The following is a 111,829-nucleotide window of genomic DNA, read 5'->3' as shown; positions in this document are numbered from 1 at the left end:
CCTGCTTGCACCATTCGTCGAGGTGGGCGTCGGCCTTGGACAACCCGCGCGGCCACAGCCGGTCGACCAGCACCCTGGCGCCGTCGTCCGCCGCCGGCTCCTCGTAGACCCGGCGCACCCGGACCCTGTTCCCAGCCGTCACCGTCAGCCCCTTCCCCCACCGTGACACCACGCTACGCCGGGCGTCGCCAAGCGGGGTTCAGGGACCCGGACGGGAAAGTCCACGATCCGGGCCGCCTCGCCACGCCGGTCCGGCGCCCCGGAACCGGGGCACCGGGCCGAGGCGGCGGACCGTGGGGAGGAGCCCCCTGGGTGGTCAGGGCCAGGTGACCGACGGGCGCAGCGGGACTCCCGCGCGGCCGTCGTCGTCGAGCTTGACACCCAGCACCTGGTGGAGCTGGACCTTGTTGCGCTCGAAGCCCACGATGCAGCCGGCCATGTAGAGGGCCCACACCCGGGCGGTGCCCATCCCGACCTCCTGGACGGCGTCGTCCCAGTTGGCGTCGAGGTTGTCGCACCAGTGGCGCAGGGTCTTGGCGTAGTGCTCGCGCAGGTTCTCCTCGTGGCGGATCTCGAAGCCGATGTCCTCCATCTGCCTGACCAGCCAGCCCACCGACTCCAGCTCGCCGTCGGGGAAGACGTAGCGGTTGATGAAACCGCCCTTGTTGAACGTCTTCTCCTTGCCGGTCGGGCGGGTGATGCAGTGGTTGAGCAGCCGGCCGCCGGGCTTGAGCTTGCCGTAGAGGAACTCGAAGTACGACGGGACGTTGTCCTTGCCGATGTGCTCGGTCAGGCCGATCGAGCTGACGGCGTCGAAGCCGGTCTCACGTACGTCGCGGTAGTCCATGAAGCGCACTTCGGCGAGGTCCTGGAGGCCCGCCTCGGCGATCGCCTTCTGGGCCCACTCGGCCTGCTGGCGGCTCAGGGTCACGCCCAGGGCCTTGACGCCGTAGTGCTTGGCGGCGTGGATGACCATGCCGCCCCAGCCGCAGCCGACGTCGAGCAGGCGCATGCCGGGCTTGAGGCCGAGCTTCTTGGCCACCAGGTCGAACTTGGTGTACTGGGCCTCCTCCAGCGTCGCGTCCTGCTCGGGGTAGGTCGCGCACGTGTACGCCATGGACGGCCCGAGCACCCACCGGTAGAACCGGTTGGACACGTCGTAGTGGTGGTGGATCGCCTCGGCGTCACGCTGCTTGGCGTGGCGCGAGCCGAGCCGGGCCAAAGCACTCTGGCGCACCTCCTGCGGGGGCGGCGGCACCCGCATGAGCAGCGGCTTGACACCCAGCGACCGCACGGCGGAAAGCTTCTCACTGGTCGTCAGGTCGTTGGTGGTGATGTTCCACATACGGTCGAGCAGGGTGTACAAGTCGCCGTGCACGTCGATGTGGCCGGAAATGTAGGCCCTGGCCAGGCCCAGTTCCCCGGGGGCCTGTGCCAGGTAGGCCACCGCGATCGGCGACTTGACCTCGATGCCGAGGTCGGCGCCGTCGGGCCCGGCCTTACTGCCGTCGTAGGCCATGAACGAGATGTTCGCGTCAGAGCCGACGATCTTTTCAAAGATGGTTGCGAGAGCCATGCTCACCTTCCCCGTACACACTTTTCGTACAGGTCCAGCAGGCGACCGTTCGGGTCGTATTCCCGCTTGACCGGCCAATAAGCATCACCGTTGTACAGCTCCCAGAACTGCTCACGGGCGTAGAAGGAGGTCGAGTAGAGCGACTTGTGGCCGTCCAGCTCGTGCACCGAGTCCTCGATGAGCTTGTTGTAGTAGCCGTCGAACTGGCCGCGCGGCAGCGGGACCATGCCCCAGAAGCCGAAGTTGACGTAGAGCTTGCCGGGCTCCAGCGGGTAGATCGGCCAGCGGGAGCTCGCCCGCAGCGGGCACATCCACACCGGGGTCATGCCGACCTTGTCGTGGAAGAACTCCAGGAACTGCGCGCCCCGCTCGATCGGCACCTCGACGTCCTGGATCACCGACTCCTGGACGGGCTGGTCGCGCCACCGGTCGACGCGGGCGGTCAGCCCGGTCCTGCGGTCGAGGGCGACCAGCTTGCGGTAGACGTCGGAACGCATCCAGCGGCGCGGCATGAGCGAGCGCACCACCGGCTGCTGCACGCCGAACGCCCGCGAGCACCAGAACCAGTCGGTGTCCCAGCGCCACAGGTAGTCGTGGATGGTCAGCCAGTCGCGGCTGCGCTGCCTGATCGACTGGTAGTAGATGCGCATGCCGGTGTAGTCGGAGACGTAGGGCGCGCGGTCGGCGAAGCGGCCCAGCGTGATGTACATCTCCTCCGGGTCGAAGAAGACGCCGTCCACGAAGTCGACCTGCTCGCCGTCGTGCACCATGCTGTCGGAGATCTCCTGCATGGCGAGCATGCACTTGGCCGCGTCGGTGAACCTGATGTGCGTCAGGTGCACGTATGGCTGGACCTGGCGGAGCTTGATCCTGATGCGCAGCGCGTAGCCGAGCGTCCCGTAGGAGTTGGGGAAGGCGCGGAACAGGTCCTGGTGCTCGTTGTCGTCGCGGGCCACGATGACGCGGCCGTCGCCGGTGAGGATCTCCAGTTCCTCCACCGACTCGTGCGGGAGGCCGTCCCTGAAGCTGGTCGACTCGATGCCGAGGCCGGTCACGGCGCCGCCGAGCGTGATCGTCTTGAGCTGCGGCACCACGTACGGCATGAGCCCGTACGGCAGCGTGGCCTCGACCAGGTGCTCGTACGTGGTCATGCCCTGGACCTCGGCCGTCATCGTCACCGGGTCGACGCTGATGACCTCGTCCAGGTCTCTGGCGGACAGCTTGGCCGTCTTGCCCCCGTCACGGAATCTGAACAAGTTTGACGTGGACTTGGCCAACCGGGGCGCGGCGTCACCGGGGATCTCGGCGTAGGACTGCCGGATCTGCTCTACTGCCCGCTGGTGTGTCGACATCGTCGTCGTCACGGAAGCACCCCCTTGAGCTGGTAGAGATCGTCCGTAAGACCGTATCTCCCGCAGGCTGACTCGAACAGACCGGGGTCGTTAAAGACACGAAAACTGTTCATCGTGCCAGGTGAAACCCTTATATGGCAGGCAAATCCGGAAATCTCCTACGAACTGTCGGTGAGACCCCGTTTAGTACCGCCTGTACCTCTCGTCCCTCCAGGGCCGCCGTCAGGTTGTCCAACGTCGCCGTGAGCAGGCGCGTCGTGGCCTCGGGGGTCACTCCGGCGGCGTGCGGCGACAGCAGGACGTCCGGCAGGTCGCGCAGCGGATCATCGGCGGGCAGCGGCTCGGTGTCGAACACGTCGAGCGCGGCCCCGCCGAGCCGCCCGTCGCGCAGCGCGGCGACCAGTGCCGCCTGGTCGACGACCCCGCCCCTGGCCGCGTTGACCAGCAGCGCGCCCGGCTTCATGCGGCGCGGGTCGATCAGGCCGCGGGTCTCCTCCGACAACGCGATCACCACGACCAGGACGTCGCTGGTGGACACCAGAGTCTCCAGGTCGGCGCGGCCGGGGGCCTGCCTGGGCGTCCTGGTCCAGTACGAGACCTCGCAGCCGAGAGCGCGGAACAGGCGGACGCAGTTCTCGCCGATCGGGCCGTAGCCGACGACGCCGACGCGGCGGCCGCTCAGCTCGCGGGGCCGCAGGCCCTGCTGCGGCCACTCCCCCGCGCGTACGGCGGCGTCGGCCGCGCCCAGCCTGCGCGACAACGACAACGTGGCGGCCAGGCACCACTCCGACACCGCGACGGCGCTGACGCCGGGCGTGTTGGCCAGCGGCACCCCCGCCTCGGCCAGGGCGGCCAGGTCGTGGCCGTCCACCCCCACCGAGGGCTGCTGCACGAAGGCCAGCGCGGGCGCGTGCTTGACCGCCTCGGCGTCGAGCACGAGCGTCGAGGTCCAGTCGCCGAGCACGATCTCGGCCTCGGGCAGCGCGGCCAGCAGCCCGGCCCGGTCGCGGGTGGCGGGCACGCGCACCTCCACCCGGTCACCGAGCGGGGCCAGCAGGTGGCGCGTCGCCTCCTCGGGAAGCGGCGGCAGGGCGAGCAGGTTCCAGGGGCTCATGCCTTCACAGTAAAGCTGTCGATCACCTGCCGCATCAGGCCCCTGTTGCGCAGCCACTGGTCCTGGGCGACCGTCCAGGACAGGATGTAGGCCGTCTCGCCGGACACCACCGCCCTGCGCACCTCGTGGTACGTCATGCCGGGCCTGATCCAGCGTGTGCCGGCGGTGCTGGCGGCGGTCCAGGAGAACTCCCACTCGACCGCCTTGGCGCCCCGGTGGGTGACCACGCGGCGGCCGCGGCTGATGACCTCCTGGCCCTCCTGCCGCAGCGTCTCCTCCGAGTCGCGCAGGATCTGGTTGGGGTCGACGCTGGAGAACAGCGCCTGGACGCCGAGATGGGCGTTGCCGTCGGGACGCGTCCACTCGGTGGAGGACTCGCGCAGCGCGCCCCTCCAGCCGAACGGCCGCAGGATCGACCACCCGTCCCGCGAGTTCCACGCGCGTACGGCCGGGCGGGGACGGCGCACGGTCGGCGTCGGGGTGGCCGACGGCGTCCCGGCCGTCGCGGACGGCTGCGAGGGGGACGGCGTCAGCGGGCTGGCCGCGGCGGCCGGCTGGGCGGTGCGCGGCGCGCCCTCGGCGGGCGAGGCGAACTTGAAGTAGGCGACGGCGCCGCCCGCGACCACCACCACGGCGGCGGCCGCCACGGCCAGCACGGCCCGCCCGCGCCCGCTGCCCGGCTTCTTCTCCGGCAGGTCGGTGTAGGCCGGTTTGACCGCCACCTCGATGGCCGCGAGCAGCCGGTCGGCCTCCTCGATGTTCACCCGTTCGGCGGGCTCCTTGCGCAGCAGGCCCTTCAGGACCGGGTGCATGACCGGCGGGATGCGCCGGTAGTCGGGCTCCTCGTTGAGCAGCGCGTTGATCGTCGCCATCGCCTCGCCGCGGTCGAACGGCGACCGGCCCACCATCGCGGCGAACAACGTCGCGCCGAGCGACCACAGGTCGGAGGGCGGTCCGGCCTCGTCGGCGCGTACGCGCTCGGGGGCGAGGAAGCTGGGCGAACCGGTCACCATGCCGGTCCTGGTCAGCGAGGCGTCGCCCTCGACCGTGGCGATGCCGAAGTCCATCAGCACGACGCGGCCGTCGTCGGCGATCAGGATGTTGGCGGGTTTGACGTCCCGGTGCAGGATCCCGGCCTCGTGGGCGGCCTTGAGCGCCGACAACACCTGGCGGCCCACGTCGGCGGCCTGGCGTACCGGCAGGGCGCCGGAGGTGGCCACGACCTGCTCAAGTGAGGGGTGCGCGACCAGTTCCATGACGATCCAGGGCCGGCCGCCCTCCTCGACCACGTCGTAGACCGCGACCACGGAAGGGTGGTTGAGCTTGGCCGCGGTGCGGGCCTCGCGGGCGGTGCGCATCAGATGGCGCTCCTGCTCGCCCGGCGACAACCCGTCGGGCAGCAGCACCTCCTTGATGGCGACCTGCCGGTTGAGCAGTGTGTCGTAACCCTCCCAGACGACGCCCATTCCCCCGCGGCCCAGTTCGCGCATTAACTGGTAGCGCCTGGCGACAAGCTGGTTGCTCTCCGAAACCATGTCCTACCCCTGTAGCGGCGCAAGCGCCTGCTGCAGACAGCCGCTGGACGCCGGCGATCTGTAGACCACCCGAACAGTGGGCAAGTTTCCCATACCTCCCACGAGTTCGCGGGAAGGACGGCGAAGGCCGCTTGCCACGACTTGCCGAATGTTGTTCTACTGAGGCAGGCTCGGAGCTCTTGTTCGCGCATCCGTCGAGGAGTTGTTCATGTCCAAGGATAGTGGCGGTCCCCTGGCCGGAGTGCGCGTGCTGGAGCTGGCGGGGCTCGCCCCGGGGCCGTTCGCCGGGATGATGCTGGCCGACCACGGCGCCGAGGTGCTGCGGGTCGACCGGGTCAAGGCCGTGTCCGACAGACCCCGTACGGACGTCATGGACCGCGGCAAGCAGACGATCGGCCTCGACCTGAAGTCGCCCGAGGGGGTGGCCGCCTTCAAGGAGCTGGCCCGCAACGCCGACGTGGTGATCGAGGTGTTCCGGCCCGGCGTCGCCGAACGGCTCGGCATCGGCCCCGCCGACCTGCACGCCGTCAACGAGCGGCTGATCTACGGCCGGATGACCGGCTGGGGCCAGGACGGCCCGCTCGCCCCCACCGCCGGCCACGACATCGACTACATCGCGATCTCCGGCGTGCTGTCCATGCTCGGCCGCGAGGGCGACCAGCCCACCCCGCCGATCAACATCCTCGGCGACTTCGCCGGCGGCGGCCTGATGCTCGCCTACGGCGTGCTGCTGGCCCTGTTCGAACGCGAGCGCACCGGCCGGGGCCGGGTGATCGACGCGGCCATGGTCGACGGCGCCGCGGTGTTGTTCTCGATGTTCTACCAGGCCGCCCAGAGCGGCTTCTGGGGCCCGCGCGGCACGAACCTGCTCGACACCGGCGCCCCCCAGTACGACACCTACGAGACCGCCGACGGCGGCCACGTGGCGGTCGGCTCGCTCGAACCGCAGTTCTGGGACGCCATGGTCGGCCTGATGGGCCTGACCGACCTGCCCGACAGGAACGACCGGGCGCAGTGGCCGGCGCTCAAGGCCCGCCTGGCCGGGGAGTTCGCCAAGCGGACCCGCGCCGAGTGGGAGGCCCTGTTCGACGGCTCGGACGCCTGCGTCTCCCCCGTCCTTTCCATGGCCGAGGCCGCGCGGCACCCGCACAACGTGGCCCGCGGCACGTTCAGCGAGGTCGGCGGCATCGTCCATCCGGCGCCCGCACCGCGCCTGCTCGGCGTGCCGGCGCCTGACCTGTCCCCCGCCACCCGTCTCGCGGACCTGTCCGCGTGGGGCCTGCCGAAGGAGGAGGCGGACAAACTGCGCGAGCAGGGCGTGCTGGCCTGAGACGCCGTGCGCGCCGGTCAGGGGCGTGACGGCGTCACCGGACGCGCCAGGGCGGCGTAGTCCTTCGGCCTGATCGAGTCGTGCAGGCGCACGCCCTTGCTGCTGATCTTGGCCGCGGCCCTGGTGAGGGCGACCGGCAGGCTGTTGACCAGCCGGACGCCCTGGGTGAGCGCCCACACGTCGAAGCGGCTCCCGGGGACGATGCCCCTGGCCGCGCGGCGGGCGAAGGAGCGGCTGCGGCGCACGTAGTCGCCGAGCTCGGCCTCGTAGGCGGGGAAGGCCGCGCGGTGGTCACCGCCGTGCGCGGCCAGCTCGCCCGCCAGCACGTACGCCCCCACGACCGCCAGGCTGGTGCTGCCGCCCACGGCAGGCCCGGGGCAGTAACCGGCGTCGCCGGCCAGCGTCACCCGGCCGCGCGACCAGGAGTCGAGCCTGAGCTGGGTGATGGAGTCGAAGTAGAAGGCGGGCGTGCGGTCCACCTCGTCCAGGATTCTCGGGACCTGCCAGCCCAGGCCGCCGAAGCGCTCGCGCAGCAGTTCCTTCTGGCGGGCCACGTCCCGGTAGTGGTAGTCGAGCGGCTCCGGCGTCCTGAACAGGAATCCGGCCCGCGCGTCGTCCATGTGCGCGGCGCTGTACACGGCGGCCATCCAGCCCTCGCCCGCCATCGCCTCCATGCGGCCGTCGAGGCCCAGGAAGTTCGGGACGGAGGCGACCGCGAGGTAGGCGCCGATCCAGGTCGCGAAGCGCTCCTCGGGGCCGAAGGTCAGGCGGCGTACGTTGGAGTGCAGCCCGTCGGCGCCGATCACCAGGTCGAAGCGTTCCTCCCGGCCGCTGTCGAAGCGCACCTCGCCGTCCTCGGAGATCGAGGCGATGGAGTCGCCGAAGACGTAGTCGGCGTCGCGGCGGGTGGCGTCGTAGAGGACCTCGCTCAGGTCGTCGCGCATGATCTCGACGTGCCGGTCGGAGACGGCCGTGAGGATGCGGCGCAGCTCCAGCTCGACGGGCCGCGCCCCGCCCTCCCGGTGGAGCCTGAGCCAGTCCGTGCCGGTCTTCTTCGCCAGGATCGGCTCCAGGACGCCCATCTTCTCCACGATGTCCATGGCGGGCCTGAACAGGTCGACCGCGTGGCCGCCCGATTTCCTGAGCGCGGGGGCCCGTTCGACGACCGTGACCTCGAAGCCGTACTTGGCCAGCCAGTACGCCAGCGCCGGCCCGGTGACGCTCGCACCCGAGACGAGGACTCTCATGGCCGCCCTCCTTACTTAACGGTTGGTAAGTTCACCGTAGCACGCGTCCTTACTTAACGATAGGTAAGCGATAAGGTTGGGCCATGCCCAGTGACACCAAGGCCCGAATCCAGGCGGTGGCCCGCGAGCTGTTCGCCGAGCAGGGCGTGCAGAACACCAGCCTGCGCCAGATCTCCGACCGGCTGGGCATCACCAAGCCCGCGCTCTACTACCACTTCGCCTCACGCGACGACCTGGTGCGCAGCATCGTGCAGCCGCTGGTGGAGGACTTCGAGCGGTTCACCGCCACGCGCGAGCCCGGCGACCCGCGCGCGCTGCTCGACGACTACTTCGAGCTGATGTGGCGCCACCGCGACGTGATCGGGATGATGGTGCGCGACATCTCGATCCTGTCCTACCTCGACCTGGGCATGCGCATGTTCGAGTGGCGGCGCGAGCTGATCGCCCTGCTGCTCAGCCCCGACCTCACCCCGGCCCAGCAGATCCGCGCCACGGTCGCGCTGGGCGGCATGGCCGACTGCACCGTCGAGTACGCCGGCCTGCCGCTCGACGAGGTCAAGCCCACGGCGGTCGCGGCGGCGGCCGACGCGCTCGGTTTGTGACCTAGACGGCCACGTAGAGGTCGGCGCCCTCGGGGTGGTGGACCTCCAGGTCCGTCGTGAAGGCGCGGGAGGGCTGGCCGCCCGACTCGGTGTGCTGCCACACCTGCTGCCACGCCTCGATCAGCGCCTGCGGCATCGGCCCGCGCGCCTCCAGCCTGAGCGACTTGGCGGCCGGCACGCGCACCGCCACCATGCCCTCGGGCAGGCGCGGCACCGTGCGCACGCAGATGCCGACGATCTGCGTGTAGGCGCCGTTGTGGTCGCTCTCGTAGTCGGTCAGCACCGCGTAGAGGTTCTCGTCGATCCGGCCCGGCACGTGCGCGAAGGCCCCCGGCGCGCCCGCCCGCTGCCACAGCGCGGGCAACGTGGCCCGTGCCGGATCCATCTCACCGGCGTTCGTGGTGCGTACGGCGTAGCCGACCACGGTCAACTCGGTCCGTTCGACGATGTCCACGGATTCCCTCCCCCAAATGTGTCCCGGCCGATCATAAGCCCCGCAGAAAGGGGGAAACCCCTTGTTGACCCTGTCACCCCATAAGATGGATGAACGTGAAGTTTCTTAACGACCAAGAGCCTCGTTACGATTTGACTTATAGCGACGTGTTCATGGTGCCGTCGCGTTCCTCGGTCGGGTCGCGGCTCGCGGTCGACCTCTCGACGAACGACGGCACGGGCACCACCATCCCGATCGTCGTCGCCAACATGACCGCCGTGGCCGGCCGGCGCATGGCCGAGACCGTGGCCCGTCGCGGCGGCATCACCGTGCTTCCGCAGGACATCCCGCTCGACGTCGTCGCCGACGTCGTCGACTGGGTCAAGAAGCGCGACCTGGTCCACGACACGCCGCTCACGCTCACGCCGCACGACACCGTGGGCGAGGCGCTGCACCTGCTGCCCAAGCGCGCCCACAACGCGGTCATCGTCGTCGACTGGGACAACCGGCCCGTCGGCGTGGTGACCGAGGCCGACTGCCAGGGCGTGGACATGTACACCCAGCTCTCCGAGGTCATGTCGAGCGAGCTGCTGACGCTGCCCGCCGGGCTCGACCCGCGCGCCGCCTTCGACCGCCTGCATGGCGGCCGCCACCGCCTCGCGCCCATCGTGGACGAGAACGGCCGGCTGGTCGGCATCCTCACCCGTACGGGCGCGCTGCGCGCCACGCTCTACCAGCCCGCGCTCGACGCCCAGGGCCGCCTGCGCATCGCCGCCGCCGTCGGCGTGAACGGCGACGTCGCCGCCAAGGCCAAGGAGCTGCTGGAGGCCGGGGCCGACTGCCTGGTCGTGGACACCGCCCACGGCCACCAGGAGAAGATGGTCGCCGCCCTGCGCGCGGTCCGGGCGCTGGACCCCGGAGTGCCGGTCGCGGCGGGCAACGTGGTGACCGCCGAGGGCGTGCGCGACCTGGTCGAGGCGGGGGCCGACATCCTCAAGGTCGGCGTCGGGCCGGGCGCCATGTGCACCACCCGGATGATGACCGGGGTCGGGCGGCCGCAGTTCTCGGCGGTGCTCGAATGCTCGGCCGAGGCCCGCCGGCTCGGCCGGCACGTCTGGGCGGACGGCGGCGTACGGCACCCCCGCGACGTCGCGCTCGCGCTGGCCGCCGGGGCGTCCAACGTGATGATCGGCTCCTGGTTCGCCGGCACGTACGAGTCGCCCGGCGACGCCCGTACCGATGCCGACGGGCGCAGGTACAAGGAGAACTTCGGCATGGCCTCCTCGCGGGCCGTACGCCTCAGGACGGCCGAGGACTCCGCCTACGACCGGGCCAGGAAGGCGCTGTTCGAGGAGGGCATCTCGACCTCGCGCATGTACCTCGACCCCAAGCGGCCCAGCGTGGAGGACCAGATCGACGGGATCGTCGCCGGCCTGCGCTCGTCGTGCACGTACGCGGGGGCGGGGACCCTGGAGGAGTTCCACCGGCAGGCCGTCGTCGGCATCCAGAGCTCGTCCGGCTACGCGGAGGGCATGCCCCTGCACCAGAGCTGGTGACCCAACCCCCCGGGCAGTCGTGGGTCGGCGCGGACTTGGGTGGTGCGGCGGCTCTGACCGGTGGCGTGGCGGCGCGGCCGTGGGTCGGCGCGGCCGTGTGGGTCGGCGGGGACTTGGGTCGGCGCGGTCTTCGGGGGCGCGGGTCAGGTGCGGTGCCAGCCGCCGGCCGCGTGGATGCCGCCGTCGACGTGGACCGTCGTGCCCGTGACGAACCCCGCCAGCCTTCCGGCGAGGAACACCGCCGCCCCCGCGGCCTCCGCCGGATCGGCGAGATGGCCGAGGGGCGGCAGGCGGGCGGGGTCGTAGGGCAGCGGACGGGCCGACATGCTCTCACGCACCCGCGACTCCCCCTCGGTACGCAGCGCGTCGGGCGCGATGGCGTTGACCCGGATGCCGCGCGGGGCCAGCTCAAGGGCCAGCGAACTGGTCAGGCTCGCCACGCCCGCCTTCATCGCGGCGTACACGGCGAAGCCCGGCGCGGCCTGGTGGGCCTCGCTGGAGGTCACGTTGATGATCGAGGAACCGTCGGGCATCATCGGGAGCATCGTCCTGATCATGCCGGTGACCTGGCTGAAGTTCTCCTCGACCAGCGTGCGCTCACCGCGCGGCGACAGGTCGGCGAACGCCGCGTGAAACGTCCCGCCCGCGTTGTTGACCAGTACGTCCACCCGTCCCCAGCGCTCGCGCACCGCCTCGGCGAACAGCCCCACCGCCACCGGATCGCGTACGTCCAGCGTCATGGCCAGCCCGGCCCCCGCACGATCCGCCTGGGCCGCATGGTCCGTCCGATCTGCGCGGCCCGCCTGACCTGCGCGGTCGGCGCGGTCGGCGCGGTCGGCCTGCGGCCAGTCGCGGTCGCAGACGGCGACGTGCGCGCCGAACGCGGCGAACGTCTCGGCGATCGCCAGCCCGATGCCCCGGCCCGCGCCGGTGACCACGGCGACGCGCCCGGTGAGCAGGACGGCGTCGGGCGAAAGGGCGGCCATGAACGACGACCATATCCCGACGGCATAGAGTCGTCGGGTTATTGTCATCGTCAACAGGAGCACTTCGTGGCACTCGAGAAGCCTGAGATCGACTTTCCTGAGGGCAACCCGCCCGCCGACCTGGAGATCGTCGACCTCGTCGAAGGCACTGGCCCCGAGGCCAAGCCGGGCCACAACGTCAGCGTCCACTACGTGGGGGTCTCGTTCTCGACCGGGGAGGAGTTCGACGCGTCGTGGAACCGCGGCCAGGCGTTCGAGTTCCCGCTCGGGGGCGGGCGCGTCATCGCGGGCTGGGACCGCGGGGTCGCCGGAATGAAGGTCGGCGGCCGTCGCAAGCTCGTCATCCCGGCGCACCTCGGCTACGGCGACCGCGGCGCCCCGCCGCGCATCAAGGGCGGCGAGACGTTGATCTTCGTGGTCGACCTGCTCGGCGTCCGCTAGACCGGAACGGGCGGGCCGCCGCCGGTGGCCCGCCCGGCTTCCCCGCTTTGGTGAAACCCAGGACAAATCGGGTGGGGAAATGTCGGCGTGGTGAGGCACGATAGCGGTGTGCTTCTGATCGACGTGGTCCGCACCTCCGACGCGGTGACGCGCACCTCCGCACGGTTGGGCAAGGTCGGCCATCTGGCCGAGTTGCTCGCCCGGGTCGGCCCCGACGAGGCGGAGATCGCCATCGCCTACCTGTCGGGCGACCTGCCGCAGCGCCAGGTGGGCGTGGGCTGGCGCTCCCTGGAGGACGTCCCGCAGCCCAAGCTGGCCGCCACCGCCACGCTGACCACCGTCGACGCGCTGCTGACCAGGATCAAGGCGATCTCCGGTCCGGGCTCGCAGGCGGCGCGCAGAGCGCTGGTCGCCGAGCTGTTCGCGGGGCTGACCAGCCAGGAGCAGCAGTTCATGCGCAGGCTGCTCAACGGCGAACTGCGCCAGGGCGCCCTCGACGGCGTGATGATCGAAGCGGTGGCCAAGGCGTCCGGCGCGCCGTCGGCCGACGTGCGGCGGGCGCTCACCCTGCGCGGCTGGCTGCCCGCGGTCGGCGCGGCGGCTCTGACCGGCGGCGTGGCGGCGCTGCACGCGTTCAAGCTGGAGGTGGGGCGGCCGGTCGCCCCCATGCTCGCGGGCAGCGCGCCCAACGTGGCCGCCGCGCTGGAGAAGGCGGGCGCCCCCGCGGCCCTGGAGTGGAAGCTCGACGGCGTGCGCGTGCAGGCCCACAGGTCAGGCGAGGACGTACGCGTCTTCACCCGCACGCTCGACGACATCACCGCGCAGGTGCCCGAGCTGGTCGAGGCCGTGCTCGGGCTCGACTCCGCCGACCTGGTGCTCGACGGCGAGGTCCTCGCGCTGCGGCCGGACGGGCGTCCCCATCCGTTCCAGGTCACCGCGAGCCGCGTGTCCAGCAAGACCGGCGTGGAGCGGCTGCGCGAGCAGACCCCGCTCAGCGTGTTCTTCTTCGACGCGCTGCGCGCCGACGGCGCCGACCTGCTCGACCTGCCCTACTCGCAGCGCCAGGAGGCGCTGGCCCGTGCCGTCCCGCCCGGCCTGCTGACGCCGCGGCTGATCACCGCCGACGTGGCCGAGGCGGAGAAGTTCTTCACGGACGTCGTCAAGGCGGGCCACGAGGGCCTGGTCGTGAAGTCCCAGTCGTCCCCGTACGCCGCCGGTCGGCGCGGCGCGGGCTGGATCAAGGTGAAACCCCGGCACACGCTCGACCTGGTGGTCCTGGCTGCCGAGTGGGGCCACGGCCGGCGCGAGGGCAAGCTGTCCAACCTCCACCTGGGCGCGCGCGACCCCGAGGGCGGGTTCGTCATGCTGGGCAAGACGTTCAAGGGGCTCACGGACGAGCTGCTGGCCTGGCAGACCGAACGCTTCCTCCAGCTGGCCGAGGGCCCCACCGACGACTGGATGGTCAGGCTCCGGCCCGAGCTGGTCGTGGAGATCGCCTTCGACGGCGTGCAGCGCTCGCCGCGCTACCCCGGCGGGATGGCGCTGCGCTTCGCCCGGGTGCTGCGGTACCGGCCGGACAAGCGGGTCGAGGACGCCGACACCGTGGACACCGTCCGCTCACTCATGTTCTGAGACGTTGAACCCGTGCGCCGGCTCACGTTCTGAGACGGTGGACGCCGTTCGCCGGCTCATGTTCGGAGATCGAATTCTGCCGATCATTCTGAGGCGGGCGAATTTCCCGATCATGCTTTTCGCGGCAATTCTCGATCATGTTGGCGATGAATTCCGCCGCGCGTAGGTTGCGGCGAATTCCGGTGTTCTCCGGAAACCCGAAGATCCTCGGCGTACTCTCGGCGACCTGGGCCTCTTGCGCCTTTAAGTGATATATGTCACTGTATGTCGCATTAAGTTGTCTTTACCTGCTGTTTGTCGCATATGTTCTTCCTCGCCCGCCGGATCCCCCATCCCTGCGGGCGGATCGGCCGTCACGCGCCTCCACATCCCCCATGACCTGGCCTTTCCTCTTCCTATCCCCTAGCTAGGACCGTGGTTTACCTTGGGCCAGCACTCCCACAAATCGTCCCCCAACGACCGCAAGCTCTCCCCGGGCAAGCGCCGCTGGACCGCCATCGCAGCAGGCGCCGCCGTCGTGGCCGCCGCCTCGACCACCGCCTGGGCCGCCGCGGGCAACGACTACCCCGACGCGGCCGGCAAGGACTCCGTCCCAGCGGCCTCCGCCACCGGCACCCCCAACCCGCCGGTCGCGGCCAAGGCCGCCCAGCCCAAGCCGACCACCCCGGCCACCGGCACGAAGTCCACCCCGAACTCCACGAACCCCACGGACCCCACGGACGCCGCGGACACCGCCGCCTCCGCCCCCAAGCCGCCCGCCGCCGCACAGCCCGCCCCCGCCTCGGACGCGAGCCCGAAGACGGCCAAGACCGTGAAGCCGGTCAAGCTCAAGACCACGAAGCCGAAGGTCCGCGTGCTGTCCTCCGGGACCTGCGGCGCCTCGTACTACGGCGAGCCCCAGATGACGGCCAGCGGCGAACGTTTCAACCCCTCCGCGATGACCGCCGCCCACAAATCCCTCCCCCTGGGCAGCCGGGTCCGCGTGACGAACCCCCGCAGCGGCTCGTCGGTCACCGTACGCATCAACGACCGTGGCCCGTACGTGGGGGGCCGGTGCCTCGACCTCTCAAGGGCCGCCTTCGACGCGATCGGCAGCCTGGGCGCAGGCGTCATGACCGTCCGCTACGAAGTCCTGGGCCGCTGACCCCGTCTCCTCAGTCCGGGCCTCGGCTCGGGGCTGCTGACGGACCACCTGGACGGTCTCCTGTGGTGGGCCGTCGAGCAGGCGCTCCGGGCTGTTTGTTGCGCCGCGCCGCACCTCGTCCGGCACCGCCCGCCCCCGGGACCTTCTGTTGGTCAGCCAGGGGGCGGGGTGGGCGGCCTCTGCACAGAGCCCGCCCCGCACGCGGTGGGCCGGGCGCTCGCCAAGAGGCTGCCCCCTCCAGCGGAGAGGCCGACCGCCCCCTCAGCGCCACCCGACCTCACAGGGCCACCTCGAGCTCGCAGCACAGCACCGCACCACGCTGCGCCGCAGCCGGACGTGTCCCCAAACGTCCCCCAGCATCCCCAAGCGCCCCCGAACGTCCCCAAGCGTCCCCGGATGTGCGGCAGGACGTCCCCCAACATCCCCCGATGTCACTCTCCCGGCCCCACACGTCCCCCTCGTACGGTGGGAGCGGGCTACTTCACCAGCCGAACGGTCAGTGGGTAGCGGAAGTTGCCTTCCGACAGGGCGGAGACGCCGCCCACGATGGACAGGACGACGGCGGCGACCCAGATCACCGGCAGCAGCACCACGCCGATGACGGTGATGGGCAGAAGGACCGTCGCCCCCAGCACGGTGAGCTGGAAGTTCAGTGCCTCCAACGCCTGCCGCCGCATGTACGCCGATGTCTTGGCCCCCGTCAGCAGCAGGACCAGCGGCCCGACCACCGGGATCCCGACGGCCATCAGCAGGTGGCCGGCGGCGGCCCCGAGGCGTTCGTTGCTCTCCGGAGCTCGCCCATGCCGGACCGGCGGATACGGCATGGGCGGCGCGATCCTGGGCGCCGCCATCGATCCGTACAGCTCGGTCATGATGGGCATCAGGTCGCCGTGGGTGCGCGCGGTCATCGCGCGTTCGAGCCGGTCGTCGAACTCGAACTTGTCGAACCGGCCGTCGGCGTAGGCGGCCTTGACGTGCTCGACGACGTGCTCTCGGTCCTGGTTGGTGACGCGCAGATGAGCTGGCGGCACCTGTCCCGGCCCGGGGGTCTTGGGTACCCCAGCCATGATTGTCATGCCTCTCCTTGGAATCGGCAGTCAACTTTCATACTGCGTCCTCAGAGCCGGACGTGCCATCGGGAGAAACCCGGAGCTGTCCCCGAGATCATCCCCGACGCGGGAGCTCCAGACGGTATAAAAAGGATTCATGAGATGGCGAGACCGCTACGGCATCCGTCGACTTCGCGGACAGAAGGTCGCGAAGTTCGACCGCGAGGCGACCGATGCCGACATCGAAGCGCTCATCGCCTTCGCACGTTCGCGGCGTGGCGTCGAGTTCTACGTCGAGCCCGAGACGTTCGCCACCGACACGACCGCCATGGCGGTCGCTGACGACGGCGAGTGGACCAGACGCAGGGTCGGGTCGCCGGCGGTGATCCACAAGGTCGCTCGCGATCTTGCATTACCGGTGTACGACGTGCAGCTGACGGGATATCCCCCTCGGATGCGCGCGTACAACGAACGCCGCCGCCGTGAAGAAGGCAGCCTGTAGTTCCTCCGGAAAGGGTGCTGGTCCACGGGACCGGCACCCTTTCTTCATGCCGTCGGCGGCGGTTCGTCGTCGAGCAGGCCGAGCAACGGGATCAGCCAGCCGCCGTTGGCGGGGCCCATCGCGGTGTCGAGCTCGCCGGGGGTGGGCAGCCGGTCCCGGACGATGTCGGGCGACAGAAGACTCTGGAGGGCGTGCGTCAGGAGGTTGGCCATCGAGTAGTGGGGGTCGGTGGTGAGGGCGCGTTCGAGGGCGATGGTGGCCAGGATGTTGTCGCCCGTGCGCCAGGCCGCCATGGCCAGCAGGGAGGCGGCCGGCGGGACGAAGCGGGGCTCAAGGCGGCGGGTCAGGTCCTTCCAGAGGGGGAGGTGGGCCTCGTGCATCATCGTCCAGGCTTCGTCGCGGACTCTGATCACGCTCAGGGCCAGGCCCAGTCTGGCTGCTTCGGTGTCGTCGAGGCGGAGTCGGCCGCCGTGGCTGGTCAGGGCGGCGCGGACTCCGGACAGGGCTTCGGTGACGTAGTCGTGGGCGAAGGTGTCGAGGTCCGTGGCGGCTGTCAGGCGGGCTCGCACCTCCGCGACGGCGGTGGCGGTGGCACGGCGCATCGCCATGCGGACGGGGCCCGTGGCGGGGGCGATCGTACGTTCGAGGGCACGGCGGTCGGGGAGGGCGACCATGCCGCGCACCGTGGCCTCGGCGGCTATCTGACTGGTGGTCGGGTCGTACGGGGTGCCTTCGGGCGGGCAGCATCGGGGGAGGTCGCAGATGTAGGACCAGTAGCGGCCCTCGTGGGCGCGGATCGCCTCGCCCACGTGGATGTCCGAGGCGGTGGCGAGGAGTCTGGCCTCGTCGACGGCCGGGGTTACGGCCTCGCCTCTGCCGTAGCCGACGATGACCATCTCGGTGATGCCTTCGCGGTCGAAGAGGGCGGTGAGGGGGTCGAGGGTGCCCCGGGGGAAGGGGAGGTTCCATCTCGCGGCCACCTTGGCGTGGCCGTGGTGGAGGCCGATCACGATGAGGCTGTCTTCGGGGTGGAAACCGACCAGGTAGGGGACGGCGGCCAGGAGGTCGGCCGGGCTGGTCAGGGTGAGGCAGGGGGCCGGGGCGTTGGTGGTCATGACCGTCAGGGTGCCGAGGAGGCACGCGACGCGAACGCCCGAACGGAGTTCTGGGGATGACGGCCCCCGCGACGACCGCCCTGTGGACAACCGCGAGCGGCGACGGCCCAGCGAGGGCGGGCGGGGGTGACGGCCCAGTGAGGGCCGAAGGGATGACGGTCCGGGGAGGGCCGGAGGGGTGGCGGCCCAAGCAAGGCGGAGGGGCGGGTGGGGTCAGGGGGTGGTGGGGGGCAGCGGGGTCGGAGGATTGGGGGCTATGCGGGTGCGTACGAGGAGGGCGGCGCCGGCCACGGCCGCCGGCATGGCCACGATCGCGACCAGCGGCACCAGGAACAGCAGGAACCCCACCACCCCGAACCCCAGCGTCACCCCCATGTTCCGGCGCAGCAGCGCGAAGCGTTCCTTCCTCGGCACCCCGCGGCGTTCGAGCGCCAGTGTGGTGAGCTCGACCGTCAGGAAGAACCCGGAGACGAACGCCCCCAGTACGGGCACCACGGTCTGGCCGATCACCGGCACGAACCCCAGGAAGAACAGCGGCACGGTGAAGAGCAGCACGTAGAACAGGGTGATCAGGCTGTCCCTGATCGAACGGGGCAGCGTACGCCACCACGGCTGCTCCACGGCCCCCGGCAGCGGGTCGACCTCGGCCGACAGCCGTTCGTAGAACGGCTCGCCGATCACCAGCGTCAGCGCCGCGAACGTGAGCACCGCCAGCGCCAGCCCACCGAGGAAGATCGCGATGCCCACCAGCGTGCGGAACAGGTCGGCCCAGCTCCACGAGTCGGCGAACGGGGTGAAGAACTCGGCGACCTCACGGGCGTTGGCGCCGAGCAGGATCAGCGCCGCCACGTAGACGGCGAAGGCGATCACCGCCGGGATCAGCCCGAACAGCCACCACCGGCCATGTCGCGACATCCATCCGAGACCCTGGAAGAAGAAGCCCACGCCGGAGGCGAAGTCGCGCAAAGATCGCATGTCCGGCAGGCTAGCGCCAGAACGACGTGACCGCGTAACCCAGTTCGTCGAACAGTTCGCGCAGCAGCGGCAGGGACACCCCGAGCACGTTGCCGTGGTCGCCCTCGATGCCCTCGACGAACCAGCCGCCGCGCCCCTCGATGCTGAACCCGCCGGCCAGCCCGAGCGGCTCGCCGGTGGCGACGTAGGAGGCGATCTCCTCGTCGGACGGCTGGCCGAAGCGCACCACGGTGGTGGCCACCTGCGCCGCCTGCCGCCCCGCCGGGACGTCGATCACGCAGTGGCCGGTCACCAGGCGGCCGGTACGGCCACGCATGATCCGCCAGCGCTCGACGGCCTCCTCGGCCGTGCCCGGCTTGCCGTAGGGACGGCCGTCGAGTTCGAGGATCGAGTCGCAGCCGATGACCAGCCCCTCCGCCAGGCCGCTCGCGACCGCCTCCGCCTTGGCCTTGGCCAGGACGAGGCTGAGCGCCGCCGGCGAGTGCGCGGCGAAGGCGTCCTCGTCGACCCCGGAGACGATCACCTTGGGGTCGAGGCCGGCGTTGCGCAGCACGGTCAGGCGGGTGGGCGAGGCGGAAGCCAGAACGATCACCGCACCAGCTTACCGAAGCCCGGCCCGCTCACCAGTCGTGGTTGGGCGCCCCCCGTGCGGGCTGGCGGTCGGCGGGGTCGTACGGGCCGCCCTGGGGCGGGACGGCGCCGCCGAAGATGCCGCCCAGCAGGCCGTCGAGCAGCCCGCCGAGGGCGCCGGGCAGCGCGTCGTGCTCCCTGCGCAGGTGGACGGCCAGGGCCGAGGCGTCCATGTGGGCCTTGGTGACGCGGTTGGCCAGCAGGGACATGACCATGGGGGCGATGAGGGGGAGCAGCTTCATGATGGTGCCGGGGCTGACACAGGCCAGTTGCGAGAGCCCGGCGGCGGCCCGTTCGGTGCCCTGGCCGCCGAGCACGTGGCCGAGGATGCTGTGGCCGTCGCGGGTCAGCGAGGCCACGTCGCCGTTGAACGGGTCGGTGTCGACGTGGTCGTCGAGGGCGGCGCGCAGTGCCTCGGCGCCGTCGGGGTGCTCGGCGTTGCGCGCCATGCCGCCCAGGACGGTTCCGGCCACGGCCTCGACGACCTTGCGTGCCGTGGCCGGGTCGGTGCCGAGCATTCCGGCGATCTGATCTACCCCTGAGTCGCCGAGCTGGGTGAGTAGCTCGTCATTCAGTGTCAAGACAGTCCCCCGATCCGAGTCGCGGGAGACGTTCCCCGGCCGTGATCGAGGCAAGGCCGGGGTTTCCCTATGTCTCGGGAAAGACGGGCTTTCCCGGGGGACCGTCTTGAGACGTCAGTCGAGGGCGGGCTGCAGGCTGGCGCTGGCCAGGCCGGCGGCGGAGTACGCGCTCACCTCGTCGAGCGTCTCGTGTTCGAGCAGGGCCGCCACGATGCCGTCGAGCCGTTCGCGGTTCTCGGTGAGCACCTGGACCGCGCGCTCGTAGCACTCGTCCACGATGCGGCGGGCCTCCTCGTCGACCGTGGCGAGCGTGGCCGGCGAGGCCTGGGGGGCCGAGCCGTCGTTGGGCAGGATGGTCAGCGGGCCGACCTTCTCCGACATGCCCCAGCGGCCCACCATGCCGCGCGCGATCATGGTGACCTGTTCGAGGTCGTTCTCGGCGCCGGTGGTGATGACGCCGTAGACGACCTGCTCGGCCGCCATGCCGCCGAGCGCGCCGGTGATGCGGCCGCGCAGGTACTGCTCGTCGTAGGCGTAGCGGTCGGTGTCGGGGGTGGACAGGGTGACGCCGAGCGCCCGGCCGCGCGGGATGATCGAGATCTTCCTGACCGGGTCGGCGCCCGGCTGGAGCATGCCGAGCAGCGCGTGTCCGGCCTCGTGGAAGGCGGTGCGGGTGCGCTCCTCCTCCGGCATCACGATGCTGCGGGCCGCGCCGAGCTGAAGCTTCTCCAGCGCGTCCGCGAAGTCGGACATGTCGACCTTCTCCTTGCCGCGCTTGGCGGCGAGAAGTGCACCCTCGTTGACCAGGTTGGCCAGGTCGGCGCCGGTCATGCCCGGCGTCGTCTTGGCGATGCGGTCGAGGCTGACCTCGCCGTCGAGCGGCACGCCGCGCGAGTGCACCTCCAGGATCGCCGTGCGTCCGGCCGCGTCGGGCAGGCCCACCTGCACCGTACGGTCGAAGCGCCCGGGACGCAGCAGCGCCGGGTCGAGGATCTCGGGCCGGTTGGTGGCCCCGATGACGATGACGCCCTCGGCGCCGGAGAAGCCGTCCATCTCCGTGAGGATCTGGTTCAGCGTCTGCTCGCGCTCGTCGTGGCCGCCGATGCCGCCCGCGCCGCCGCGGGCCCGTCCGATGGCGTCGATCTCGTCGATGAACACGATCGAGGGGGCGACCTTGCGCGCCTCCTCGAACAGGTCGCGTACGCGCGAGGCGCCCACGCCGACGATCATCTCGATGAACTCGGAGGCGCTGGCCGAGAAGTACGGCACCTTGGCCTCACCGGCGACGGCCCTGGCCAGCAGGGTCTTGCCGGTGCCGGGAGGGCCGGCGAGCAGCACGCCCTTGGGCAGCTTGGCGCCCAGCCTGCGGTACTTGCCGGGGTCCTTGAGGTAGTCGACGACCTCGACGAGCTCGTTCTCCACCTCGTCGATGCCGGCGACGTCGTCGAAGGTGACGCGTACCTTGGCGGCCTCGACCGGCTTTGCGGCCTTGGACTTGCCGAGCCCGCTCAGGCCGCCGCCCATCATGCTGGCGCCGCGGCGCATGACCCAGATCCACAGGCCGGCCAGCAGCAGCACGGGCAGCAGCGACAGCAGCAGGTTGGAGAAGAATCCCCGGGTCAGCGGCTTGGAGGTGGTCTCCACCTGGGCCGACTTGAGCTGCTGGTCGAGCTGGTCGGTGTTGGCGAAGGCCGGGATCTCGGTCTGGAACTTCGTGTACGACTCGCTGCTCTCGGGGTTCTTCGCCGCACTCCTCAGGTCGCCCTCGACCGAGAGCCCCTGGGCGTAGATGTCCTTGACGTTCTTGGCATCGACCTGCTTGGTGAACTCGGTGTACGAGATCGTCTCGACCGAGCTGTTGTCCACGAACGACGACACGACGAAGAAGCCCGCGTAGACCACGAGCAGGGTGACGACGAAGCGCCACCAGTTGATTTTGGGCCGCCCTCCGGGCGAACCGGGCAGGCCCTCCGAGCGCCAGGGCGGCTTGACCTTGCCCTTGTTCGGTGCCTGCGGCGGTCCAGAGCGTTCCACGGCGTCACTCCCCCACATCGCCGCATACATGATCTTTCTAGCCTAGAACACGCACTCCTGAGACGACGCGGCCAATATCACGCCATCGCTTTCTTTGCGAGTCCGGCACTGTGACGAACGCAAGTCCTGGCTTGCCCATTCCCCCGTCCATGACCACGACGGCCGCTCTTGACGAATGTTTGCCGTATTTGACGCGGTAGACGAGCATCCAGCCAGTTTTCACTCTTTGCGAAGCCAGCCAGCTGATCTTGGAGCCCTTGGGGTGGTGGTTGAGCGTCCAGCGGGCGGCCAGCAGCGCCGTGTCGCGGGGCGACTTCTGCTCCATGATCGGCAGCGGGCAGGTCACGAGCATGCCGCGCAGCTTGCTGCCGCGCGTCGGCGGCAACACCTGCTTGCTGGTGAACGGCGCCGCGCCGTGCTGCTTCCACGGCCTGCCCAGCCGGGGCACGGCCAGGCCGGTGCGCTTGTCCTTCACCAACCGCTTGGCCGGACGGGGAAGGGCCATCCGCTTGACGCGGCCGGTCAGGCGGGGCACGCGGGAGTCGGCGTACAGGGCCTCCATGGCGGTGTAGCCGGGCGCGAGGGAGGAGCCAGGCGACGGGACCGCCGTGGGGATCGGGGACAGGCTCGGCGACGGGGTCGGGGTGGGGGTTCCCGAAGGCGTCGGAGTAGGGGCCGGGGCGGACGAGGCGGGTGCGGCCGGCGGCGCGGTTACCGGCCCCGCCACGACCTCGTCCGGCCCGGAGGGGAGCGCCAGGACGATCACCGTGGCGGCGACCGCCACGGCCGCCACGACGGCGAGCCCCCGGTATATGGACCGCATCCGGACATCGCCGATGCGGGAGCGCCTGGGCGGTGAAACAGGGGTTCCAGGGCGGTCTGCGGTTGTCACTCGTGAACCCTCGGTCTCATCTTCCCCATGGAGCACGACGGGAGCGTACGACATATCCCGCCATTGCGTGTGTGAAGCGACCGAAGTGCAATCATGACGGGGTGGAACAGGTGGAGCTGCGGTTCGGCGAGGAGTCTCGGTTCGCCCAGACGCACACGAACCTCTCGGCGGTCAGGTGGGAGCCCTCGGGCCTGTGGGTCGCGGGTGACGAGACCGCCACGATCGAGCGGCTGACCTGGACCGGCGACCATTTCGGCGACGAGCGCAGCTTCGCCCTGGCCGACTACGTCGACCTGCCCGCCGGCCGGTTCGACGAGGCCGACATCGAGGGCCTGGCCAGGGCCGACGGGCACCTGTGGGCGGTCGGCTCGCACAGCCTCAAGCGCCGCAAGGCCAAGCCCGGCGACCCGGAGAAGTCGATCAGGAGGCTCGGTACGGTCGTCCGCGAGGAGAACCGGTTCGTCCTGGTCCGCCTGCCGCTCGACGAGACCGGCGAGCGGCCGCTGCCCGGCGCGATCCTGTCCGGCGACCAGAACGTGGCCGCCATGCTGGCCGATGACCGCCACCTGGCGCCGTTCCTGGCGTTGCCCGGCAAGGACAACGGTCTCGACATCGAGGGCATCGCGGTCGTGGACGAGCGCGTCTACCTGGGGCTGCGCGGGCCGGTGTTGCGGGGCTGGGCGGTGGTGCTGGAGATCCGGCCCGTGGACGACGGCCGCGGCCGGTTACGGCTCGACCGGCCGTACCGCAAACACTTCCTGGACCTCGGCGGGCTGGGCGTACGGGACATGTGCCCCCACGGCGGCGACCTGCTGCTGCTCACCGGACCCACGATGAACCTGGACGGCCCGGTACGGGTCGTGCGCTGGCGGGAGCGGCGCAGCGACGGGCTCGTGCCCGCGCACGACCTGGAGACGGTACTGGAGCTTCCGTACGGCGTCGGCGACGACCATCCGGAGGGGCTGGCCGTGCTGCCCGACGGCCGGCTCATGGTCGTCTACGACAGCCCGTCGCCCGCCCGGATCACCCCGGCGGGCGGCGTGCTGGCCGACGTCTTCACGATCTAGCCACCCGCCCGAGGAGCCAGGGCGCCTCGGCCACGAACGTGCACGAACCCGGCTCGATCTCGGTGAACCCGGCGTCGCGCACCACGGGCAGCCCGGCGGCCACCTTGGCGTCGAAGTCGTCCTGGTCCGGCGCGGGACGTACGGACACGGCCAGGCCGTTCGCCCGCCATGCGGCCCGCTCGGCCTCGTCGCTGGCCCACCAGGCGAGTTGCGCGGCGTGCCCGGCCTGGGCCATGGCCTTGCCCGCCGACATGGTCAGCCTGGGGTTCTCCCACAGGACCGGCGGGCCGGACGGGTCGCCGGGCCCGGCCGTGTCGCTCAGTTCGGTGCCGCCCACCTGGAGCCGGGCCAGATCCCTGGGCCAGGCGTCGAGCGGGACGGGCGGGTGCACCCGCACCTCGGCCGTACGGTGCTCGACCGTACGGCCGGGCAGCGCGGCGGCCCTGCGCCACTCGGCGCCCCTGGCGCGGCGCACGACCTTGCGGATCTTGCCTGTCGACTGCCAGGCGTGCAGTTCCCCGGCCCACTCCCCCGGGTCGTCGAGCAGGCTCAGCACGGCCATGGCGGCGGCCTCCAGCGCGTCGGTGCGCTCGGGAGGAGCGGCCCTCTCGATCCTGACCACGAGGGGGAGGACCATCAGTTCGGTCTCGTTCATCACCGTTTAGCATGCCCGATGGCCAGGGACATTCCGGCGGCGAGGAGGCAGAGGGCGCCGGCGACGTACCAGGCCAGGTCGTAGGCGCCGAGGTGGTCGCGGGTCAGGCCCGCCCCGACGGCCGCGACGGCGGCGCCCACCTGGTGCGAGGCGAACACCCAGCCGAACACGACCGCGCCGTCCTGGCCGTAGATCCGCCGGCACAGGGCGACGGTCGGGGGCACGGTGGCCACCCAGTCCAGGCCGTAGAACACGATGAAGATCAGCATGCTGGGCTCGGTGGTGGCCGCGAACAGGCCGGGCAACAACATCAGCGACAGGCCGCGCAGGGCGTAGTAGACGCCGAGCAGCAGCTTGGGATCGACCTTGTCGCTGAGCCAGCCGGAGGCGACCGTGCCGACGATGTCGAAGACGCCGATGATCGCCAGCAGGCCGGCAGCGACGGGCTCGGCCATGCCGTGGTCGTGCGCGGCGGGGATGAAGTGCGTACCGACCAGGCCGTTCGTACTCATGCCGCAGATGGCGAAGCCGCCGGCGAGGAACCAGAAGGCGCGCGTGCGCGCCGCCGACCTCAGCACCGTGAGCGCCCGCGCGGCCGCGTTCCCCGCGGCCGGCGCGGTCCGTACGGCGCCCGCCTCCGCCCCCAGGGCGGTCGTGCCCACCTCCTCGGGACGGTCGCGCAGCAACCACCACACGAACGGCACCACCGCCAGCGCGGCGCCGGCCACGGTCAGGGAGGCCGCCCGCCAGCCGGGCCCTTCGGCGAGCGAGGCGAGCACCGGCAGGAAGACGAGCTGCCCGGTCGCGCCCGCCGCGGTCAGGATCCCGGTGACCAGCCCGCGGTGCCGGACGAACCAGCGGTCGGTCACCGTGGCGGCGAACACCAGCGCCATCGACCCGGTGCCGAGCCCGATGAACACACCCCAGAACAGCAGCAGGTGCCAGCTCGCCGTCATGAGCACGGTGAGCCCGCTCCCCAGCGCGACCAGCAGCAGTGCCAGCGACACCACGCGGCGCATGCCGAAACGGTCCATCAGCGCGGCGGCGAAGGGGGCGGTCACGCCGTAGAGCACCAGGTTGATCGACACGGCGAGGGAGATCGTGCCCGTGCTCCAGCCGAACTCCTCGTGGAGCGGGGTGATCAGCACGCCGGGGGTGGCGCGGAAGCCGGCCGCGCCGAGGATGGCCACGAAGGCCACGGCCGCGACCCACCAGGCACGGTGGATCCTTCCGGACCTCGTGGGGGCGGGGGTGGTGCTCAACGTCATGCGCTAATCCTGATTCATCACCTTTTGGCAGTGCGAGTGGCCCGAAAGCCAATATGTGCAAGAATCAGGCCATGGTCCATCGTGTCGCGGTCGTCGTGCTGAACAACTTCGCCCCGCTCGACCTCGGTGTGCCCGGCCAGGTCTTCCACTCCGCCGAGACTCCGGACGGCGAGAAGCTCTACGAGGTCGTGACCTGCTCGCCCGACCGCGAGCCGGTCCGGTGCACGGCTGGCTACACCGTGCTGCCCGACCACGACCTCGACGTGCTCGACACGGCCGACACGGTGCTGGTCCCGGGCATCCACGCGGGCCGGGCGATGAAGGACGGCACGATCACCGCCTCCCTGCGCGCCGCGCTGCAGGACCGGCCGCGCGTCATGTCGATCTGCACGGGCGCGTTCGTGCTGGCCGCGGCGGGCCTGCTGGACGGCCGTCCGGCCACCACGCACTGGCGAGAGGCGGCCCGGTTCGCCGCCCTGTTCCCGCAGGTCGAGCTGGACCCCGACGTGTTGTTCGTGGACGACGGCGACGTGCTGACCTCGGCCGGCGTCGCGGCGGGCCTGGACCTGTGCCTGCACGTGATCAAGCGCGACCACGGCGCCGAGGTGGCCAACCGGGCCGCCCGCCGCTGCGTGATGCCGCCCTGGCGGGACGGCGGCCAGGCGCAGTACATCGAGCGCCCGCTGCCGGACGACGACGCCGGCGGCACCGCCGCTACCCGGGACTGGATGCTGGCCCACCTGGAGGCCCCGCTCGACCTGGCCGTGCTGGCCGCCCACGCCAGGATGAGCGTCCGCACGTTCACCAGGCGCTTTCGCGAGGAGACCGGGATGAGCCCGGCCAAATGGCTGTCCGGCCACCGCGTACGCCACGCCAGGCGCCTGCTGGAGACGACCGACCTGGGCGTCGAGGAGGTGGCCAGGCGTTCCGGCTTCGGCACGGCCGTCTCGCTGCGCCAGCACCTGCACGCGGCCGTCGGCGTCGCGCCGCTGGCCTACCGGCACACCTTCCGCCGCGCCTGACCCCCGGGCCGCCCGGCCGGCTCACTCGAACAGGTCGGGCTGCTCGCGCACGATCTGGTCGTGCAGCGGCTGGTAGTTGATCCAGCCGACCAGGTCGTTGCCGATCTGCTGGTGGGTGAGCGCGGCGTTGTCAGGCTCGATGGGCACGACCTGACCGGCGGCCTTGGCGAGGAGCTGGACCTGCGCCGAACGTTCCATGGTGATGAACCACCAGGCGGCCGCGTCGACGGTGTCGCCGACGGTCAGCAGGCCGTGGTTGCGCAGCACGACGGCCTTGTTGCCGCCCAGGGCGGCGGCGATGCGCTTGCCCTCCTCCAGGTCGGTGACGACGCCCGTGTAGTCGTCGAACAGCGCGTTGTCCTGGTAGAAGGCGCAGGAGTCCTGGGTGATCGGCTCGATGATCTGACCGAGCGCCGACAGGGCACGGCCGTGGACCGAGTGGCTGTGGGCGGCCGCGACCACACCGGGGCGGGCCTGGTGCACCTGGGAGTGGATGGCGAAGGCCGCCTCGTTCACGTGGTAGCGGCCCTCGACGACCTTGCCCTCGTGGTTGACGAGGATGAGGTCGCTGACCCTGACGTGCTTGAACGACATGCCGCACGGGTTGACCCAGAAGTGGTCGCTCAGCTCGGGGTCGCGGGCGGTGATGTGACCGGCCACGCCCTCCTCGAACCCGAACCTGCCGAAGATGCGCAGCGCCGCGGCGAGCCGTTCCTTGCGGTGCCGCCGTTCCTCCTCGACGGTCTCGAACGTCGGCGGCAGGCGGAAGATGAGGTTGTCCGGCATGGCTCTCCCCTGGTCCAGAATGATGTTCTGACCGCAGACTAACGCTTGAACGGCACCCCCGCCGTCCTCGACCTGGCCAGGATCACCAGCGCCTCGCCGAGCAGGCCGACGCCGATCGACAGCGGGATCGAGCGGACCTCCTCGTGCATGCCGGTCGCGAGCGCCAGCGCGCCCACGCCGAAGCTGATCGCGAACGTCACCACCCACACCACCAGCGTCTTCCAGGTGTAGCGCTGCCAGAGCACGCCGTCCTTGGGGAACACCTGCGTGGTGGCCGCGCGCAGCGCACCGAAGGCGACGCCGACGAGGGCGGTGACCACCAGCCAGAGGATGTCCAGCGGGGTGGGGCGCAGGTTCAGCAGGCCGTGGAGGCCGATGCCGATCAGGATGACGGGCGGCACGTACACATCTTTGGCGATGAGCGGCTGGCCCATCATGCGTCTGGCCACGGCGTAGACGACCAGCGCGGCGATTAGTAGCACGTCCATGCTAAATAACGTAGCAGGGGCGTGCTATAAAGGACAACATGCCGAAAGTCGTCGATCCCGAGGCCCGCCGCGACGAGGTGGCCGACGCCGTGTTCCGGGTCGTCCGCCGTGCCGGGTTCGAGCAGGCGTCGCTGCGCAACGTGGCGGAGGAGGCCGGGCTGGCGATCGGCTCGGTGCGCCACTACTTCGCCGGGCACACCGAGCTGATGACCTTCGCGATGCGCGCCTCGATCGAGCGGATCAGCGCGCGCCTGGAGGCACGCGTCGGACCGCTCCTCGCCGCCCAGGACGGCGGGGAGCGGGCCGAGCGGGTCGAGCTGATGTTGTCGGAGCTGCTGCCGCTGGACGAGCCGCGGCTGGAGGAGGCCGCGGTCTGGCTGGCGTTCACGACGGCCGCGCGCACCCGTCCCGAGCTGCGGCCTCAGGCTCAGGAGGCGTACGACGGCATGCGCCGGCTGGTCGGCCGGATCATCGCGGGCATCGCCGCGCACGGCCGCCTGGGCGCCGACGTCGAGGTGGAGACCGAACGCTTGTGCGCGCTGATCGACGGGCTCACCGTCGAGGGCGTGCTGCATCCCGAGCGGATGACGCCCGGCCTGATGCGCCGCTGCCTCCGCCGCCACCTCGCCACCCTGATCGAACCCGGCCGCTGAGCCCTCCCGTCTAACGGCAGCGGCGGCGAGCAGGCGTTAGATTGGGGGCATGTCCACCTTCCTGACCATGGAGTTCGCCGGCACGGTCGGAGCCGACCGCTCCGGGCCCTACGACCTGCTGCGCGACGCCGCCACGACGACCGAGTGGGTGCGCGGGCACGCGGCCGACCTGGGCGTGGCGCCCGACTTCACCGCCTCGGAGGAGCTGCGCGAGCAGACCGTACGGCTGCGCCAGGCCGTACGGGCCCTGCTGGCCAGGGCGATCGCCCCGGCCCCGCCGAGCGGCGCGGACGCGGCGGACCTGCCCGGTTTCGCCGAGTCGCTGACCCTGGTGAACGCGACCGCCCTGGCCGCCCCCACGGCCCCGCAACTGACGTGGACCGGCGAGCCCGCGCTGACCACCGTCCCCGCCGTGAAGGCGAGCACGTCCGCGCGCCTGCGGGGCAGGCTCGCCACCGCCGCCGTGGTTTTCCTGGCCGGCCCCGGCCGCACCCTGCTGCGCACCTGCGGCGCCCCGCGCTGCGTGCTCTATTTCGTCAAGGAGCACCCGCGCCAGGAGTGGTGCTCGCCGGCCTGCGGCAACCGCGCGCGGGCGGCCCGGCACTACCGGGAGCACAAGAAATAGCCCCATCTAACGCCAAAGACCGATTTTTGCCGTTATATTGTTTTCTAACGGCTGATCGGTCGTGCAACCATTAGATGAGGAGAGTCGTATGTCCTTCCGCCCCGGGCACGTCGGGCTCAACGTCACCGACCTCGACAGGTCGAAGGAGTTCTACAGCCGGGTCTTCGGCTTCACCGTCTCGCACGAGTCGCAGGAGGACGGCCGCCGCTTCGCCCTCCTCACCCAGGACGGCGACCTGGTGGTCACGCTCTGGCAGCAGAGTGAGAACCGTTTCTCCACCGCGCTGCCCGGCCTGCACCACCTGTCCTACGGGGTCGCGGACGCCGACGCGCTGAGCAGGGCCGAACAGGTCGTCAAGGAGATCGGCGCCACCGTGCACCACGGCGGGGTGGTCCCGCACGGCGAGGGCGCCTCCTACGGCGGCCTGTACTTCGAGGACCCCGACGGCATCCGGCTGGAGATCTACGCGCCGGGCGCCGCCGGCGACCGTCCCGCCCCCACTCCTGGCGCTCCGACCTGCGGGTTCTTCTAAATGAGGCATCCAGGGGAGATCGCCGTCCAGGCCCGGGCGGGGGTTCGGGAGCCGGGCGCGTTCGGCAGCTCGCGCACCCGTCCGGAGATTCCCGAGGTGGCCGCCGCGTTCCTGGGCGAGCAGCGTCTGCTGGTGGCGGGCGCGGCCGACGACCTCGGTCAGGTGTGGGCGGACGTGCTGACCGGCCCGCCCGGCTTCGCGACCGCCGCCGACGACCGCACGATCACGGTCCGGGCCCTGCCCGCCGCGCCCCTGCGCGACCTGTTCACCGCGGAACGCGACCTCGGGCTGCTGGCCATCGAGCCGCACACCCGCCGCCGGATGCGCGTGAACGGCACCGCCGTACGGGCGGGTGACAGCCTGGTGATCTGGACCGAGCAGGTGTACGCCAACTGCCCCAAGCACATCCAGACCCGCGAGCCCACCGCCCCGCCCGGCATCCCGGCGGTCGCGGGCGACGGGACGGCGTTCACGCCGCGCCACGTGGAGTGGATCGAGAGCGCCGACACGTTCTTCATCGCCACCCGCGCCGAGGGCCTGGGCGCCGACGTCTCGCACCGGGGCGGCAACCCCGGGTTCGTCCGGGTGACCGGGCCGGCGTCGCTGGAGTTCCCGGACTATCCCGGCAACTCGATGTTCATGACGCTCGGCAACCTGGAGCTGGACCCGGCCGCCGGGCTGCTGTTCGTCGACTGGACCCGGGGCCAGACCCTCCACCTGACCGGGCGGGCCGAGGTGGACTGGAGCGGGGAGGGGCGCGTCGTCCGGTTCGAGCTGACGGCGTACACGCACATGGAGGGCACGGTCGGCGCGGGCTGGACGCCGCCCGGCCTCCACCGCTTCAACCCGCCCGTCACCCGCTGACGGCGGGAGCACGCGGGCGATGATCCGGGCCACCACACGGTGCTCGGCTCCCAGCCTGGCCAGGACGTCGGCCAGCTCGGGATGCCCGGCGGCCAGGTGCGGGAACAACACGGCGTCCTCGCCCTCGTGGTGGGCGTGGAGGGCGTCGCAGAAGGCCAGGCAGTGCGTACGCAGGTCGGCCCCGTGACCACCCGCCCTGATCCGGGCCAGCTCCTGACGGAAACCGGCGTGCAGTTTCACCAGTTCGTCGCCCCAGGCCACCACGCGCTGCTCCGCGGTCATGCCCACTCCCCCTCGCCCGGTGGACGGTCGAGAACACGGCCGCCAGCAGGGCGGCCACGGCGGCGACGCCGAAGCTCCAGCCGGCGCCCCCGGAGGACAGCACGGCCGCCCCCACGGCTCCGGCCAGACTGCTGCCCACGACTCTGACCAGCGCGTTCACGCCTCCGGCCGCCGCGGTCTTGGCGGGTTCGACGTGTTCGACGGCCATCGTGCCGAGCGCGGCGTACCCGAGGCCGACACCGACGCCCAGGACGGCGGCGGCCCCGTACAGGTCGGCGCCGCTGTCGCGGGAGATCACCAGCCACACGGTGGCGGCGGTGACCAGCGCGGACCCGGCAGAGACCAGCGCCGAGGCGGAGAAGCGCCGCATGAGCGGGCCGGCCAGCACCGAGACCGCGAGCATCAGCACCGTCGTCGGCAGCAGGTAGAGCCCGACCTGGAGCACCGAGGCCCCGAGGGCGCCCTGCGCGACCGCCGAGAGCGTGGTGATGGCCGCGAACAGCGCGAACCCGATCAGGAACGAGGCCACCGTGGCCCCGATCGTGCCCCGGTGCAGCAACATGGGGATCTCGATCAGCGGCGAGGCGCTGCGCCGGGCCGTGACCACCCAGGCCACCGCCAGCACGACGGCCGCCGCGAGCAACCCGGACGTCCGCGGCGAGGTCCAGCCCCACGCGGCGCCCTTGCTGATCGCGAGCAGCAGGCAGACCAGCCAGCCGGAGACCAGCGCGGCCCCCGCCAGGTCCGGCCGGCCCGCTCCCCCGGCCGGGGTCGCCTCCCGCACCAGGGCCGCCACCAGGGCGAAGCTCACCGCGCCCAGCACCGCCAGGATCCAGAACATCGAGTGGTAGTCGCCGTCCACCAGCCCGGCGAGGATCATGCCGCCGCCGCTGCCCACGCCGATGGTCGCGCTGAGCACGCCGATCGCCGTGGGCAGCCGGTGGGCGGGGATGACCGGCCTGACCAGCCCCATGGCCAGCGGGAGCAGCGCGGCGGACACGCCCTGCAACACCCGGCCCGCGATGACCGCGCCGAGCGTGCCGGACAGGGCGGCGACCGCCGCGCCGGCCACGAGCAGGCCGAGCGCGGACAGGGCGACGGTACGGCGGCCGTACATGTCGCCGAGGCGCGACAGCAGCGGGATCGCGACCGCGCCCGACAGCAGGCCGGCGGTGAGGGTCCAGGAGACGGACGTGGCAGGCGCCCCCAACTGCCGCTGGAGCAGCGGGAGCATCGGGACGACGACCGTCATCTGGAGGGATCCGACGGCGACGGCGAACGCCAGGACCACCACCGCCGTCCAGGGAGATGTCTTTTTATACATGTATAAAAAGTAACATGGCGGCATGCCGGCACGCACTGGAAGACCACCCCGGATCTCGCGGGCGGACATCGTGGCAGCGGCGCACCGGGTCATCGAGGCCGACGGCGTCGGCGGGCTGACCATGCGCAGGCTGGCCAAGGAGGTCGGCAGCACGCCGATGGCGCTCTACCACCACGTCCGCGACAAGGAGGAGCTCCTGCTGCTCCTGCTCGACGAGTACGCGGCCGGGATCCCGCGCCCCGACCTGCCCCCCGACCCGCGCGAACGGGTCGTCACCGTGGCCCTGGCCATGCGCGACGCGGTGTCCGGCTGCCCCTGGGCGGTGGACGTGCTGCGCGCCGACGACCTGCTCGCGGTCGGCGCGCTGTGGTACCCGGAGAAGATCATCGACGCGGTCGTCGAGGCGGGTGTGCCGATCGAGCGGGCCGTGCACGTGTACCGGATCATCTGGCACTACACGGCGGGCGAGATCGCCGTACGGGCGGCGGCCGGTCGGCGGCGCGAGGAGGACCGGCCGACCTACCGCGGGCAGGTCTTCGCCGGTCTCGACCCGGCCGCCCTGCCCCGCCTGGCCGAACTGGGCGGCCGCTGGGCCGAGCTCACCGCCGAGGACACCTACGAGCCGGGGCTGCGCGCCCTGGTCCACGGCCTGCTGCCCTGACCCGGACACCGGGCCCGCGGGCCTGCGGTACGGCGGTCAGCCGGCGAAGGTACGCCGGTAGGCGGACGGCGAGGTGCGCATGGCCCTCGCGAAGTGGTGCCGGAACGTCACCGGGCTCTCGAACCCGACCGCCGCCCCGATCTCCTCGACCGGCGCCGTCGTCGACTCCAGCATCGGCAGGCTCGCCGCCACCCGCTGCGAGATCACCCACCGCAGCGGGCTGGTCCCGGTCTGCCGCTTGAAATGCCGGATGAACGAGCGTTGCGACAGGTTCGCCACCCTGGCCAGGTCGGCCACGCTGATCGGCCCGGCCAGGTGCGCCAGCGCCCACGCCATCGCCCTGGCCACGGCGTCGTCGTCCTCCACGGGCGTGACGGCCGCCTGGATGAACTGGGCCTGGCCGCCCTCCCGGTGCGGCGGGATGACCAGGCGGCGGGCGACCTCGTTGGCCACGTTCGGGCCGTGGTCGTTGCGTACCAGGTGGACGAGCAGGTCGAGGCCGGCCGCGCTGCCCGCGCTGGTCAGCACGTCGCCGCCGTCCACGTACAGGACCGAGGGGTTGACCCGGACGGCGGGGAAACGGCGCTGGAGCAGGTCGGCGTACTTCCAGTGGGTGGTGGCCTCGCGGCCGTCGAGGAGACCGGCGGCGGCCAGCGCGAACGCGCCGGAGCAGATCGACACGATCCGGGCGCCCCGCTCGTGGGCCAGGCGCAGCGCCCCGACCAGCGCGCCGGACACCTCACCGCGTACGTCGGCGACGCCGGGCACGATCACCGTGCCGGCCCCGGCCAGGACGTCGAGGCCGTGCTCGGCCCGCATGGTGAACCCGCCGACCACGCGGAGCGGCTCGGACGTCTCGGCGCACACCTTGAGGTCGTACCAAAGAACGTCCAGCTCGGGCCGGGGCAGCCCGAAGAACTCCACCACGCAGCCCAGCTCGAACGGCGCCATGCCGTCGAAGGCCAGCACGGCGACCGTCGGCAGGCGGCCAGGAACCGGAAGCGGAAGCGGACGCGACGACGGGCAGCCGTGAGACGTGAGCGGCACAAATGCATATTAACCGCCCATATCCGGCGCCAGCAGGTTAGCGCCCTCCTCCCTGCGGCAGGAGTGATATATGCATATTTCGGGGGTGGAGACCGTTTTCCCCGGTCACCGCTACGAGCAGGCGGAGATCACGGAGGCGTTCTCCCGTCTGACGGACTGCGACGAGGAGTTGCTGCGGCACTTCCACGCCGCCACCGGCGTCGTGGGCCGCAACCTCGCGCTGCCCCTGGACGGCTACTCCAAGCTCGACTCCTTCGGCCGCGCCAACGCCATGTTCATCGAGATCGCCCTCGACCTGGGCGAACAGGCGGTCAGAGGCGCCCTCGAAAAGGCCGACGTGCCCCCGGAGAAGGTCGACCACCTGCTGTTCTGCTCGACCACGGGCCTGGCCACGCCCTCGCTCGACGCCAGGCTGGCCCAGCGGCTCGGGCTGCGCGGCGACGTCAAGCGTTTGCCGGTGTTCGGCCTCGGCTGCGCGGCCGGGGCCTCGGGCCTGGCCCGCCTGCACGACTACCTGCGCGGCTGGCCCGACCACGCCGCCGTGCTGGTCTGCGTGGAGTTGTGCTCGCTGACCATCCAGCGCGACGACACCTCGATCGCGAACCTGGTCGCCAGCGGCCTGTTCGGGGACGGCGCGGCGGCCGTCGTGGGCACCGGACGCGGCAGGGGCCCCGAGGTCGTCGCCACCCGCAGCAGGCTCTACCCCGACACCGAGCACCTGATGGGCTGGGAGGTGAGCGACCACGGCTTCCGCATCGTGCTCGACGCCGACCTCACCGACTTCGTGAACCAGGTGCTGGCGGACGACATCAGGACCTTCCTGGCCGACTACGGCCTCACCCCCGAGGAGGTGCCCACCTGGGTCTGCCACCCCGGCGGCCCCAAGGTCATCGACACGATCACACAGAGCCTCGACCTGGACCCCAAGGCCCTGGAGGTGACGTGGCGGTCGCTGCGCACGTACGGCAACCTGTCGTCGGTCTCCGTCCTCCACGTGCTCCAGGAGACGCGGGGGCATCCCGGCATGCCCGCCGTGCTGATCGCGCTCGGTCCCGGTTTCTCCGCCGAGTTGCTCCTGCTGCACTGGTGAGGCGAGCCGCTCACTGGTGAGGCGAGTCGCTCACTGGTGAGGCGAGTCGCTCACTGGTGAGGCGAGTCGCTCACTGGTGAGGCGAGTCGCTCCTGCCTCCCTGGTGATCAGGGCCGGGCGACCGTGATCTCCTCCAGGCCCTCGGGCCGTTTTCCGGGGTAGAGGCCGGTCAGCAGGGTGGCGACGGTGTAGAGGTGCCAGGCCAGGGCGGGCTTCCTGACGACGGGCTCGGCGAACAGGGCGCGTACCTCGTCCGGGTTCACGATGGGGGCCAGGGCGTCGAGGCTGCCGAGGACCTGGCGGCGTAGCACGTCCGTCAGGGCCGGTCCCGGGCTGGTGCGCCAGCTCCAGCCGCCGCCGGTGCGCACCGTCGGCAGGTGGGCGGGGGGCAGGCGGGTCCAGGGCCACCGTTTGCCCATCCCCACGGTGAACCGCCAGGGTTTTCCCTCGATCCGGACGTCCCGCAGTTGGGGGGCGAATCGCAGGATGAGCGAATAAATCACTTCTTCTGACAGTCGCCAGCCCTGGTCCAGGCCCAGCGCCGCCCGTACCACCCGGTTGTCCAGGAACGGGCGCACCGGGTCGCCGCGCCGCAGCGCGCCCGCCCGCGCGCCGGCCTGCCAGCGTCCCACCTTGTACCAGATGTAGAGGTGATCCAGGGCCTCCAGCCGGTTCGGCCGCTGCTGCCACGGTCTGGCCAGCTCCCGCGCGTGCTCGTTGGCCTCCGCCGTGAACAGCGGCGCGTCCTTGCAGAATGTGGTGGTGACGCGGCGCAGCAGCGCCTTGTCGCCGAGGTCGGTCTGGAGCAGGTTCAGGCTGCCGGCCCGCAGGGTCTCGCCACTCTGGCCGGACATGGTCGGCCTGGCGGAGTAGGGCAGGTAGCTCACGATCGACTCGTACGCCGAGGTCATGCCCTCGCAGGTGCGCAGCGTCTCCCACGCCCGGCTCAGCGGGTGCTCCACCAGCACGGCATCCTTCTCGGCCGTCTGCGGCGGGGCGATGACCGTGTGCTCCACCTTGAGCCGGGCCGCGATCTCCCTGGCGATGATCACGTCCGGGTGGCTGTCCAGGCCGTTCGTCGTCACGCGGAAGGGCACCCGCGCCGCGTGCAGCAGCGCGGCCAGGATCCGCGTGTCGCGCCCGCCGGTCAACGCCAGGTTCACCGGCTCCTCCAGGTCGCGCAGCGGCGCGACGGTGGCCAGTAGCGCGTTCGCCAGCTCGCCGATGGCCGCGCGCTTGGCGCGTCCGGTGGCGGGCGCCGGCGCGGCCTCGGGCAGCGGCGTCCCGGTGATCGTCCGTACGCCGTCCCGTACGATGATCCGCGAGCTGGGCCGCAGCGCCGAGACCCCTTTGTACGGCGTCTCGTCCGACAGGAAGAACCCCTGCCTGACCATCGTCTGGAGCGCGAGCAGGTCGTGGTCGACGCGGTCCACCGGCTGGGCCACGAGATGCACGAGCAGGGCCCGGCTGCCGACCACGTACAGGTCGGGGGTCTCGGCGTGGAACACCGGGCAGACCCGGTTGATCGCGGTGCTCGCGGTCAGCTCGCCGTCGCGGGCCAGCCAGGCCGAGAAGCAGCCGCCCACGGAGTCGTCGGGCAGCCTGGTCACGTCGGAGGGGACGGCCAAGTGGCCGTTCACCCCGACCGTCAGGCCCCGGTGCTCCGACAGCAGCGAGGGCCGGCGGGTGTCGTCGGGCTCGTTCGTCCAGGCGAACAGGGAGACGCCGCGCCCGTGCCACTCGCGGCCCCGGATGACGTCAGGGGGCACGGGGAAAGCGATTTCGATAACGGAACGGACCTTGTCCAGGACACGGACAGGGACGTCCTGCCGCTTGGCGGCTACACCGAGATAGACGCGCACGGCATCCATGCCTATCTCATTCGTACCAATTGTCACAACTGATCACGTGACGATCGCGGTTTGTGCTCGCTTGAGTCTCTGGCCCGGCCACCCGCGTACTGACCTTCGTCATAGGACGCGGAGGTGGTTGCGATGAGATTTCGTCCCTTAGCCATCAGTGTCGGACTCGCCGCGTTGCTCGGACTCGCCGCATGTGGCGGCTCCGGCGGATCGACGAGTGGCAGCACCGCGCGGGCCCCCGCGTCCGACCAGCAGCGGCGGCCCGCGCCGAGCGCGTCGGCGGCCGGCCCCGAGCAAGCCGAACAGGACACGACCACGGCGCAGATCTCCACCTTCGCCCTGGATGTGGACACCGCCTCGTACGGCTACGCCCGCCGTACGCTCCAGGAGGGACGCTGGCCCGCGCCCGGCGAGATCCGCCCGGAGGAATGGGTCAACGCCTTCCGGCAGGACTACGAGCAGCCCTCCGACGACGGCTTCACCGTGCACGTCGACGGCGCCCGACTGCCCGCACGCGACGAGGCCGTGCTCCGCGTGGGCCTGCAGACCCGCGCCTCCGACTCGGCCGCCCGCCGCCCGGCGAACCTCACGTTCGTGGTCGACGTCTCCGGCTCGATGGCCGAGGCCGGGCGCCTCGACCTGGTCAAGTCGGCCCTGCACAAGCTGCTCGACCAGCTCGCGCCCGGCGACCAGGTGTCGCTCGTGTCGTTCAGCGACGAGGCCAGGTTGCTGGCCTCGATGACGCCGCTCACCGCGCGTACCCAGTTGCACGCCGCGGTGGACGAGCTGGAGACCTCCGGCGGCACGAACCTGGAGAGCGGCATGCTGGCCGGCTACCGGGAGGCGTCGGGGGCGTTCCGCCCCGCCGCCACCAACCGCGTCGTCCTGCTCTCCGACGGCCTGGCCAACCAGGGCGCGACCGAGTGGCAGACCATCGTGGACCAGGTCAAGGAGTACGCGGGCAAGCAGGTCACGCTGCTCACCGTCGGCGTCGGCCGCGACTACGGCGACGAACTGATGGAGCAGCTCGCCGACAACGGCGACGGCATGGCCGTCTACGTGGACTCCGAGCAGGAGGCCGAGAAGGTCTTCACCACCCAGCTCCCCGCCACCATCGAGGTACGCGCGCGCGACGCCAAGGCGCAGGTCGTGTTCAACCCGTCGGTCGTGGAGAGCTACCAGCTCATCGGGTACGACAACCGCGTGATGTCGGCCGAGGAGTTCCGCGACGACAGCCGCGACGGCGGCGAGATCGGCCCCGGCCACTCGGTCACCGCCCTGTACGCCCTCCGCCTCAAGCCGGGCGCCCGCGGCCAGCTCGCCCAGGCGACCGTACGCTGGCAGGACCCCGACACCCGCGAGGCCGCCGAATCCGGCAAGTCCCTCCAGACCGGTGACCTGAACGCCTCGATCTGGGACAAGACGCCGGTACGGCTCCAGGTGGACGTGGTCGTCGCGGCCTTCGCGGTCTACCTGCGGGACAGGAAGGCGTTCGGGCTGGACCTGCCGGCGCTGCGCGAGCACGCCGCGCGGCTGGCCGGGGCCTCGGAGGACCCGATGGTCACCGAGCTGACCACCCTCATCGACAAGGCCCGCTCAGTCGGCTGACCGCTCGGGGGCCAGCCGGGGGGAGACGAAGCCCTGGTGGGGCGAGCGCGAGACGGGCAGCGAGCCCGCGTACAGCTCCCCCACCATGGGCATCGGCTCCGGATGGCAGAACACCGACGAGCCGGTGCGCAGGATGGCCGGGCTGTTCATCATCAGCGGCAACTCGGCCAGCAGGAAGGGCAGCGCGTTCGCGGCCTGCTCGGGGGTGAGCTCCTGGCCGCCGACGATCGGCAACACCGCCGCCACGCACCGCTCGCGGAACGCCGGATCCCGGGCGACCAGCCGCTCCAGCTCCCGCCGGGACCGCCGGTAGGGCCGGTTGCCCGCCAGCTCGTTCCAGTCGAAGACGGTGGCGTTGGCCGCGTCCATGCCGTCGAGCACCCGGATCACCCGGTTACGCGTGTTGTTGGCCGCCGACCTGGCCTTGATCAGCGCCGCGCCGGACGGGAGGCCGCGCGCGATCAACGTACCGGCCAGCTCGACGCCCGGCACGAGCACATGGACACCGGTGAACGTGCGGGTGGCCCACTCCAGGAGGCTGCGGATGGCACGAAGGGTGAAGAACCCGTTGAACGCGCTCACCCCGACGACGGCATGCTCACGAGCGGCGAGGATCTTCGCGCACCGCGCGGTCAAGGGGACGGCCTGCACGCTTGACATGGCACGGAGAGTAGCAAGATTTGACTGTACGTATGCCTGGTACGCGCATGTGTTTCGCGGGCCCCGAAGTCCGATACACTTGTGATCGCAGCAAGGGGCTATGGCGCAGTTGGTAGCGCGCCTCCATGGCATGGAGGAGGTCTGGGGTTCGAATCCCCATAGCTCCACCCCTTTCCCACCGCCCGATCCGGGCGGTCACTCGCCCAGCTCTTCGGGCACAATCCCTTCTGAAGCGAGCCAAGTCTCGCCGTCTACGGGAATCCGCGTTCCCCAAACGCAGCCCGGCCCCCTCACACCTCGAACCAGCCCTGTTGCCGGGGCGGAAAAGCAGGCGCAGACCTTACGCTGGGCAAACGCGGACGGTACGGGGCGGACGCGGGCCGTACAAGGCGCGAAGCCCGGACACGAGCCCCGCCCAGACACGGAAGCCCGGCCGGGGCGTACGAGGCGCAGAAGGGCCCGCGCAACCCGTACCGGGCACGGAAGCCGGTGTGGCGGGATCGGGGTTAGGGGAGGGTGTGGTCGAGGGTGTAGGAGTGGGTGCCGTCTGCGGCGATGGTGATGGTCATGTGGCCGCGGAGGCCGGTGAGGTCGCCGGTTGCAGAGTCGGGGACGACCGTGACGGTGAGCGATTGCCACCCGCGGTCGCTCACCGCGTGGTGCGCCACGACGAAGCTGCCCTTGCGGCCCTCCAGGGTGCCTTCGATGCGTTCGAGCGCCACGTACACCCGTGAGTCCTCGACCGGGGTCGAGGCCACCATCAGGTTCACGACGCTGGTCCCGGTCAGGTCGCCGTGGAAGGTCTTGGTCATGCTGACGAGCCCGAGCGTGATGCCGTCGCGCTCGTCGAAGGGCGGCTTGGCGTCCCAGCCGGCGGTGTCGAAGGTTCCCTTTGCGGTCATGGGAGTCATCTTGCCGGGTGTACCTGTCAGCTTCCGTCAGGTACCGGCCAGGCGTTCGATGACCGGGGCGAAAGCGTCCATGAACTGGGCGTTCACCGACACGTACGAGACCCCGAGCCGCTCCCTGCGCCGCCGGAGGGTCTCGGCCATCTGGTCGGGGGTGCCGGTGAGCAGGCCGGTGGCGTCGGGGCCGAGCGGGCCGAACCGGCTGGTCAGCCAGGCCGGCGGCTCGCCTCCCACGGCCATCAGGTTCATGCCGATCTCCAGGTCGTGGAATCGGTCGCCGGCCAGCTCGTACAGCTCGTCGAGACGGGCGGCGACCTGGTCCTCGGTGTGCTGCGGCGGCAGGCCGAGCGCCACCGTGCCGGCCTTGCGGGCGGCCAGCCCGAGCACGCGGGTGCCCGAGGCGGCGACCAGGATTGGCACCTCCTTCACCGTGTCCCGCACCGCGTCGATGGTCCTGGCCAGGCGGTCCACGCGCTCGCGGGGCGTGCCGAACGGCACGCCGAGCGCCGCCGCGTCCTGCTCGGCGCCGGGCCGGCCGGCGCCGAGGCCCAGCTCGAAGCGGCCGCCGGTCAGGGTGTGCAGGGTGGCGGTCTCCCAGGCGACGGTCTCGGGCGTCCGGTACGGGACGCTGACCACGTACGTGCCGACCCGCAACGTCGTGGTGACGGCGGCGGCCGCGGCCGCGGCGGCGAACGGCGACAACGTCCCGAGCGTGTCGGGGACGAGCAGGGTGGAGTAGCCCAGGCTCTCGACCCTGCGGGCCAGGCCGGTCCAGGCCTCGGCGGTCTGCGCTTGGCCGGCGACGGCTCCGAATCTGAACGGGTGATCGGTCATGCGTTCCACGATGGCGTGCGGACCCGGCCGGCACATCGTCCGCCGGACCGGTGGCCCCCTACGCCGCCGGGCGCAAGCCCGGCGCGGGCCGCTACTCCCCCAGCAGTAGCCGGACGAAGTCGTTGGCGAACTTGCCCGCCGGGTCCATCCGCCGTACCAGCTCGCGGAAGTCGCCGGGGCAGTCCGGGCGGCGGGTGAACAGCTTGCCCCAGTGCGGCCGCGGGTCGAAGGGGGCCAGCGTCTGTTCGACCAGGTCGAGTGCGGGGAGCACGGCGGCCACGTCCCTGATCCAGGTGAAGTGCACGCCGACGCTGTCGCGGTCGCGGAACGGGCTGAGCCACAGGTCGTCGGCGGCGATCGTCCGCACCTCCGAGACGTGCAGCGCGGGCCGCAGGCGGTCGCCGACGGCGTACAGCTCGCGCAGGGCCGCGACCGCGTGCGCGCGGGGCAGCAGGAACTCCGACTGGAGCTCGTCGCCCGCGCCGCTCGGCGGCGCGTCGGCGCGGAAGTGCGGCAGGCGTTCGTGCCAGGGCCCCGGCACGCCGAGCTGCGTGGTGCAGGCGCCGGCGGGCATCCCGGCCAGCGGGTGCTGTGGCGCGGTGGCGGGACGGGTGCCGTGCCAGAAGTCGTCCGTGAACTCCTCGCGGCGCTTGAGCCAGACGCGGGTGTCGCGCCAGTCGGTGAACAGGCTCACGCTGTAGCCGTTCGCCATGATGTCGTCGAAGCCGTCGAGCGCGTCGGGCGTCAGGCCCTCGCGGACGTACTGGCGCAGCTCGAAGGCCGGTACGAGGTCCAGCGTCAGCGCGGTGACGACGCCGAGCGCGCCCAGCGAGACGACCGCGCCGGCGAAGCCGTCGTCCCCGCGGGACAACGACGACACCGAGCCGTCGGCGGTGACCAGCTCCAGCCCGGACACGGCGGCGGCCAGGCAGCGGTTGGCGTCGCCGGAGCCGTGCGTGCCGGTCGCGACCGAGCCGCCGACCGAGATGTGCGGGAGCGAGGCCATGTTCTCCAGCGCGAACCCGGCCGCGTGGACCGCCTCGGCCAGCCGCGCGTACGTGGTGCCCGCGCCGACGCGTACCCGGCGGGCCGCGCTGTCGATCTCGATCGTCTCGGGCATGCGGTCGAGCACGACGAGGTCGCCGGTGGTGTCGGCGACGTCGTTGAAGGAGTGGCCGCTGCCCAGGGCCCGGATCCGGTCACCGGCGGCGACCAGGCCGCGCAGCTCGTCCAGGGAGACGGGATGATGGACGGCTCTCGCCCGGAAGGCGGTGTTGCCCGCCCAGTTGGTCAACGTCACGGCTTTCACCCTAATCAGTGGCCATCCCTTGCCAGCTCTCCCGCCCGTCACTACGTTCGGGGCCGTGCTGTATCTGTCCGAGGCCATGGGTCTGGCCACGCTCGTGTTGTGGCTCTACTGCCTCTTCGACGTGATCACCACGCCGGACGCGGTCTGCAGGAACCTGCCCAAGATCGTATGGGTGCTCGTCGTCCTGCTGTTCCCGCTGATCGGCTCGGTCGTCTGGCTGCTGGCCGGACGCCCCGAGCGCGCGCCGCAGGCGGCCTCGCGGCCCAGCCCGTTCCCCGAGTACGACCGCCCCGGGCGCTTCGCCGCCACCAACCCCGACGACGACGAGGAGTTCCTGCGCCGCTGCCGCGAACGTGCCGAGGAGCAGCGCAGGAACGCCCCGAAGAAGCCGCCGGAGGACTAGAAGCGGACTAGAAGCCCTGGGCCAGGCGGTAGTACGCCTGGTTCCAGCGCATCTCCTTGACGAACCGGTCCGTCGAGGTGTCCTTGTCGATCACCAGCAGCTCCACGCCGAGCATGTCGGCCAGGTCGGCCAGCTCCTCGCGCCCGACGGCGGTGGACAACACGGTGTGGTGCGGCGCCCCGGCGGTCAGCCACGACTCGGTCGAGGTGCGCAGGTTCGGCCGCGGCGACCAGACGGCACGGGCCACGGGCAGCGCGGGCAGCGGCTCCGGCGGCGCGACGACGTCGATCTCGTTGGCCACCAGGCGGAACCTGTCGCCCATGTCGGCCAGGCCGACGACGATGCCGGGGCCGGGGGCGGCGTCGAACACCAGCCGTACCGGGTCCTCACGGCCGCCGATGCCCAGCGGGTGGATCTCGCACGACGGCGTCCCGGCGGCGATGGACGGGCACACCTCCAGCATGTGCGCGCCGAGGATCAGCTCGTTGCCGGGCGTCAGGTCGTAGGTGTAGTCCTCCATGAACGACGTGCCGCCGGGCATCATCGCCTTGAGGGTGCGCAGCAGGACCGAGGTCTTCCAGTCGCCCTCGCCGCCGAAGCCGTAGCCGTCGGCCATCAGGCGCTGGACGGCCAGGCCGGGGAGCTGGCGCAGGCCGCCGAGGTCCTCGAAGTTCGTGGTGAAGGCGCGGAATCCGCCGCGCTCCAGGAAGCCGCGCAGGCCGATCTCGATCCTGGCGGCGTACCGCAGCGACTCGTTGCGCTCGCCGAGCAGCTCGGGGGCCACCCGGTACAGCTCGGCGTACTCCTTGACCAGGGCGGAGACGTCGGCGTCGGAGGCCGCGTCCACGGCTTCGACCAGGTCGTTGACGCCGTAGGTGTTGACCGAGACGCCGAAGCGGAGCTGCGCCTCGACCTTGTCGCCCTCGGTCACGGCCACGTCGCGCATGTTGTCGCCGAAGCGGGCCAGCCTGAGCGCCCGCACCTCGGCCACGCCCCTGGCCGCGCGCGCCCACGCCTCGATGCGCGCGCCGACGGCCGGGTCGCTGACGTGCCCGGCGACGGTCTTGCGCGGTACGCCGAGCCGGGTCTGCACGAACCCGAACTCGCGGTCGCCGTGCGCGGCCTGGTTGAGGTTCATGAAGTCCATGTCGATGGAGCTCCACGGCAACTGGACGTTGGCCTGCGTGTGCAGGTGCAGCAGCGGCTTGCGCAGCGCGTCGAGACCGGCGATCCACATCTTGGCCGGGGAGAAGGTGTGCATCCAGGCTATGACGCCGGCGCACTCGTCGTCCGCGTTGGCCTCCAGCATCACGCGCCTGATCGCCGCGGCGTCGGTCAGCACGGGCTTCCACCGTACGGGCACGGGAAGCTGCTCGGCGATGCGCCGCGACTGCTCGGCGACCTGGCGCAGGGTGTCCTCGCCGTACAGTCCCTGGCTGCCGGTCAGAAACCAGATGTTCAACGGGGGCTCCTCTGTCCGTAGACGTTCTGATAGCGGTCGTACAGGCGGTCGATGTGGTCCGGGCCGATGGGCAGCGGCGTGCCGAGTTGCCGGGCCACGTGGACGGTACGGGCCACGTCCTCGCACATCACGGCGGCCTTGACGGCGGCCTTCGGGTCCTTGCCGATGGTGAAGACGCCGTGGTTCCGCATGAGGACGGCCGGCGAGCGGTGGCCCTTGAGCGTCTCCACGACGCCCTGCCCGATGGAGTCGTCGCCGATCAGCGCGAACGGGCCGACCGGGATCTCGCCGCCGAACTCGTCGGCCATCGCGGTCAGCACGCACGGGACGGCCTCGCCGCGCGCGGCCCACGCCGAGGCGAAGGTGGAGTGCGTGTGGACGACGCCGCCCACCTCGGGCATGTTGCGGTAGACGTAGGCGTGCGCGGCGGTGTCGCTGGAGGGGGCGTGGGCGCCCTCGACGAGGTTGCCGTCGAGGTCGCACACGACCATGTTCTCGGGGGTCAGCTCGTCGTAGGAGATCCCGGACGGCTTGATGACGAACAGGTCCTCGCCCGGGATCCGGCCCGAGACGTTGCCCGCGGTCCAGACGACCAGGTCGTAGTTCACCAGCTCGGCGTGCAGCCCGGCGACGGTCGCTCTCATTGCCTCGTGGTTCACTTGGCGGCCTCGTTCCTGATCGCGCGGAGGGTGTGCAGCATGCGCCCGTCACCGAAGTGGTCGTGCAGCTCGCGGTACTGGGCGTACAGGCGGTCGTAGGCGTCGGCGCGCGCCTGGTCGGGCACGTACGCGGCCCGCGTGCGCTTGCCCATCGCCGCGGCGGCCTCGCCGATGCCCGGGTAGGCGCCGGCGGCGACGGCCGCGTGCACGGCCGAGCCGAGCGCGGGGCCCTGGTCGGAGCCGATGACCGACAGCGGGCGGCGCAGCACGTCGGCGTAGACCTGCATGAGGAAGCGGTTCTTCAGCAGTCCCCCGGCGACCACGAACTCCTCGACGGGCACGCCGGACCGCTCGAACGTCTCGACGATCATGCGGGTGCCGTACGCGGTGGACTCGATGAGGGCGCGGTAGACGTCCTCGGGCCGGGTGGCGAGGGTCTGGCCGACGATCACGCCGGACAGGTCGTGGTCCACGAGCACCGAACGGTTGCCGCCGAACCAGTCGAGCGCGACCAGCCCGTGCGCGCCGACGGCCTGCCGCTCGGCCAGTTCGGTCAGGCGTTCGTGGCCGTCGGCGCCGAAGTTGTCGACGTACCAGGCGAAGATGTCGCCGACCGCGGACTGCCCGGCCTCGTAGCCCCACAGGCCGGGCACGATGCCGTCCCGTACGACGCCGCACATGCCGGGCACCTCGGCCAGCCGGTCGCTGGGCATGATGTGGCAGGTGGACGTGCCCATGATGGCCACCATCTGACCGGGTCGTACGGCGTCCGCGGCGGCGGCGGTGACGTGCGCGTCCACGTTGCCGACGGCGACGGCGACGCCCTCGGGCAGTCCGGTCCAGGCGGCGGCCTGCCCGGTCAGGCGGCCGGCGAGCCCGCCGAGGGGGGCCAGGGTGGTGCCGTTGACGTCGTCGCCGACCACACCGGTGGCAAGTTTGCCGATAAAGCCGGAAAAATCGGGGTTCAGGGCGGTCAGGAAGTCTTCGGAGGGATAGCTCCCGTCCTGGAAGACGCCTTTGTAACCGGCCGTGCAGATGTTGCGGCTCTCGACGCCGGAGAGCTGCCAGACGATCCAGTCGGCGGCCTCGATCCAGCGTTCGGCCCTGGCGTACACCTCGGGGGCCTCCTCCACGACCTGGAGGGCCTTGGCGAACTCCCACTCGGAGGAGATCTTGCCGCCGTAGCGCGGCAGCCAGCTCTCGCCCCGGCGCGCGGCCAGCTCGTTGATCCGGTCGGCGTGCGGCTGGGCGGCGTGATGCTTCCACAACTTCGGCCAGGCGTGCGGCTGCTCGGGCGTCTCGAAGCACAAGGGCGTGCCGTCGGCCGTGGTGGGCAGCACGGTGCAGGCGGTGAAGTCGGCGCCGACGCCGATCACGTCCTCGGGGGCGACCCCGGCGGCGGCCAGGGCCCCGGGCACGGCCAGGCGCAGCACGTCCAGCCAGTCCCGCGGTGACTGCAACGCCCAGTCGGGGCCGAGCCGCACGTCCGTACCGGGGAGCGTGTGCTCGATGACGCGCTCGGCGTACTCGTGGACGGCGCTGCCCAGCTCGGCGCCGTCGGCCACGCGGACGACGACCGCGCGCCCCGACAGCGTGCCGAAGTCCACTCCGACCACGTACTTGTTAGCGTTCACATTGCTCTCCAGGAAATTGTCTGTTCGCCCGCCGTCTATCGGCCCGGCGCGGTGCTGGACCTGACGACGAGACTGGGCGGCACCACCAGGCGCTCGTACGCCGCGGGCCCGGCGTCGATCTGCCGCAGCAGCACCTCGATGCAGTGGCGGCCCACCACGTCGAAATCCTGCCGGACCGTGGTGAGCGGCGGGGAGAAGAACTCGGACTCGGGGATGTCGTCGAAGCCCACGACGCTGATCCGGCCGGGCACGGGCACCCCGGCCTCGCTCAGCGCGCGCAGCACGCCGAGGGCCATCTGGTCGTTCGCCGCGAACACCGCCGTGACCCCGTCCATCCCGGCCAGGACCTTGCCGGCCGCGTACCCCGCCCGCGGGCTCCAGTCGCCGGGCAGCGGCTCGGGCACCGGGCGGCCGGCCTCCTCCAGCGCCGACCGCCAGCCCTCGATCCGGCCCTCGGTCTCCAGCCAGTCGGCCGGCCCGGTGACGTGCCAGACCGTCTCGTGGCCCAGGTCGAGCAGGTGCCGGGTGGCGAGCCTGGCGCCCTCGACCTGGTCGATGCAGACCGCGGAGACGTCGGCGCCGTGCGCGCCCTCCACGACCACCGCGGGCACCCCGGCCGGCAGGCTCTCCAGGGCGGAGGCGGCCGAGCGCTGCGGCGCGACCACCACCACCCCGTCCACGCTCTGCTCGGCCAGGTAGTCGAGGGCGTCGCGCACGCTGTCCGCGTCGATCGACTTCAGGCTGACGATGCTGACGAAGTAGCCCGCGGTCCTGGCCGCCTGCTCGATGCCGTAGACCATGCTGGCCGGGCCGTACAGGGTGGTGTCGAAGCTCACCACGCCGAGCGTGCGCGACCGCTGGGTGACCAGCGCGCGGGCCACCAGATTGCGCCGGTAGCCCAGCCGGGTGATCGCCGCCTCCACCCGGGCGCGGGTGCCGGCCCGGACGTTCGGGTGGTCGTTGAGCACCCGCGAGACCGTCTGGTGCGACACGCCGGCCTCCTTGGCCACGTCGGCCATGACCGGCGGGCGCCGCCTGGGGCTCGGTACCACGGGTTCTCCTTTCGCGAGGCTGCCGGGAACTGCGGCGATCAGCGGGAGGCGCCGGCCCGGCGCTTGGTCCACACGTCGAACGCGACGGCGGCCAGCAGGACGGCGCCCTTGACGAGCATCACCCGCTCGCTGGGCGAACCGATGAGCGACATGCCGTTGTTGATCACAGCCATGATCAGGCCGCCGGTGATCGCGCCGACGACCTTGCCGACGCCGCCCTGCACGGCCGCGCCGCCGATGAAGGCCGCCGCGATGGCGTCCAGCTCGAAGCTGTTGCCGGCGGTCGGGCCGGCCTGGTTGAGCCGGCCGGCGAAGATGATGCCGGCGACGGCGGACAGGACGCCCATGTTCACGAAGATCCAGAACACCACCGACTTGACCTTGACGCCGGACATGACCGCCGCCTGGAGGTTGCCTCCGAGGGCGTAGATCTGCCGGCCGAAGACCGTACGGTTGGCCATCAGCGAGTACGCCAGCACGAGCACGGCCAGCAGCACCAGCACCCACGGCAGGTTCTTGAACCGGGCGAGCTGCACGACCAGGAACAGGATCAGCGCGGCGCCGGCCGCCATCTTCAGCGCGAACACGGCCATCGGGTCGACCGACTGGCCGTAACCCTTGCGGGCGTTGCGGGTGCGCCACTGCGCGGCGACCATGCCGCCGATCGCGACCAGGCCGATGAGCAGGCTGAACAGGTCGGCGCCGCCCAGCGGGCCGAGGCCGACGTTGCCGAGGTAGCCGTCGGTGAAACCGTTGGCCAGCGTACGGACCTGGTCGGGGAACGGGCCGATGCCCTGGTTGCCCAGCACGGTCATGGTGAGCGCGCGGAACAGCAACATGCCGGCCAGCGTGACGATGAAGGCCGGGATGCCGAAGTAGGCGATCCAGTACCCCTGCCAGGCCCCGATCAGCGCGCCGGCGGCGATCGTGATCAGCAGGGCGAGCGGCCACGGCATGCCCATGTTCACCATGAGCACGGCCGCCAGCGCCCCGGTGACCGCCACCACCGAGCCGACCGACAGGTCGATGTGTCCGGCGATGATGATCAGGATCATCCCTATCGCCAGGATCAGGACGTAGGAGTTCTGGACGATGATGTTGGAGATGTTCTGCGGCTGGAGCAACGCGCCGTCGGTGAGCACCGAGAACAGCACAATGATCAGCGCGAAGGCGATGTAGATGCCGCTCGAGCGCAGGTTCAGCGACAGGCCGCCCAGCGACACCCGGCCGGGCCGCCGCGGCGCTCCCCCGTCACTTCCGGCGGCGCTGCCGCCGACCTGCACGTCGGCGGGCGTGATGCTGCTCATCGGAGCTACTCCTGTCCCTTGGTCATGAGGTGCATGAGGCTTTCCTGGGTGGCCTCCTGGCGGGGAACCTCGCCGGTGATGCGACCTTCGGAGAGTGTGTAGATGCGGTCGCACAGGCCGAGCAGCTCGGGCAACTCACTGGAGATCACCAGCACCGCCTTGCCCTGGTCGGCCAGGCGGTTGATGATCGTGTAGATCTCGTACTTGGCGCCGACGTCGATGCCGCGGGTGGGCTCGTCGAGGATCAGCACGTCAGGCTGGGTCAGGATCCACTTGGAGAGCACGACCTTCTGCTGGTTGCCGCCGCTCAGCTTGCCGACGACGCTGTTGACGCTGGGCGCCTTGATGTTCATGCTCCGGTGGAACTCCTCGGCGACCTTGTACTCCTCGTTCTCGTTCACCCAGCCGCGCCGGGACAGGCCCTTGAGCCCGGCGGCGCTGATGTTGCGCTTGATGTCCTCGATGAGGTTGAGGCCGTACCGCTTGCGGTCCTCGGTGGCGTAGGCCAGGCCGTGGTTGATCGCGTCCTGGACGTTCCGGATCTCGATCGGCTTGCCGTCCTTGAAGACCTTGCCGGAGATGTGCACGCCGTACGTGCGGCCGAACAGGCTCATCGCCAGCTCGGTGCGCCCGGCGCCCATCAGCCCGGCCAGGCCGACGATCTCGCCCCTGCGCAGCGTGAGGGAGGCGCCGTCCACGACCTTGCGGCCGGGCTGGCTCGGGCTGTGGACCGTCCAGTCCTCGATGCGCAGGACCTCCTCGCCGACCGTCGGCTCGTGCGGCGGGAAGCGGTTGTCCAGCGCGCGGCCGACCATCCCGGAGATGATCCGGTCCTCGGTGACGTGGTCGGCGGCCATGTCGAGGGTCTCGATCGTGCGGCCGTCGCGGATGATCGTGACGGAGTCGGCGATCGCGGTCACCTCGTTGAGCTTGTGGGAGATGATCACGCAGGTGATGCCCTCGTCCCGCAGCCCGCGCAGCAGGTCGAGCAGGTGGGCCGAATCGTCGTCGTTGAGCGCGGCGGTCGGCTCGTCGAGGATCAGCAGCCGCACCTCCTTCGACAGCGCCTTGGCGATCTCGACGAGCTGCTGCTTGCCAACGCCGATGTCGGAGACCGTGGTGGTGGGGTTCTCCGCCAGGCCGACGCGCCGCATCAGCTCGGCGGCCTCGAAGTTGGTGCGGTTCCAGTCGATGAAGCCGCGCCTGGCGCGCTCGTTGCCGAGGAAGATGTTCTCGGCGATCGACAGCTGCGGGCTGAGCGCCAGCTCCTGGTGGATGATGACGATCCCGGCGTGCTCGCTGTCGCGGATACCGGAGAACTCGCAGCGCCTGCCCTCGAAGGCGATCTCGCCCTCGTAGTCGCCGTGCGGGTGGACCCCGGACAACACCTTCATCAGGGTCGACTTGCCGGCGCCGTTCTCGCCGCAGACGGCGTGGATCTCGCCGCGCCGGACGGCCAGGTTGACGTCCTGCAGCGCCTTGACGCCGGGGAACGTCTTGGTGATCCCGCTCATCCGCAAGATGTGCTCGGTCATATGCCCCTCGCTCAGGTCAGGGAAGGTCCCCCGGGGGACGGGCGTCCCCCGGGGCGGGCCCTTACTTGAGCTGGTCCTCGGTGTAGTAGTTGCCGCCGACGATGACCTCCTGGTAGTTGCTCTTGTCCACGATCACCGGGTCGAGCAGGTAGGAGGGGACGACCTTGTTGCCGTTGTCGTAGTCCTTGGTGTTGTTCACCTCGGGCTTGCCGCCCTTGAGGACCGCGTCGGCCATCTTCACCGTCTGCCCGGCGAGGTTGCGGGTGTCCTTGAAGATGGTGGAGTACTGCTCACCGGCGATGATCGACTTGACCGAGGCGAGCTCGGCGTCCTGGCCGGTCACGACGGGGTACGGCTGGCCGCTGGTGCCGTAGCCGGAGCTCTTGAGCGCCGACAGGATGCCGATGGACAGGCCGTCGTACGGGGACAGCACGCCGTCCACCTTGGTGCCGCCGTTGTAGGTCTTGGTGAGGATGTCCTCCATGCGCTTCTGGGCCGTGGCCGGGTCCCAGCGCAGGATGGCGGCGGTCTTGAAGTCCTTCTGGCCGCTCTTGACCACGAGGGTGCCGTCGTCGATCTTCGGCTGGAGCACCGACAGGGCGCCGTTCCAGAAGAACGTGGCGTTGTTGTCGTCGGGCGAGCCGCCGAACAGCTCGACGTTGAACGGGCCCTTCTTTCCGTCCTCGACGCCGAGGCCCTTGAGCAGCGAGGTCGCCTGCTGCACGCCGACCTTGAAGTTGTCGAAGGTGGCGTAGTAGTCGACGTTCGGGCTGTTGCGGATCAGGCGGTCGTAGGCGATGACCGGGATCTTGGCGTCGGCGGCCTGCTGGAGCTGCGAGGTGATCGCGGTGCCGTCGATCGAGGCGACGATCAGGAGCTTGGCGCCCTTGGTGATCTGGTTCTCGATCTGGTTGGCCTGGGTCGGGATGTCGTTCTCCGCGTACTGGAGGTCGACCTTGTAGCCCAGCTTCTCCAGCTGCTGCTTGACGTTGTCGCCGTCGTGGATCCAGCGCTCGGACGACTTGGTGGGCATGGTGACGCCGATCAGGGCGCCCGCGCCTCCCGCCCCGGCCGGCGCGGAGGTGCCGGCGTCGACCGTCTTCTGGCTGGAGCCGCAGGCCGTCATGGTCGCGGCGAGCGCGATGGCGGACACCACGCCCCCGATACGTCCCAACCTCATGTGGCACTCCTTGCGATGGGGGTTGCGGCAGCGACATGTGAGCGTTAACTGCCGAAAGAGCAGGGGACTCAGCCACGGGACGTGCTGAATCAGAACAAAGTTCGTGCTTCGTTCTGGCCGATTGTTATCGTTAACAAAGCTTCTGTCAACGGTCGGCGATAACCTCCAGGAAACCTTCAGGTAACTTTCATGGCGCCCCCATCGCAGGTCAGCGCCCCGCGCCGACCGGCGGCCGCGCCTCGCGAGGCGGCCCGGCCGGCCCGCGCCGCAACGCCTTCGCGCGGAACGACGGCGACTGCACGAGGCAGACCGCCGCCACGACCAGCGCCTTGAACAGCAGGGTCGTCTCGGGCGGCACGCCGACCGAGTAGATCGCCGGCGATGCCCGCGCACAGGGCGGCGAAGGCGTAGACCGTGATCACGATCCCGCGCGACCTGATGCCCGCGAGCCGACCCGCCTCGGCGTACGACCTCAGGCCGGCACGACGCGGTGATGGGTGGTGATCCGGCCGGTGTCGTCCAGGACGTGGTAGACGAGCCCCGGCGGGAGCGCGTAGTCGGCGCAGCCGGCCAGCGTCGTCGCGCCCTCCCACGGCAGCCGCAACGTGGACAGCACACCGGGGGCCGCCAGCATCGGGCGTCCGGCGAAGGTGGAGGCCGCGGCCGTGTGCGCGTGGCCGACCAGCACGGCGGCCACGTTCGGGTGGCCGGCCAGCAGGTCCGCCAGGCGCTCGGGCCGCCGGAGCATGATCGTGTCGATGGGCGAGTGCAGCGGCGCGGGCGGGTGATGGAAGGCCACGAACGCCGGCAGGTCGCCGTCCTCGCCGAGCACGCCGTCGAGCCAGGCCAGCGTCTCGTCGTCCAGGTCGCCCGCGTCCTGGCCGGGGATGGAGGAGTCGCACATCGCGTAGAGGGCCCCGCCGGTGCGGTGGGCCCGGTTGACCGGTCCGGCCGCGGCCGGCTCGCCGAGCAGGACCCGGCGGAACTCCTCCCGTACGTCGTGGTTGCCCGGGCAGAGGAGGACCGGGTGGCGCGAGGTCAGCAGCTTGCGTGCCTGCTCGTACTCCCCGGCGAGCCCGTGGTCGGCGATGTCGCCGGTGACGAGCACCGCGTCGAGGTCGTACGGGAGGGCGTCCAGGTGGCGCATGACGGCGTCGGCGCGCTCGGCGGACCGGTCGGAGCCGCCGATGTGGATGTCGCTGAGGTGGGCGATCACGAGCATGACAGAAGTCCTTTCGGGTAACCCCTCGACGCTAGCCGCCGACCGGACCAGCCGTAAGATCCGGTTCTGTGCCGAAAGACTGGGCCAGTCAGGGCGTGGACCTGCATCTGGAGCTCGACCCCGCCCACGGACGCCGGCGCGGGGTCGAGGACGCGCTGCGCGCCGCCGTACGCGACGGGCGGCTGCCGCCCGGCACCCGGCTGCCCTCGACCCGGGCGCTCGCCGCCGGGCTGGGCCTGGCCCGCGGCACGGTGAGCGCCGCCTACGACCAGCTCGCCGAGGAGGGCTACCTGAGCACCCGGCCGGGTTCGGGCACCGTGGTCGCCGACGTCCCCCCGCCCAGCCCCCGTGCCGCGGCGTCCCGACCGGCCGCCGTGGCCGCACGCCCGGTGCACGACCTGCGCCCCGGGCAGCCCGACGGGTCCGCCTTCCCCTCGCGCGCCTGGCTGCGGGCCACCCGCCAGGTGCTCGCCACCGCCGGCGCCGAGGTCTTCGGCCCCTGCGATCCCCGGGGCCGCGTCGAGCTGCGCACCGCGCTGGCCGACTACCTGGGCAGGACCCGGGGCGTACGCGCCACGGCCGCCCAGATCGTGATCACCACGGGGTTCGTCCAGTCGCTCAACCTGCTGGCGGCCGTGCTCGGCGCGGGCCCGGTCGCCATGGAGGACCCGGGCCACGACTTCTACCGCGAGGTCCTGCGCCGCGCCGGCCGTACGGTCGTGCCCCTGCCGGTGGACGGGCACGGCGCCCGTACCGGCGAGCTCGGCCCCGGCGTGGCCGCCGCCGTCCTCACCCCGGCGCACCAGTACCCGACCGGCGTCCCCCTGGCCCCCGCGCGCCGCCGCCTGCTGCGCGAGTGGGGCGGCACGGTCGTCGAGGACGACTACGACGGCGAGTTCCGCTACGACCGCCGTCCCGTGGGCGCCCTCCAGGCGACGGCCCCCGACCAGGTCGTCTACTGCGGCACCACCTCCGAGTCGTTGTCCCCGGCGCTGCGCCTGGGCTGGATGGTGCTCCCGCCCGCCCTCGTGGACCCGGTCGCCGACGCCAAGCTGCACGCCGACTCCCACACCGAGGTGCTGGGGCAGCTCGTACTGGCCCGCCTGATCGCCGACCACGCCTACGACCGGCACATCCGCGCCGCCCGCCTGCGCTACCGCCGCCGCCGCGACCTGCTGCTGGCCCGGCTCGGCCCCGGCCCTGACGCGCCGCTGCCCGGCGCGCGCCTGCCCGGCGTGGCCGCCGGCCTGCGCGCCCTGCTGCTGCTCCCCCCGGACGGCCCGCCGGAGTCCGCGCTGCTGGCGGCCTGCGAACGGCGCGGCATCGCCCTGCGCGGCCTGACCCCGCTGCGCCAGACGCCCGGCCCCGGGGGCCTGCTCATCGGGTACGCCGCCCCCTCCGAACGCGCCTACCCCGCCGCCCTGGACGCCCTCGCCGAGACCCTGACCTGGGCATCCACCAACAGGGGCACCGCAACCCCCGAAAACCCCGATATATCAGGCTTTCTCGGGTAGTCGGAAGGCTCTCGCGATCTCTACGGAGGAGTCCGATGAGCTGGAGCTACCGTAAGACGATCAAGCTGGGCCCGATCCGGCTGAACCTGTCCCGCGGCGGCGTCGGCCACAGCTGGGGCAACCGGCTGTTCAGGGTCACGCGCACCGCCGACGGACGTCGTACGTTGTCGGTCAACCTGCCCGGCGGCTTCCACTGGCGCAAGACCCTCGGCGGACGCTGACGCCGTCCCTTCTTCCCGGGCCCGGGCCATGATGATCTGGAATCATGAACGCCCACATGAGCCCGGAGGAGTTCCGCCGCCACGGCAGGCAGGTCGTCGACTGGATCGCCGACTACATGGCGGGCATCGAGTCCCACCCGGTGCGGTCGCGGGTCGGCCCGGGAGAGATCCGCGACGCGCTGCCGGCCGAACCGCCCGAGCACGGCGAGCCGTTCGAGGCCGTGCTGGCCGACCTGAACACGATCCTGCTGCCCGGCCTGACCCACTGGCAGCACCCCTCCTTCTTCGGCTACTACCCCTCCAACGCCAGCGGCCCCGCCATCCTCGGCGACCTGCTCTCCAGCGGCCTCGGGGTGCAGGGCATGTTATGGATCACCAGCCCGGCCTGCACCGAGCTGGAGACCGTGGTGGTGGACTGGCTGGCGAGCCTGCTCGGCCTGCCCGCCCACTTCAGGACGGACGCGCGCGGCGGCGGCGTGATCCAGGACTCGGCGTCGAGCGCCTGCCTGGTCGCGCTGCTCGCCGCTCTGCACCGGGCGAGCGGCGGGCGGGTGGCGCGTACCGGGATCGCCGATCGGTACACGATCTACGTCTCGTCGCAGACCCACTCCTCGCTGGAGAAGGCGGCACGCGTGGCGGGCCTGGGCGCGCAGGGCATACGGGTCGTCGACGTGGACGACCGTACGCTGGCCATGGACCCCGTACGGCTGCGCGAGCTGATCGCGGCCGACAGGGCGGCCGGCGCGGTGCCCGCCATGGTGTGCGCCACGGTCGGCACGACGTCCACGGCCGCCGTCGACCCGGTGCCGGCGATCGGCGAGGTGTGCCGCGAGCACGGCGTGTGGCTGCACGTGGACGCCGCCTACGCCGGGGTCGCCGCCGTCTGTCCCGAGTTCCGCCGGCTCAACGACGGCGTGGCCGAGTACGCCGACACCTACTCCACGAACCCGCACAAATGGCTGCTGACCAACTTCGACTGCACCGTACTGTGGACCGCCGACCGCGCCCCCTTGCTCGACGCGCTGTCGATCCTGCCCGAGTACCTGCGCAACCCCGCGTCCTCATCCGGCTCGGTGGTCGACTACCGCGACTGGCAGATCCCGCTCGGCCGCCGTTTCCGAGCGCTGAAGTTGTGGTCGGTCATCCGCTGGTACGGCGCCGAGGGCCTGCGCGCCCACATCCGCAAGGGCGTCTCCCTGGCCCAGGACCTGGCCGCCCGGATCGCCGCGGACCCGGCCTTCGAGGTGCACGAGCCGCACCCGCTCGGCCTGGTCTGCTTCCGCCCCCGCTGGCCCGGCCTGTCCCCCGCCGCCGCCGACGCGGCCACGCTGCGGCTCATGGAGACGCTGAACGCCGGCGGCTCCCTCTACCTCACGCACACCACGATCAGCGGACGGGTCGTGCTGCGCATGGCCGTCGGCTCCCCCGCCACCGAACACCGCCACGTCGAGCAGGCCTGGGACGACATCCGCCGGGAGCACCAGGCCCTGCCGATCCAGCGGGTGACCGACCAGACCGACCAGACCGACTAGATCGGCAGCCCGGCCTGCGCGGCGAGCGTGCCGAGCACCTTCGCCAGCACCGCCCGGTCGCGCGGGCCGAGGCCGCCGGTCAGCTCCTCGTCCATCTCCAGCGTCACCTCCAGGCACCGGTCCAGCAGCGCACGCCCCTCGCCGGTGAGGTCGAGGAGCTGCCGCCGCCGGTCGTCCGGGTCGCGCACCCGTGAGATCGCGCCGAGCCGTTCCAGGTGGTCGGCCAGCGTCACCACCAGGCTCGGCGCGACGCCCATGGTCCGCGCGACGTCGAGCTGCGAGGCCGCGCCCCGCGCCTCCAGCAGCGTCAACAGCCCGACGTGCTTGGGCTTGAGATCGAGCGGGACGAGCGCGGCGGTGAACCGCTCGGTCAGGATCGCCCCCAGCGTCCCGAGCCTGAAGGCCATCGTCCCCGCCACCGACACCGGCTTGACTTCATCCACAACCGTAATGGTACCGTCGATTTATCATTCAAGAACTGAACGATTCGATTGGAGAATTCCTATGCGCAAGTCCCTCATGGTCCTCAACGTGGTCGCCGCCGCCGGAGCCATGGCCTCCAGCGTGGTCGCCCTGGTGGACCCGTCGGTCATCCTGCCCGCCGGCGCCGAGGTCTCCGGCGGCCTCTCCCTGTACGCCCAGGCCTACGCCGCCCGAGCCCTCCCCCTCGGAGCCGCCCTCCTGTGGGCCATGACCGCCAACGGACGGCCGGCCCTGGTCCCGCTGCTCGTCGCGTCCGGGGTGGTGCAGGTCGCCGACATCGCGATCGGCCTCACGCAGGGCGTGCCGGGCATGGCCGTGGGCGGCACGATCGCCGCCGCCGTCCACCTGTCGACCGCCTGGGCCCTGACCCGCCGTGCCCGTACCGCGCCGGCCACGGCCTGACCCTGCCTTCAGCGTCCTCAGGGGCGGCGGTTCAGCCCGTGCTCGTAGGCCCAGATGACCGCCTGGACCCGGTCGCGCAGCCCGAGCTTGCCCAGGATGCGGCCGACGTGGGTCTTCACGGTGCCCTCGGCCATGAACAGGGCTCCGGCGATCTCGGCGTTCGTCGCGCCCCGGGCGATGTGCCGCAACACGTCCCGCTCGCGGTCGGTCAGCGGGTCGGGCCCGGCGTCCGGCAGGTGCGGCGCGACGTGGTCCAGCAGGCGGCGGGTCGTGGAGGGGGCGATCACCGCGTCCCCCCTGTGGACGGTACGCACCGCGGCCAGCAGTTCCTCGGCGGGAGCGTCCTTGAGCAGGAATCCCGACGCGCCGGCCCGCAGGGCGGAGAAGGCGTACTCGTCCAGGTCGAAGGTGGTCAGGACGATGACCTTGGGGGCGTCGCCGGCCGCCAGCAGCCGCCGGGTCGCCTCGACGCCGTCCATGCGCGGCATCCGTACGTCCATGAGCACCACGTCCGCCGTCACCGCGCGCAGCCCGGCCAGCGCCTCCACCCCGTCGCCTGCCTCCCCGACCACGCGCATGTCGTCCTGCGCGTCGAGCACCATCACCGTGCCCGTACGCACCAGCCGCTGGTCGTCGACGACGTAGACCCTGATCGTCATGTCCGGTACGGCAGGCGGGCCTCGACGACGAAGCCGCCCGCCTCCTCCGTCCGGACGTCCAGCGTCCCGCCCACCTCGGTCACCCTCTCGCGCATCCCCGCCAGCCCGTTCCCCGGCCCGTCGCCGCGCGTGGCGAAGCGGGCCCGACCGCCCGCGTCGCCGGCGGTGATGCGCAGGGCGTCGTCGGCCCACTCCAGCCGCAGCGTGCTGCGCGCGCCGGGGCCGGCGTGCCTGAGCGTGTTCGTGAGCGCCTCCTGCACCACACGGTAGGCGACGAGATCGGCGCCCGGCCCGAGAGGGTGCGGCGTTCCGCGTACGACCTCCTCCACGGGCAGCCCCGCGCCCCGGGTGCGCGCCACCAGGTCCGGCAGGCCGGCCAGACCGGGCGGCGGCCCGGCCTCCGCCGCCGCCCCGGACTCGGCGCGCAGCACGCCGACGGCGGCCCGCATGTCCGTGAGAGCCGCGCGCGCCGTCTCCTCGATCGTGGCCAGGATCTCCTCCGCGCGCGCGGGCGCGAACCGGCCGCCCCTCGCCTGGGCGACGATGACGGCCAGCGCGTGGGCGACCACGTCGTGCATCTCGCGGGCGATCCTGGCCCGCTCCTCGGCGGTCGCCCGCGCCGCGGCCTCGCGGGCCCGTTCCCGCAGCAGGTCCACGTGGGCGAGCTGGGTACGCCGGTACAGGCCGAGCCCCCACGCCGCGACCACCACGGCGGCCAGCAGCCCGGCCAGCAACCACGGGTCGGGCCCCAGCCCCGCGGCCTCGACGCTGGAGTCGGTCGCGAACCTGGCCGCCGCCAGCCCCGCCCCCGCCAGCCCGACCGCCAGCGGCGGACAACGCCGGGCGTGGGCGGCGCAGGAGTAGACCGCGAGCGGGAACACCAACGCCGACGGCAGCACGAGGAACAGCCCGGTCACGGCGGCCTGGACGGCGAAGGCCCCCGCGACCACGAGGAACGCCCACATCTCCCGCCGGTACGCGAGGGCCGCGTGCGCCACCAGACAGGCCCCCGCCAGCAGGACGGCGCGCGTCCCCGGCACCGACAACACCGCCACCGTCAGGGAGAGCGGGACCAGCGGCACCCCGGCGACCAGGGCCAGGAGCACGTCCGCGCGACGGGGCCTCACCGCGGCGTCGTGCGCTGGTAGGAGAGCGTGGCCCCGGCGACCGCCAGCCCGAACAGCAGCCAGCTCCCGTACACGACGCCGACCGTCACCACGGTCGCGGGATCGGACAGCGGCACCGGCCCCCGGGTGATGCCAAGCAACTGGGCGAAGGTACCGAGAACGGACATAGCCCCCATAGTGGTCAACATGGCCGCGCCCGTCCAGCCGCCGGCCAGCACCAACCGCCTCGGCAGCGACCGTCCCCACCTCTGGACGAGGGCCAGCGAACCCACCGCCCCGATCACCAGCATGATCAGCTCACCGTACGGGAAACCCTCGCCGTACCCGGCGGGGCGCAGCAGCGTACCGCCCGCGGACCAGTACAGCTTGGCCAGCGGATAGACGAACCCGACGGCGAACGCGGTGTACCCGAGCCACGCCCCGCCGGGAACCCTGACGCGCGGCAGCACCAGCGCGCCCAGCAACGCGCAGCCGGCCAGGCTGAGCCCGCGCAACGCCATCCCCGGCCAGTCGACCCGCGCGAACTCCCCCGCGGGGATCCCGGTGACCGCGAAGAAGGCACGGAAGGCGTCGAGCACGAGACCGCCCGCCGACCACAGCAGCAGCAGGGCGGGCAGCAGCCCCGCCGGACGCGGCCGTACCACGAAGACCGCCCCCAGCACGGCGGCGAGCACGGTCACCCAGTGCGGCGCGAACCCCGCGGTGTACGGAAGCACCGGCAGCGGCGCGAGCGCCAGCACCACGACGGCCGCGAGGACGGCCAGCGCCGCGATCTGCATTCGTTGAAGTCGCATGCCCCCGACGATCCCGGCCCACCCCGGCCACCCGCGTCTCCCTCAGCTCCGAAAAAGAACGACCTGAGAGGTATTGACACCACCCGCACCGGACAACGAAAAACGGTGGCGCCCGAAGGACACCACCGTTTTCTTGGGGTGGAGCTATGGGGATTCGAACCCCAGACCTCCTCCATGCCATGGAGGCGCGCTACCAACTGCGCCATAGCCCCTTGCGATCACCAAGTGTATAGGAATTCGGGAGCCCTCGTGCCACGCCGCAACCGCGCTGCGCCCAGAGCCCCCGGCGACCTCAGGCGGGGCCGGTCAGGCGGCGCGGCGGACCGGGATGCCCGCCTCCCTGACCAGCGCGGCCACGTCGACCCCGGCCTCGGCCAGCAGGCGGCCGGCGCCGTTCGCGCCGTCGGCCAGCAGGCCCCACAGCAGCCGCTCGCCCGTGACCGGTCCGGGCTTCCACATGGCCACCTCGATCACCTTCCTGGCGTGCATGGCCAGCGGGATCCGGCCCAGCGGGCCGTCCAGGGTGACGCGCAGCGGGCGCAGCCGCGACCTGCGCAGGGACCACAACTCCGGCGCGTCCGTCCCCGCCCTGGTACGGCGGCGCACCTCGTCGAGGTCGATGCCGAGGGTGGCCAGCAGCGAACGCGCGTCGCCGAGGTCGAGCCGCGGGCGCAGGTCGGCGCCGGAGGCGGTGAAGGAGGGCAGCGTGAACGGCCGCACCTCGGCCACGCCCAGCAGCAGGAGATCGGCGTCGAGCGTGGCACGGTGGGCGTCGAGCGCGAGGAACCCCGCCCGGACCACCGCCTCGCGGGCGCCTTGCGTGAACCTGTCGAACACCTGCTACCTCCCCGTTCTGCGGGCGTGCTTGCGATGAGCGGACTGCCGCCGGACTCCCAGCGCGCCGGCGATCTGCTCCCACGACCAGCCGGCGGCGCGGGCGTTGGAGACGTGGACCGCCTCCAGCTCCTCCAGCAGGGTCCGGAGCGCGGCCACCGCCGCCAGCCCCGTGCCGGGGTCGCGGTCGGCGGCCGCCTCGGCCAGTTCGGTGACGTCCATGGTGTCAGCATGTGCTGACAGAGGCCCGCTTGTCAACATATGCTGACGCCTCAGAGGCGTTCGGCCAGGTTGACGAGGACGGGGAGGGCGGCCGCGAGGCGGTCGCGTTCGTCGGGGGTGAGGGAGTCGACGGCGGCGGCCAGGCGTTCGGTGATCACCTGTTCGCGGCTGACCAGCGCGGCGCTGCCGGAGTCGGTGATGGCGGTGATCACCCGCCGCCGGTCGGCGGGGTCGGGCTCGCGGGCCACCATGCCCCGCTGGTGCAGGCCGCCGAGGACGGTGCCGATGGCCTGGGCGGTGATGCGTTCGAGGTGCGCGAGCTGGGCCGAGGTGTGGGGGCCGTCCCGGTCGAGGCGGGACAGCACGGCGAGCTCGGTGAACGAGACGTCGTCGCCGGAGGCGTTCGTGTACAGCTGACGGATGCGGCGGGCGAGCCGCCCGACCGAGATCCGCAGATCCTTGGCAAGCACGAAACCAAGTCTAGCTTTATCAATCCAGCTTTGGTAGTTTCCCGGCACTATGTGCTACGACAACGACGCCGCCCCACCGCGCCCGCAACCGCCGATCACCGGCACCCGCTCCGCCGCCCTCCGCCTGACCTCCGCCGACGGCACGTCGTTCGCCGCCTACGAGTCCCGTCCCGACCGGGTGAGCGGGCCGGGGGTGGTGATCCTCCCCGACGTACGGGGCCTGCACGGCTTCTACAAGGAGCTCACCGTACGGCTGGCCGAGCAGGGGCACCCGGCCGTCGCCATCGACTACTACGGCAGGACCGCCCCCGACGACGACCGGGGCGAGTCCTTCCAGGTCATGGCCCACATCCCCAAGCTGACCAGGGAGAACATCCAGGCCGACCTCCAGGCCGCGACCGGGCACCTGGGCCGGCCGGCCGTGGCTCTCGGGTTCTGCATGGGCGGGCGGAACGCGTTCTTCGCCTCGGAGCCCAGGTTCGGGTTCGCCGGCGTGATCGGGTTCTACGGCGCGCCGGGCATCGCGGGCCCGTACGGCCCCGGCCCCACCCAGCACGCGGCGGAGCTGGGCGCGCCGGTCCTCGGCCTGTTCGGCGGGGCCGACGAGGGCATCCCGGCCGAGCAGGTGGCCGAGTTCGGGGACGCGCTGACCGAGGCGGGGGTCGAGCACGAGATCGTCGTCTACCCGGGCGCCCCGCACGGCTTCTTCGACGAGTCCCACGGCGGGCACGAGGCGGCCTGCGCCGACGCCTGGCGCCGAGTGCTCGCCTTCCTGTCCGAAAGAGCCTGAGGTGAGAGGCTGGGTCAGCCGCAGGTGGTACGCATGGTCAGGGCCGCCTCCTCCAGCGAGAACGCGACCTTGACCGAGCCCAGCTCGCCCGTGTCGCGCACGTGCGTGCCGCCGCACGGGATCGACACCTCGCCCTCGGGCAGCGAGCAGTGCCAGGTGCGCAGCGCGGTCAGCCCGGGGCCCGGCACGTCGATCCGGACCGCCGCCTTGGCCGCCACCCACGACTCAAGCCGCTCGTCCACCCGCCCGGCCAGCTCGGTCAGGTCGAGGTCGTCGGCGGAGAACCCCTTCTTGCGCAGCGACTTGCCCAGCCGATAGACGTCCACGCTGCCGTGGGGCTGGATGTGCGAGGAGGTGATCGCCGTCTGGTCGAAGTCGGGATGGCCGAGCCGGTCCTGGCGCACCTCCTTGCGCCACCGGTCGGCGAGCGCCGCGTTGAGCGCCAGCGCGGCCAGGTGGCAGGCGGTGTGACCGGCCGAGAGCGCCGCTCGGTAACCGGCGTCCACCTCGAGGTCCACCTCGGTGCCGACGGGCAGCGGGGTGTCGGTGACGTGGACGACCAGCCACTCCCAGCCCTCGGTGCCCCGGCGGACCGGGATGGACTCGCCGACGAAGATCTCACCGTCGTTCGACTGGGCCCCTGTCACGCAGTCGACGACCGGCAGCTCCCCGATCGTGCCGCGGTCGGCGGGCTGGTCGGGCCAGGTGTGGTCGAGGGGATGGAACGGCGTCTCGGCGGTGACGAGGCCGTGCCGGTCCCCCACCGGCACGGCCCCGACAATCGGGGAACGGCCGCTGACGTGGCCGTCGGGAAAGGTGACGACAGTGGATCTCACCTGGTCATTGTGGCAGGCCTGCGCTCGTCCTCCAGGTAGCGGTCACGGCCGGCGTACAGGCCGGTGAAGAGCTGGACGACGATCACGGCGAAGAGCAGGGCGTACGTCAGCTCCCAGCCGCCGGTCATCTGGTAGATCACCCCGACCAGGAGCGGACCGGCGCCGGCGATCAGATATCCGGCGCTCTGCCCGAAGGCCGACAGCGCGGCCGTGGACTCCGGCGTACGGGTGCGCAGCCCCAGCATCATCAGCGCCAGTGGGAACGACCCCATGCCGACCGCCACGAACACCACCCACACCATGGCGGTCGAGGCGGGCGCGAACCACAGCCCGAGGAAGCCGATCGTGTAGAACACGACCAGCCCCACGACGACCGGCCGCTGGTCGCGGAAGCGCGCGGCGATCGTGGGCACGAGGATCGAGACCGGGATGTTCAGCGCGGTGAACACACCGAGGATGAGCCCGGCCTGCCCGGTGGTGAACCCGCCGTCGGTGAGGATCGTGGCCAGCCAGCCGAACATGATGTAGGCGATCATCGACTGCGTCCCGAAGTAGATCGCGACCATCCAGGCGAGCCTGCTCCTGAGCAGGGTCGAGATGCCCGCGTCCCGGCTGCCCGTGTCCCGCTCCGGCTCACTGCGCAACAGCGCAAGCCACGGAATGGCGGCCACGGCGGCCAGGGCCGCCCACACGCCGAGCGCGATGTGCCAGTCCCCCGACGCACGCTCGATCGGCACGGTCGCGGCGGCGGCCAGCATGGTGCCCGCCGCCAGGGCCGTGGTGTAGACGGTGGTCATGATCCCGGTACGCCCGGGGAAGTGACGCTTGATCAGCGTCGGGATGAGCACGTTGCCGACGGCGCCGCCGGACAGCGCGACCGCGCTGCTCAGCAGGAACACCGGGGCCGACCCGACCAGCGATCTGACCAGCATGCCCGTGCCGAGCGTGACGAGGGCGAGCAGCAGCAGCCGGTGCTCGCCGATCCGCCGGGCCAGCGTGGGTGTGAGGGCGCCGACGCCGGCGAAGGCCAGCACGGGCAACGTGGTGAGCAGTCCGGTGCCGACGCTGCTCATGCCGAGCGCCCCGGCGAGCTGGTCGAGCAGGGGGCCGACGCTGGTGACGGCCGTACGAAGGTTCAGCGCGGCCAGAACGATCCCCAGCACGAGAAGCCAGGCAAGGGGGGCCGTTCTGCCTCGGGTCTCTTGGGCGTACACGCTCATGCTGGGAAGGTCCTCCACTCATCAAATCATGGGACGAATCACCACCTTAACAGGACCGTAATGTCCCTTTATTCCTGGATATGAGAAAGCCCCCGGGGCGGGGGCTTGATGATCTCAGGGGGAGACGGCCGCCCTACAGGACCGGGGCCGGGCCCTCCGGGGGCTGGTTGCGCGGGGGCACCGGGCCGGGAGGCGGAAGGGCACCGCCGGGCCGGAAATCCTCGCCGCCGCGCGACTCGATGAACGACTTGAAGCGTTCCATGTCGTTCCTGATGCGCAGCCGGACGATCTGCAGGGCATCGCCGACGGTCTCGACGACGCCCTCGGGGTCGTACTCCATCCGGAGGGTGACCTTGGTGGTGGCCTCGTCGATGCGGTGGAAGGTGACGACGCCCGCGTGGTGCGGCGAGTCCGTGCCGCGCCAGGCGACGCGCTCGTCGGGGTGCTGCTCGGTGATCTCGGCCTGGAACTCACGCCGGACCCCGGCGATCTCCACCACCCACTCGGTGAGCGTGTCGGAGACCTGTTTGACGGACTCCACGCCTTCCATGAACTCGGGGAAACTCTCGAACTGGGTCCACTGGTTGTAGGCCACTCGGATCGGGACGCTGACGTCCACTGAGTGCTCGATCGTACTCATGGGGTCCGCCACTGCCCGCGCGCCGGACGTTAACGCCTGCGCAGCAGCCAGTAGAGGCCCACGAAAGGCAGGACGAGGGGGATGAACAGGTAACCCTTGCCGTACGTCGACCACACGGTCGCGTCGGGGAAGGCGGCCGGATCGACGAGGCTCAGGGTGCCGATCACCAGCACTCCGGCCAGCTCGATGACGAGCGCGCCGAGCGCGAGGCGGCGGGCGCCGCGCGCCAGGGCGACGGTGAGCACGATGTAGACCAGCGCGGCGAAGGCCGACAACGAGTAGGCGAGCGGCGCCTCGTCGAACCTGGTGGCGATCTGCACGGCCGCCCGCGCCCCCGCCGCCAGCGAGAACAGCCCGTAGACGGCGACCAGCGCGCGCCCGGGACCGGTGCCGATCGGGGCGGTCACGCCACGCCCTGCCAGATCTGCAGCAGCCGCGCGTTCATCACCGCGATCGCGAACCCGGCCACGACCAGGATCGCCGTGCCCCAGCGGCTGCGCTCGGCCAGCGCGAGGAACACCCCGGCGGGCGGGATCAGCACCTGGCCGCCGATGTAGCCGAACAGCGTGACCTTCTCCGGCGGCCCCTCGCCGCCGGCCACCGCCGCGATCACGAACCCGGCCTGCACCAGGATCGCCACCTCCAGCACGGCGAAGCCGACCAGCAGGACCATGCCCATAGGCCGGTTACGGACGGCGACGACCAGGCTCGCCAGCATGAGCAGCAGTGAGCCGACGATGACGATCGTGGAGACGGTGGTGTTCATCGGGAGACAGGTTAGCGCCCGGGCAGGTCGCCCTCGATTCCGTCCAGCACCCACGACAGGCCGCGCTCGAAATTGTCGTCGGCGCCCGGCACACCCTGCTCGATCATCGGCGCCAGCCTGGGGAACTCGCCCCCCTCGATCAGCTCCCTGATGTACGGCTCGGCCACGGCCGCCCGCTCGGCGTCGTTGATGCCGCCCTGCCGGGGCTGCCCCCGCTCCAGCGCCTCCCTGACCACGAACCCGGTCATGTAGTCGTTGAACGCCGCCAGGTAACGCCAGACCCGCAGCCGGTCGGCCCCGAGTCCGTCGAAGGCGGACAACTTCTGCTCGACGTGCCGCAGGCCGTTGGGCCCGACGGCGACGCCCTGGGAGATCAGCTCGACCCGCCAGGGATGGCGGCGCACGACCTCGCGCTCGCGCCTGGCCAGCAGCAGCAGCGCCGCGCGCCAGTCGCCGGGCAGCGGCTCCTCGACCAGCACCTCGGCCGCGATCTCGTCGGCCATCAGGGCGAGCAGGTCCTCCTTGCGCTCGATGTAGGAGTACAGCGTCATCGTGCGGGCGCCCAGCTCGGCGGCCACCCGCCGGATCGAGACCGCGCCCAGCCCCTCGGCGTCGGCCAGCTCGACCGCCGCGGCCACGACCGCCTCCCTGCTCAGCGCCGGACGCCGGGGAGGCACGGGACGCGACCACACGGAACTCATGCCCCGATGCTACACCGTACGAAAATGCTACGCTGTACGACATGCGATACGGTGTACGAAACTCCTTTCGAGCGACGGGCCTGGTCGTGCTGCTGGGCGTGGTCATGACGATGCTCGACACCACGATCGTCAACGTCGCACTCGGCACCCTGTCCCGCGACTTCGGCGCGACCCCCGCCACCATGCAATGGGTCGTGACCGGCTACCTGCTGGCCCTGGCGATGACCGTGCCGGTCACCGGCTGGGCGGTCGGCCGCTTCGGCGCGCGCCGGGTCTGGCTGGTCTCGCTCGTGCTGTTCGCGGCCGGGTCGGCGCTCGCCGCCGCCTCCTGGTCGATCGGCAGCCTGATCGCCTTCCGCGCACTCCAGGGGCTGGGCGGCGGCCTGCTCCTGCCTGTGGGGCAGACGATGCTGGCCCAGGCGGCGGGCCGGGAGCGGATGGGCCGCGCGATGGCGATGATCTCCGTACCCGCGATGCTGGCGCCCGTCCTCGGGCCGGTGCTCGGCGGGGCGATCGTGGAGGGGCTCGGCTGGCGCTGGATGTTCCTGGTGAACCTGCCGGTCGGGGCGGCGGCGCTGGTGGCCGCGCTGGTGCTGGTGCCGCACGAGCCGGGCGCGGCCCCCAGGCGGCTCGACGTGACCGGGCTCGCGCTGCTCTCCCCCGGCCTGGCCGCCCTCGTCCACGGCCTGGGCGAGGTGGGCGACGGCGCCTCCCTGCTGCGTCCGGCGCTGTGGGTGGGCCTGGCGCTGGTGGCCGCGTTCGCGGTGCGGGCGCTGCGGCGGCCGGACGGCCTGGTGGACCTGCGGCTGTTCGGCAACCGCACGTTCACCTCGGCGGTGGTCGCGATGGTCTGCTACTCGGCGGCGATGTTCGGCGTGACCGTGCTCGTACCGCTCTACAGCCAGCTCGCCGAGGGCGGCGGCGCGCTGGACGCCGGGCTGCTGCTGGCGCCCATGGGGGTCGGCGCGGCGATCACCATGCCCCTGGCGGGCAGGCTCACCGACAGCAGGGGGCCGCGCGGCGTCGGCGCGGCGGGCGTGCTCGTCGCCGTGCTCGGGATCGCGGCGTTCGCGCTCTTCGGCGGGTTCGTGCCGGTGTTCGTGCTGGGGCTGGGGCACGGACTGGTGGCGACGTCGGTGATGGCGGCGGCGTTCACCACGCTGGAGCGCGCCGCCGTCCCGGCCGCGACGGTGCTGAGCACGATCGCCGTACGCCTGGCCGCGCCGTTCGGCGTCGCGCTGCTGACCGTGGTGTTGCAGGTGGTCACCAGGGCGGGGGTGGAGCGGCCGTTCGCGTACGCGTTCGGCTGCGCGGTCGTGCTGGCGGCCGTCTCGTTGGTGCCGATCGCGCTCATAGGATCGGGTACGTGCAGAGAATCCTCGTCAGCGCCTGCCTGATGGGCCGCCGGGTCCGCTACGACGGCGGCGCGAAGACCAGCGCCGACGCCGTGCTCGCGGGCTGGCGGGAGGAGGGGCGGCTGGTGGTGGTCTGTCCCGAGGTGACGGGCGGGCTGCCCGTCCCGCGTCCGGCGGCCGAGATCGAGGGCGGCGCGGGCGGGGCGGCCGTGCTCTCCGGCGCCGCGCGCGTGCTGGCGAGCGACGGGTCCGACGTGACGGCCGAGTTCGTGGCGGGCGCGCGGGCCGCGCTGGAGACCGCGCGATCGGCCGGGATCCGGCTGGCCGTGCTCAAGGAGGGCAGCCCTTCGTGCGGGGCGCTGGCGGTCTACGACGGCACGTTCGGCGGCCGGCGGGTGGCCGGCCGGGGGGTGACCACCGCCCTGCTCGAAGCGCACGGCATCCGCGTGTTCAGCGAGGAGCAGATCCCCGGCGCGGCCGACTATCTGCGCGACCTGGAGGCGTAGAAGGCGGCGGCCAGGCCCCCGGCCAGCAGGATCGCCATCGTGTCGTGGAACCAGGTGGTCAGGGCCGTGGCCGCCGACGGCCGCAGGGCCAGCGCCAGGATCCCGATCAGCACGCCGCCCAGCGCTCCGGCGTGGGCGCGGATCAGGCCGTCCCACGCCCACGGGCGGCGGGTCAGCGCGCCGTAGCCGCCGGCGAGCAGGCCCACGGCGCACAGCGTCTCGACGATCACCGCGGGCACGATGGCTGGCTGGGTCAACGGGCCGGCCGGCGTGCCCGCGTGCAGCAGCGCGGCCCCGAAGAAGATCAGCGCGTAGACCAGCGAGAGCACGCCGAGGGCTTTGCGCAGTGCGTCCATGGGGTCAACGCTCGCATCGCGGCGGGCCGGCGTAATCGTCCTCAGGGAGACGGCCGCGGTACGCCGCCTGGGGTAGCCAGCATGCGCCGGACGATCCGGATCACCTCGTCGATCGTCACCTTGGCGTCCACGTCGGACTCGCAGGCCGCCACCTCGCGCCCGGCCTCGCCCATCACCGTGGTCAGCAGGACGACGAGCACGTGGCTCGCCGGCGTGTCCGCGAGGCCGAGCAGGCGTTTGTTGCCGCCGATCCACTCCCAGCCGCGCTGCCTGCGCAACGTCGTGAACTCGGCCGGGCCGTCGTTCTCCAGGAACAGCCGGGCCACGTCGCGCTGCTCCCACGAGCCTTCCAGATAGGCGCGGGCACCGGCCAGGAAACGTTCCTCACCCGCGCCCGCGGTGGCCTTGGCCGCCCGGGAGGTACGTTCCTCCTGGTCGCGCATGAACTGCTCCCAAAGGGCGAGGAACAGACCCGGTTTGCCGCCGAAATGGTGATACAGGCTGCCCACACTGATGCCCGACGTCTCGACGATGTCGGCGACCGTGGCCTCGGCGTACCCCTTGGCCAGGAAGACCTCGCGGGCCGCGCGCAGCAGCGTGTCACGGGTGCCGCTGGAACGCCCCCAGCCTCGATTCTTCACCCGGTCATTATGTACGGTCCGCCGGGATTGAACGGGAAATCGAACTGGCCTGATCAGCCGGAAACTTTTTCACATTCCCGGGAGTCGTACAGGGTGCAGGGGGCCCGATTCATTTCGAAACGGGGAAAGGATTCGGCGACAATGACTGTCGACCTGAACAACGCACAACCTCTGGCCTGGGAATCGGCCAAGCTCGACGCGGACACCAAGGAGATGCTGGACAATCTCCAGCCCAACATTCTCCGCGCCCACGTGCGCGAGCACCTGTCCGTGCTGTTCGTCAGGTTCAACGACGTCGCCGCGGGAAAGGCGTTCCTCCGGCACATCGCCGTCACAAGGATGAAGTCGGCGCGCAGGCACCTTCAGGAGGTGCGCGAGTTCGCCGCGAACGGCCGGGGCGGCACCCCGTACGTCGGCGTCGGCATCAGCAAGGCCGGCTACCGCGACCTCGGCCACTCGGTCGAGGACGTGCGCAAGTTCGGCGACAAGGTGTTCCGCGACGGCATGAAGCGGCGCATCGCCGAGGTGAACGACCCGCCGGTGGACGAATGGGAGCCCACCTACCAGCGGGAGATCCACGCCGTCATCCTCATCGGCGACGCCCGGCGCGAGCGCGTCGAGGAGCTGCGTGAGGAGATCCTGGGCGAGCTGCCCGCCAGCGCGCGGCTGCTCGGCGAGGAGACCGGCGCCGGCATTCACAACCCGGCCGGCGAGGGCATCGAGCACTTCGGGTACGTGGACGGCCGCAGCCAGCCGCTGTTCGTGAAGGACGAGGTGGACAAGGAGCCGAAGGAGCACTGGGACCCCGCCTTCCCGCTCTCCAACATCCTGGTCGCCGACCCCTTCGCGCCGCACCCCGAGCGGCATTTCGGCAGCTACCTGGTCTTCAGGAAGCTGGAGCAGAACGTCCGGGCGTTCAAGGAGATCGAGCAGGACCTGGCCGACAACCTCGGCCTGGTCGGCGCCGACCGCGACCGGGCGGGCGCCATGCTCATCGGCCGCTTCAAGGACGGCACCCCGGTCACGCTCAAGCCGAAGCCGGGCGGGGGCCCGGTGTCCAACGACTTCACCTTCGACGACGATTCGGGCGCGAAGTGCCCCTTCAGCGGGCACATCAGGAAGACGAACCCGCGCTCGTTCGGCCGCGAGGTCCTCATGGCCCGCCGGGGCCAGACGTACGGGGAACGCGCGGACGACCCGTGGGACGACTCCCCGCCCCACACCCGCCCGAGCGGTGAGGTCGGCCTGCTGTTCATGGCGTTCAACAGCAGCCTGCTCGCCCAGTTCGAGTTCACCCAGCAGAGCTGGGCGAACAACGCGGACTTCCAGAACCCGGCGACCGGCCACGACCCGGTCATCGGACAGGGGGCCCGCGACGTCAAGGTGACCTGGCCGAAGGTCTGGGGCCGCGACGAGCAGTCGGGCCCGCAGGCCCAGGTCGCCCAGACGATCACGATGAAGGGCGGCGAGTACTTCTTCGCCCCCTCGCTGGCCTACCTCCGCAACCTGTAGGCCGCCCGGCGGGGGCGGCACGCCCGCCCCCGCCGGCCGCCTCACGGGGGCGCGGCCCCGGGCGTGATCAGGGCAGGGTTCTAAGATCGGATCTCCGGGGGGAGATCTGACGATGTTGCGGGCGTTCTTCAAGACCGAGGCGGGCGGCACGAGCGTGCTGCTCGTGGCCACCGTCCTGGCCATGGTCTGGGCCAACTCGCCATGGGCCGACACCTACGAGGCGTTCTGGCACCTGCCCATGGGCCTGTCGTTCGGCGACGCGCAGTTCTCCCTCGACCTGCGCCACTGGGTCAACGACGGCCTCATGACCGTGTTCTTCTTCCTGATCGGCCTGGAGGTCTCCTACGAGGTGCGGCTCGGGCAGCTCAGGGACCGCCGGCTGATCGCCGTGCCGGCCGTGGCCGCCTTCGGCGGGATGCTCGTGCCCGCCGGCGTCTACCTCGCGCTCAACTTCGGCGGGCCGGGCGCGGGCGGGTGGGGCGTGCCCATCGCCACCGACACCGCGTTCGTGCTGGGCGTCCTGGCCGTCGTGGGCGCGCGCTGCCCCGATCCGCTGCGGGCGTTCCTGCTGACGCTGGCCATCGTGGACGACGTGCTGGCCATCATGATCATCGCGATCTTCTACACGGCCAGCCTCCAGGTCACCGCGCTCGTCGTGGCCGCCGTGCTGCTGGCGGCCATCGTGCTGCTGCGCTGGCTGAAGATCTGGCGGGCGCCGGCGTACATCGCGCTCGGGTTCGGGTTGTGGGTCGCGACGCTGGAGAGCGGCATCCATCCGACGCTCGTCGGCATCGCGCTCGGCATCCTCGTCTTCGTCTACGCCCCCAGCGACCAGAAGCTGCTGCTGGCGGGCGAGGCCGTCCAGGAGTTCACCACCGAGCCGAGCGCGCGGGCGGCCAGGGAGGCCACCCGGCGGGTGCAGCGTGCCGTCTCGGTCAACGAACGGCTCCAGCTCCGCCTGCATCCCTGGAGCAGCTACGTGATCGTGCCGGTGTTCGCGCTGGCCAACGCCGGAGTGCGGCTCGACGAAGAGTCCCTGCGGGCGGCGATGACCTCACCGGTCACGCTCGGCGTCGTACTGGGGCTGCTGATCGGGAAGTTCGCCGGGATCTCGCTCGGCACGTGGCTGCCCCTGCGGTTCGGGTGGGGCATCCTGCCCGGCAACCTGGTGTGGGGCCAGTTGCTGGGCGGCGCGGCGGTCTCGGGGATCGGGTTCACGGTCGCGCTGTTCATCGTCGACCTGGCCTTCGAGGACCCGGCCATCCACAGCCAGGCGAAGATCGGCATCCTGGCCGGGTCGCTGCTGTCCGCCGCGCTGGGCTGGGTGATCTTCCGGCTGGCCTGGGACCGGGGCGGCGTCTGCGCGCCGCCCGAGGCCGAGCCCGACGAGGAGCTGCCCGACGTGCTGTCCGTCCCGGTCGGTCCGGACGACCACGTACGGGGTCCGGCCTCGGCGAAGGTGACGATCGTCGAGTACGGCGACTTCGAGTGCCCGTACTGCGGACGGCTGCACCCGATCCTGGAGGAGATCCTGCGAAAGAACCCGGACGTACGCCTGATCTTCCGGCATTTCCCGATCCGTACGTTGCATCCCCGGGCCACGTCCGCCGCGATCGTCTCCGAGGCCGCCGCCGACCAGGGCCGCTTCTGGGAGATGCACGCCATCCTCTACGACAACCAGCGTTTCCTCACCGACGCCGACCTCGAACACTACGCCGCCGAACTCGACGTCTCCCCCTGGGAGGACGTGGCCGGGCACACCTCCCGCATCGCGCTCGACGAGGCGTCCGGCAAGGAGAGCGGCGTACGCGGCACCCCCACCCTGTTCCTGAACGGCCGCCGCTACAAGGGCGGCCTGGATCTGCAGTCGATCAGCCGCGCGGTGGAAGAACTGCGCGGATCCCCGTAACGTCGCCCGAGTCCCCTTCTGGCTGGAGTCTCCCCATGAGTTCAGTGTCCGTGTCCGTGCTCACGAGCCTTCTCCCCGGCATCCTGATCGCCCTGGTGCTCGTCGTGGGCATCGTCCTGATCGGGATGAACCGGCGGCACATCGGCCGCGCGGCCACTCTCGGGATGTCGGGCTGCGGCCTGCTCCTGCTCGCCACGCTGTTCAACCTCGTGCTGAGCCTGCTGACGGCTTCTCTGTACGACTCGTTCGGCCCCCGGCTGATGGGCATCCTGCCGATCCTGTACCTCGTATCCTCGCTCGTGCACCTGGCCGGCACCGGACTGCTGATCTGGGCCGTCATCGCCCGTCGCGCCGGGTCCCCGCAGGCCCAGCACGTCCAGCACGTCCAGCACGTCCAGCCGCAGGGGACCGGCTGGCAGCAGCCCTACCAGCAGCCCGGCCCCCAGCCTGGGCAGCCCGGCCAGCCTGGGCAGCCTGGGCAGCAGCCGGGGTGGCAGGCGCCGCCGCAGCCCCCGTACGGCGGCGGCCAGAGCGGTTACTGAGCCTCAGCACGTCTGGACGGCGAATCACCGGCAAGTATGACAATGTCGGCGTAACCCACCTCCAGCGCCACGTCTGAGGGGATCATGAAGCGAGAGCCGCAGGAGCCGGATCCGAACCAGACAGTCAGACACCGCCTCCCCCATCCCGAGCAGCCTCCCCCGCCCCCGCAGGGTCCCCCGGAAGCGCCCTACACCCAGCGTCTGCCCTACACCCCGGACATGCTCCCCGACGTGCCCCTGTACGAGACCCGGCCGCCGCCGAAGTCGGCCTGGTGGTGGGTGGTCCTCGTGGGCGGGTTGTTGCTGCTGGTCGCGGCGGTGGCCGTGGCGACCGTCCTGTGGGTGCGCGGCCAGGCGTCATGAGGTCCGGGTGAAGTCCATCGTCCAGTTGGTCTCCCAGGTCTCGCCCTCATCCGCGGAGAAGGCCTGCTCCCACCGGGCGCGGTCGGCGCCGATGACGGTCCAGACGAACCGGCAGCGCACCGGCCGGCCCTCGTGGGTCTCCTCGCCGTGGAACTCTCCCCGGTCCCCGGTGAAGCCGCCCACCATCGGACGGGTGTCCAGCGTGCCGCTCGCGCTGCTGCCCCAGTAGATCGACCACTGCCGCGTCCCCGGGTGGTACACGCGTACGGTCAGCCCGTGCCGTCCCTTGGTCGGGAAGGTGATCTCGTCGAAGCTGGCCGCGCCGTCGAAGTGCCGGGTCGCGACCGACCGGCCGGGGAACTCGTCCCATTCGTCGCTGCCGGACAGCGGCTTGACGAGCCTGCGGTTCACGACGTCCCAGGTGCCGGCGAGGAAATCGAAGTCGTCCATGCGGGCGAACGTACGACGGGGTCACTGACATGTAGTGTCAGTGACCGTGCGCGCCTCCCGCCTGGTCTCGATCCTGCTGCTGCTCCAGACGCGCGGGCGCATGACGGCCCACGACCTGGCCCAACGCCTTGAGGTCTCCGTACGCACCATCTACCGCGACATGGAGTCCCTGCACACGGCCGGTATCCCGCTCTACGGCGACGCCGGGCCCAACGGCGGCTACCAGCTCCTCGACGGCTACCGCACCCGGCTCACCGGGCTGACCAGTGACGAGGCCGAGTCGTTGTTCCTGGCCGGGCTGCCGGGCCCGGCGGCCGAGCTCGGACTCGGCGCGGTCGTGACGGCCGCTCAGCTCAAGCTGATGGCCGCGCTCCCCGTCGAGCTGCGCGACCGCGCGGGCCGCATCCAGGAACGTTTCCATCTCGACGCGCCCTCCTGGTACCGGGACGCCGAACCGGTCACCTACCTGCCCGCGGTGGCCGACGCGGTGTGGAACGAGCGGCCCGTCCAGGTCAGGTACCGGCGGTGGAAGGCGCCGCAGGAGGTGGAACGGCTGCTGGAGCCGTACGGGCTGGTGGTGAAGGCGGGCCGCTGGTACCTGGTGGCGCGCTGCGGCGAGCACGTACGCACCTACCGCGTCTCCCAGATCCTCGACCTGCACGCCCTCCCCGGTACGTTCGACCGGCCCGAGGACTTCTCCCTGGCGGCGTACTGGCAGGGTTATCTCGCCGAGTTCGAGGCCCGGCTGCGGCGCGGCGAGGCGGTGGTCCGGCTGTCGCCGCGCGGTCTGGAACGCCTGCCCGACCTCATGACGCCCGGCGTCGCGGCGGCGGCGCGGGAGACCGCCGAGCCGCCGGACGCGGACGGCTGGACGCGGGTCACCGTGCCGATCGAGTCGGGCGAGCACGCGCTCGGCGAGTTCCTGCGGCTGGGGACCGACGTCGAGGTGTTGTCGCCCGCCTTCCTGCGCGAGGCGCTGGGCGCGACGGCTGCGGAACTGGCCCGCCGCTACGCCCTGCCCTCCGGCGACATCTCGCGGTAGGACCTCGGGCCGCCATGAGCGCCTGCCGGTCCGCGTCGAAACTTTCATCACCCATCCCGCTCCCCGCCCAGGTCAACCCGCCGCGGGCATCGAGGCCATTGTCAGCCCGAAAGTTTCTCTTCATACTCGCAATGTTTCAGGCGAACGAGAGGAACCCGATGAATCTGAGAGCTCGACTAGCAGGCGCCCTGATCGCCGTCGCCGCGCTCACCGTCGCGGGCCTGATCACGGCTCCCCCTGCCGCCTCCGCCCAGCTCACCGAGGTGACCGGCTTCGGCACGAACCCGACAGGGCTGCGCATGCACCTGTACGTCCCCGAAGGCGTCGGTGCCCGCCCGCCGCTGCTGGTCGCCGTGCACTACTGCACCGGCTCCGGCCCCGCCTTCTACTCCGGCACGGAGTTCGCCTCGCTCGCCGACCGCTACAAGTTCATCGTGATCTACCCCTCGGCGACCAGGAGCGGCGCCTGCTTCGACGTCTCCTCGCCGCAGGCGCTGAAGCACGACGGCGGCAGCGACCCGGTCGGCATCGTCTCCATGGTCAGGTACGTGCAGCAGCGCTACGCCGCCGACCCCGCCCGTACGTACGTGACCGGCGCCTCCTCCGGCGCCATGATGACGAACGTGTTGCTGGGCGACTATCCCGACGTGTTCAAGGCGGGGGCGGCGTTCATGGGCGTGCCGTTCGGCTGCTTCGCCACCACCGACGGGTCGAGCTGGAACAGCGCGTGCGCCAACGGCCAGCTCGTCAAGCCCCCGCAACAATGGGGTGACCTGGTACGCGCCGCCTACCCCGGCTACACCGGCGCCCGCCCGCGCATGCAGGTGTGGCACGGCACCGAGGACGCCACGCTGCGCTACCCGAACTTCCAGGAGGAGATCAAGCAGTGGACGAACGTCCACGGCCTGAGCCAGACCCCCACCCTCACCGACCAGCCCCAGCCCGGCTGGACCAGGACCAGGTACGGCAGCTCCGGAACGAGCACGCAGGTCGAGGCGGTCAGCGTCCAGGGCGTGGGACACAGCCTCCCGACCAGCGGAATGGCCGCCGCCGCGATCACCTTCCTCGGCCTGACCGCCACCTCCACCCCGACCCCAACCCCAACCCCGACCCCCACGCCCACGCCCACGCCCACGCCGACCACGAACCCGGGCGCCTGCCGCGTCTCCTACACGACGAACGCCTGGAACACCGGCCTCACCGCCGCCGTCACGATCACCAACACCGGCGCCACGGCCCTGCCCTCCTGGGCTCTGGGCTTCACGCTGCCCTCGGGTCAGACCGTCACCTCCGCGTGGAACGCCACGATCTCCCCCGCCGCCGGCCAGGTCACCGCCAGGAACGTCGCCTACAACGCCGCGATCGCCCCGGGCGCGTCGGTGTCGTTCGGCTTCCAGGCCACCCACACCGGCACCACCACCTCGCCCACCGCCTTCACCCTGAACGGCTCCCCCTGCACCTGACCGCCGTCCCACCGTCCCGCAGTCCTCGCAAGGGCCGAGCCTCGCTCGGCCCTTCGTGTACGCCCTCACGTTTGATTCCGCTTTGATTCCGCGCCGAAAGCGTGATCTGATCCCGGATGCGTCGCAGTGCACCCGGCCAAGAGACCGCCGTGGGCATGGAGGCGCCCGTGAGGCTCCCTGCGCGACCTGCGAACCCACTGCCTGACCTTCTGCTCGGCCCTCACCACCCACCACACGGGCGAGGACGACACGGCGTTCCCGGTGCTCGCCGCCGAGTTCCCCGACCTGCGTCCCGTCCTGGAGGAGCTACGCCGGGACCACGTCCAGGTGGCCGCCCTCATGCGCAGTCTGGAAACCCTGCTGAGCGACGACAGCCCGCCCGACCGTGACGTACGAACCGAGCTGGACACCCTGTCGGCCCTGCTCGAATCCCACTTCACCTACGAGGAGAAGCGCATAGCCACCGCCCTCGACTCCCTACCCCCCTCAACCTGGACCACCCCCACCTTCCTGAACCCCTGACCACCCCTGACCACCCCTCACCACGCCACCCAACTCTCCCCAGCCCTCACCCCGAGCACCCCCACCCCCCCAGCCCCACTTCCACCCCACTCCCCCGAGCCCTCCCTCACTGCCCCCGAGCCCCCACTCCCGAGCACGTGGAGGCCGCCTTCCCCCTCAGTCGTCCACAGGCCTGAGCCCGCCGGCCTCCCTCATCCACAGAACACGTTTCGGCCCCTCCCCGCACCACCCCCGCCCGGCATCCTCGTGCCCACCACAGCACCCGAAAGAGGAGCCGAGATGCCCGGAGGCCCGCCCACACTGGGTTTCAGCCTGATCATCTACGCCACGGTAGGCCTGGTCACCATGGTCGCCCTCAAGCTGCGAGGCCGCAGATGAGCCACGCGACCCTCACGGTCATCGTCCCCGCCCACAACGAGGAGCACGGCCTCCCCGCCACCCTCCGCTCCCTGGCCGCCCAGACGACACCCCCCGAGAAGATCATCGTCGTGGACGACGCCTCCACCGACCGCACCGGCGAGGTGGCCGCCTCCTTCGACGGCGTCACCGTCCTCCGCCCGCCACACAACCTGGGCAGCAAGGCCAGAGCCCAGAACCACGCCCTCCCCCACTGCGACACCGACCTGATCCTGGCCGTCGACGCCGACACGGTCCTGGCCCCCGACTACATCGAAAGGATCAAACCCACCTTCGACGACCCCAAGGTGGGCGTGGCCGCCGGCAACGTCCAGACCCGCTTCGCCCGCACCCCCTGGGAACGCGGCCGATCCACCGAATACCTCTTCGGCTTCCACTGGCACCGTCCCATCCAGCAGCTCGCCGACAGCCCCATGGTCTGCTCAGGCTGCTGCTCGGTCTTCAGGCGCGACGTCCTGACGTCCTTCGGCGGCTTCCCCGAGCGCACGATCGTCGAAGACATGGACTTCACGTGGAGCCAGCAGGTGGCAGGCCGCAAGGCGGTCTACGTCCCCGACGCCGTGGCCTGGGCCGCCGACCCCGAAACCCTCACCTACCTACGCAAACAGGTGTGGCGCTGGATGGCGGGTTTCATGCAGAACGTCCGCCTCCACCTCCCCCGCCTTCTCACCCGCAAGCCCATGCTCGCCACCTGGGTCCTCATCGCCCTCCTGGAGATCCTGCTGGCTCCCCTGTGGTGGGCCACCCCGCTCTGGCTCGCCTTCGCCGCCCACGAGCCCATCGCCCGCACGATGGTCTGGTGGACCGGCGGCGAGCTCCTGCTCACCGTCCCCGTGCTCCTCCACGCGGCCAGACGCCGCCGTCTCCCCGCCGGCCGCGTCCTGCTCAACCTCCCGTTCGTCTACCTGAACAAGGCGGTCAACCTCTACTACGCCTGGAAGGCCCTGATCGTGGAACTCGTCCTGGTCCCCCTCCGCCTGTCCCAGGGCCTCACCGTCTATGAGAAGGGCCGCTGAAACCGTGCGGCGGAACAGGCGGCCCGTGGATCCGCCGCCAGGCCATGGCTCAAGGGATTGCTCAGGGGATGAGGCTGACGTCGGGGTGACGGGGGTCGGGCGCGTCGAAGAGCCGGGTGGGCTTGTCGTTCAGGTGCAGGTCGAAGAAGGCCGCAATGTACGCCCGCTGCGCCGAGACGGACCGCGCGGGGTCGATCGTGCCGACGAAATCGGCCACGGGCACCTTCGGCAGCTTGGTCGCGATCTGCGGCAACATCGCCTGGAGGTCGGTGAACGAGCCGTGCGCCGCGCCCGCGAAGCGCAACTCCCGCTTCCACCCGGTGGAGGCGTCCCAGAAGGACTTCCACGTGGGTTCGTTCGCTCGCGTGTGTGCCTGGGCCGCGACCTGCATGAACGGCTTGGCGACACCCGTCTTCGCCACCGGACCGGTGTAGGAGCCGTCGAGATTGACCCCGGCGTCCACACGCGGGTCGTCGTGGGCGAGCTGCGCGGCCACCGACCCGCCGAGCGACTGGCCGAGCGCTCCCACGCGGGTCAGGTCGGGCGCGCCGCGCAGCCCTGCGGGCAACCGTCCGGCGTCCTCACCGAGGTCACGGCCGCGCCCCAGCTCGGCGATCCGGTCCAGGACGTACCGCATGTCCGCGAGGCGGGCCCGGGAATGCCGCGCCAGCAGCTTGGCGATGACCTGCGGGGTCAGCTTGTCCGGCAGGGGCAGGGCCCGCACCACCCGGCCGCCCGGGAACTCCACCTGGTCGGCCTCGTACGTGAAGTCCACGGTCACGACCAGATAGCCACGGGCGGCCAGGTCCTCGACCAGGGCCGTGCCGAGCGAACGCGGGCCGCCGTCCCCCGAGCCGAAGAGCACGACCGGCAGCTTTCCCGCCCGAGGGTCCACCGGCGCGCCGACACGAGCATGCGTACGGGTGGCGGCCCAGTCCACCGCACCCTTCGGGATGCCCATGGGCGGCCCGGAGTGGCGATCCCAGTCAGCCGCGGCCAGGGGCGCCATCTGCGGAGCGATGACCGAAGCCTGACCGGCGTCCTTCGCCGGATACCACAGGCTGACCATCATCTCCCGATAGGGCTTCGACGTCAGCAGAGGATCCCGCCGCGAACGATCCACCAGCCGCACAGCAACCGTACCGACGGCATACGTCCCGGCCGGCGGAGGAAGAGTAACCGTGAGCCGCTCCGCAGCCGACACACCCCGAACAGCCACAGGCGCGGCGTGCCCGACACCACCCATTGTCGGCGCGGAAGGGGTGAGCGCGGGATGGGTGAGCGTGGCGGGGGCTGCGGCCACGGCCAACGCCAGCCCGGCGACGGCCCCGACGATCACGGTCGAGAAGGGCATGTGAAACTCCTTGCGCGATGCGGATTGTTGTCTGCCGAAGAGGCTGTCGTCACAACACCCGCCTGAGCCAGCGGCATACGTCTGATCCACGCGTAAGACTTCTGTCTCATGTGCCCGGAAGTTCCTCCTCAAGGAGGATGGGGCGCGGACCAGCAGGCCAACTAGGGTGACCGGCATGAAAGCGGGTGACCAGCATGGAAACAACTGACCGCCTGGTCTCCGCCCTCGGAGCACTGGCTCGCCGGTCGCCCGTGCCCGCCGACGCGCTGCTGGCGACCGTACTGTTCCTCGCCACGCTCGGCCCCGGCCAGGTGCTGGCGAGTGGCCGACCGGAGCGGCTGGTGCTTCAGGCCGCCCTGGTGGCCCCTTTGGCGTGGCGGCGGCGCGCACCTATGACGGTGTTCTGCGCGATCGCCGCGGCGGCCGCGATCCAGTGGCTCCTCGACGTGCAGCTTCCCGCCGACGCAGCGCTGCTGGTGGCTCTCTACACGGTCGCCGCGCGCCGCTCCTGGCGGTGGTCGCTGGCGGCCGGGCTCACGCTGGAGGCAGGGGTGCTGCTGGCCGCCGTACGGTGGGCGCCCCCCGGCCGATTCCCGTTCACGGCGGCCACGCTGACCACGATGGCCGCCGCCGCTCTCACCACCGGCCTGTGGATGCGTGCCAGGCGTGCGTACGTCACCTCGCTGGAACACGATCGCGAGCAGCGGGCGCGGCTCGCCGTGGCCGAGGAACGCGCCCGGATGACCCGGGACGTGCACGACATCGTCACCCACAACCTGTCGGTCATGGTGGCACTGGCCGACAGCGCGGCATACGTCCGGCACCGCGCGCCTGACCGGGCGGCCGCCGCCGTCGAACAGATCGCGGCCACAGGACGGCAGGCCCTGGCCGACATGCGCCGCACCCTCGACCCCGGCGAACAGGCGAGCACCTTACGTCCCGCGCCCGGGATCGCCCAGCTCGGCCCGCTGACCGAGAGGATGCGCGCCGCCGGACTGCCGACCCGCCTGGAACTGACCGGCGACCCGAAGCCCGTCCCCGCCGCCGCCCAGCTGACCATCTACCGCCTGACCCAGGAATCCCTGACGAACGTACTCAAACACGCCCCCGGCGCCACAGCCAAGGTCAAGATCCACCTGACCCGACAACACGCCACCCTGGAAATCACCAACACACCAAGCACCCCCAGGAGACTCCCCCACCCCGAACCCCCACCAACCACCACCCCAGAACACCTCCACCCCGGACGCCCATCAAGCAACCCTCCGAGAAGAGGCCAGACCGCACCGAGCACCCCCTCGGGCCGGGGCCTGGCCGGGATGAGTGAGCGCGTCGCCGCCTACGGCGGAACCCTCCACGCCGGCCCCCTCCCCGACACCGGCTGGCGCGTGGCGGCCAACCTCAACCTCACCGACACCCTCGCCGTCACCCCCGACACCAACCTCGGTGACGACTTCGCCAACGCACCCGCCGATGCCCTCTCCGACACACCCACCGACGACCCCGTTGACGACTTCGATGCCGACCTCGATGGCGACATCACCGACGTCCCCCAAGGCGACTCCCACGGCACCCCCGGCAACCACCTCACGAGCAGAAACAGAGCATGAAGAAGATCCGGCTCCTGCTGGCCGACGACGAGTCGCTCCTGCGTATGGCCTTCCGCATGGTGTTCGAAGCAGAGCCCGACATGGAAGTGGCCGGCGAAGCGGCCGACGGCGACGAGGCCGCCCGGATGGCCCGCCTCCTCCGCCCCGACGTCATCCTGATGGACGTACGCATGCCCGGCCTCGACGGCGTAGCCGCCACCCGCAGAATCGTCAGAGATTCCCCTCATTCGCGGGTGCTCATCCTGACCACCTTCGACCTGGACGAGTACGCCTTCGCCGGCCTGAAGGCCGGAGCCTCCGGTTTCCTGCCGAAGAACACACGCCCCGAAGACCTGCTGACCGCGATCCGCAACGTCGCGGCTGGCGACGCCGCCCTCTCCCCGCGCATCGCACGCCGCCTGCTGGAGAAGTTCGCCCCCCAACTCATGCCCGCCCCGTCCGAACGCGACGAACGACTGGAGGAGCTGACCACCCGCGAACGCGAGGTCCTGATCCAGGTGGGCCGCGGCCTGTCCAACGCCGAGGTGGCCACGGCCATGCACCTGGCGGAAGGCACCGTCAAGACGCACCTCAGCCGCGTCCTCCTGAAGCTGGGCCTACGTGACCGCGCCCAGGTCGTGGTCTTCGCCTACGAAACCGGCCTCATCCGCCCGACACCCCCTTACGCCCCCTGACGCGCGCCCCACCGGCGACCGGAGACCGGGGATCCAGGGCCGGGGGCGAGGGCCAGGGCCCCAGGGGTCGAGGGTCGAGGGCCGGGAGTGGGCCGGGGGCCGGGGGCCGGGGGCCGGGAGTGGGGCCGGGGGCGAGCGGGCGCATGCCCACCTTCCTGAGCCGTGGGACGCGCGGACGCGACTGCCCACACCCCCAAAGCCGGGGAAGCCCGGTTACCCGCCCACTCTCCTGACCCGGAGCACGAAAAAGCCCTCCGCATCCGAACGGACGTGGAGGGCCAAAAGGGGTGGAGCTATGGGGATTCGAACCCCAGACCTCCTCCATGCCATGGAGGCGCGCTACCAACTGCGCCATAGCCCCTGGTCACCGCTACGAGTCCACCCGTTGCGGCGCTCCGAGAGCATATAGCCATCCGCGCCCTTTCACCTAATCGCCCGAACACCGCCACCACTCCCCCTACGCCCGAGCCCGAGTCCTAGCCCGCGCCACCAGCACGGCCAGCGCGTCGAGCTGCCCGCGAAGCCCGAACTCGAAGACGGATTCCAGATCGAGGTCCACCTCGGGCCGCGTGACCACCTTGGCCAGCGTGGGAAAGGCCCCGGAGGCAAACAGCTCCGCCATTTCCGCCTCGTGCTCGCTCAGCCACTCGTCGTCGGTCACCCCGGTCTCGGCACGCGCCTGAATCTCCGCCTCCAGAGCGACGGCGGTGCCGCGGATGAGGTTCACGAGGGACACAACGGCGTGCAACATCGTGTTGGTGTCGAGGCCGAGCCCGTCGAGGGCGCGCAGCAGACGATCGGTGTGGGCCATGCCGTTGCGTACGAGCCGGGGCCTGCTCAACGAGACCGCCTGTGCCAGCCACGGATGACGGCGGTGCACCCGCCACAGCCACCTGAGCTCCAGCTCAAGCTGAGGACGCCACCCACGCGGCGGCTGCCCGGCCGGCGGCTCCTCGCCGTAGACGGCGTCGGTCATGAGGTGGACGAGTTCGTCCTTGCCGGCCACGTGCCGGTACAGGGACATGGCCGAGGCGTCCAGCTCGGCGGCGAGGCGGCGCATGGACACGGCGGCCAGCCCCTCCCCGTCGGCGATCCTGACGGCCTCCCGTACGATGCGCTGCCTGGTGAGGTCCTGCGCCGCCCGGCGCGCGGGCCCTGCGACGACTGTGCCCACGCCCGGCACGGCCCGCGTGAGCCCCTCCTCGCGCAGCCTGCCGAGGGCCTTGGTCGCGGTGGCCATCGCCACGCCCCACTCCCGGATGATCTGCCGGGTCGAGGGCACCTGATCCCCCGGCGCCAGCTCCCCGGCCGCGATGCGGTCGCGCAGGTCCGCCACGATCCGCAGATAGACGGGTCGCTCCACGGCCATCCTTTCCCGAGCACTAGTGCACCGGTCACCACCGGCCCGGCCGCACCTGCCGACCGCACTAGTGCGCTCGCCACCCTGTTGCCTGCTCCGAAAACCTGAGCCTACGGTACGCGTACAACGTACAGAGCGCACTAGCAACAGGGCGCATCAGCACAGGGAGGCCACCGTGAAGGCCGTACTCATCTCGGGCGGCGGCGTCGCCGGGCCCACGCTCGCCCACTGGCTGGCCCGCAACGGGTTCCGGCCGACCATTGTCGAACGCGCTCCCAGCCTTCGCACCGGCGGCCAGGCCGTCGACTTCCGCGGCGCCCCGCAACTGGAGGTCCTGGACCGCATGGGCGTGCTCGACGCGGTCAGAGCGGCATGTACGGGCATGGGCGACATCGCCATCGTCGACAGCGGCGGCAGACGCCTGGCCAGGCTGCCGTCGGAGGTGTTCAGCGGCGAGGTGGAGATCCTGCGCGGCGACCTGAGCCGCATCCTGAACGACGCCGCCCCCGCCGAACGCCTCTTCGGCGACTCGATCACCTCCCTCACCGAACGGCCCGAGGGCGTGCACGTGACCTTCGAAAAGGCCGCGCCCCGCACGTTCGACCTGGTGGTGGGCGCGGACGGCATCCGCAGCAAGGTACGCGAGCTGACCTTCCCAGCCACCCCACTGCACCACCTGGGATTCCACAGCGCGGTCTTCACGGTCCCCGGCACGTACGGGCTGGAACACGACGGGCTGGAACACGACGGGCTGATGTACAACGTGCCAGGCCGCTGCGCCACAGTCGTGCGGACGGGCGGCCGGACCAGAGCCGCGCTCGACTTCGCCACGCCCCCACTCGACCGCGACCACCTCGACCACCTCGACCACCTCGACCACGCGACGCAGCGAGCCTTGGTCGCGGAGGCGTTCCGGGGAGTGGGCTGGCAAGTCCCGTCCCTGCTCGCCGCCATGGAGGAGGCCGAGGACTTCTACCTCTGGCCGGCCGCCCAGGTCGTCCTGCCCCGGCTGTCGTCCGGCCGGGTGGCGCTGGTCGGCGACGCCGGGTACGCCCCCGGCCCCGGCGGCATGGGCACGGGCCTCGGGATGATCGGCGCGTACGTGCTGGCCGGAGAGCTGGCCGCGGCCCCCGACGACCACAGGGCCGCCTTCGCCGCCTACGAGCGGCGGATGCGGCCGTACGTCGAGGTGTGCCAGAAGCAGGCCAAAGGCGCCGACAAATACCTCGTGCCGGGCAGACGATCACAGATCTGGCGGCGGAACCAGCTCATGCGCATGTTGCCGTACCTGCCGGGCAAAAGCCTGATCAAACGGATGACGGAGAAGGCTGCGAGCGCCGTCACCTTGCCGGACCACACCCGGCCGGACGCTCGCCGCCCCGCGCAGCCGGCCTGAGCCGGGCCGGCTACACCTCCGCGTCGGGCCGGTCGTCGCTGCTGATGGGCTCGGGAAGGGTGCCGGCGTTGTGTTCGAGCAGCCGCCAGCCCTTGCGACCCTCCTGCAGCACCGACCAGGAGCAGTTGCCGAGGCCGCCCAGCGCGGGCCACAGCTCCTCGGGCAGGCCGAGCAGCTCGCAGATGCCGAGACGCAGCGCGGCGCCGTGCGAGGCGACGACCAGGAGCCCGTCCTCGTCGAGCCGGGCCGCCCACTTGCGCATGGCGGACGCCACCCGGGCCGCGACCTCGCCGACGGGTTCGCCGTCGGGGGCCTCCCAGGCGACGTACTCCTCGGGCCAGCGCGCGGCGATCTCGTCGCGCGTCAGCCCTTCCCACTGGCCGCCGCCGCGTTCGCGGAAGTGTTTGTCGACGGAGACGTCCAGCCCGACGAGCCGTCCGAGCGACAGGGCCGTGTCATGGGCGCGCTGGAGGTCGGAGGAGACGATGAGGGTGGGCCGCAGCGAGGCCAGCAGCGAGGCCGCCCTGGCCGCCTGCGCGACGCCGGTCTCGTCGAGCGGGATGTCGGAGTGGCCCTGGAATCGGTGCTCCACGTTCCACAGGGTCTGTCCGTGGCGGAGGCAGACGATCCGCCTGCTCAACTGCGGGCCCGCTGCATGTTGGCGAGCATGACGCTCTCCGGCAGCCCGATGACCGGGCAGTCCTTCCACAGGCGCTCGAGCGCGTAGAACGTACGGTCTTCCTCGTGCTGGACGTGCACGACGATGTCGATGTAGTCGAGCAACACCCAGCGGCCCTCGCGCTCGCCCTCGCGGCGCACGGGCTTGGCGTCGGCCTCGGTGCGCAGCCGGTCTTCGATCTCGTCGACGATGGCGCGGACCTGGCGGTCGTTCGTGGCGGAGCAGAGCAGGAAGGCGTCGGTGATGACGAGCTGCTCGCTGACGTCATAAGCGAGGATGTCATCGGCCAGCTTGTCGGCCGCGGCTTCCGCGGCTATCTGAACGAGCTGGACGGATCTGTCGGATGCGGTCACGATGCGGGTCTGTCCTCCTGTGTCGGCAGCATGCCCATATATCGAGGGTACCCTTCCAGGCCGAAACCCCTCACCCACGGCACGGAGACCTTCACCCTTCCCCGTGATACAGCCCACGTTTGTTGATGTACTGCACGATTCCGTCGGGTACCAGATACCAGATCGGCTCCCCCTGGGCCACCCGCTGACGGCACTCCGACGAGGAAATGGCCAGCGCGGGAATTTCCAGGAGGGTCACCCTGCCCTCGGGCAGCCCGGGATCGTGCAACGTGTGCCCGGGACGGGTGCAACCCACGAAATGTGCCAGCTCGAACAGTTCGTCGGCGTCCTGCCAGCCGAGAATCGCACCGAGGGCGTCGGCACCGGTGATGAAGTACAACTCCACCTCCGGGCCGTAAATGTTGGAGATATCCCGCAAGGTGTCGATGGTAAAGGTGGGGCCGGGGCGGTCCACGTCAACCCTGCTCACCGAGAACCGGGGGTTGGAGGCCGTCGCGATGACCGTCATCAGATAGCGGTCCTCGGGCGCCGACACCTCGCGCCCTGACTTCTGGTACGGCCGCCCGGTCGGCACGAACACGACCTCGTCGAGATCGAAGTGATGGGCCACCTCGCTTGCTGCGACCAGGTGACCGTGGTGGATGGGATCGAACGTCCCGCCCATCACACCCACCCGTCGCTTCCCCTGGACACCAGGCGCGTTCATCATGCATCGGACCTTACGTGGGCGCGTACCCGAACATGATGGCACCCCCCTGGGTGATGTCCGCGCATCGCATCCGTTGCGGACGTAGCATGCCGGGCATGACGACCACCCCGGACCGCAACCGCGTCCAACTGCCCGGCATCTCGTCCCGTGCCTATGAACACCCCGCAGACCGGTCCGCCCTGGTCGCTCTGCGGAAGTTGAGTGGGTTCGACACTGTTCTCAAGCAGATGTCCGGTCTCATCAGTGAGCGCCGCCTTCGCCTGATGTACCTGGCGTCGTCCGTGCGCGTCAGCGAGACCCAGTTCCGCTCCCTGTACGACATGGGACGCGACGCCGCCTACGTCCTCGACCTGCACCGCATCCCGGAGATCTACGTCCAGCAGGACCCGCAGGTCCAGGCCAAGGCCATCGGCTTCGACGACCCGTTCATCGTCGTCACCACCGGCCTGCTCAACCTCATGGACGAGGAGGAGCAGCGCTTCGTCATCGGCCACGAGACCTCCCACATCCTGTCGGGTCACGCGGTCTACCGGACGATGCTCGACATCCTCACCCGCCTCGCCACGCGCGTCGCCTGGATCCCGCTCGGCTACATCGGGTTGCGCGCGATCGTCGCGGGCCTGGAAGAGTGGTATCGCAAGTCGGAGTTGTCCTCCGACCGCGGCGGCCTGCTGACCGGCCAGAACCCCGAGTCGGCCAAGCGCGCGCTGATGAAGCTCGCCGGCGGCGACTACACCCACGAGATGAACATCGAGGCGTTCCTGGAGCAGTACCAGGAGTACGACACCGCGGGCGACCTGCGTGACGGCTTCCTCAAGGTGCTCAACCTGCTCGGCACCACCCACCCGTTCGCCGTCGTACGCGTGGCCGAGCTCGACAAGTGGCAGCGCAGCGGCGAGTACGAGCGCATCATCGGCGGCGACTACCCGCGCCGCGAGGACGACGCCAACGCACGGGTGACCGAGGAGATCAAGGCCGCGGCCGAGTCCTACCGCGCCTCCTGGTCGCAGTCGCAGGACCCGTTCATCGGCGTGCTGCGCGACGTGGCCGAAGGGGCGGTGAACGCGGGCGAGCGCATCTTCAACCGCTTCTCCCGCCGCGACGGCGGCCAGGGCTGACCGGCCGACCGTCCCCGCCGCCTACAGCAGAAGGGCGATCGCGCGTACGGCGGCCGCGCACAGGGCGACGAACCCGCCCAGCACGGCCAGTGCGCGCAGCCCTTCCCTGCGCAACTCCGGCAGTTTGCCGCCGATCCGCTCGATCTCGCGGCCGGTGATACCACCGCACAACATGCCGAACACCACTCCCGCGACCGTCACAGGCGCCGGCTGCTGCCACCAGTCGGAGTCGATCTGACCGCCGCCGGTCACCCAGAGCGCACCGCCCGACGCCACCGCGACGGGCACCCCCGGCCACACCACAGCGGTCGCCGCCGCCCCGGACAGCGCGAACGGGAACAGCAACACGCGCAGCGCGATCCGCATGCGACGCGCGCTGCGCTTTCTGACCAGCCAATGACTCATCCAGAGCGTCCTGGTCAGCACCACGAACGCCGTCGTGATCGCGATGGAGGCGATCGGCCAGATCACCGACGTCACCACGCAGGGCACCGCCAGCACCGCGAGCAGCAGCAGGGCCGTGTTGCCCGCGGGCAGCGTGGTCGGCGCGTCGGCCCTGAGCCTGCCCCGCCTGCCGTCCTGCGTCCTGCCGCGCACGACCGCCGTCGCCCGCGCGCGCGGGCCCGTCTTCGGGTCGGCGCCCGACCTGGTGCGGGCCGCGGCGGCCTTGCCGTCGGTGTTCGTCCTGCTCCGCGGCGGCGGAACCGCCCCGTCGGCCCTGACCCGCGTCCCGTCGGCGCCGGTCCTGGCCCGCGTTCCCTCCGCTCCCGTCCTGGCTCGTGTTCCTTCGGCTCCCGTCCTGGTCCGGGCGCCGGACGGGGTGCCGTCGGCGCCGGTCCTGGTCCGTGCTCCGGGGGTCGCGCCGTCCGTGCCCGGCCGGGGTCGCGCGCCCGAGGCGGCGCCGTCGGCCCGGTTTCTCGTCGCGGGCGGCTCGGTCCGGTTCCTCGGTACGGGCGGCTTCCCGTCCGTACCGGTCCGCGTCCGCGGCACGGGTGTCTTCCCGTCCGCGCCCGTACGGCTGCGCGGCACGGGCGTCTTGCCCTCCGTACCGGCCCGGCCACGCGGCGCGGGAACCTCCGCCGCCGCGCCGTTCGCCCGGCTCCGCGCGTTCTCGCCCCGGGAGGTCTCCTCGGCGGACGGGGACGCCTCGCCGTCGGGCCCGTTGGTGGCCTTGGCCAGCCGGGAGAGCCGGTCGGCCAGCAGCGCGGCGGTGGGCCGCTTGCCCGGCTCCCTGTTGAGCGCCGCGCGCACCAGCGGCAACAACGCCACCGGCACACCCTTGAGGTCGGCCTGCCCGTTGAGCACCGCGTACATCTGCGCCTCGGCCGTGCCGCGCCCGAACGTGGGCCGCCCGGTCGCCGCGAACGCCACCGTCGCCGCCCAGGCGTGCACGTCGGCGGGCGAGTCGACGTGCTCGTCGGCGAAGATCTCCGGCGCGGTGTAGCCGGGCGTGCCGAGGAACGTGCCGGTCATGGTGAGCCGGGTCGCGTCGAGCACCTGCGCGATGCCGAAGTCGATGAGGACCGGGCCCTCCGTACCCATGATGATGTTGCCCGGCTTCAGGTCGCGGTGGACGACCCCGGCCGCGTGGATGATGGCCAGCGCCGCCGCGATGCCCTGCGCCATGTGCACGAGCTGCCCGAGGTCGAGCGGCCCGCTCTGGCGTACGCGCTCCAGCAGCGTGACGCCCTCGATGTGCTCCATGACCAGGTACGGCCGGGCACAACTCAGGTCGGCGTCGAGCACCTTGGCCACGTAGGGGCTCTCGACCCTGCGCAGCGCCCGTACCTCGCGCTCCAGCCTGACTCGGGACATTTCATCCTCGGTCAGGTCGTGGAGGACCTTGAGTGCGACCTGCTCGCCACGGCGGGTGGTCGCGAGGTAGACCTCGCCCATGCCGCCTCGGCCGAGCCGCTCGACCAGGCTGTAAGGCCCGACCTTGCCGAGCTTGCTCACCGTCCCTCCCCGCGCGGCGCGCCCATAAGGGACACAACCCTAGCGCTGGGACAGGAGTTGACGCCCGCGGCGCGCCGGAGCTCGCGAACCTTTATCGGTTTGAACGATCGGACAACATGCTGTCGAGCTCGGCCGTGGGTTCCTCGGACAGGGACTTGCGACCCTTCCTGCGCCAGTTGACGTGACCGCGGCTCTCCAGCCAGAGCAGCAGCCGGTCGGCGCCGAAGAGCACCGCGGCGGAGAAGACAAGGGCGACGACAATTTCCATGACACCCAGTCAACCCAGGCCGCGGGCCGCCGGTCAGCCCGACACGCCGACTAGCCGCAAGCCGGGCCGGCCACAACCGTGCCCTCTGACGTGCGCAGATGCCCTTCTCCCGTATAGATCCACTTGGTCGAGGTCAGCTCCGGCAGGCCCATCGGGCCACGGGCGTGCAGCTTCTGGGTGGAGATGCCGATCTCCGCGCCGAACCCGAACTCGCCGCCGTCGGTGAACCTGGTCGAGGCGTTGACCGCCACGGCCGCCGAGTCGACGAGCGCGACGAAGCGGCGGGCGGCCGGCTGCGACCGGGTGACGATCGCGTCGGTGTGGCCCGAGCCGTACCGCCGGATGTGGGCCACCGCCTCCTCCAGCGAGCCGACGACGGCGGCGGCGATGTCGAGCGACAGGTACTCGGCCCGGAAGTCGTCCTCCGTGGCCGGCACGACCTCGCCGTAACCGGCGATCCGCTCGTCGCCGTGGACGGTCACGCCGGCCTCGGCCAGCGCCCGCAACGCCCTCGGCACGAACGCGTCGGCGACCCCCGCGTGGACGAGGAACGTCTCCGCCGCGTTGCACACCGACGGCCGCTGCGCCTTGGAGTTGACCAGGATCTGCACGGCCAGGTCGAGATCGGCCTCCGCGTCGACGTAGACGTGGCAGTTGCCGACGCCGGTCTCGATCACCGGCACCGTGGACTCCTCCACCACCGAGTTGATCAGCGACGCGCCGCCGCGCGGGATCAGCACGTCGACCAGCCCGCGCGCCCGCATCAGCTCCTTGACCGACTCGCGCGTCTGCCCCGGTACGAGCTGCACCGCCCCGGCGGGCACCTGCGTGGCAGTCAGCGCGTCCTGCATGACGCGCACCAGCGCCGCGTTGGAGGAGTAGGCACTCGACGAGCCCCTGAGCAACACCGCGTTGCCGCTCTTGAGGCAGAGCGCGGCGGCATCGACGGTGACATTGGGACGGCCCTCGTAGATGATCCCGATCACCCCGAGCGGCACCCTGACCTGCCGCAGCTCCAGCCCGTTGGGCAGCGTGCTCCCCCGGACGACCTCGCCGACCGGGTCGGGCAGGTCTGCCACCTGCCGCACGGCCTCGGCGATGGCCCCGATCCTGGCCTCGTCGAGCCGCAGCCTGTCGATCATCGACTCGGACGTGCCCTGGGCCCTGGCCCGCTCGACGTCCTCGGCGTTGGCCTCGACGAGCTCGGCGGCGTGCGCGACCAGGGCGTCGGCGATCGCCCGCAACGCCCGGTCCTTGGGCGCCCGCGGCAGCGGGGCCAGCTCGGCGGCGGCCTCTCGTGCCGCGTGGGCGACCTTCAGGAACTCCTCGGACATCGCGTGCTCCTCACTGGTGATGGGCTTCCAGTATGACGATGTCGTCGCGGTGGATCAGCTCGCGTTCATATTCCGGACCGAGGGCGCTGGCCAGCTCTCTCGTGGAACGGCCGAGCAGTCCGGGGATCTCGACGGCGTCGAAGTTGACCAGGCCGCGCGCCACCACGCCGCCCTGCGGCCCGCACAGGTCGACCGGGTCGCCCGCGGCGAACTCGCCCTCCACGGACGTCACGCCGGCGGGCAGCAGCGACTTGCGGCGGCCCACGATCGCCTCGACCGCGCCCTGGTCCAGGTGCAGCCGCCCGCGCCCGGTCGTGGCGTGGGCGAGCCACAACAGCCGCGTGCCGGGGTGGCGGCCCCCCGGGTGGAAGTAGGTGCCGATGTCGGCCCCGGCGAGCGCCTGGGCGGCGTGGGCGGCGGCGGTCAGCACGACCGGCACGCCCGCGCCCGTGGCGATCCGGGCCGCCTGCACCTTGGTCACCATGCCGCCGGTGCCGACCGCCGCGCCGTTCCTGCCCAGCTCGACGCCGGCCAGGTCCTGCGGACCACGGACCTCGGCCAGGCGGCGCGAGCCCGCCCGGCTCGGCGGGCCGTCGTAGAGCGCGTCGACGTCGGACAACAACACCAGCGCGTCGGCGTGGATCAGATGGGAGACCAGCGCCGCCAGCCGGTCGTTGTCGCCGAACCTGATCTCGTCGGTCGCCACCGTGTCGTTCTCGTTGACGATCGGCACGATGCCCAGCTCAAGCAGCCGGGCCAGGGTGCGCTGGGCGTTGGCGTGGTGGGCGCGGCGCATCATGTCGTCGGCGGTCAGCAACACCTGGCCGACGCGCAGGCCGTAGCGGGCGAAGGAGGAGGTGTAGCGCGCGACCAGCACACCCTGCCCGACGGACGCGGCCGCCTGCTGGGTGGCCAGGTCGCGTGGTCGCGCCGACAACCCCAGCGGGCCGAGGCCCGCCGCGATCGCTCCCGACGACACCAGTACGATCTGCGTCCCGGCACGCCGCCGCGCCGACAGGACGTCGACGAGGGCGTCAACCCGGTCGACGTCGATCATGCCCTGGGGGGTCGTGAGCGAGGAGGAGCCGACCTTGACGACGACCTTCGACGCTGAGCTGATCTGTTCCCGCACGCCTGGCAGCCTATCCGAGCCCGCCCCCCACCTCCGGACGGCGGAGGGCCCCGGGCGGCCTACCTCAGGCGGTTGTCCGAGCCGCGCGGCCCCTGGTGCACCGACTCGGCGTTGAGCGTCGGCTGCCAGTCGAAGACGTATCCGCCCTCCATCGGCCCGATGACCACCTCGGCCCCGGCCTTGGCGCCGGCCTTGACCAGCTCCTCCTCCACGCCGAGCCGTTCGAGCCGGTCGGCCAGGTAGCCGACGGCCTCGTCGTTGCTGAAGTCGGTCTGCCGGATCCAGCGCTCCGGCTTCTCGCCGGTGACCTGGAACAGGCCGTCGTTGACCCGCCGCACCTTGAACCCGGCCTCGCCGAGCTGCTTGGGCCTGATCACCAGTCGCGTGGGCTCCTCGACCGGCTTGCTGGCCCTGGCCGCGGCCACCCAGTCGCCCATCGCGTACGTGAGCTCCCGCAACCCGTCGTGCGTGGCCGCCGAGATGACGAAGACCTGCAGCCCCCGCTCCTCGAACTCGGCCCGGACCAGGTCGGCGAGCTCCCGGGCGTCGGGCACGTCGGCCTTGTTCAGCACGATCATCCGCGGCCGGTCCTCAAGCTTCCCGTACGCCCGCAGCTCGGCCTCGATCATCTCGTAGTCGGTGATCGGGTCGCGGCCCGGCTCCATGGTCGCGCAGTCGATGACGTGCACGAGCATGTCGCAACGTTCGACGTGGCGCAGGAACTCGTGCCCCAGCCCCTTGCCCTGCGAGGCCCCCGGGATCAGTCCGGGCACGTCGGCGACCGTGAACACGTTGTCGCCGGCGGTCACGACCCCCAGGTTGGGGATGAGCGTGGTGAACGGATAGTCGGCGATCTTCGGCTTGGCCGCGCTCAGCGCCGCGATCAGCGACGACTTGCCCGCACTGGGGAACCCGACCAGCGCCACGTCGGCGACGCTCTTGAGCTCCAGCATGACGTCGAGCCCGTCGCCGGGCTCCCCGAGCAGCGCGAACCCGGGCGCCTTGCGCCTGGACGTGGCCAGTGCGGCGTTGCCGAGCCCGCCGTGCCCGCCCTGCGCGATCACGTACCGGGTTCCGGCCCCCACGAGGTCCACCAGCACGTCGCCCGAGTTGGCGTCCTTCACCACGGTCCCGTTGGGGACGGACAGGACCACGTCGTCGCCGTTGGCGCCGTCGCGGTTGGAGCCCTGCCCCTGCCTGCCGTTGTCGGCCTTGCGGTGGGGACGGCGGTGGTAGTCCAGCAGCGTCGCGGTGTTGGAATCGACCTCAAGGATCACGTCGCCGCCGCGGCCGCCGTTCCCTCCGTCGGGGCCGCCGAGCGGCTTGAACTTCTCCCGGTGGATGGAGGCGCAGCCGTTTCCCCCGTCACCGGCCTTGACGTGCAGGACCACCTGGTCCACGAAGTCCGGCATCCAGCTCTCCTTCATCAGCCCACCAGGGCATTCATCAACAACTACGACAGGCGCCCCCAAGGGCCCCGGAAAACGCCTAAGGGGTGGATCGACAGGCGATCCACCCCTTGAAGCAACACCGAAGCGAAGCTGATTACTCCGCGACGGGAACGATGCTGACGGCGCGACGACCGCGCTTGACGCCGAACTGCACGTGGCCGGCGGCCAGCGCGAACAGCGTGTCATCGCCACCGCGGCCGACGTTGTCGCCGGGGTGGAAGTGGGTGCCGCGCTGACGAACGATGATCTCGCCCGCGTTCACCAGCTGGCCGCCGAAGCGCTTGACGCCCAGGCGCTGAGCATTGGAGTCACGGCCGTTCCGGGTGGACGACGCGCCCTTCTTGTGTGCCATCTCTCAAACTCCCGATCAGGCCTGGTCGATACCGGTGATCTTCACCTGGGTGTACCGCTGACGGTGACCCTGGCGCTTCTTGTAACCGGTCTTGTTCTTGTACTTGAGAATGCGGATCTTCGGGCCCTTGGTCTCACCGAGGATCTCGGCGCTGACCGTGAACTTGCCCGCCTCGGTGGTCACATCGCCGTCGTTGACGACGAGCACCGTCGGCAGCGAAACCGAAGAGCCGACCTCGCCGGCGACCTTGTCCACCTCGAGGACGTCACCGACGGAGACCTTCTGCTGCCTGCCGCCGCAACGAACGATCGCGTACACCGCGGAACCCTTCTACTGACTCGCTGTTGGCCTCAGCCGCCTCGCATCGAGGCGACCGCCGAATGTTGCGCCTGTCATTCGGCCTGTCTCAAACCGACGAACCGAGTAAGCGCGCCAACAGGGCACGTCACCTGACGCACCGATTCACCAGGGTACCGCTTTACGGTGCCCTAGGCGAACCGGACGGATCGTCGGAAGCCTACCGAGGCTACTCGGCGGACTTGGCTCGGCGAGAGCGTCGCCGCCCTCTGCCGGAAGTCTGGCTGGCCTGGTCGTCCTCAGCCGGGACGTCATCAAGCGCACCGGTCACGGTATCACGGCTGGCGGAGTCCTTGGCCGCGGAAACCTTGTCCGAGACCGCCTTCTCGATCGCCATCTTGCCCTGCGTACCACGCGGCTCGGGCTTGGCCTCGACCGGCTCGGTCGAGACGATCAGCCCACGCCCGTTGCAGCACTCGCACGGCGTCGAGAACGCCTCCAGCAGCCCCTGACCGACCCGCTTACGGGTCATCTGCACCAGGCCCAGCGAGGTCACCTCGGCGACCTGGTGCTTGGTCCTGTCGCGCGCGAGGCACTCCAGCAGCCGGCGCAGCACCAGGTCGCGGTTGGACTCCAGCACCATGTCGATGAAGTCGATCACGATGATGCCGCCGATGTCCCGCAGCCTGAGCTGGCGCACGATCTCCTCGGCCGCCTCCAGGTTGTTCCTGGTGACGGTCTCCTCGAGGTTGCCGCCCTGGCCGGTGAACTTGCCGGTGTTGACGTCGACGACGGTCATCGCCTCGGTACGGTCGATCACCAGCGAGCCACCGCTCGGCAGCCACACCTTGCGCTCCAGCGCCTTGCCGAGCTGCTCGTCGATCCGGTACGACTCGAACACGTCGCCCTGCCCGGTGTCCCAGCGCGACAGGCGCTCGGCCAGGTGCGGCGCGACGTACTTGACGTAATCGTCGACGGTGTCCCAGGCGTCGTCGCCCTGCACGACCAGCGAGGTGAAGTCCTCGTTGAACACGTCGCGCACGACCCGGATGGTCAGGTCGGGCTCGGCCGACAGCAGCTCGGGCGGGCTGGCCGACTTGGCCTTCTTCTGGATGTTCTCCCACTGCGCAGACAGCCGGGCCACGTCGCGGGCCAGCTCGTCCTCGGAGGCGCCCTCGGCCGCGGTGCGGACGATCACGCCCGCGTTCTCCGGCATGACCTTCTTCAGGATGCTCTTGAGGCGGGTGCGTTCCTTGTCGGGCAGCTTGCGGCTGATGCCGGTCATCGACCCGTCCGGCACGTACACCAGGTAACGGCCGGGCAGGCTGATCTGCGAGGTGAGCCGGGCGCCCTTGTGGCCGATCGGGTCCTTGGTGACCTGCACCAGCACCGACTGGCCGGACTTCAGCGCCGCCTCGATCCGCTTGGGCTGTCCTTCCAGCCCGGCGGTGTCGAAGTTCACCTCACCGGCGTACAGGACGGCGTTGCGTCCCTTTCCGATGTCCACGAACGCGGCCTCCATCGACGGCAACACGTTCTGGACCTTGCCCAGGTAGACGTTGCCGACGTAGGACTGGCTGGCCTCGCGGTTGACGTAGTGCTCGACGAGGACGCCGTCCTCCAGGACCGCGATCTGCGTACGGTCGCCCTGGCGGCGCGCCACCATCATGCGGTCGACGGACTCGCGGCGGGCCAGGAACTCCGACTCCGTGATGATCGGCGGACGCCTGCGCCCCAGCTCGCGCCCCTCGCGGCGGCGCTGCTTCTTGGCCTCCAGGCGGGTCGAGCCGCGCACGCTCTGCACGCCGTCGATGGCGGTCTCCAGGGAGGCGGCCCGGCCGGAGCGCGGCGCGCGGATGCGCACCACGGTGTTCGGCGGGTCGTCGCTGGAGGGCTCCATCGTCTCGTCGGCACCGCGACGGCGACGCCGGCGACGCCGGCGCGAGCTGGTGGCCTCCTCTTCCTGGGACTCCTCGCCCTGCTCCTCCTCGGCCTCCTCGTCGCCTTCCTCGCCCTCGTCACCCTCGTCACGCTCGCGCGCCTTGCCGCGGCCCCTGCCGCCGCGCCTGCGCCGGCGACGACGGCCGCCGCCCTCCTCCTCCTGCTCGTCGGAGGTGTCGACGTCGCCCTCGTCCTCGACGACGCTCTCGTCGACCAGCTCCTCGATCTCCTCGGGCTCCGGCTGCGGCTCGGGCCGCCGGATCACGGCGGGCTTGCCCTGGCTGGGGTCGGGGGCCTGGAACAGCGGCGCGAAGATGGCCGCCGGACGCTGGAACGCGGCGCCCGGCTCGTCCTGCCTGCGCGCGGCCAGACCGAAGGGGTCGGCGAGCAGGCTCGGGCGGTCGGCGTCCTCGTCGAGGTCCTCTCCGGCGGGCTCGTCGTCGAGCGGCTCCTCCTCCGGCAGGATCTCCAGGATGTCCTCGTCGCCCGCTTCTGCGGCCTCGGGCACGGTGACGGCCACCTCGACGTCCGAGGGCGTCGCGACGACCTCGACGTCGGCGCCCGCCGGCGCCTCGACGACCACCTCTTCGGGCTCGGCCTTCTTGCGCGTACGCCGCCGCTTCGGCGCCTCGGCCTCCTCCTCCGGGAGCGCTCCCGCGACCTCCGGCTCGGCCTTCTTCGTCGTACGGCGACGCGTCGTGGTCGCCGTGGACCGCGTCCGCGTGGTCCGCTTGGGCTTCTCCTCGGGCATGTCGGAGGCGTCCACCACGGCTTCCGCCACAGCCGCCTCGACGACACTGGCGACCTCACCGGCACCCGCGCCGGCCAGCGTCTCCGCCTCCAGCTCGGCCGGACTCTGCACCACCGGCGCGACGACCGGCTCGGCCGCGGCGGTACCCCGCCCACGCGCCCTGGTCCTCGTGGTCTCCCGCCGCTCCACGACCGGCTCCACGACGGGCTCGGCCGACGTACCGGCCTGGGAAGCGGCAGGGCTCTCGGCCTGCTGCGGCGCCGGGCCCTCCGGCACGACGGCCTCGGCCGGCTGCTGCGCCTGGACGCCCTCGGGGCCGCCCTGGGCGGCTCCGGCCGGGCTCTCCGGCGCCTCGGCGGCGGGCGCCGCGGCACGGGCTCTGGTTCTCCTGCCGCGCCCCGCGTCGGGGGCCGGCTCTCCCGCCGCGCGCTGCACGGCGTTGGTCTGCACCGGCTGCACCTCGGCAACCGACGGCGCGGCCTGGGCGGCCGCGACAGTGATCGGGGCGACGACGACCGGCTCCTCGGGCAGCTCGGGCGGAGGACCCGCCGGGCGGCTCGCGGAACGGCGCCTGGTCACCTTGGACTGTTCAGTTGTCTCCCCGTCAGGGCCATTGGCCCCGGCGTTGGGCTCGTTGTCGAGCATGCGGGCGCTCTCCCGTCAGCTCCCGGGCGCGTCGCCGCGCCGCGCAGGAGCCCTCGTGTCTCGTTGTCCGCCCCCGCCTCCGGGTAGGAGGCACGGGCGCCAAGTCCTGTCAGCGGTGGCGCCCCGCTCGCGCAGGGCACCTCCTGCCCAATGGGAAATCCGCTCATCAGACCGCCGCCGCACTGGCGTGCCCGGCGTGAGCCGTAGCGGCAGTCCATCTCGCAGACGTCCCATCAGTAGCCGACGATGTGCTCTCCCGCCGGTCCCGCCTCGCCGCCGCGCGTCGTGTCGCGGTCAAGGTCGAGCGGATCGGCAAGCGCACCAGTACTGGCGTCGAGCGGCCCCTGCGCCAGCCTGGTCACCTCGGGGGGAACCGGCGGCGCGAAGTCGGCCACAAGGCGCAGCCCTGTGAGCACATCATCGGGTCGAACGGCAGGCGTCATGTGCCGAACAACCATGCGCAGTATGACACACGTCTGTCCGGGCACCTGAGCTGCGGTTCTGTCTGTTCCCTCGGACACCACGAGCCTCAGGACGGCCTCCCGCGCGTCGAAGCGCCGGGGGCCCTTCTTGGTGAGGCGTTCGACCTCCACGGTGGCCGACGCGAGGAACTTCTCCGCCGCCACCCGGGCGAGCTCGCGATCGGCGCCGGGCAGCCGCACCTCCCAGTCGGAGACCTCCAGACGGTCGGCAAGGCCCCCCGGGCCCGCCGGCACGACGTCGAGCACATCGAGACCGGGCGGCAGTGACGTGTCCAGACTGGACTTGACCTGCTCGGGGTCACACAGCCTGGTGACACCGATCTCAAGGTATTCGGCTTCGCTGGCGACGCCGGTCGGCGCCGCGCCCGCATAGGAGATCTTCGGGTGGGGCGAGAAGCCCGCGCTGAAGGCCACCGGAATACCGGCACGGCGGACCGCTCTTTCGACGGCCCGCGAGATGTCGCGGTGACTGGTGAAGCGCAGGCGGCCGCGCTTGGCGTAGCGCACACGCAGGCGCTGCACCGTAGGCGCGGGCGGAGGCCCGTCGGGAACAGGTTTCAGAGCTTTGCGTCCTTCCCTTGTAAGAGTTCCTTCTCCCAGGATAAGCCGCCGCGACACGTGTATGTGTACGCCGTGACACGGCTCGCCCACTGAGCGCGCTAGACCACGGTGAGAGGAAGGAGCTTGCGCCCTGTCGGGCCGATCTGGATCTCGGTGCCCATGGTCGGGCAGACCCCGCAGTCGTAGCACGGGGTCCAGCGGCAGTCCTCGACCTCACTGCCGGACACGGCCTCCTGCCAGTCCTGCCAGAGCCATTCGCGGTCGAGCCCGGCGTCGAGGTGGTCCCACGGAAGGACCTCGTTCTCGGCCCGCTCGCGGACGGTGTACCAGTCGACGTCGACGCCCGACTTCTCGGCGGCCCGCATCCACCTGTCGTAGGAGAAGTGCTCGCTCCACCCGTCGAACCTGCCGCCGTCCTCCCAGACTGCCCTGATCACCGCGCCGACCCTGCGGTCGCCGCGCGAGAGCAGGCCCTCCACGATGGACGGCTTGCCGTCGTGGTAGCGGAAGCCGATGGCCCTGCCGTACTGCTTGTCGCCGCGCAGCGAGTCGCGCAGCGCCTTGAGCCGTCTGTCGACGGTCTCGTGGTCGGCCTGCCCGGCCCACTGGAACGGGGTGTGCGGCTTGGGCACGAACCCGCCGATGGAGACCGTGCAGCGGATGTCGCGACTGCCCGTGGCCTCCCGGCCCGCCTGGATGACCTTCTTGGCCAGGTCGGCGATGCCGAGCACGTCTTCGTCCTGCTCGGTGGGCAGGCCGCACATGAAGTAGAGCTTCACCTGCCGCCACCCCTGCGAGTAGGCGGTGGTGACGGTGCGGATGAGGTCTTCCTCGGTGACCATCTTGTTGATCACCTTGCGCATGCGCTCGGAGCCGCCCTCGGGGGCGAACGTGAGACCCGAGCGCCTGCCGTTCCTGGAGAACTCGTTGGCCAGGTCGATGTTGAACGCGTCGACCCTGGTCGAGGGCAGGGACAGCGAGGTGTTGGTGCCCTCGTAACGGTCGGCCAGGCCCTTGGCGACCTCGGCGATCTCGGAGTGGTCGGCCGAGGACAACGACAGCAGGCCGACCTCGTTGAAGCCGGACTCGTTGATGCCGTTCTCGACCATGGCGCCGATCGTGGTGATCGAACGCTCCCGCACCGGACGGGTGATCATGCCCGCCTGACAGAAGCGGCACCCGCGCGTGCAGCCGCGGAAGATCTCCACGCTGAACCGCTCGTGCACCGTCTCGGCCAGCGGCACCAGCGGTTTCTTCGGATAGGGCCACTCGTCGAGGTCCATCACCGTGTGCTTGTGCACCCGCCAGGGCACGTCGGACCTGTTGGGCGCGACCCGCTGGATGCGGCCGTCGGGGTGGTAGTCGACGTCGTAGAACTTCGGCACGTAGACGCCGCCGGACTCGGCGAGCCGCATCAGCAGCTCGTCGCGCCCGCCGGGACGCCCCTCGGCCTTCCACTCGCGGATGACCTCGGAGATGGCGATCGCGATCTGCTCGCCGTCGCCGAGCACGGCGGCGTCGAGGAAGTCGGCGATCGGCTCGGGGTTGAAGGCCGCGTGACCGCCGGCGAGCACGATCGGGTCGTCCTCACCCCGGTCGACGGCGTTGAGCGGGATCCCCGCGAGATCGAGCGCGGTCAGCATGTTGGTGTAGCCCAGCTCGGTCGAGAACGACACGCCGAGCACGTCGAAGGCCCGCACCGGCCGGTGCGCGTCGACGGTGAACTGCGGCACGCCCTCGGCCCGCATGAGCGCCTCCAGGTCCGGCCAGACCGCGTAGGTGCGCTCGGCCAGGGTGCGGGGCAGCTCGTTGAGGATCTCGTAGAGGATCGCCACGCCCTGGTTGGGCAGCCCGACCTCGTAGGCGTCCGGGTACATCAGCGCCCACCGTACGTCGGCGGAGTCCCAGTCCTTGACGGTCGAGTTGAGCTCACCCCCGACGTACTGGATGGGCTTCTGCACCTTGGGCAGCAGCGCTTCCAGGCGGTGGAATATCGACTCGACAGGCATACCGTCCAGGGTAGCGGCGCCCGGACGGTGACAAATCCGGCCCGGCCCCAACGCGCCGGGCCCGCGCCCGCCGAACGCGCCGTGAACTCAGTTGAACGACTGCCGTCTGACCCTGATGGCGAGCAGCAGCCCGACCGCCATGAGGTTGGCGAACGTGGCCGTACCGCCGTATGACACGAAAGGCAGCGGCAAACCGGTGATCGGCATGATCCCGATCGTCATCCCCACGTTGATGAACGTCTGGAACGCGAACCAGCACACGATCATGCCCGCGACCAGCGTGCCGAACCGGTCGTCGCAGTGCCTGGCGACCTTCAGCCCGCGCAGCAGCACCACGCCGAGCAGCAGCACCACGGTGACCGACCCGATGAACCCGAACTCCTCGCCCGCCACCGTGAAGATGAAGTCGGTGTGCTGCTCGGGCACGAACCGGCCGGTCGTCTGCCCGCCGCCGAACAGCCCCTTGCCCAGCAACTGCCCCGAACCGATCGCGATCAGCGACTGCGTGCTGTTGTAGCCCACCCCGCGCGGATCCACCTTCGGATCCACAAATGCGGTGAACCGCGCCACCTGGTACGGCTCCAGCAGGTTGAAGTAGAACACGCTGAACACCCCGACCGCCGCCACCAGCACCAGCGCGACGATCCACCGCTTGCGCACCCCCCCGATCACCAGCCCCGCGGCCGTGATCACGGCGAGGACGAGCGCGGTGCCGAGGTCGGGCTGCAACATCACCAGGCCCATCGTGATCCCCGCCGCGACCAGGGCCAGCGCGATGTCGAGCCCGCGCGGCCGGTCGCTGCCCTCGGCGGGCTGGGCCAGCAGCATCGCGATGATCAGCAGCAGCCCGACCTTGGCGAACTCCGACGGCTGCACCGCGAACCCGCCCCCGAGCAGGATCCACGAGTGCGACCCGTTGATCGTCGCCCCCAGCGGCGTGATCACCAGCGCCAGCCCCACCAGCGACACCAGGAACACCAGCGGCGCGTACGCCCGCATCGCCCGATGGTCGACCATCGCCACCACCGCGCACAGCGTCACGCCGATGACCTCGTTGAGCAGGTGTTTCTTCACCAGCCCGGTGGCGCCGGGCGCCCACGTCCGGGTCGAGGACCACACCAGCAGGGTGCCGATCAGGCACAACCCGGCCACCGCGACCAGCATCAGCCCGTCCATGCGCCGCACCACGGAGTGCTCGCCGATGGCCCGCTGGATGAACGAGGGCCGCCGTGCGGCCATGGTGCGGGTCACTGGTGGATCACCGTCCCGTCGGGCGCGAACTTCGGCAACTTGGTCGGGAGCTTCCCGCCCGGCACGGCGGCCGGGCCCTTGAAGCCGTAGATGCCCTCGTAGATCTCGCGGGCGGCCGGGGCCGCGGTCGAGGCGCCCATGCCACCCTGGGACACCATGACGACCACCACGTACTGCGGGTTCTTGGTGGGCGCGAACGACGCGAACCAGGAGGTGTCCTTCTTGCCCCACACCTCCGCGGTACCGGTCTTGCCGCCGATGCGTACCTTGTCCATCGGGAAGCCGGTGAACGCCCCGGCCGCGGTGCCGTCGGAGGGCACCTGGCTCAGCGCGTTCTTGATGTAGAGCCGTTCCTTCTCGCTGATCGGCAGCTTGCCGACCACCGGCACGTCGATGGTCTTGACCACCTTGCCGTCCGGCCGCACCTGCGCCCACCCGATGCGCGGGCTGCGCACCTTCCCGTCGCTCACCAGCGCCATGTACGCCCGCGCGAGCTGCATCGGCGTCACCAGCACGTCGCCCTGCCCGATGGCGAAGTTGGCCGAGTCACCGGGCCGCAACAGGAACCCCTCGGTGCAGTTCTCCAGCGCCAGGAGTTTGAGGAAGTCGGCCCGCGCCCGGTCCTTCTCCTCCGGGTAGCCCTTGCGCGACCGTTCGCAGCTCGTGGCGCTGGTCCGGTTCCACAGGTCCTTCTTCCAGGCCCGGTCGGGGATGCGTCCCGAGGACTCGCCCGGCAGGTCGACCCCGGTCCGCTCGCCGAACCCGAAGGCCCTGGCGGTGTTGGCGAACACTTCCTTCGTACGCTTCTTCGGGTTGCGCCCGCCGTCCTTCAAATACTGCTCGTACGCCGCCCGGTAGAAGATCGTGTCGCACGACTTGACCAGCGCCATGTGCAGGTTCATCTGCCCCAGGCCGATCCCCCTGAAGTTGCTGAAGGACCGGTCGCCCACCATGTACGCCCCGGGGCAGTCGTACGTGCCGTTCAGCGGATACCCGGCACGCAACATCGCCGACACCGACGACACCTTGAACGTCGAACCGGGCGCGAACTGCCCGTTGATCGCCCGCGACACCAGCGGCTTACCCGACTTGTCCGACAGCAGCCATTGGTAGCCCTTCGCCGAGATACCGCCGGCCCAGATCTCCGGGTCGTACCCCGGCGCGCTGGCCACCGACACCACCCGCCCGCTCCGCGCGTCCAGCACCACCGCGGCACCGCCGTCGGCCCCGGGGGCGCTCTTCATCGCGTGCGCGAGCGCCTTCTCCGTCACTGCCTGCACCCGCGAGTCGATGCTGGTCACCAAATGGTCCCCGGCGACCGGCTGCACCTGCTCCTCGACCCCGAGGGCCTTGCCCATCCGGTCGACCTGCACCCTGCGCAGCCCCGACTTCCCGCGCAGCGCGTCGTCGTAGACGTACTCGATGCCGTCGCGGCCCGCCAGGTCGACGCCCGAGAAGCTGGCCTTGAGCCCTTCGCGCTTCTCCAGCTCCGCCTCGGTCACCGGCTGCAGGTAGCCCAGCATCTGCGCCCCGGCCCTGCCGCCCGGGTACTGCCGTACGGAATGGATCTCCGCGGTGACCCCGGGGAACTCCTCCTGCCGTTCCAGGATCTGGAGCGCCTCCCGCGTGTCCACCTTCTCGTCCAGCGGAACCGGCTGGTACGGCGACCCCGTCCAGCACGGCTTGCCCACCCCCGGCCCGCACGGCGTGATGCGCTGGCGCAGGTCCTTGACCGGCCGGTCGAGCACCGCGGAGAGCCGGCGCAGGACGCTCATCCCGCCGCCCGGCATCCTGTTCAGCTTCGTCCGGTCCACGGACACGACCAGCGCCGTCCTGTTGCGCACCAGCGGACGCCCCGACGAGTCGAGGATCTGCCCCCGCACCGCGGGCACGATCACGGTGCGCGTCCGGGTCTCCATCGCCCTGGTCACGAACTCCTGGCCGCGCACGACCTGCACCTGCCAAAGCCGCACGGCCAGCACGACGAGCAGCACCACCACCAGGATGTGCAGCACCAGCAATCTCGTACGCATGCGGATCATGTCGAGAACCTCGGTTGTCTCCCCCGGGTGGCGAGCCAGATCACCACCGGCGCCACGATGAGCGTGTAGAGAACGGTGACGGGCACCTGCTGGGTCAGCGTCGACAGCGACACCCGCGGATCGGAGATGAGCCCGGCCACCCCCACCGCCACCAGGGGCGCGATCAGCACGCACAACACCACGGTCGTCGCCGCCCCGCCCGCGCCCCGCCCGGCCACGTAACCCACGAGCGCCAGCACGAACGCGTACTGCCCCATCAGATGCGCCGTCGGCGGCACGAGATCGACCAGCAGCCCCGAGAAGAACCCCACCATCGCCCCGGCCACCGGCCCGCGGTCCAGCGCCACGCCCACCACCGCCAGCAACACCAGGTCGGGCGCGCCCCCCGCGGGCAGCGGCAGCCGGTTGACCAGCATGACCTGTGCCAGCAACGCCAGCACCACGACCAGCGCCCCGATCACCGCACCCCCGCCTCCGGCGCGAACAGCACGCCCCTCATCCCCGGATCACCGCGCCCTCGCCCCCACCGCGAGCCGCACGCCCGTCCCGATCACCCCGGCAGCCCCAAAGCCACCACCGGCCACGCCGAAAGGACCCACCACAGCGGCCGCGCCGGGATCACTCATCACCGCGCCCCCTCCTTGGTCGGCAGCACCGCGTCACGCGGATCCCGTGGGGGACCCTCGACCACCACCCCGACCACGTCGAGCGCCGTCAGGTCCGCGAACGGCCTGGCGTAGGCGATCCGGGTCAGCTCCCCGGGCGTCGACTCGACCCGTTCGATCACCCCGATCGGCACCCCCGGCACGTACGGCCGCCCGTTCTTGGACCCGAAGCTGACGATGCGCCCGCCCCGCTCCATCGGCGCCGTCGAGTCGAGCAGCCTGAACTGCACGAGCCGCCCGTTCTCCCCCACCCCGTGCACCACGCCGATCTCCTGGCCGCCCTCCAGCCGCGCCCCCGCCGCCGAGGCGGGATCGCTGAGCAGCAGCACCGTCGAGGTGGCGGGCGAGGCGTCGATGACCCGGCCGACCAGCCCGTCACCGTTGAGCACCGTCATGTCGGTACGGACCCCGTCACCCGTGCCCACGTCGATCTGCACGCTGTCCTCGAACCCCGGCTGCCCGCGCCTGGCCACCACATTGGCCGGGACCACCTTGTAGCCGCCGGTGCCGGTCAGCCCGAGCAGCTTCTTGAGCTCGGCCGAGCGGGTGGCGTCGAGCGTGGTGGAGGACAACCCGGCACGCAGCTTCGCGTTCTCCTCCTGAAGCTGCTCGATGTGCCGCTGCGCGCTGGGCGCGCTGGCCAGGGCGTGCAGGAAGCCGCCGACGGGACGCACCACGCCACCGCCGAACCGCTCGGCCGCGCCGAAGACCCAGGACCCCGCCGAGCGCAGCGGACGCAGCGGTGAGCTGTCGCCCGCACGATGGTCGATGGTCAGGACGACCAGCGCCGCCATCAGCAGCACTCCCAGGATCAGCCGGGCCCGGCGCGAGTCTCTCATCAGTGTCGCGACTCCGGAACCAAGACCTGCTGCAGGGCCTCGAACTCCTCCGCGCACCGGCCCGAGCCGATGGCGACCGAGTCGAGGGCGTTCTCCACCAGGTGGACGGGCATGCCGGTCTCCGCCTTGACCCGCTCGTCGAGACCCTTGAGCAGGGCGCCGCCACCGGTCAGGGCGATCCCGCGGTCCATGATGTCGCCCGCCAGCTCGGGCGGGCACTTGTCGAGCGTGGTCTTCACGGCGTCGACGATCGCGTTGACCGGCTCCTCGGTGGCCTTGCGGATCTCCTCGCTCGACACGATGATCGTCTTGGGCAGCCCGCTGATCAGGTCGCGCCCGCGCACCTCGGCGTGGGACTCCTCCGCCATGGGGCAGGCCGACCCGATGGACATCTTGATCTCCTCGGCGGTGCGCTCGCCGAGCATCAGCGAGAACTCCTTCTTGGCGAACGTGATGACCGCCTGGTCGAGCTCGTCACCGCCGATCCTGATCGACTGGCTGGTGACCACGCCGCCCATCGAGATGATGGCCACCTCGGTGGTGCCGCCGCCGATGTCGACCACCATGTTGCCGGTCGGCTCGTGCACCGGCAGCCCGGCCCCGATGGCGGCGGCCATCGGCTCCTCGACGATGTAGACCTTCCTGGCGCCCGCCTGGTAGCCGGCTTCCTTCACCGCGCGCTGTTCGACGCTGGTGATGCCGCTCGGCACGGCGATGATGATGCGCGGCTTGGCGAAATGGCGGCGTCTGTGCACCCTTTGGATGAAGTAACGCAACATCCGTTCGGTGACGTCGAAGTCGGCGATCACGCCGTCCTTGAGCGGGCGGACCGCGACGATGTTGCCGGGCGTACGACCGATCATTCGCTTTGCCTCGATGCCCACCGCCACGATCTTGCCTGTGGTGGTGTTGATCGCTACGACTGACGGCTCATTGAGCACGATGCCCCGGCCACGCACGTAGACCAACGTGTTGGCGGTGCCCAGATCGACCGCCATGTCACGGCCGAGAAACGCGAGCTTGCTGCCCATGGGGAACGGAGCCCTCCGTAACGTCGTTCGCGAATGACTACGGATCGAATTCGAATCGTAACGTGACGTACCCACCAGTGGGCGCAATGAGCCCTCGCGCTCCACAAAAATCTCCAGCCCCTACCTCAACCTGGATTTTGCCCGAATTGCACCCACAAGAGCGGATCGCTGGGGTCAACGCCTGCCAGACTTGAGGAACGCTACAAGGCGCTGCCGACAAAAAACGCGCCCGCACGGCGTGGAGCCGGCGGGCGCGCTGGGTGAAGCTGACTGCTAGAAGCGGTCAGGGAAGAAGATCTTGATCTCCCTGGCGGCGGACTCGGGCGAGTCGGAGCCGTGGACGACGTTCTCGCCGATCTCCAGGGCGTGGTCGCCGCGGATCGTGCCGGGGGCGGACTTCACCGGGTCGGTGGCGCCGGCCAGCGCGCGGAACGCCTCGATGGCGCGCGGGCCCTCAAGGACCATGGCCACGAGCGGCGCCGAGGTGATGAACTCGACCAGCTCACCGAAGAACGGCCTCTCGGCGTGCTCGGCGTAGTGCGCCTTGGCGGTGTCGGCGTCGAGGGTGCGCAGTTCCATCGCCACGACCTTGAGGCCCTTGCGCTCCACGCGGGCGATCACGTCACCGATGAGGCCGCGCTTCACCCCGTCGGGCTTGATCAGGACAAGAGTGCGCTCGGACACGTGTGGTTCTCCTTTGAACAGATTCGGGTCGCGACTGCGGGCACCTGGCCCGACCGCGAGGACGCCCCTTGGGCACGGGCCCTCGCGTCGCCATAGCCGTCGCTCAGCTTACCGTCAGCGCCCACACCCTGGGCGCCACAGAAAGGCCACAGGAAGGACGCGCGAAGGCGAGGTCGTCAGGACGGCTCGTCGTCCTCCGGCGAGGGCGCCTGCGGCGGCACGGCGGGCACGGACCCGCCGGGCTCGTCCTGCCCCTCCTCCTCGCGTTCCTCCTTGCGCGCGGGAGACCCCTCGGGAACGGCCGAGCCCCACGTCCTGACCCGCTCCTCGGCCACGGCCTCGCTCCCCCTGCCGGCCCCGACAGCGACCGCCACCCCCGCCGGCTCCCCCTCGGACGGCGACGCCTCCTCACGCGACGACCGCCGCCCCATCACCGCCGCCAGCACGATCACGCCCACCAGCAGGAACCCGCCGAGCAGCGACCACCAGTGCAACGCGCCCACGAAACTGTCGACCAGCTCCTGCCGCGAGCTGACCCCGCCCAGCATCCACATCTGCACACCCGTGCCCAGCAGGTAGCCCGCGAGCACCCCGGTGAAGCACAACGACAACCCGAACGCCGCCGCCCCGACCCCCACCTCGCCGAGCGTCGCCGTCACCGCCACCGTCGCCCCCACCGCGAGCAGCGTGAACGGCACCGCGAGCACCAGCCCGTCGGCCGACGGCACCACCAGCCGCACCGAGCACAGGCCGACCACCATGGCCAGCAGCCCGAGCGGCGCGAGAACCCGCCCCACGCCCTTGGCGAACATCCGCACGCCCACGCCCGCCGCGATCGCGAACACCGCCGCGACCCCGAACGGCCCCCAGAGCCCGCGCAGCCCCGGCCCGCCGAGGCCGCCCATCTCCACCAGCGTCACCTGCGCCGCGCTCGGCAGCAGCACCACCCCGACGGCCACCATCGTGTACGCGTGCGTACGGCTCTCCCCCCGCCCGACCGAGCCGAGCACCAGCAGCCCGGCGATCGCCAGCCCCGCCAGCAGGATCACCGGGACGACCCCCCAGCCCGCGGTCGCCGTACTGACCGCCACGACCGCGATGCCCGCCGCCGGCACGGCCGCGAGCAGCAGCCGGCCGCCTTCCCCTGCGTCCGGAGCGGGCGCGGGCCGCCGCCCGGCGAGCCTCCAGACCATGAGGTACGCCGCCGCCAGCGCCAGCGCGACGCCGGTCACCATCGGGTAGGGCTGCAGCGTGACCTTCCAGCTCGTCACGTCGACCAGCGGCCACAACGCGAACGCCTGCGCCTCCAGGAGGCTCACGCCGAGCACTCCCGCCCACAGGCCGCGCAGCACGGGCGCCCGGTCCCAGACCGCCACCAGCGTGGCCGGGATGATCAGGCCCCCGCCGACGCCGCGCAGCACCCGTACGACGCCGACGACCAGCTCGGAGGACGCGTAACCGCCCGCCGCGTCGGCCACCGCCACCAGCGCGAGCCCGGCGACCAGGAGGTGGGCCACCTTCATCCGCCGTAACACGACGGCGGCGAGCGGCACGGTCAGCATCAGCGCCGGCAGCGCCAGCCCGTGCGTACGACTCAGCCCGATCTGGTCGAACTCGCCCGGCAGCAGGTCGGCGACCACGGACAGCGTGTTGGGTATCGCGACGATCGCCAGCGGCAGCGCCACGAGAACGAGCAGCCCGAGCAGCACGTCGAGCAGCCATGAGTGTCTGAGGCCAGCCGGATCCGGCGACCGGTCGAGTGGGGGGACGGCCATGTAGGCCGACTTTAGCGGGAAGTCACGCCCTCGACACGGCGAGCTACGATAATCGCGGTGATCCACAGCGCGGCGAAAATCGCGCCGAGGAAGAACATGGTCGGCACGAGGAAGCCCGTGGCGATCGCCATCACCTGGATGACGCTGCCCGCGACGTACCCGATGGGCCGTTTGAGCAGGCCCGCGGCGACCACGCACAACACCGCGAGCCCGATGCCCACACTGACGGCGAGCACGGGGGCGATGCCGCCCACGGTGATCGCCACCGGCGTGATGAGCCCGGCCACGATGGCCTCCATGCCGAGCACGCTCGCACCGAGCCTCCGCATGCCCGGCGTGACCTCGAAGTTCATCGCCCACCATCCGCCTTGAGCAGATGCCGGGCATCTCCGGCAGTCACCACCGAACCGGTGATGTACACCCCGGCCCCGCTGAACTCCCCCTCAGCGTCAGCGATGCCGATGCCTCTGTCGATGGCCTCGTCGAGCCGCTCGACGACGTGCACCCGATCCTCGCCGAACACCGGGACGGCCAGCTCCGCGAGCTCCTGCGCCGACAACGACCTGGGCGAGGAGTTACGCGACACCACGATCTCGTCGATCATCGGTTCGAGCAGCTCCAACAGGGTCTCGACGTCCTTGTCGCGCATGACCGCGACCACGCCGATCACCTTGGCGAAGTCGAACGACTCGTGCAGCGCATCCAGGCTCGCCTCCAGCCCACCCGGGTTGTGCGCGGCGTCGATCACCACCGTGGGCGTACGCCGTACGACCTCCATCCGGCCCGGCGAGGCCGCCTGGGCGAACGCCTGGCGTACCAGCTCGACGTCCAGCGGGTCGTCGCCGCCCGTCAGGGCCTCGACGGCGGCCAGCGCGCACACCGCGTTGCCGGCCTGGTAGGCGCCGTAGAGGGGCAGGTAGACCTCGTCGTAGACGCCCTTGAGGCCGCGCAGCGTGAGCAGTTGCCCGCCCATCGCCACCTCGCGGCTGAGCACGCCGAACTCCAGGCCCTCACGCGCGACCACCGCGCCGACCTCGGCCGCACGGCGCATCAGCACCTCGGCCGCGCCCAGCTCCTGCTGGGCGAGCACGGTCGTGGCGCCCGGCTTGATGATCCCGGCCTTCTCCCCGGCGATGCTCGGGATGTCAGGGCCCAGACGATCCATGTGATCGAGGGAGATGGGCGTGATGACGGACACCAGGCCGTCGGCGACGTTCGTCGCGTCCCACGACCCGCCCATGCCCGCCTCGATGACCGCCACGTCGACCGGCGTGTCCGCGAACGCCGCGAACGCCATGGCCGTCAGCAGCTCGAAGAACTGGATGCGCCGGTGCCCCTGCGCGTCGGCCAGCTCGACGTAGGGCAGGACCTCCTCGTAGACCTCGGCGAAGCGCTCCTCGCTCAGCGGCTCGCCGTCGACGGTGATGCGCTCGCGCACCGTGACCAGGTGCGGGCTGGTGAAGCGCCCCACCCTCAGGTTGCGCTCCCGCAGCAGCGCCTCGGTCAGCCGCGCCGTGGTCGTCTTGCCGTTGGTGCCGGCGATGTGTATGACCGGGTACGCCCGCTGAGGCGAGCCGAGCAAGTCCATGAGGGCCGCGATCCTGTCGAGCGTCGGCTCGAAATCCCACTCGACGCCCCGCTCCAGGATCGCGTGTTCAACCGCACGATAATCCACCCCTCAACCCTACTGACCACGCGTAGCGGTCTGGACGCGGGGCAAACATATCGTGAATCGTATAGAAAATTGGAGGGTACCTACCTCTGCCGCCCGGTGCCACCTTGGAAAACAGCCTGCTCTACCCCCCAGCAGGCGCTTTCAAGGAGGCCATCGTGGAAGGCGAGAACACTCGCGAGGAAAGGCAGCGCGGCATCACCAGAAAAGCGCTGTTCAAGGCGGCTCTCATAGCGACACCGGTCCCGTTCCTGATCGGTGAGGTGCCGGCTCTGGCCCGCACCATGGCCGGGACGGGCCAGCAGCTGGAGCCCACCCCGTTCTGTGACGACGGGGACGACCTCACCATCGCGCAGACCGAGGGACCGTACTTCAAGCCGAACTCCCCTCAGCGCTCGACCCTGCCCGGCTCGGGCACCCTGCTGACGGTGAGCGGGTACGTGTTCGGGCTCGCCTGTCAGCCGCTGGCGAACGTCCTGCTCGACTTCTGGCAGGCGGACACCAACGGCAACTACGACAACGTCACGTACAACTTCCGGGGGCACCAGTACACGAACGCCCAGGGTGCCTTCAAGCTCACCACCATCGTGCCCGGCCTCTACCCCGGCCGTACCAGGCACATCCACGTAAAGGCGCAGGCTCCGGGCCGCGGGATCCTCACCACGCAGCTCTACTTCCCGGGCGAGCCGCGCAACAACACCGACAGCATCTACGATCCGCGACTTCTCATGAACGTCCGGACCGTCGGCTCGGGGAGGGAGGCGACGTTCGACTTCGTCCTCAACGTCCAGGGCGTTCCGCCCACGCAGACGCCTACTCCCACGCCCACGACGAGCCCGCCTCCGGGCGGCGGAACCTGGAAGGTTGGGGTGACCTACCAGGCGGGTGACCAGGTGACGTACGGCGGGTCGACGTACCGGTGCCTGCAGGGGCACACGTCACTGGCCGGCTGGGAGCCACCCAACGTCCCGGCCTTGTGGCAGCGCGTCTGACCCACTGGTCCCCGAACGCACAAAAGGGCCACCCCGGCTGCTGGGGGTGGCCCTGTTCGCGTTCGCACACATCGCCCCGTAAACGCAGAAAGGGCCCCGACCAAACGGTCGGGGCCCCTCTAAAAGATTGTCCGGCGGTGACCTACTCTCCCACACCCTCCCGAGTGCAGTACCATCGGCGCAGAGAAGCTTAACTTCCGGGTTCGGAATGTAACCGGGTGTTTCCTTCCCGCCATAACCGCCGTAACCCTATGAAACATTCAAACGAACAACGCCGTTTGCTGTCTCAGAATTGCCTAGTGGACGCGAGCAAAAGCTTTGAGGTCAAGTCCTCGGCCTATTAGTACCGGTCAGCTCCACACATTACTGTGCTTCCACCTCCGGCCTATCAACCCGGTCGTCTACCGGGAGCCTTA

General features: G+C 71.1%; 111 protein-coding genes, 3 tRNA genes, 2 rRNA genes and 2 pseudogenes (1 of these 118 cut by a window edge). 38 read left to right on the top strand and 80 right to left on the bottom strand.

Annotation, left to right across the window (positions count from 1 at the left end):
• From IEZ27_RS31355 to IEZ27_RS31335, 5 genes are all read right to left on the bottom strand, one after another.
• Window positions 1-142, bottom strand: partial view of a DUF488 domain-containing protein gene (locus IEZ27_RS31355; protein WP_189650534.1) — the 5' end (the start) only. It extends 221 nt beyond the left edge of the window; 142 of the gene's 363 nt are visible here — the first part of the coding sequence; it begins with the start codon at window positions 140-142; its stop codon lies beyond the left edge, outside the window.
• A gap of 174 nt (window positions 143-316) precedes the next feature.
• Window positions 317-1,576: an SAM-dependent methyltransferase gene (locus IEZ27_RS31350; protein WP_189650533.1), complete on the bottom strand. Its 1,260-nt coding sequence runs from the start codon at window positions 1,574-1,576 to the stop codon at window positions 317-319.
• A gap of 2 nt (window positions 1,577-1,578) precedes the next feature.
• Window positions 1,579-2,928, bottom strand: a complete 1,350-nt coding sequence (locus tag IEZ27_RS31345) for an FAD-binding oxidoreductase (RefSeq protein ID WP_125640237.1) — start codon at window positions 2,926-2,928, stop codon at window positions 1,579-1,581.
• Between the two features lie 130 nt (window positions 2,929-3,058).
• Complete coding sequence (locus IEZ27_RS31340; protein ID WP_189650532.1) at window positions 3,059-4,042, bottom strand: NAD(P)-dependent oxidoreductase; 984 nt, start codon at window positions 4,040-4,042, stop codon at window positions 3,059-3,061.
• On the bottom strand, window positions 4,039-5,577 hold the full coding sequence (locus IEZ27_RS31335) for a serine/threonine-protein kinase (RefSeq protein ID WP_189650531.1): 1,539 nt from the start codon (window positions 5,575-5,577) through the stop codon (window positions 4,039-4,041). Before IEZ27_RS31335 ends, IEZ27_RS31340 begins: the two co-directional genes overlap by 4 nt.
• Before the next feature lie 208 nt (window positions 5,578-5,785).
• On the opposite strand from IEZ27_RS31335, the gene IEZ27_RS31330 reads away from it, so the two are divergent.
• The gene (locus tag IEZ27_RS31330) at window positions 5,786-6,907 is read left to right on the top strand and encodes a CaiB/BaiF CoA transferase family protein (protein ID WP_189650530.1); all 1,122 of its coding nucleotides are present in this window, start codon (window positions 5,786-5,788) and stop codon (window positions 6,905-6,907) included.
• Window positions 6,908-6,924: 17 nt separating this feature from the next.
• Here the strand turns inward: IEZ27_RS31330 and IEZ27_RS31325 are convergent, their stop codons facing one another.
• Window positions 6,925-8,154, bottom strand: a complete 1,230-nt coding sequence (locus IEZ27_RS31325; RefSeq protein WP_189650529.1) for an FAD-dependent monooxygenase — start codon at window positions 8,152-8,154, stop codon at window positions 6,925-6,927.
• Between the two features lie 83 nt (window positions 8,155-8,237).
• Between IEZ27_RS31325 and IEZ27_RS31320 the strand changes: the two genes are divergently transcribed.
• Window positions 8,238-8,756, top strand: coding sequence for a TetR/AcrR family transcriptional regulator (locus IEZ27_RS31320; RefSeq protein ID WP_189650528.1), 519 nt, complete (start codon window positions 8,238-8,240; stop codon window positions 8,754-8,756).
• Window position 8,757: 1 nt separating this feature from the next.
• Here the strand turns inward: IEZ27_RS31320 and IEZ27_RS31315 are convergent, their stop codons facing one another.
• Window positions 8,758-9,210, bottom strand: coding sequence for a GyrI-like domain-containing protein (locus IEZ27_RS31315; protein ID WP_125639597.1), 453 nt, complete (start codon window positions 9,208-9,210; stop codon window positions 8,758-8,760).
• Window positions 9,211-9,305: 95 nt separating this feature from the next.
• Between IEZ27_RS31315 and IEZ27_RS31310 the strand changes: the two genes are divergently transcribed.
• Window positions 9,306-10,745: a GuaB1 family IMP dehydrogenase-related protein gene (locus IEZ27_RS31310; RefSeq protein ID WP_189650527.1), complete on the top strand. Its 1,440-nt coding sequence runs from the start codon at window positions 9,306-9,308 to the stop codon at window positions 10,743-10,745.
• Window positions 10,746-10,888: 143 nt separating this feature from the next.
• Here IEZ27_RS31310 and IEZ27_RS31305 read toward each other — a convergent pair whose 3' ends face one another.
• Window positions 10,889-11,731, bottom strand: coding sequence for an SDR family NAD(P)-dependent oxidoreductase (locus tag IEZ27_RS31305; protein ID WP_189650526.1), 843 nt, complete (start codon window positions 11,729-11,731; stop codon window positions 10,889-10,891).
• A gap of 66 nt (window positions 11,732-11,797) precedes the next feature.
• Between IEZ27_RS31305 and IEZ27_RS31300 the strand changes: the two genes are divergently transcribed.
• From IEZ27_RS31300 to IEZ27_RS31290, 3 genes are all read left to right on the top strand, one after another.
• Window positions 11,798-12,172 (top strand): FKBP-type peptidyl-prolyl cis-trans isomerase, encoded by a 375-nt coding sequence (locus tag IEZ27_RS31300; RefSeq protein WP_125639587.1) that lies wholly within the window; start codon window positions 11,798-11,800, stop codon window positions 12,170-12,172.
• Between the two features lie 108 nt (window positions 12,173-12,280).
• The gene (locus tag IEZ27_RS31295) at window positions 12,281-13,804 is read left to right on the top strand and encodes an ATP-dependent DNA ligase (RefSeq protein ID WP_189650525.1); all 1,524 of its coding nucleotides are present in this window, start codon (window positions 12,281-12,283) and stop codon (window positions 13,802-13,804) included.
• Between the two features lie 424 nt (window positions 13,805-14,228).
• Window positions 14,229-14,948: a septal ring lytic transglycosylase RlpA family protein gene (locus IEZ27_RS31290; protein WP_189650524.1), complete on the top strand. Its 720-nt coding sequence runs from the start codon at window positions 14,229-14,231 to the stop codon at window positions 14,946-14,948.
• 476 nt (window positions 14,949-15,424) lie between these two features.
• Here IEZ27_RS31290 and IEZ27_RS31285 read toward each other — a convergent pair whose 3' ends face one another.
• Window positions 15,425-16,015 (bottom strand): DUF1707 and DUF4870 domain-containing protein, encoded by a 591-nt coding sequence (locus IEZ27_RS31285; protein WP_189650523.1) that lies wholly within the window; start codon window positions 16,013-16,015, stop codon window positions 15,425-15,427.
• A gap of 139 nt (window positions 16,016-16,154) precedes the next feature.
• Between IEZ27_RS31285 and IEZ27_RS31280 the strand changes: the two genes are divergently transcribed.
• Complete coding sequence (locus tag IEZ27_RS31280; protein WP_125639576.1) at window positions 16,155-16,499, top strand: hypothetical protein; 345 nt, start codon at window positions 16,155-16,157, stop codon at window positions 16,497-16,499.
• A gap of 44 nt (window positions 16,500-16,543) precedes the next feature.
• On the opposite strand, the gene IEZ27_RS31275 is transcribed toward IEZ27_RS31280, so the two are convergent.
• The 6 genes from IEZ27_RS31275 to IEZ27_RS31250 form a co-directional block, all read right to left on the bottom strand.
• Window positions 16,544-17,614 carry a DUF4192 domain-containing protein gene (locus tag IEZ27_RS31275; RefSeq protein ID WP_189650522.1) on the bottom strand — a complete coding sequence of 357 codons (1,071 nt, stop codon included), beginning with the start codon at window positions 17,612-17,614 and terminating at the stop codon, window positions 16,544-16,546.
• A gap of 213 nt (window positions 17,615-17,827) precedes the next feature.
• Entirely contained in the window at window positions 17,828-18,589 is a 762-nt protein-coding gene (locus IEZ27_RS31270) for an EI24 domain-containing protein (protein WP_229824517.1), read from the bottom strand.
• A gap of 10 nt (window positions 18,590-18,599) precedes the next feature.
• A complete protein-coding gene (locus IEZ27_RS31265) occupies window positions 18,600-19,181 on the bottom strand; it encodes a Maf family protein (protein WP_189650521.1) in 582 nt (193 codons plus the stop codon).
• Between the two features lie 28 nt (window positions 19,182-19,209).
• On the bottom strand, window positions 19,210-19,800 hold the full coding sequence (locus IEZ27_RS31260) for a DUF937 domain-containing protein (RefSeq protein ID WP_189650520.1): 591 nt from the start codon (window positions 19,798-19,800) through the stop codon (window positions 19,210-19,212).
• A gap of 114 nt (window positions 19,801-19,914) precedes the next feature.
• Window positions 19,915-21,834: an ATP-dependent zinc metalloprotease FtsH gene (ftsH, locus tag IEZ27_RS31255; RefSeq protein ID WP_229824516.1), complete on the bottom strand. Its 1,920-nt coding sequence runs from the start codon at window positions 21,832-21,834 to the stop codon at window positions 19,915-19,917.
• Between the two features lie 37 nt (window positions 21,835-21,871).
• Window positions 21,872-22,657: a hypothetical protein gene (locus IEZ27_RS31250; RefSeq protein ID WP_189650519.1), complete on the bottom strand. Its 786-nt coding sequence runs from the start codon at window positions 22,655-22,657 to the stop codon at window positions 21,872-21,874.
• Window positions 22,658-22,827: 170 nt separating this feature from the next.
• On the opposite strand from IEZ27_RS31250, the gene IEZ27_RS31245 reads away from it, so the two are divergent.
• A complete protein-coding gene (locus IEZ27_RS31245; RefSeq protein WP_229824515.1) occupies window positions 22,828-23,793 on the top strand; it encodes a DUF3616 domain-containing protein in 966 nt (321 codons plus the stop codon).
• Here IEZ27_RS31245 and IEZ27_RS31240 read toward each other — a convergent pair.
• Window positions 23,783-24,448 (bottom strand): peptidyl-tRNA hydrolase, encoded by a 666-nt coding sequence (locus IEZ27_RS31240; protein WP_125639557.1) that lies wholly within the window; start codon window positions 24,446-24,448, stop codon window positions 23,783-23,785. The genes IEZ27_RS31245 and IEZ27_RS31240 overlap by 11 nt on opposite strands.
• A complete protein-coding gene (locus IEZ27_RS31235) occupies window positions 24,448-25,716 on the bottom strand; it encodes an MFS transporter (RefSeq protein ID WP_189650518.1) in 1,269 nt (422 codons plus the stop codon). Before IEZ27_RS31235 ends, IEZ27_RS31240 begins: the two co-directional genes overlap by 1 nt.
• A 71-nt stretch (window positions 25,717-25,787) precedes the next feature.
• Between IEZ27_RS31235 and IEZ27_RS31230 the strand changes: the two genes are divergently transcribed.
• Window positions 25,788-26,738, top strand: coding sequence for a GlxA family transcriptional regulator (locus IEZ27_RS31230; protein WP_229824514.1), 951 nt, complete (start codon window positions 25,788-25,790; stop codon window positions 26,736-26,738).
• Window positions 26,739-26,759: 21 nt separating this feature from the next.
• On the opposite strand, the gene IEZ27_RS31225 is transcribed toward IEZ27_RS31230, so the two are convergent.
• A complete protein-coding gene (locus tag IEZ27_RS31225; protein ID WP_189650516.1) occupies window positions 26,760-27,524 on the bottom strand; it encodes a class II aldolase/adducin family protein in 765 nt (254 codons plus the stop codon).
• A 38-nt stretch (window positions 27,525-27,562) separates the two neighbouring features.
• Window positions 27,563-28,012: a DUF1453 domain-containing protein gene (locus tag IEZ27_RS31220; RefSeq protein ID WP_189650515.1), complete on the bottom strand. Its 450-nt coding sequence runs from the start codon at window positions 28,010-28,012 to the stop codon at window positions 27,563-27,565.
• A 38-nt stretch (window positions 28,013-28,050) separates the two neighbouring features.
• On the opposite strand from IEZ27_RS31220, the gene IEZ27_RS31215 reads away from it, so the two are divergent.
• The 4 genes from IEZ27_RS31215 (at window position 28,051) to IEZ27_RS31200 (ending at window position 30,686) form a co-directional block, all read left to right on the top strand.
• Window positions 28,051-28,665 (top strand): TetR/AcrR family transcriptional regulator, encoded by a 615-nt coding sequence (locus IEZ27_RS31215; RefSeq protein ID WP_189650514.1) that lies wholly within the window; start codon window positions 28,051-28,053, stop codon window positions 28,663-28,665.
• A 49-nt stretch (window positions 28,666-28,714) separates the two neighbouring features.
• Window positions 28,715-29,290: a CGNR zinc finger domain-containing protein gene (locus IEZ27_RS31210; RefSeq protein ID WP_229824513.1), complete on the top strand. Its 576-nt coding sequence runs from the start codon at window positions 28,715-28,717 to the stop codon at window positions 29,288-29,290.
• Window positions 29,291-29,378: 88 nt separating this feature from the next.
• Window positions 29,379-29,822: a VOC family protein gene (locus IEZ27_RS31205; RefSeq protein ID WP_125639539.1), complete on the top strand. Its 444-nt coding sequence runs from the start codon at window positions 29,379-29,381 to the stop codon at window positions 29,820-29,822.
• The gene (locus IEZ27_RS31200) at window positions 29,823-30,686 is read left to right on the top strand and encodes a pyridoxamine 5'-phosphate oxidase family protein (protein ID WP_189650513.1); all 864 of its coding nucleotides are present in this window, start codon (window positions 29,823-29,825) and stop codon (window positions 30,684-30,686) included.
• A 57-nt stretch (window positions 30,687-30,743) separates the two neighbouring features.
• Here the strand turns inward: IEZ27_RS31200 and IEZ27_RS31195 are convergent.
• Both IEZ27_RS31195 and IEZ27_RS31190 read right to left on the bottom strand, forming a co-directional pair.
• Window positions 30,744-30,968 (bottom strand): annotated as a pseudogene (locus IEZ27_RS31195) (hemerythrin domain-containing protein); the annotation flags it as partial.
• A pseudogene (locus tag IEZ27_RS31190) lies at window positions 30,964-32,292 on the bottom strand (MFS transporter); the annotation flags it as partial. The pseudogenes IEZ27_RS31190 and IEZ27_RS31195, both read right to left, overlap by 5 nt.
• 22 nt (window positions 32,293-32,314) lie before the next feature.
• Between IEZ27_RS31190 and IEZ27_RS31185 the strand changes: the two are divergent.
• Window positions 32,315-32,953 (top strand): TetR/AcrR family transcriptional regulator, encoded by a 639-nt coding sequence (locus IEZ27_RS31185; protein ID WP_189650512.1) that lies wholly within the window; start codon window positions 32,315-32,317, stop codon window positions 32,951-32,953.
• Window positions 32,954-32,989: 36 nt separating this feature from the next.
• On the opposite strand, the gene IEZ27_RS31180 is transcribed toward IEZ27_RS31185, so the two are convergent.
• Complete coding sequence (locus IEZ27_RS31180) at window positions 32,990-33,937, bottom strand: helix-turn-helix domain-containing protein (protein WP_189650640.1); 948 nt, start codon at window positions 33,935-33,937, stop codon at window positions 32,990-32,992.
• Window positions 33,938-34,070: 133 nt separating this feature from the next.
• Between IEZ27_RS31180 and IEZ27_RS31175 the strand changes: the two genes are divergently transcribed.
• Window positions 34,071-35,090, top strand: a complete 1,020-nt coding sequence (locus tag IEZ27_RS31175; RefSeq protein WP_189650511.1) for a type III polyketide synthase — start codon at window positions 34,071-34,073, stop codon at window positions 35,088-35,090.
• A 107-nt stretch (window positions 35,091-35,197) separates the two neighbouring features.
• Here IEZ27_RS31175 and IEZ27_RS31170 read toward each other — a convergent pair whose 3' ends face one another.
• Window positions 35,198-36,859: an asparagine synthase-related protein gene (locus IEZ27_RS31170; RefSeq protein WP_229824511.1), complete on the bottom strand. Its 1,662-nt coding sequence runs from the start codon at window positions 36,857-36,859 to the stop codon at window positions 35,198-35,200.
• Window positions 36,860-37,084: 225 nt separating this feature from the next.
• On the opposite strand from IEZ27_RS31170, the gene IEZ27_RS31165 reads away from it, so the two are divergent.
• Window positions 37,085-38,560: a vWA domain-containing protein gene (locus tag IEZ27_RS31165; RefSeq protein ID WP_189650509.1), complete on the top strand. Its 1,476-nt coding sequence runs from the start codon at window positions 37,085-37,087 to the stop codon at window positions 38,558-38,560.
• Here the strand turns inward: IEZ27_RS31165 and IEZ27_RS31160 are convergent.
• Window positions 38,549-39,220: a tRNA-dependent cyclodipeptide synthase gene (locus IEZ27_RS31160; protein ID WP_189650508.1), complete on the bottom strand. Its 672-nt coding sequence runs from the start codon at window positions 39,218-39,220 to the stop codon at window positions 38,549-38,551. The two genes, IEZ27_RS31165 and IEZ27_RS31160, sit on opposite strands and share 12 nt — an antisense overlap.
• Window positions 39,221-39,314: 94 nt before the next feature.
• Between IEZ27_RS31160 and IEZ27_RS31155 the strand changes: the two genes are divergently transcribed.
• A tRNA-Ala gene (locus IEZ27_RS31155) sits at window positions 39,315-39,387 on the top strand.
• A gap of 339 nt (window positions 39,388-39,726) precedes the next feature.
• On the opposite strand, the gene IEZ27_RS31150 is transcribed toward IEZ27_RS31155, so the two are convergent.
• From IEZ27_RS31150 to IEZ27_RS31140, 3 genes are all read right to left on the bottom strand, one after another.
• Complete coding sequence (locus tag IEZ27_RS31150) at window positions 39,727-40,122, bottom strand: DUF3224 domain-containing protein (RefSeq protein WP_229824510.1); 396 nt, start codon at window positions 40,120-40,122, stop codon at window positions 39,727-39,729.
• A 36-nt stretch (window positions 40,123-40,158) separates the two neighbouring features.
• On the bottom strand, window positions 40,159-40,962 hold the full coding sequence (locus IEZ27_RS31145; protein ID WP_189650506.1) for an LLM class flavin-dependent oxidoreductase: 804 nt from the start codon (window positions 40,960-40,962) through the stop codon (window positions 40,159-40,161).
• Window positions 40,963-41,053: 91 nt separating this feature from the next.
• Window positions 41,054-42,262 (bottom strand): FAD-binding protein, encoded by a 1,209-nt coding sequence (locus tag IEZ27_RS31140; RefSeq protein ID WP_308427316.1) that lies wholly within the window; start codon window positions 42,260-42,262, stop codon window positions 41,054-41,056.
• Between the two features lie 64 nt (window positions 42,263-42,326).
• On the opposite strand from IEZ27_RS31140, the gene IEZ27_RS31135 reads away from it, so the two are divergent.
• Window positions 42,327-42,674, top strand: coding sequence for a PLD nuclease N-terminal domain-containing protein (locus IEZ27_RS31135; RefSeq protein WP_221762432.1), 348 nt, complete (start codon window positions 42,327-42,329; stop codon window positions 42,672-42,674).
• A gap of 7 nt (window positions 42,675-42,681) precedes the next feature.
• Here IEZ27_RS31135 and araA read toward each other — a convergent pair whose 3' ends face one another.
• The 9 genes from araA to IEZ27_RS31090 all read right to left on the bottom strand — a co-directional run bounded on the left by araA (window position 42,682) and on the right by IEZ27_RS31090 (window position 52,725).
• Window positions 42,682-44,136, bottom strand: coding sequence for an L-arabinose isomerase (gene araA, locus IEZ27_RS31130; protein ID WP_189650504.1), 1,455 nt, complete (start codon window positions 44,134-44,136; stop codon window positions 42,682-42,684).
• Entirely contained in the window at window positions 44,133-44,780 is a 648-nt protein-coding gene (locus tag IEZ27_RS31125; protein WP_189650503.1) for an L-ribulose-5-phosphate 4-epimerase, read from the bottom strand. Before IEZ27_RS31125 ends, araA begins: the two co-directional genes overlap by 4 nt.
• 11 nt (window positions 44,781-44,791) lie before the next feature.
• Complete coding sequence (gene araB, locus IEZ27_RS31120) at window positions 44,792-46,411, bottom strand: ribulokinase (RefSeq protein WP_189650639.1); 1,620 nt, start codon at window positions 46,409-46,411, stop codon at window positions 44,792-44,794.
• A 53-nt stretch (window positions 46,412-46,464) separates the two neighbouring features.
• A complete protein-coding gene (locus tag IEZ27_RS31115) occupies window positions 46,465-47,448 on the bottom strand; it encodes a LacI family DNA-binding transcriptional regulator (protein WP_189650638.1) in 984 nt (327 codons plus the stop codon).
• A gap of 71 nt (window positions 47,449-47,519) precedes the next feature.
• Window positions 47,520-48,788 carry a multiple monosaccharide ABC transporter permease gene (gene mmsB, locus IEZ27_RS31110; protein WP_221762428.1) on the bottom strand — a complete coding sequence of 423 codons (1,269 nt, stop codon included), beginning with the start codon at window positions 48,786-48,788 and terminating at the stop codon, window positions 47,520-47,522.
• A gap of 5 nt (window positions 48,789-48,793) precedes the next feature.
• The gene (gene mmsA / locus IEZ27_RS31105; RefSeq protein ID WP_189650502.1) at window positions 48,794-50,323 is read right to left on the bottom strand and encodes a multiple monosaccharide ABC transporter ATP-binding protein; all 1,530 of its coding nucleotides are present in this window, start codon (window positions 50,321-50,323) and stop codon (window positions 48,794-48,796) included.
• A gap of 61 nt (window positions 50,324-50,384) precedes the next feature.
• Window positions 50,385-51,503 (bottom strand): multiple monosaccharide ABC transporter substrate-binding protein, encoded by a 1,119-nt coding sequence (gene chvE, locus IEZ27_RS31100; RefSeq protein WP_308427315.1) that lies wholly within the window; start codon window positions 51,501-51,503, stop codon window positions 50,385-50,387.
• 208 nt (window positions 51,504-51,711) lie between these two features.
• Window positions 51,712-51,861 carry a hypothetical protein gene (locus IEZ27_RS54225; RefSeq protein WP_229824509.1) on the bottom strand — a complete coding sequence of 50 codons (150 nt, stop codon included), beginning with the start codon at window positions 51,859-51,861 and terminating at the stop codon, window positions 51,712-51,714.
• Between the two features lie 114 nt (window positions 51,862-51,975).
• On the bottom strand, window positions 51,976-52,725 hold the full coding sequence (locus IEZ27_RS31090; RefSeq protein ID WP_189650501.1) for a metallophosphoesterase: 750 nt from the start codon (window positions 52,723-52,725) through the stop codon (window positions 51,976-51,978).
• 68 nt (window positions 52,726-52,793) lie between these two features.
• Here IEZ27_RS31090 and pdxR point away from each other — a divergent pair, with 68 nt between their 5' ends.
• Genes pdxR through IEZ27_RS31075 form a run of 3 tightly spaced genes read left to right on the top strand, consistent with a single transcriptional unit; the run spans window position 52,794 to window position 55,992 of the window.
• Window positions 52,794-54,239 (top strand): MocR-like pyridoxine biosynthesis transcription factor PdxR, encoded by a 1,446-nt coding sequence (gene pdxR / locus IEZ27_RS31085; RefSeq protein ID WP_189650500.1) that lies wholly within the window; start codon window positions 52,794-52,796, stop codon window positions 54,237-54,239.
• Window positions 54,240-54,274: 35 nt separating this feature from the next.
• Window positions 54,275-54,460, top strand: a complete 186-nt coding sequence (locus tag IEZ27_RS31080) for a DUF4236 domain-containing protein (RefSeq protein WP_125639476.1) — start codon at window positions 54,275-54,277, stop codon at window positions 54,458-54,460.
• Between the two features lie 44 nt (window positions 54,461-54,504).
• Window positions 54,505-55,992, top strand: coding sequence for an aminotransferase class I/II-fold pyridoxal phosphate-dependent enzyme (locus tag IEZ27_RS31075; RefSeq protein ID WP_229824508.1), 1,488 nt, complete (start codon window positions 54,505-54,507; stop codon window positions 55,990-55,992).
• Here the strand turns inward: IEZ27_RS31075 and IEZ27_RS31070 are convergent.
• A complete protein-coding gene (locus tag IEZ27_RS31070) occupies window positions 55,989-56,435 on the bottom strand; it encodes a MarR family winged helix-turn-helix transcriptional regulator (RefSeq protein ID WP_229824507.1) in 447 nt (148 codons plus the stop codon). The genes IEZ27_RS31075 and IEZ27_RS31070 overlap by 4 nt on opposite strands.
• 61 nt (window positions 56,436-56,496) lie before the next feature.
• Here IEZ27_RS31070 and IEZ27_RS31065 point away from each other — a divergent pair, with 61 nt between their 5' ends.
• Complete coding sequence (locus tag IEZ27_RS31065) at window positions 56,497-56,877, top strand: hypothetical protein (RefSeq protein WP_189650499.1); 381 nt, start codon at window positions 56,497-56,499, stop codon at window positions 56,875-56,877.
• 17 nt (window positions 56,878-56,894) lie between these two features.
• On the opposite strand, the gene IEZ27_RS31060 is transcribed toward IEZ27_RS31065, so the two are convergent.
• The 7 genes from IEZ27_RS31060 to IEZ27_RS31030 all read right to left on the bottom strand — a co-directional run bounded on the left by IEZ27_RS31060 (window position 56,895) and on the right by IEZ27_RS31030 (window position 60,983).
• Window positions 56,895-57,536 (bottom strand): response regulator, encoded by a 642-nt coding sequence (locus tag IEZ27_RS31060; protein WP_189650498.1) that lies wholly within the window; start codon window positions 57,534-57,536, stop codon window positions 56,895-56,897.
• On the bottom strand, window positions 57,533-58,663 hold the full coding sequence (locus IEZ27_RS31055; RefSeq protein WP_189650497.1) for a sensor histidine kinase: 1,131 nt from the start codon (window positions 58,661-58,663) through the stop codon (window positions 57,533-57,535). The genes IEZ27_RS31060 and IEZ27_RS31055 overlap by 4 nt, the downstream gene beginning before the upstream one ends.
• On the bottom strand, window positions 58,660-59,457 hold the full coding sequence (locus IEZ27_RS31050; RefSeq protein WP_189650496.1) for a hypothetical protein: 798 nt from the start codon (window positions 59,455-59,457) through the stop codon (window positions 58,660-58,662). Before IEZ27_RS31050 ends, IEZ27_RS31055 begins: the two co-directional genes overlap by 4 nt.
• A 139-nt stretch (window positions 59,458-59,596) precedes the next feature.
• Window positions 59,597-59,669: transfer RNA gene (locus IEZ27_RS31045), tRNA-Ala, on the bottom strand.
• Window positions 59,670-59,763: 94 nt separating this feature from the next.
• The gene (locus tag IEZ27_RS31040; protein ID WP_189650495.1) at window positions 59,764-60,294 is read right to left on the bottom strand and encodes a Clp protease N-terminal domain-containing protein; all 531 of its coding nucleotides are present in this window, start codon (window positions 60,292-60,294) and stop codon (window positions 59,764-59,766) included.
• A 3-nt stretch (window positions 60,295-60,297) separates the two neighbouring features.
• The gene (locus tag IEZ27_RS31035; protein WP_125639461.1) at window positions 60,298-60,513 is read right to left on the bottom strand and encodes a helix-turn-helix domain-containing protein; all 216 of its coding nucleotides are present in this window, start codon (window positions 60,511-60,513) and stop codon (window positions 60,298-60,300) included.
• Between the two features lie 50 nt (window positions 60,514-60,563).
• A complete protein-coding gene (locus IEZ27_RS31030) occupies window positions 60,564-60,983 on the bottom strand; it encodes a MarR family winged helix-turn-helix transcriptional regulator (protein ID WP_221762427.1) in 420 nt (139 codons plus the stop codon).
• 49 nt (window positions 60,984-61,032) lie between these two features.
• On the opposite strand from IEZ27_RS31030, the gene IEZ27_RS31025 reads away from it, so the two are divergent.
• Complete coding sequence (locus IEZ27_RS31025; protein ID WP_189650494.1) at window positions 61,033-61,773, top strand: dienelactone hydrolase family protein; 741 nt, start codon at window positions 61,033-61,035, stop codon at window positions 61,771-61,773.
• Window positions 61,774-61,787: 14 nt separating this feature from the next.
• Here the strand turns inward: IEZ27_RS31025 and IEZ27_RS31020 are convergent, their stop codons facing one another.
• The 6 genes from IEZ27_RS31020 to IEZ27_RS30995 all read right to left on the bottom strand — a co-directional run bounded on the left by IEZ27_RS31020 (window position 61,788) and on the right by IEZ27_RS30995 (window position 65,936).
• Window positions 61,788-62,609, bottom strand: a complete 822-nt coding sequence (locus tag IEZ27_RS31020) for an alanyl-tRNA editing protein (RefSeq protein ID WP_189650493.1) — start codon at window positions 62,607-62,609, stop codon at window positions 61,788-61,790.
• A complete protein-coding gene (locus IEZ27_RS31015) occupies window positions 62,606-63,829 on the bottom strand; it encodes a CynX/NimT family MFS transporter (RefSeq protein WP_189650634.1) in 1,224 nt (407 codons plus the stop codon). The genes IEZ27_RS31020 and IEZ27_RS31015 overlap by 4 nt, the downstream gene beginning before the upstream one ends.
• Window positions 63,830-63,962: 133 nt before the next feature.
• The gene (locus IEZ27_RS31010) at window positions 63,963-64,469 is read right to left on the bottom strand and encodes an SRPBCC family protein (protein ID WP_189650492.1); all 507 of its coding nucleotides are present in this window, start codon (window positions 64,467-64,469) and stop codon (window positions 63,963-63,965) included.
• Between the two features lie 29 nt (window positions 64,470-64,498).
• On the bottom strand, window positions 64,499-64,876 hold the full coding sequence (locus IEZ27_RS31005) for a hypothetical protein (RefSeq protein WP_189650491.1): 378 nt from the start codon (window positions 64,874-64,876) through the stop codon (window positions 64,499-64,501).
• Window positions 64,873-65,235 (bottom strand): hypothetical protein, encoded by a 363-nt coding sequence (locus tag IEZ27_RS31000; RefSeq protein WP_125639446.1) that lies wholly within the window; start codon window positions 65,233-65,235, stop codon window positions 64,873-64,875. Before IEZ27_RS31000 ends, IEZ27_RS31005 begins: the two co-directional genes overlap by 4 nt.
• Before the next feature lie 11 nt (window positions 65,236-65,246).
• Window positions 65,247-65,936: a TetR/AcrR family transcriptional regulator C-terminal domain-containing protein gene (locus IEZ27_RS30995; RefSeq protein ID WP_125639444.1), complete on the bottom strand. Its 690-nt coding sequence runs from the start codon at window positions 65,934-65,936 to the stop codon at window positions 65,247-65,249.
• A gap of 41 nt (window positions 65,937-65,977) precedes the next feature.
• Between IEZ27_RS30995 and IEZ27_RS30990 the strand changes: the two genes are divergently transcribed.
• Both IEZ27_RS30990 and IEZ27_RS30985 read left to right on the top strand, forming a co-directional pair.
• Window positions 65,978-67,333, top strand: coding sequence for a DHA2 family efflux MFS transporter permease subunit (locus IEZ27_RS30990; RefSeq protein ID WP_189650490.1), 1,356 nt, complete (start codon window positions 65,978-65,980; stop codon window positions 67,331-67,333).
• Entirely contained in the window at window positions 67,303-67,797 is a 495-nt protein-coding gene (locus tag IEZ27_RS30985; RefSeq protein ID WP_125639438.1) for a DUF523 domain-containing protein, read from the top strand. The genes IEZ27_RS30990 and IEZ27_RS30985 overlap by 31 nt, the downstream gene beginning before the upstream one ends.
• Here the strand turns inward: IEZ27_RS30985 and IEZ27_RS30980 are convergent.
• On the bottom strand, window positions 67,773-68,153 hold the full coding sequence (locus IEZ27_RS30980) for a hypothetical protein (RefSeq protein WP_189650489.1): 381 nt from the start codon (window positions 68,151-68,153) through the stop codon (window positions 67,773-67,775). The genes IEZ27_RS30985 and IEZ27_RS30980 overlap by 25 nt on opposite strands.
• 41 nt (window positions 68,154-68,194) lie before the next feature.
• Window positions 68,195-68,794: a TetR/AcrR family transcriptional regulator gene (locus IEZ27_RS30975; RefSeq protein ID WP_189650488.1), complete on the bottom strand. Its 600-nt coding sequence runs from the start codon at window positions 68,792-68,794 to the stop codon at window positions 68,195-68,197.
• Window positions 68,795-68,935: 141 nt separating this feature from the next.
• Here IEZ27_RS30975 and IEZ27_RS30970 point away from each other — a divergent pair, with 141 nt between their 5' ends.
• The 4 genes from IEZ27_RS30970 (at window position 68,936) to IEZ27_RS30955 (ending at window position 73,120) form a co-directional block, all read left to right on the top strand.
• Window positions 68,936-70,306 carry a Dyp-type peroxidase gene (locus tag IEZ27_RS30970; protein ID WP_189650487.1) on the top strand — a complete coding sequence of 457 codons (1,371 nt, stop codon included), beginning with the start codon at window positions 68,936-68,938 and terminating at the stop codon, window positions 70,304-70,306.
• A gap of 112 nt (window positions 70,307-70,418) precedes the next feature.
• Window positions 70,419-72,215, top strand: a complete 1,797-nt coding sequence (gene nhaA / locus IEZ27_RS30965) for a Na+/H+ antiporter NhaA (RefSeq protein ID WP_189650486.1) — start codon at window positions 70,419-70,421, stop codon at window positions 72,213-72,215.
• Window positions 72,216-72,250: 35 nt separating this feature from the next.
• Window positions 72,251-72,757 carry a hypothetical protein gene (locus tag IEZ27_RS30960; RefSeq protein WP_189650485.1) on the top strand — a complete coding sequence of 169 codons (507 nt, stop codon included), beginning with the start codon at window positions 72,251-72,253 and terminating at the stop codon, window positions 72,755-72,757.
• Window positions 72,758-72,976: 219 nt separating this feature from the next.
• On the top strand, window positions 72,977-73,120 hold the full coding sequence (locus IEZ27_RS30955; protein WP_185844941.1) for a hypothetical protein: 144 nt from the start codon (window positions 72,977-72,979) through the stop codon (window positions 73,118-73,120).
• On the opposite strand, the gene IEZ27_RS30950 is transcribed toward IEZ27_RS30955, so the two are convergent.
• Window positions 73,115-73,570 (bottom strand): hypothetical protein, encoded by a 456-nt coding sequence (locus IEZ27_RS30950; protein WP_189650484.1) that lies wholly within the window; start codon window positions 73,568-73,570, stop codon window positions 73,115-73,117. The genes IEZ27_RS30955 and IEZ27_RS30950 overlap by 6 nt on opposite strands.
• 46 nt (window positions 73,571-73,616) lie before the next feature.
• Here IEZ27_RS30950 and IEZ27_RS30945 point away from each other — a divergent pair, with 46 nt between their 5' ends.
• From IEZ27_RS30945 to IEZ27_RS30930, 4 genes are all read left to right on the top strand, one after another.
• Window positions 73,617-74,612 (top strand): helix-turn-helix transcriptional regulator, encoded by a 996-nt coding sequence (locus IEZ27_RS30945; RefSeq protein ID WP_189650483.1) that lies wholly within the window; start codon window positions 73,617-73,619, stop codon window positions 74,610-74,612.
• 158 nt (window positions 74,613-74,770) lie between these two features.
• Window positions 74,771-76,075 (top strand): extracellular catalytic domain type 1 short-chain-length polyhydroxyalkanoate depolymerase, encoded by a 1,305-nt coding sequence (locus tag IEZ27_RS30940; RefSeq protein WP_189650482.1) that lies wholly within the window; start codon window positions 74,771-74,773, stop codon window positions 76,073-76,075.
• A gap of 177 nt (window positions 76,076-76,252) precedes the next feature.
• Window positions 76,253-76,597 carry a hemerythrin domain-containing protein gene (locus IEZ27_RS55080; RefSeq protein WP_189650633.1) on the top strand — a complete coding sequence of 115 codons (345 nt, stop codon included), beginning with the start codon at window positions 76,253-76,255 and terminating at the stop codon, window positions 76,595-76,597.
• Window positions 76,598-76,971: 374 nt separating this feature from the next.
• A complete protein-coding gene (locus IEZ27_RS30930) occupies window positions 76,972-78,030 on the top strand; it encodes a glycosyltransferase family 2 protein (protein ID WP_189650481.1) in 1,059 nt (352 codons plus the stop codon).
• A 61-nt stretch (window positions 78,031-78,091) separates the two neighbouring features.
• On the opposite strand, the gene IEZ27_RS30925 is transcribed toward IEZ27_RS30930, so the two are convergent.
• Window positions 78,092-79,102 carry an alpha/beta hydrolase family protein gene (locus IEZ27_RS30925; protein ID WP_229824505.1) on the bottom strand — a complete coding sequence of 337 codons (1,011 nt, stop codon included), beginning with the start codon at window positions 79,100-79,102 and terminating at the stop codon, window positions 78,092-78,094.
• A gap of 476 nt (window positions 79,103-79,578) precedes the next feature.
• Here IEZ27_RS30925 and IEZ27_RS30920 point away from each other — a divergent pair, with 476 nt between their 5' ends.
• A complete protein-coding gene (locus IEZ27_RS30920) occupies window positions 79,579-80,994 on the top strand; it encodes a sensor histidine kinase (protein ID WP_229824504.1) in 1,416 nt (471 codons plus the stop codon).
• Entirely contained in the window at window positions 80,991-81,668 is a 678-nt protein-coding gene (locus IEZ27_RS30915) for a response regulator transcription factor (protein ID WP_189650479.1), read from the top strand. Before IEZ27_RS30920 ends, IEZ27_RS30915 begins: the two co-directional genes overlap by 4 nt.
• A gap of 288 nt (window positions 81,669-81,956) precedes the next feature.
• Here IEZ27_RS30915 and IEZ27_RS30910 read toward each other — a convergent pair.
• Window positions 81,957-82,029, bottom strand: a tRNA-Ala gene (locus IEZ27_RS30910).
• Between the two features lie 96 nt (window positions 82,030-82,125).
• Window positions 82,126-83,031, bottom strand: coding sequence for a TetR/AcrR family transcriptional regulator C-terminal domain-containing protein (locus IEZ27_RS30905; protein ID WP_379478549.1), 906 nt, complete (start codon window positions 83,029-83,031; stop codon window positions 82,126-82,128).
• 172 nt (window positions 83,032-83,203) lie between these two features.
• Here IEZ27_RS30905 and IEZ27_RS30900 point away from each other — a divergent pair, with 172 nt between their 5' ends.
• Window positions 83,204-84,424, top strand: coding sequence for an FAD-dependent monooxygenase (locus IEZ27_RS30900; protein ID WP_189650477.1), 1,221 nt, complete (start codon window positions 83,204-83,206; stop codon window positions 84,422-84,424).
• Between the two features lie 10 nt (window positions 84,425-84,434).
• Here IEZ27_RS30900 and IEZ27_RS30895 read toward each other — a convergent pair whose 3' ends face one another.
• From IEZ27_RS30895 to nadD, 3 genes are all read right to left on the bottom strand, one after another.
• Window positions 84,435-85,064 carry a histidine phosphatase family protein gene (locus IEZ27_RS30895; protein ID WP_125639392.1) on the bottom strand — a complete coding sequence of 210 codons (630 nt, stop codon included), beginning with the start codon at window positions 85,062-85,064 and terminating at the stop codon, window positions 84,435-84,437.
• A complete protein-coding gene (gene rsfS, locus IEZ27_RS30890) occupies window positions 85,061-85,456 on the bottom strand; it encodes a ribosome silencing factor (RefSeq protein ID WP_189650476.1) in 396 nt (131 codons plus the stop codon). Before rsfS ends, IEZ27_RS30895 begins: the two co-directional genes overlap by 4 nt.
• Before the next feature lie 91 nt (window positions 85,457-85,547).
• Window positions 85,548-86,165, bottom strand: coding sequence for a nicotinate-nucleotide adenylyltransferase (gene nadD, locus IEZ27_RS30885; RefSeq protein ID WP_189650475.1), 618 nt, complete (start codon window positions 86,163-86,165; stop codon window positions 85,548-85,550).
• 86 nt (window positions 86,166-86,251) lie between these two features.
• Here nadD and IEZ27_RS30880 point away from each other — a divergent pair, with 86 nt between their 5' ends.
• Window positions 86,252-87,283: a M48 family metallopeptidase gene (locus IEZ27_RS30880; protein ID WP_379478550.1), complete on the top strand. Its 1,032-nt coding sequence runs from the start codon at window positions 86,252-86,254 to the stop codon at window positions 87,281-87,283.
• 21 nt (window positions 87,284-87,304) lie between these two features.
• On the opposite strand, the gene IEZ27_RS30875 is transcribed toward IEZ27_RS30880, so the two are convergent.
• The 19 genes from IEZ27_RS30875 to IEZ27_RS30785 all read right to left on the bottom strand — a co-directional run bounded on the left by IEZ27_RS30875 (window position 87,305) and on the right by IEZ27_RS30785 (window position 110,424).
• Window positions 87,305-89,239, bottom strand: a complete 1,935-nt coding sequence (locus tag IEZ27_RS30875; protein ID WP_189650474.1) for a serine/threonine protein kinase — start codon at window positions 89,237-89,239, stop codon at window positions 87,305-87,307.
• A gap of 91 nt (window positions 89,240-89,330) precedes the next feature.
• A complete protein-coding gene (locus IEZ27_RS30870; RefSeq protein WP_185844939.1) occupies window positions 89,331-89,507 on the bottom strand; it encodes a hypothetical protein in 177 nt (58 codons plus the stop codon).
• Between the two features lie 50 nt (window positions 89,508-89,557).
• A complete protein-coding gene (locus tag IEZ27_RS30865; protein ID WP_189650473.1) occupies window positions 89,558-90,841 on the bottom strand; it encodes a glutamate-5-semialdehyde dehydrogenase in 1,284 nt (427 codons plus the stop codon).
• Window positions 90,842-90,851: 10 nt separating this feature from the next.
• On the bottom strand, window positions 90,852-91,973 hold the full coding sequence (gene proB, locus IEZ27_RS30860) for a glutamate 5-kinase (protein ID WP_229824503.1): 1,122 nt from the start codon (window positions 91,971-91,973) through the stop codon (window positions 90,852-90,854).
• Between the two features lie 59 nt (window positions 91,974-92,032).
• Window positions 92,033-93,385, bottom strand: coding sequence for a GTPase ObgE (gene obgE, locus IEZ27_RS30855; protein WP_189650472.1), 1,353 nt, complete (start codon window positions 93,383-93,385; stop codon window positions 92,033-92,035).
• Window positions 93,386-93,518: 133 nt separating this feature from the next.
• On the bottom strand, window positions 93,519-93,776 hold the full coding sequence (gene rpmA / locus IEZ27_RS30850) for a 50S ribosomal protein L27 (protein ID WP_012893687.1): 258 nt from the start codon (window positions 93,774-93,776) through the stop codon (window positions 93,519-93,521).
• Window positions 93,777-93,791: 15 nt separating this feature from the next.
• Window positions 93,792-94,094 carry a 50S ribosomal protein L21 gene (rplU, locus tag IEZ27_RS30845; protein ID WP_049575732.1) on the bottom strand — a complete coding sequence of 101 codons (303 nt, stop codon included), beginning with the start codon at window positions 94,092-94,094 and terminating at the stop codon, window positions 93,792-93,794.
• A gap of 208 nt (window positions 94,095-94,302) precedes the next feature.
• On the bottom strand, window positions 94,303-97,410 hold the full coding sequence (locus IEZ27_RS30840) for an Rne/Rng family ribonuclease (protein WP_229824502.1): 3,108 nt from the start codon (window positions 97,408-97,410) through the stop codon (window positions 94,303-94,305).
• A 233-nt stretch (window positions 97,411-97,643) separates the two neighbouring features.
• Complete coding sequence (locus tag IEZ27_RS30835; RefSeq protein WP_189650471.1) at window positions 97,644-98,414, bottom strand: TIGR03936 family radical SAM-associated protein; 771 nt, start codon at window positions 98,412-98,414, stop codon at window positions 97,644-97,646.
• A gap of 137 nt (window positions 98,415-98,551) precedes the next feature.
• Window positions 98,552-100,462, bottom strand: a complete 1,911-nt coding sequence (locus tag IEZ27_RS30830) for a TIGR03960 family B12-binding radical SAM protein (protein WP_189650470.1) — start codon at window positions 100,460-100,462, stop codon at window positions 98,552-98,554.
• 87 nt (window positions 100,463-100,549) lie between these two features.
• A complete protein-coding gene (gene rodA / locus IEZ27_RS30825; RefSeq protein ID WP_229824501.1) occupies window positions 100,550-101,713 on the bottom strand; it encodes a rod shape-determining protein RodA in 1,164 nt (387 codons plus the stop codon).
• Window positions 101,710-103,755, bottom strand: a complete 2,046-nt coding sequence (gene mrdA, locus IEZ27_RS30820; protein WP_189650469.1) for a penicillin-binding protein 2 — start codon at window positions 103,753-103,755, stop codon at window positions 101,710-101,712. Before mrdA ends, rodA begins: the two co-directional genes overlap by 4 nt.
• A complete protein-coding gene (gene mreD, locus IEZ27_RS30815; protein WP_125639362.1) occupies window positions 103,752-104,216 on the bottom strand; it encodes a rod shape-determining protein MreD in 465 nt (154 codons plus the stop codon). The genes mrdA and mreD overlap by 4 nt, the downstream gene beginning before the upstream one ends.
• Window positions 104,217-104,380: 164 nt before the next feature.
• A complete protein-coding gene (gene mreC / locus IEZ27_RS30810) occupies window positions 104,381-105,259 on the bottom strand; it encodes a rod shape-determining protein MreC (protein ID WP_189650468.1) in 879 nt (292 codons plus the stop codon).
• On the bottom strand, window positions 105,259-106,290 hold the full coding sequence (locus IEZ27_RS30805) for a rod shape-determining protein (RefSeq protein ID WP_189650467.1): 1,032 nt from the start codon (window positions 106,288-106,290) through the stop codon (window positions 105,259-105,261). The genes mreC and IEZ27_RS30805 overlap by 1 nt, the downstream gene beginning before the upstream one ends.
• 273 nt (window positions 106,291-106,563) lie before the next feature.
• The gene (ndk, locus tag IEZ27_RS30800; protein WP_189650466.1) at window positions 106,564-106,974 is read right to left on the bottom strand and encodes a nucleoside-diphosphate kinase; all 411 of its coding nucleotides are present in this window, start codon (window positions 106,972-106,974) and stop codon (window positions 106,564-106,566) included.
• A gap of 176 nt (window positions 106,975-107,150) precedes the next feature.
• On the bottom strand, window positions 107,151-108,749 hold the full coding sequence (locus IEZ27_RS30795; protein ID WP_189650465.1) for a hypothetical protein: 1,599 nt from the start codon (window positions 108,747-108,749) through the stop codon (window positions 107,151-107,153).
• A gap of 11 nt (window positions 108,750-108,760) precedes the next feature.
• A complete protein-coding gene (locus IEZ27_RS30790; RefSeq protein WP_229824500.1) occupies window positions 108,761-109,102 on the bottom strand; it encodes a DUF4233 domain-containing protein in 342 nt (113 codons plus the stop codon).
• Window positions 109,099-110,424, bottom strand: a complete 1,326-nt coding sequence (locus IEZ27_RS30785) for a bifunctional folylpolyglutamate synthase/dihydrofolate synthase (protein WP_229824499.1) — start codon at window positions 110,422-110,424, stop codon at window positions 109,099-109,101. Before IEZ27_RS30785 ends, IEZ27_RS30790 begins: the two co-directional genes overlap by 4 nt.
• Before the next feature lie 155 nt (window positions 110,425-110,579).
• Here IEZ27_RS30785 and IEZ27_RS30780 point away from each other — a divergent pair, with 155 nt between their 5' ends.
• Window positions 110,580-111,413, top strand: coding sequence for a carbohydrate-binding protein (locus IEZ27_RS30780; RefSeq protein WP_189650464.1), 834 nt, complete (start codon window positions 110,580-110,582; stop codon window positions 111,411-111,413).
• A 129-nt stretch (window positions 111,414-111,542) separates the two neighbouring features.
• On the opposite strand, the gene rrf is transcribed toward IEZ27_RS30780, so the two are convergent.
• Window positions 111,543-111,659: ribosomal RNA gene (gene rrf, locus IEZ27_RS30775) — 5S ribosomal RNA — on the bottom strand.
• A gap of 74 nt (window positions 111,660-111,733) precedes the next feature.
• A 23S ribosomal RNA gene (locus IEZ27_RS30770) occupies window positions 111,734-111,829 on the bottom strand; the annotation flags it as partial.

Source organism: Nonomuraea spiralis (assembly GCF_014648435.1).
In the GTDB taxonomy this organism is placed as follows: Bacteria; Actinomycetota; Actinomycetes; order Streptosporangiales; family Streptosporangiaceae; genus Nonomuraea; species Nonomuraea spiralis.
The sequence above is the reverse complement of the archived record's forward strand: the minus strand, read 5'-3'. Positions and strand labels throughout refer to the sequence as shown.

Coding starts and splice junctions, on each gene's coding strand:
- IEZ27_RS31350 (WP_189650533.1), bottom strand. CDS start 1,576: ATGGCTCTCGCAACCATCTTTGAAAAGATCGTCGGCTCTGACGCGAAC.
- IEZ27_RS31345 (WP_125640237.1), bottom strand. CDS start 2,928: ATGTCGACACACCAGCGGGCAGTAGAGCAGATCCGGCAGTCCTACGCC.
- IEZ27_RS31340 (WP_189650532.1), bottom strand. CDS start 4,042: ATGAGCCCCTGGAACCTGCTCGCCCTGCCGCCGCTTCCCGAGGAGGCG.
- IEZ27_RS31335 (WP_189650531.1), bottom strand. CDS start 5,577: ATGGTTTCGGAGAGCAACCAGCTTGTCGCCAGGCGCTACCAGTTAATG.
- IEZ27_RS31330 (WP_189650530.1), top strand. CDS start 5,786: ATGTCCAAGGATAGTGGCGGTCCCCTGGCCGGAGTGCGCGTGCTGGAG.
- IEZ27_RS31325 (WP_189650529.1), bottom strand. CDS start 8,154: ATGAGAGTCCTCGTCTCGGGTGCGAGCGTCACCGGGCCGGCGCTGGCG.
- IEZ27_RS31320 (WP_189650528.1), top strand. CDS start 8,238: ATGCCCAGTGACACCAAGGCCCGAATCCAGGCGGTGGCCCGCGAGCTG.
- IEZ27_RS31305 (WP_189650526.1), bottom strand. CDS start 11,731: ATGGCCGCCCTTTCGCCCGACGCCGTCCTGCTCACCGGGCGCGTCGCC.
- IEZ27_RS31285 (WP_189650523.1), bottom strand. CDS start 16,015: ATGGCTGGGGTACCCAAGACCCCCGGGCCGGGACAGGTGCCGCCAGCT.
- IEZ27_RS31280 (WP_125639576.1), top strand. CDS start 16,155: ATGAGATGGCGAGACCGCTACGGCATCCGTCGACTTCGCGGACAGAAG.
- IEZ27_RS31275 (WP_189650522.1), bottom strand. CDS start 17,614: ATGACCACCAACGCCCCGGCCCCCTGCCTCACCCTGACCAGCCCGGCC.
- IEZ27_RS31270 (WP_229824517.1), bottom strand. CDS start 18,589: ATGCGATCTTTGCGCGACTTCGCCTCCGGCGTGGGCTTCTTCTTCCAG.
- IEZ27_RS31250 (WP_189650519.1), bottom strand. CDS start 22,657: ATGCGGTCCATATACCGGGGGCTCGCCGTCGTGGCGGCCGTGGCGGTC.
- IEZ27_RS31240 (WP_125639557.1), bottom strand. CDS start 24,448: ATGAACGAGACCGAACTGATGGTCCTCCCCCTCGTGGTCAGGATCGAG.
- IEZ27_RS31235 (WP_189650518.1), bottom strand. CDS start 25,716: ATGACGTTGAGCACCACCCCCGCCCCCACGAGGTCCGGAAGGATCCAC.
- IEZ27_RS31230 (WP_229824514.1), top strand. CDS start 25,788: ATGGTCCATCGTGTCGCGGTCGTCGTGCTGAACAACTTCGCCCCGCTC.
- IEZ27_RS31225 (WP_189650516.1), bottom strand. CDS start 27,524: ATGCCGGACAACCTCATCTTCCGCCTGCCGCCGACGTTCGAGACCGTC.
- IEZ27_RS31220 (WP_189650515.1), bottom strand. CDS start 28,012: ATGGACGTGCTACTAATCGCCGCGCTGGTCGTCTACGCCGTGGCCAGA.
- IEZ27_RS31215 (WP_189650514.1), top strand. CDS start 28,051: ATGCCGAAAGTCGTCGATCCCGAGGCCCGCCGCGACGAGGTGGCCGAC.
- IEZ27_RS31210 (WP_229824513.1), top strand. CDS start 28,715: ATGTCCACCTTCCTGACCATGGAGTTCGCCGGCACGGTCGGAGCCGAC.
- IEZ27_RS31205 (WP_125639539.1), top strand. CDS start 29,379: ATGTCCTTCCGCCCCGGGCACGTCGGGCTCAACGTCACCGACCTCGAC.
- IEZ27_RS31200 (WP_189650513.1), top strand. CDS start 29,823: ATGAGGCATCCAGGGGAGATCGCCGTCCAGGCCCGGGCGGGGGTTCGG.
- IEZ27_RS31185 (WP_189650512.1), top strand. CDS start 32,315: ATGCCGGCACGCACTGGAAGACCACCCCGGATCTCGCGGGCGGACATC.
- IEZ27_RS31175 (WP_189650511.1), top strand. CDS start 34,071: ATGCATATTTCGGGGGTGGAGACCGTTTTCCCCGGTCACCGCTACGAG.
- IEZ27_RS31165 (WP_189650509.1), top strand. CDS start 37,085: ATGAGATTTCGTCCCTTAGCCATCAGTGTCGGACTCGCCGCGTTGCTC.
- IEZ27_RS31160 (WP_189650508.1), bottom strand. CDS start 39,220: ATGTCAAGCGTGCAGGCCGTCCCCTTGACCGCGCGGTGCGCGAAGATC.
- IEZ27_RS31150 (WP_229824510.1), bottom strand. CDS start 40,122: ATGACCGCAAAGGGAACCTTCGACACCGCCGGCTGGGACGCCAAGCCG.
- IEZ27_RS31145 (WP_189650506.1), bottom strand. CDS start 40,962: ATGACCGATCACCCGTTCAGATTCGGAGCCGTCGCCGGCCAAGCGCAG.
- IEZ27_RS31125 (WP_189650503.1), bottom strand. CDS start 44,780: ATGAGAGCGACCGTCGCCGGGCTGCACGCCGAGCTGGTGAACTACGAC.
- IEZ27_RS31115 (WP_189650638.1), bottom strand. CDS start 47,448: ATGGCCGACGTGGCCAAGGAGGCCGGCGTGTCGCACCAGACGGTCTCG.
- mmsB (WP_221762428.1), bottom strand. CDS start 48,788: ATGAGCAGCATCACGCCCGCCGACGTGCAGGTCGGCGGCAGCGCCGCC.
- mmsA (WP_189650502.1), bottom strand. CDS start 50,323: ATGACCGAGCACATCTTGCGGATGAGCGGGATCACCAAGACGTTCCCC.
- chvE (WP_308427315.1), bottom strand. CDS start 51,503: ATGAGGTTGGGACGTATCGGGGGCGTGGTGTCCGCCATCGCGCTCGCC.
- IEZ27_RS31090 (WP_189650501.1), bottom strand. CDS start 52,725: ATGCTCGTGATCGCCCACCTCAGCGACATCCACATCGGCGGCTCCGAC.
- IEZ27_RS31080 (WP_125639476.1), top strand. CDS start 54,275: ATGAGCTGGAGCTACCGTAAGACGATCAAGCTGGGCCCGATCCGGCTG.
- IEZ27_RS31075 (WP_229824508.1), top strand. CDS start 54,505: ATGAACGCCCACATGAGCCCGGAGGAGTTCCGCCGCCACGGCAGGCAG.
- IEZ27_RS31065 (WP_189650499.1), top strand. CDS start 56,497: ATGCGCAAGTCCCTCATGGTCCTCAACGTGGTCGCCGCCGCCGGAGCC.
- IEZ27_RS31060 (WP_189650498.1), bottom strand. CDS start 57,536: ATGACGATCAGGGTCTACGTCGTCGACGACCAGCGGCTGGTGCGTACG.
- IEZ27_RS31050 (WP_189650496.1), bottom strand. CDS start 59,457: ATGCGACTTCAACGAATGCAGATCGCGGCGCTGGCCGTCCTCGCGGCC.
- IEZ27_RS31035 (WP_125639461.1), bottom strand. CDS start 60,513: ATGGACGTCACCGAACTGGCCGAGGCGGCCGCCGACCGCGACCCCGGC.
- IEZ27_RS31025 (WP_189650494.1), top strand. CDS start 61,033: ATGTGCTACGACAACGACGCCGCCCCACCGCGCCCGCAACCGCCGATC.
- IEZ27_RS31015 (WP_189650634.1), bottom strand. CDS start 63,829: ATGAGCGTGTACGCCCAAGAGACCCGAGGCAGAACGGCCCCCCTTGCC.
- IEZ27_RS31010 (WP_189650492.1), bottom strand. CDS start 64,469: ATGAGTACGATCGAGCACTCAGTGGACGTCAGCGTCCCGATCCGAGTG.
- IEZ27_RS31000 (WP_125639446.1), bottom strand. CDS start 65,235: ATGAACACCACCGTCTCCACGATCGTCATCGTCGGCTCACTGCTGCTC.
- IEZ27_RS30995 (WP_125639444.1), bottom strand. CDS start 65,936: ATGAGTTCCGTGTGGTCGCGTCCCGTGCCTCCCCGGCGTCCGGCGCTG.
- IEZ27_RS30990 (WP_189650490.1), top strand. CDS start 65,978: ATGCGATACGGTGTACGAAACTCCTTTCGAGCGACGGGCCTGGTCGTG.
- IEZ27_RS30980 (WP_189650489.1), bottom strand. CDS start 68,153: ATGGACGCACTGCGCAAAGCCCTCGGCGTGCTCTCGCTGGTCTACGCG.
- IEZ27_RS30970 (WP_189650487.1), top strand. CDS start 68,936: ATGACTGTCGACCTGAACAACGCACAACCTCTGGCCTGGGAATCGGCC.
- nhaA (WP_189650486.1), top strand. CDS start 70,419: ATGTTGCGGGCGTTCTTCAAGACCGAGGCGGGCGGCACGAGCGTGCTG.
- IEZ27_RS30960 (WP_189650485.1), top strand. CDS start 72,251: ATGAGTTCAGTGTCCGTGTCCGTGCTCACGAGCCTTCTCCCCGGCATC.
- IEZ27_RS30955 (WP_185844941.1), top strand. CDS start 72,977: ATGCTCCCCGACGTGCCCCTGTACGAGACCCGGCCGCCGCCGAAGTCG.
- IEZ27_RS30950 (WP_189650484.1), bottom strand. CDS start 73,570: ATGGACGACTTCGATTTCCTCGCCGGCACCTGGGACGTCGTGAACCGC.
- IEZ27_RS30940 (WP_189650482.1), top strand. CDS start 74,771: ATGAATCTGAGAGCTCGACTAGCAGGCGCCCTGATCGCCGTCGCCGCG.
- IEZ27_RS30930 (WP_189650481.1), top strand. CDS start 76,972: ATGAGCCACGCGACCCTCACGGTCATCGTCCCCGCCCACAACGAGGAG.
- IEZ27_RS30925 (WP_229824505.1), bottom strand. CDS start 79,102: ATGATGGTCAGCCTGTGGTATCCGGCGAAGGACGCCGGTCAGGCTTCG.
- IEZ27_RS30920 (WP_229824504.1), top strand. CDS start 79,579: ATGGAAACAACTGACCGCCTGGTCTCCGCCCTCGGAGCACTGGCTCGC.
- IEZ27_RS30915 (WP_189650479.1), top strand. CDS start 80,991: ATGAAGAAGATCCGGCTCCTGCTGGCCGACGACGAGTCGCTCCTGCGT.
- nadD (WP_189650475.1), bottom strand. CDS start 86,165: ATGATGAACGCGCCTGGTGTCCAGGGGAAGCGACGGGTGGGTGTGATG.
- IEZ27_RS30880 (WP_379478550.1), top strand. CDS start 86,252: ATGCCGGGCATGACGACCACCCCGGACCGCAACCGCGTCCAACTGCCC.
- IEZ27_RS30870 (WP_185844939.1), bottom strand. CDS start 89,507: ATGGAAATTGTCGTCGCCCTTGTCTTCTCCGCCGCGGTGCTCTTCGGC.
- IEZ27_RS30865 (WP_189650473.1), bottom strand. CDS start 90,841: ATGTCCGAGGAGTTCCTGAAGGTCGCCCACGCGGCACGAGAGGCCGCC.
- obgE (WP_189650472.1), bottom strand. CDS start 93,385: ATGCCGGACTTCGTGGACCAGGTGGTCCTGCACGTCAAGGCCGGTGAC.
- rpmA (WP_012893687.1), bottom strand. CDS start 93,776: ATGGCACACAAGAAGGGCGCGTCGTCCACCCGGAACGGCCGTGACTCC.
- IEZ27_RS30840 (WP_229824502.1), bottom strand. CDS start 97,410: ATGCTCGACAACGAGCCCAACGCCGGGGCCAATGGCCCTGACGGGGAG.
- IEZ27_RS30830 (WP_189650470.1), bottom strand. CDS start 100,462: ATGCCTGTCGAGTCGATATTCCACCGCCTGGAAGCGCTGCTGCCCAAG.
- mrdA (WP_189650469.1), bottom strand. CDS start 103,755: ATGATCCGCATGCGTACGAGATTGCTGGTGCTGCACATCCTGGTGGTG.
- mreC (WP_189650468.1), bottom strand. CDS start 105,259: ATGAGAGACTCGCGCCGGGCCCGGCTGATCCTGGGAGTGCTGCTGATG.
- IEZ27_RS30805 (WP_189650467.1), bottom strand. CDS start 106,290: ATGGGCAGCAAGCTCGCGTTTCTCGGCCGTGACATGGCGGTCGATCTG.
- IEZ27_RS30795 (WP_189650465.1), bottom strand. CDS start 108,749: ATGGCCGTCCCCCCACTCGACCGGTCGCCGGATCCGGCTGGCCTCAGA.
- IEZ27_RS30790 (WP_229824500.1), bottom strand. CDS start 109,102: ATGAACTTCGAGGTCACGCCGGGCATGCGGAGGCTCGGTGCGAGCGTG.